This window comes from Desulfomicrobium salsuginis (genome assembly GCF_054657795.1).
In genome coordinates, this window is record NZ_BAAHYA010000002.1 from 1,645,789 (window position 1) to 1,761,131 (window position 115,343).

The 115,343-nt window shown below is 57.4% G+C and carries 82 protein-coding genes, 1 tRNA gene and 4 pseudogenes (1 of these 87 running past the window's edge); 28 read left to right on the forward strand and 59 right to left on the reverse strand.

The genetic code is table 11. The features are described 5' to 3' along the window. Positions 1-32: 32 nt before the first annotated feature. The 3 genes from ACYQ3G_RS14530 to ACYQ3G_RS14540 form a co-directional block, all read right to left on the reverse strand. The gene (locus ACYQ3G_RS14530; RefSeq protein WP_459826795.1) at positions 33-293 is read right to left on the reverse strand and encodes a hypothetical protein; all 261 of its coding nucleotides are present in this window, start codon (positions 291-293) and stop codon (positions 33-35) included. Then, on the reverse strand, positions 283-1,002 hold the full coding sequence (locus tag ACYQ3G_RS14535) for a FadR/GntR family transcriptional regulator (protein WP_459826797.1): 720 nt from the start codon (positions 1,000-1,002) through the stop codon (positions 283-285). The genes ACYQ3G_RS14530 and ACYQ3G_RS14535 overlap by 11 nt, the downstream gene beginning before the upstream one ends. Before the next feature lie 165 nt (positions 1,003-1,167). Continuing rightward, positions 1,168-2,469: a PAS domain-containing protein gene (locus ACYQ3G_RS14540; protein ID WP_459826799.1), complete on the reverse strand. Its 1,302-nt coding sequence runs from the start codon at positions 2,467-2,469 to the stop codon at positions 1,168-1,170. Between the two features lie 555 nt (positions 2,470-3,024). Here ACYQ3G_RS14540 and rnk point away from each other — a divergent pair. Further along, positions 3,025-3,438 carry a nucleoside diphosphate kinase regulator gene (gene rnk / locus ACYQ3G_RS14545; protein WP_459826801.1) on the forward strand — a complete coding sequence of 138 codons (414 nt, stop codon included), beginning with the start codon at positions 3,025-3,027 and terminating at the stop codon, positions 3,436-3,438. A gap of 96 nt (positions 3,439-3,534) precedes the next feature. Next, positions 3,535-4,602 carry a lipid II:glycine glycyltransferase FemX gene (locus tag ACYQ3G_RS14550; RefSeq protein WP_459826803.1) on the forward strand — a complete coding sequence of 356 codons (1,068 nt, stop codon included), beginning with the start codon at positions 3,535-3,537 and terminating at the stop codon, positions 4,600-4,602. A 521-nt stretch (positions 4,603-5,123) separates the two neighbouring features. Here the strand turns inward: ACYQ3G_RS14550 and ACYQ3G_RS14555 are convergent. Further along, entirely contained in the window at positions 5,124-5,444 is a 321-nt protein-coding gene (locus tag ACYQ3G_RS14555; protein ID WP_459826805.1) for a hypothetical protein, read from the reverse strand. Here ACYQ3G_RS14555 and ACYQ3G_RS14560 point away from each other — a divergent pair. Beyond that, entirely contained in the window at positions 5,427-5,927 is a 501-nt protein-coding gene (locus ACYQ3G_RS14560; RefSeq protein ID WP_459826807.1) for a 4'-phosphopantetheinyl transferase family protein, read from the forward strand. The genes ACYQ3G_RS14555 and ACYQ3G_RS14560 overlap by 18 nt on opposite strands. A 313-nt stretch (positions 5,928-6,240) precedes the next feature. Then, positions 6,241-7,017, forward strand: coding sequence for a formyltransferase family protein (locus ACYQ3G_RS14565; protein WP_459826809.1), 777 nt, complete (start codon positions 6,241-6,243; stop codon positions 7,015-7,017). Here the strand turns inward: ACYQ3G_RS14565 and ACYQ3G_RS14570 are convergent. The 13 genes from ACYQ3G_RS14570 to ACYQ3G_RS14630 form a co-directional block, all read right to left on the reverse strand. Beyond that, positions 6,998-9,391 (reverse strand): MFS transporter, encoded by a 2,394-nt coding sequence (locus ACYQ3G_RS14570; protein WP_459826811.1) that lies wholly within the window; start codon positions 9,389-9,391, stop codon positions 6,998-7,000. The genes ACYQ3G_RS14565 and ACYQ3G_RS14570 overlap by 20 nt on opposite strands. Positions 9,392-9,394: 3 nt before the next feature. Continuing rightward, positions 9,395-10,489: an ABC transporter substrate binding protein gene (locus tag ACYQ3G_RS14575; RefSeq protein WP_459826814.1), complete on the reverse strand. Its 1,095-nt coding sequence runs from the start codon at positions 10,487-10,489 to the stop codon at positions 9,395-9,397. A gap of 159 nt (positions 10,490-10,648) precedes the next feature. Then, complete coding sequence (locus ACYQ3G_RS14580; RefSeq protein WP_459826816.1) at positions 10,649-10,855, reverse strand: hypothetical protein; 207 nt, start codon at positions 10,853-10,855, stop codon at positions 10,649-10,651. Positions 10,856-10,921: 66 nt separating this feature from the next. Continuing rightward, complete coding sequence (locus ACYQ3G_RS14585) at positions 10,922-12,031, reverse strand: prohibitin family protein (RefSeq protein WP_459826818.1); 1,110 nt, start codon at positions 12,029-12,031, stop codon at positions 10,922-10,924. After that, a complete protein-coding gene (locus ACYQ3G_RS14590; protein WP_459826820.1) occupies positions 12,031-12,507 on the reverse strand; it encodes a hypothetical protein in 477 nt (158 codons plus the stop codon). Before ACYQ3G_RS14590 ends, ACYQ3G_RS14585 begins: the two co-directional genes overlap by 1 nt. Then, a complete protein-coding gene (locus ACYQ3G_RS14595; protein ID WP_459826822.1) occupies positions 12,504-14,087 on the reverse strand; it encodes an ATP-binding cassette domain-containing protein in 1,584 nt (527 codons plus the stop codon). Before ACYQ3G_RS14595 ends, ACYQ3G_RS14590 begins: the two co-directional genes overlap by 4 nt. 347 nt (positions 14,088-14,434) lie before the next feature. Continuing rightward, on the reverse strand, positions 14,435-15,025 hold the full coding sequence (locus tag ACYQ3G_RS14600; RefSeq protein ID WP_459826824.1) for a YcjF family protein: 591 nt from the start codon (positions 15,023-15,025) through the stop codon (positions 14,435-14,437). A gap of 52 nt (positions 15,026-15,077) precedes the next feature. Beyond that, positions 15,078-16,211, reverse strand: a complete 1,134-nt coding sequence (locus tag ACYQ3G_RS14605; protein WP_459826826.1) for an ABC transporter substrate binding protein — start codon at positions 16,209-16,211, stop codon at positions 15,078-15,080. 443 nt (positions 16,212-16,654) lie between these two features. Beyond that, the gene (locus ACYQ3G_RS14610) at positions 16,655-17,797 is read right to left on the reverse strand and encodes a serine hydrolase domain-containing protein (protein ID WP_459826828.1); all 1,143 of its coding nucleotides are present in this window, start codon (positions 17,795-17,797) and stop codon (positions 16,655-16,657) included. Positions 17,798-17,885: 88 nt separating this feature from the next. After that, positions 17,886-18,668 (reverse strand): thioesterase II family protein, encoded by a 783-nt coding sequence (locus tag ACYQ3G_RS14615; protein WP_459826830.1) that lies wholly within the window; start codon positions 18,666-18,668, stop codon positions 17,886-17,888. A gap of 133 nt (positions 18,669-18,801) precedes the next feature. Continuing rightward, complete coding sequence (locus ACYQ3G_RS14620) at positions 18,802-19,746, reverse strand: ACP S-malonyltransferase (protein ID WP_459826832.1); 945 nt, start codon at positions 19,744-19,746, stop codon at positions 18,802-18,804. 16 nt (positions 19,747-19,762) lie between these two features. Beyond that, the gene (locus tag ACYQ3G_RS14625) at positions 19,763-23,278 is read right to left on the reverse strand and encodes an alpha/beta fold hydrolase (protein WP_459826834.1); all 3,516 of its coding nucleotides are present in this window, start codon (positions 23,276-23,278) and stop codon (positions 19,763-19,765) included. After that, positions 23,265-42,524, reverse strand: a complete 19,260-nt coding sequence (locus ACYQ3G_RS14630; RefSeq protein WP_459826836.1) for an amino acid adenylation domain-containing protein — start codon at positions 42,522-42,524, stop codon at positions 23,265-23,267. The genes ACYQ3G_RS14625 and ACYQ3G_RS14630 overlap by 14 nt, the downstream gene beginning before the upstream one ends. 538 nt (positions 42,525-43,062) lie before the next feature. Between ACYQ3G_RS14630 and ACYQ3G_RS14635 the strand changes: the two genes are divergently transcribed. Beyond that, the gene (locus tag ACYQ3G_RS14635; RefSeq protein ID WP_459826838.1) at positions 43,063-44,223 is read left to right on the forward strand and encodes a tyrosine-type recombinase/integrase; all 1,161 of its coding nucleotides are present in this window, start codon (positions 43,063-43,065) and stop codon (positions 44,221-44,223) included. A 771-nt stretch (positions 44,224-44,994) separates the two neighbouring features. On the opposite strand, the gene ACYQ3G_RS14640 is transcribed toward ACYQ3G_RS14635, so the two are convergent. Together ACYQ3G_RS14640 and ACYQ3G_RS14645 are read right to left on the reverse strand one after the other, a co-directional pair. Beyond that, positions 44,995-46,455 (reverse strand): catalase, encoded by a 1,461-nt coding sequence (locus ACYQ3G_RS14640; protein WP_459826840.1) that lies wholly within the window; start codon positions 46,453-46,455, stop codon positions 44,995-44,997. A gap of 154 nt (positions 46,456-46,609) precedes the next feature. Next, positions 46,610-47,059: a Fur family transcriptional regulator gene (locus tag ACYQ3G_RS14645; protein WP_459826842.1), complete on the reverse strand. Its 450-nt coding sequence runs from the start codon at positions 47,057-47,059 to the stop codon at positions 46,610-46,612. 116 nt (positions 47,060-47,175) lie between these two features. On the opposite strand from ACYQ3G_RS14645, the pseudogene ACYQ3G_RS14650 reads away from it, so the two are divergent. Both ACYQ3G_RS14650 and ACYQ3G_RS14655 read left to right on the forward strand, forming a co-directional pair. After that, positions 47,176-47,442 (forward strand): annotated as a pseudogene (locus ACYQ3G_RS14650) (SOS response-associated peptidase family protein); the annotation flags it as partial. Then, on the forward strand, positions 47,345-47,701 hold the full coding sequence (locus ACYQ3G_RS14655; protein WP_459826844.1) for an SOS response-associated peptidase family protein: 357 nt from the start codon (positions 47,345-47,347) through the stop codon (positions 47,699-47,701). The pseudogene ACYQ3G_RS14650 and the gene ACYQ3G_RS14655, both read left to right, overlap by 98 nt. Here the strand turns inward: ACYQ3G_RS14655 and ACYQ3G_RS14660 are convergent. The 13 genes and pseudogenes from ACYQ3G_RS14660 to ACYQ3G_RS14720 form a co-directional block, all read right to left on the reverse strand. Beyond that, entirely contained in the window at positions 47,636-49,930 is a 2,295-nt protein-coding gene (locus tag ACYQ3G_RS14660; protein WP_459826846.1) for an ATP-binding protein, read from the reverse strand. The two genes, ACYQ3G_RS14655 and ACYQ3G_RS14660, sit on opposite strands and share 66 nt — an antisense overlap. 245 nt (positions 49,931-50,175) lie before the next feature. Continuing rightward, positions 50,176-51,372 carry a TsoY family (seleno)protein gene (locus ACYQ3G_RS14665; RefSeq protein WP_459826848.1) on the reverse strand — a complete coding sequence of 399 codons (1,197 nt, stop codon included), beginning with the start codon at positions 51,370-51,372 and terminating at the stop codon, positions 50,176-50,178. Between the two features lie 129 nt (positions 51,373-51,501). After that, positions 51,502-51,888: pseudogene (locus tag ACYQ3G_RS14670) on the reverse strand (redoxin domain-containing protein); the annotation flags it as partial. A gap of 19 nt (positions 51,889-51,907) precedes the next feature. Further along, positions 51,908-54,145 (reverse strand): nitric-oxide reductase large subunit, encoded by a 2,238-nt coding sequence (locus ACYQ3G_RS14675; protein ID WP_459826850.1) that lies wholly within the window; start codon positions 54,143-54,145, stop codon positions 51,908-51,910. A 113-nt stretch (positions 54,146-54,258) separates the two neighbouring features. After that, positions 54,259-55,920, reverse strand: a complete 1,662-nt coding sequence (gene hcp, locus ACYQ3G_RS14680; RefSeq protein WP_459826852.1) for a hydroxylamine reductase — start codon at positions 55,918-55,920, stop codon at positions 54,259-54,261. Between the two features lie 61 nt (positions 55,921-55,981). Beyond that, complete coding sequence (locus ACYQ3G_RS14685; RefSeq protein WP_459826853.1) at positions 55,982-57,157, reverse strand: FprA family A-type flavoprotein; 1,176 nt, start codon at positions 57,155-57,157, stop codon at positions 55,982-55,984. A gap of 11 nt (positions 57,158-57,168) precedes the next feature. Beyond that, a complete protein-coding gene (locus ACYQ3G_RS14690) occupies positions 57,169-58,224 on the reverse strand; it encodes a GGDEF domain-containing protein (protein WP_459826855.1) in 1,056 nt (351 codons plus the stop codon). Positions 58,225-58,242: 18 nt separating this feature from the next. Continuing rightward, a complete protein-coding gene (locus tag ACYQ3G_RS14695; protein WP_459826857.1) occupies positions 58,243-58,779 on the reverse strand; it encodes an HPP family protein in 537 nt (178 codons plus the stop codon). A gap of 3 nt (positions 58,780-58,782) precedes the next feature. Beyond that, positions 58,783-59,376 (reverse strand): CBS domain-containing protein, encoded by a 594-nt coding sequence (locus ACYQ3G_RS14700; RefSeq protein WP_459826859.1) that lies wholly within the window; start codon positions 59,374-59,376, stop codon positions 58,783-58,785. An 18-nt stretch (positions 59,377-59,394) separates the two neighbouring features. Next, positions 59,395-60,099, reverse strand: a complete 705-nt coding sequence (locus tag ACYQ3G_RS14705; protein ID WP_459826861.1) for an ABC transporter ATP-binding protein — start codon at positions 60,097-60,099, stop codon at positions 59,395-59,397. A gap of 1 nt (position 60,100) precedes the next feature. Then, complete coding sequence (locus ACYQ3G_RS14710; RefSeq protein WP_459826863.1) at positions 60,101-61,300, reverse strand: ABC transporter permease; 1,200 nt, start codon at positions 61,298-61,300, stop codon at positions 60,101-60,103. After that, the gene (locus ACYQ3G_RS14715) at positions 61,297-62,487 is read right to left on the reverse strand and encodes an efflux RND transporter periplasmic adaptor subunit (protein WP_459826865.1); all 1,191 of its coding nucleotides are present in this window, start codon (positions 62,485-62,487) and stop codon (positions 61,297-61,299) included. Before ACYQ3G_RS14715 ends, ACYQ3G_RS14710 begins: the two co-directional genes overlap by 4 nt. Next, entirely contained in the window at positions 62,484-63,047 is a 564-nt protein-coding gene (locus ACYQ3G_RS14720) for a TetR/AcrR family transcriptional regulator (protein WP_459826867.1), read from the reverse strand. The genes ACYQ3G_RS14715 and ACYQ3G_RS14720 overlap by 4 nt, the downstream gene beginning before the upstream one ends. A gap of 300 nt (positions 63,048-63,347) precedes the next feature. Here ACYQ3G_RS14720 and ACYQ3G_RS14725 point away from each other — a divergent pair, with 300 nt between their 5' ends. The 3 genes from ACYQ3G_RS14725 to ACYQ3G_RS14735 all read left to right on the forward strand — a co-directional run bounded on the left by ACYQ3G_RS14725 (position 63,348) and on the right by ACYQ3G_RS14735 (position 65,957). Next, positions 63,348-63,824 carry a cytochrome c3 family protein gene (locus ACYQ3G_RS14725; RefSeq protein WP_459826869.1) on the forward strand — a complete coding sequence of 159 codons (477 nt, stop codon included), beginning with the start codon at positions 63,348-63,350 and terminating at the stop codon, positions 63,822-63,824. Further along, complete coding sequence (locus ACYQ3G_RS14730; RefSeq protein WP_459826871.1) at positions 63,817-65,379, forward strand: ammonia-forming cytochrome c nitrite reductase subunit c552; 1,563 nt, start codon at positions 63,817-63,819, stop codon at positions 65,377-65,379. The genes ACYQ3G_RS14725 and ACYQ3G_RS14730 overlap by 8 nt, the downstream gene beginning before the upstream one ends. Before the next feature lie 263 nt (positions 65,380-65,642). Next, positions 65,643-65,957, forward strand: a complete 315-nt coding sequence (locus ACYQ3G_RS14735) for a cupin domain-containing protein (protein WP_459826873.1) — start codon at positions 65,643-65,645, stop codon at positions 65,955-65,957. A 230-nt stretch (positions 65,958-66,187) separates the two neighbouring features. Here the strand turns inward: ACYQ3G_RS14735 and ACYQ3G_RS14740 are convergent, their stop codons facing one another. Together ACYQ3G_RS14740 and ACYQ3G_RS14745 are read right to left on the reverse strand one after the other, a co-directional pair. Beyond that, complete coding sequence (locus tag ACYQ3G_RS14740; protein ID WP_459826875.1) at positions 66,188-66,868, reverse strand: transmembrane anchor protein; 681 nt, start codon at positions 66,866-66,868, stop codon at positions 66,188-66,190. A gap of 15 nt (positions 66,869-66,883) precedes the next feature. Continuing rightward, a complete protein-coding gene (locus ACYQ3G_RS14745) occupies positions 66,884-67,618 on the reverse strand; it encodes a HupE/UreJ family protein (RefSeq protein ID WP_459826877.1) in 735 nt (244 codons plus the stop codon). A 361-nt stretch (positions 67,619-67,979) separates the two neighbouring features. Between ACYQ3G_RS14745 and ACYQ3G_RS14750 the strand changes: the two are divergent. Continuing rightward, positions 67,980-68,234: pseudogene (locus ACYQ3G_RS14750) on the forward strand (tyrosine-type recombinase/integrase); the annotation flags it as partial. Between the two features lie 26 nt (positions 68,235-68,260). Here ACYQ3G_RS14750 and ACYQ3G_RS14755 read toward each other — a convergent pair. Both ACYQ3G_RS14755 and ACYQ3G_RS14760 read right to left on the reverse strand, forming a co-directional pair. Beyond that, entirely contained in the window at positions 68,261-68,821 is a 561-nt protein-coding gene (locus ACYQ3G_RS14755) for a FlgO family outer membrane protein (RefSeq protein ID WP_459826879.1), read from the reverse strand. After that, on the reverse strand, positions 68,818-69,450 hold the full coding sequence (locus ACYQ3G_RS14760; RefSeq protein ID WP_459826881.1) for a hypothetical protein: 633 nt from the start codon (positions 69,448-69,450) through the stop codon (positions 68,818-68,820). The genes ACYQ3G_RS14755 and ACYQ3G_RS14760 overlap by 4 nt, the downstream gene beginning before the upstream one ends. Positions 69,451-69,947: 497 nt before the next feature. On the opposite strand from ACYQ3G_RS14760, the gene ACYQ3G_RS14765 reads away from it, so the two are divergent. The 3 genes from ACYQ3G_RS14765 (at position 69,948) to ACYQ3G_RS14775 (ending at position 71,869) form a co-directional block, all read left to right on the forward strand. Next, on the forward strand, positions 69,948-70,553 hold the full coding sequence (locus ACYQ3G_RS14765) for a recombinase family protein (RefSeq protein ID WP_459826883.1): 606 nt from the start codon (positions 69,948-69,950) through the stop codon (positions 70,551-70,553). Positions 70,554-70,672: 119 nt separating this feature from the next. Then, positions 70,673-71,074: a Ros/MucR family transcriptional regulator gene (locus ACYQ3G_RS14770; RefSeq protein WP_459826885.1), complete on the forward strand. Its 402-nt coding sequence runs from the start codon at positions 70,673-70,675 to the stop codon at positions 71,072-71,074. A 102-nt stretch (positions 71,075-71,176) separates the two neighbouring features. Further along, the gene (locus tag ACYQ3G_RS14775) at positions 71,177-71,869 is read left to right on the forward strand and encodes an SOS response-associated peptidase (RefSeq protein ID WP_459826887.1); all 693 of its coding nucleotides are present in this window, start codon (positions 71,177-71,179) and stop codon (positions 71,867-71,869) included. Positions 71,870-71,947: 78 nt separating this feature from the next. On the opposite strand, the gene ACYQ3G_RS14780 is transcribed toward ACYQ3G_RS14775, so the two are convergent. After that, on the reverse strand, positions 71,948-72,490 hold the full coding sequence (locus tag ACYQ3G_RS14780) for a thermonuclease family protein (RefSeq protein WP_459826889.1): 543 nt from the start codon (positions 72,488-72,490) through the stop codon (positions 71,948-71,950). Positions 72,491-72,673: 183 nt separating this feature from the next. On the opposite strand from ACYQ3G_RS14780, the gene ACYQ3G_RS14785 reads away from it, so the two are divergent. From ACYQ3G_RS14785 to ACYQ3G_RS14795, 3 genes are all read left to right on the forward strand, one after another. Then, positions 72,674-73,108: a helix-turn-helix domain-containing protein gene (locus tag ACYQ3G_RS14785; protein WP_459826891.1), complete on the forward strand. Its 435-nt coding sequence runs from the start codon at positions 72,674-72,676 to the stop codon at positions 73,106-73,108. Between the two features lie 5 nt (positions 73,109-73,113). After that, complete coding sequence (locus tag ACYQ3G_RS14790) at positions 73,114-75,357, forward strand: VIT domain-containing protein (RefSeq protein ID WP_459826893.1); 2,244 nt, start codon at positions 73,114-73,116, stop codon at positions 75,355-75,357. 83 nt (positions 75,358-75,440) lie between these two features. After that, complete coding sequence (locus tag ACYQ3G_RS14795; protein ID WP_459826895.1) at positions 75,441-75,902, forward strand: hypothetical protein; 462 nt, start codon at positions 75,441-75,443, stop codon at positions 75,900-75,902. Positions 75,903-76,042: 140 nt separating this feature from the next. Here the strand turns inward: ACYQ3G_RS14795 and ACYQ3G_RS14800 are convergent, their stop codons facing one another. From ACYQ3G_RS14800 to ACYQ3G_RS14860, 13 genes are all read right to left on the reverse strand, one after another. Then, positions 76,043-77,776, reverse strand: coding sequence for an NERD domain-containing protein (locus tag ACYQ3G_RS14800; RefSeq protein WP_459826897.1), 1,734 nt, complete (start codon positions 77,774-77,776; stop codon positions 76,043-76,045). 2 nt (positions 77,777-77,778) lie between these two features. Then, positions 77,779-82,515 (reverse strand): protein NO VEIN domain-containing protein, encoded by a 4,737-nt coding sequence (locus tag ACYQ3G_RS14805; RefSeq protein ID WP_459826899.1) that lies wholly within the window; start codon positions 82,513-82,515, stop codon positions 77,779-77,781. A 204-nt stretch (positions 82,516-82,719) separates the two neighbouring features. Beyond that, complete coding sequence (locus ACYQ3G_RS14810) at positions 82,720-83,733, reverse strand: hypothetical protein (protein WP_459826901.1); 1,014 nt, start codon at positions 83,731-83,733, stop codon at positions 82,720-82,722. 237 nt (positions 83,734-83,970) lie between these two features. Next, positions 83,971-84,165 carry a hypothetical protein gene (locus ACYQ3G_RS14815; protein ID WP_459826903.1) on the reverse strand — a complete coding sequence of 65 codons (195 nt, stop codon included), beginning with the start codon at positions 84,163-84,165 and terminating at the stop codon, positions 83,971-83,973. A gap of 254 nt (positions 84,166-84,419) precedes the next feature. Beyond that, the gene (locus ACYQ3G_RS14820) at positions 84,420-86,162 is read right to left on the reverse strand and encodes a cobaltochelatase CobT-related protein (RefSeq protein ID WP_459826905.1); all 1,743 of its coding nucleotides are present in this window, start codon (positions 86,160-86,162) and stop codon (positions 84,420-84,422) included. A 71-nt stretch (positions 86,163-86,233) separates the two neighbouring features. Next, the gene (locus ACYQ3G_RS14825) at positions 86,234-86,980 is read right to left on the reverse strand and encodes a Fic family protein (RefSeq protein WP_459826907.1); all 747 of its coding nucleotides are present in this window, start codon (positions 86,978-86,980) and stop codon (positions 86,234-86,236) included. A gap of 66 nt (positions 86,981-87,046) precedes the next feature. After that, on the reverse strand, positions 87,047-88,045 hold the full coding sequence (locus ACYQ3G_RS14830) for a DUF3150 domain-containing protein (RefSeq protein ID WP_459826909.1): 999 nt from the start codon (positions 88,043-88,045) through the stop codon (positions 87,047-87,049). Between the two features lie 40 nt (positions 88,046-88,085). Next, positions 88,086-88,367 (reverse strand): hypothetical protein, encoded by a 282-nt coding sequence (locus ACYQ3G_RS14835; RefSeq protein ID WP_028576715.1) that lies wholly within the window; start codon positions 88,365-88,367, stop codon positions 88,086-88,088. Between the two features lie 391 nt (positions 88,368-88,758). Then, positions 88,759-89,745 (reverse strand): AAA family ATPase, encoded by a 987-nt coding sequence (locus tag ACYQ3G_RS14840; protein WP_459826912.1) that lies wholly within the window; start codon positions 89,743-89,745, stop codon positions 88,759-88,761. 76 nt (positions 89,746-89,821) lie between these two features. After that, positions 89,822-91,024, reverse strand: coding sequence for a hypothetical protein (locus ACYQ3G_RS14845; protein ID WP_459826914.1), 1,203 nt, complete (start codon positions 91,022-91,024; stop codon positions 89,822-89,824). Between the two features lie 69 nt (positions 91,025-91,093). Beyond that, positions 91,094-91,765 carry an ERF family protein gene (locus tag ACYQ3G_RS14850; RefSeq protein WP_459826916.1) on the reverse strand — a complete coding sequence of 224 codons (672 nt, stop codon included), beginning with the start codon at positions 91,763-91,765 and terminating at the stop codon, positions 91,094-91,096. Positions 91,766-91,899: 134 nt separating this feature from the next. Then, positions 91,900-93,504: an SNIPE associated domain-containing protein gene (locus ACYQ3G_RS14855; RefSeq protein ID WP_459826918.1), complete on the reverse strand. Its 1,605-nt coding sequence runs from the start codon at positions 93,502-93,504 to the stop codon at positions 91,900-91,902. A gap of 4 nt (positions 93,505-93,508) precedes the next feature. Next, on the reverse strand, positions 93,509-93,898 hold the full coding sequence (locus ACYQ3G_RS14860) for a hypothetical protein (RefSeq protein ID WP_459826920.1): 390 nt from the start codon (positions 93,896-93,898) through the stop codon (positions 93,509-93,511). A 276-nt stretch (positions 93,899-94,174) separates the two neighbouring features. Between ACYQ3G_RS14860 and ACYQ3G_RS14865 the strand changes: the two genes are divergently transcribed. Further along, positions 94,175-95,002 (forward strand): ParB/RepB/Spo0J family partition protein, encoded by an 828-nt coding sequence (locus ACYQ3G_RS14865; RefSeq protein ID WP_459826922.1) that lies wholly within the window; start codon positions 94,175-94,177, stop codon positions 95,000-95,002. Between the two features lie 250 nt (positions 95,003-95,252). Here ACYQ3G_RS14865 and ACYQ3G_RS14870 read toward each other — a convergent pair whose 3' ends face one another. From ACYQ3G_RS14870 to ACYQ3G_RS14905, 7 genes and pseudogenes are all read right to left on the reverse strand, one after another. Continuing rightward, complete coding sequence (locus tag ACYQ3G_RS14870; protein ID WP_459826924.1) at positions 95,253-95,873, reverse strand: hypothetical protein; 621 nt, start codon at positions 95,871-95,873, stop codon at positions 95,253-95,255. 184 nt (positions 95,874-96,057) lie between these two features. Next, the gene (locus ACYQ3G_RS14875) at positions 96,058-96,693 is read right to left on the reverse strand and encodes a YagK/YfjJ domain-containing protein (protein WP_459826926.1); all 636 of its coding nucleotides are present in this window, start codon (positions 96,691-96,693) and stop codon (positions 96,058-96,060) included. 616 nt (positions 96,694-97,309) lie between these two features. After that, the gene (locus ACYQ3G_RS14880; RefSeq protein ID WP_459826928.1) at positions 97,310-97,726 is read right to left on the reverse strand and encodes an ATP-binding protein; all 417 of its coding nucleotides are present in this window, start codon (positions 97,724-97,726) and stop codon (positions 97,310-97,312) included. Between the two features lie 82 nt (positions 97,727-97,808). After that, positions 97,809-98,162, reverse strand: a pseudogene (locus ACYQ3G_RS14885) (hypothetical protein); the annotation flags it as partial. 21 nt (positions 98,163-98,183) lie between these two features. Beyond that, positions 98,184-100,418, reverse strand: coding sequence for an AAA family ATPase (locus ACYQ3G_RS14890; protein WP_459826930.1), 2,235 nt, complete (start codon positions 100,416-100,418; stop codon positions 98,184-98,186). A 1,069-nt stretch (positions 100,419-101,487) separates the two neighbouring features. Further along, positions 101,488-102,498, reverse strand: coding sequence for a hypothetical protein (locus ACYQ3G_RS14900; RefSeq protein ID WP_459826932.1), 1,011 nt, complete (start codon positions 102,496-102,498; stop codon positions 101,488-101,490). Positions 102,499-102,763: 265 nt separating this feature from the next. Then, a tRNA-Pro gene (locus tag ACYQ3G_RS14905) sits at positions 102,764-102,840 on the reverse strand. A gap of 94 nt (positions 102,841-102,934) precedes the next feature. On the opposite strand from ACYQ3G_RS14905, the gene ACYQ3G_RS14910 reads away from it, so the two are divergent. The 8 genes from ACYQ3G_RS14910 to ACYQ3G_RS14945 all read left to right on the forward strand — a co-directional run bounded on the left by ACYQ3G_RS14910 (position 102,935) and on the right by ACYQ3G_RS14945 (position 109,393). Further along, a complete protein-coding gene (locus ACYQ3G_RS14910; RefSeq protein ID WP_459826934.1) occupies positions 102,935-103,714 on the forward strand; it encodes an SAM hydrolase/SAM-dependent halogenase family protein in 780 nt (259 codons plus the stop codon). Continuing rightward, the gene (locus ACYQ3G_RS14915) at positions 103,711-104,436 is read left to right on the forward strand and encodes an adenosylcobinamide-GDP ribazoletransferase (protein ID WP_459826936.1); all 726 of its coding nucleotides are present in this window, start codon (positions 103,711-103,713) and stop codon (positions 104,434-104,436) included. The genes ACYQ3G_RS14910 and ACYQ3G_RS14915 overlap by 4 nt, the downstream gene beginning before the upstream one ends. Positions 104,437-104,651: 215 nt before the next feature. Continuing rightward, complete coding sequence (locus tag ACYQ3G_RS14920; RefSeq protein WP_459826938.1) at positions 104,652-105,743, forward strand: NAD(P)H-dependent flavin oxidoreductase; 1,092 nt, start codon at positions 104,652-104,654, stop codon at positions 105,741-105,743. Between the two features lie 80 nt (positions 105,744-105,823). After that, positions 105,824-106,267, forward strand: a complete 444-nt coding sequence (fliJ, locus tag ACYQ3G_RS14925) for a flagellar export protein FliJ (RefSeq protein WP_028576704.1) — start codon at positions 105,824-105,826, stop codon at positions 106,265-106,267. Beyond that, positions 106,188-106,868: a MotE family protein gene (locus ACYQ3G_RS14930; protein WP_459826940.1), complete on the forward strand. Its 681-nt coding sequence runs from the start codon at positions 106,188-106,190 to the stop codon at positions 106,866-106,868. The genes fliJ and ACYQ3G_RS14930 overlap by 80 nt, the downstream gene beginning before the upstream one ends. Positions 106,869-106,870: 2 nt before the next feature. After that, positions 106,871-107,611 (forward strand): tRNA pseudouridine(38-40) synthase TruA, encoded by a 741-nt coding sequence (gene truA, locus ACYQ3G_RS14935; protein ID WP_459826942.1) that lies wholly within the window; start codon positions 106,871-106,873, stop codon positions 107,609-107,611. Between the two features lie 64 nt (positions 107,612-107,675). Beyond that, positions 107,676-108,506, forward strand: coding sequence for a flagellin (locus ACYQ3G_RS14940; RefSeq protein ID WP_459826944.1), 831 nt, complete (start codon positions 107,676-107,678; stop codon positions 108,504-108,506). Positions 108,507-108,649: 143 nt separating this feature from the next. Then, positions 108,650-109,393 carry a DUF4197 domain-containing protein gene (locus ACYQ3G_RS14945; protein WP_459826946.1) on the forward strand — a complete coding sequence of 248 codons (744 nt, stop codon included), beginning with the start codon at positions 108,650-108,652 and terminating at the stop codon, positions 109,391-109,393. Between the two features lie 85 nt (positions 109,394-109,478). On the opposite strand, the gene ACYQ3G_RS14950 is transcribed toward ACYQ3G_RS14945, so the two are convergent. Both ACYQ3G_RS14950 and ACYQ3G_RS14955 read right to left on the reverse strand, forming a co-directional pair. Beyond that, the gene (locus tag ACYQ3G_RS14950) at positions 109,479-110,831 is read right to left on the reverse strand and encodes a phosphohexomutase domain-containing protein (RefSeq protein ID WP_459826948.1); all 1,353 of its coding nucleotides are present in this window, start codon (positions 110,829-110,831) and stop codon (positions 109,479-109,481) included. 421 nt (positions 110,832-111,252) lie between these two features. Further along, positions 111,253-112,293, reverse strand: a complete 1,041-nt coding sequence (locus ACYQ3G_RS14955; protein ID WP_459822339.1) for an IS110 family RNA-guided transposase — start codon at positions 112,291-112,293, stop codon at positions 111,253-111,255. A 248-nt stretch (positions 112,294-112,541) separates the two neighbouring features. Between ACYQ3G_RS14955 and ACYQ3G_RS14960 the strand changes: the two genes are divergently transcribed. Both ACYQ3G_RS14960 and ACYQ3G_RS14965 read left to right on the forward strand, forming a co-directional pair. Next, positions 112,542-113,750 carry an MFS transporter gene (locus ACYQ3G_RS14960; RefSeq protein WP_051306952.1) on the forward strand — a complete coding sequence of 403 codons (1,209 nt, stop codon included), beginning with the start codon at positions 112,542-112,544 and terminating at the stop codon, positions 113,748-113,750. A gap of 198 nt (positions 113,751-113,948) precedes the next feature. Then, a protein-coding gene (locus ACYQ3G_RS14965) for an FAD-binding and (Fe-S)-binding domain-containing protein (RefSeq protein WP_459826950.1) crosses the window boundary here: on the forward strand, positions 113,949-115,343 show its beginning. The gene runs 1,419 nt beyond the window's last position; 1,395 of the gene's 2,814 nt are visible here — the first part of the coding sequence; its start codon is at positions 113,949-113,951; its stop codon lies off the right edge, out of view.

Genomic DNA, 115,343 nt, shown 5'->3' on the forward strand with positions numbered 1-115,343 from the left:
TGCACCTCCCTCTTTTTCATCAACTTGTTGCGTTATTTTCTCAAGCTCAACATTTCCTGCATAAGTTTTTCTGCGATCTCTTCCTTGTTAGATGGATCGATACCAAGCCGTCTTGCTTCGCCTTTAAGACATTCTGATGACAAATCTCCAAACAAGGCAGACATTTGATCTTTCGTATAATTTGCTTTGGAGGGCATTGACTCTTCGGCGCTTCCGAAGCAGAGCGTATCCAATACATGCGCAACGCTTCTTCTGAAGAAGAATCTACGGTTCACTGCTGTTTCACTCTTCATACGTCCCCGCTGCCGGCTTGTCGTCCGAGACCGGGTCCCAGACAGAAAATCCCCCGCTTTCCAGCGCCCTGCATAGGCTCAGGAGATACTGGCCTGTCAGGACGGAAATCCGGCCGTGGTTCCGCTCTCGCAGCGTCTGCAATATGCTTACATGCCCGGCAAAAATGTCGTCGAGCGCCTCACGGTCGGCTTGAAAGAATCGGGCCACGAAAGCCGGGTCTATGCTGAAAATGCGTTCCACCGTCTCTGCCAGAAAGGAATTCCCCGTCCCCCTGACGATGACGCGGAAAAAAAGGACGATTTCCGCCCAAATTTCGTGCGGGTTGCCTGAGCACATGGCTTGGCTCAAGGCGATATTGCAGGCGTGAAGGTCATCGATCTGCGTGGCGGAACTCGTCTGCAGCGCCTTGCAAAGGATTGGAGGAAGGAAAAGAAAGGCGGCCTTGAGCTGATCGGCCACGGCCCGAGGGGATTTCCGGTCGGGAAGTTCCACGGCGGCAAGGCTGGTGCGCAGGTAGGTGCCGCTTCCCGGCTTGATGATCACCACCCCACGCGCGTCGAGAGACTTGAGAAGCCCGCGCAACGTGTTGCGGCTGACGCCCAGCCGCCCGGACAATTCCCTTTCCGGGGGCATCTTGTCTCCAGGCCGCAGCCCTCTTTCACTGACAACCGCGGCAAGCTCACCGAGCAGTCGATCCTGGTCTTCCATCGTATACCGGGTCCTTCTTGAACTGTTTTGGTAGACCCATACACGAAAAAAACGACTCGTGGCAATAATTTTCACAATTTATTTGAGGAGTTGCGCCATAGTGCCGCGCATAGGACAAAATATCCAGATTTGGTAGAACCAAAATGAAACAGAATTCGTGACGGGTCAGACTTTCCGGCACTGACGCCACATCCTGACAGCGTCATTGATGGGCTCGAAAATGTCGTCAAAGTCGCGGGTGGCGGCTCCGGTGAAGGCGTGGGGCTTGTGCGAACACATGATGAGCACGGTGCGCAGAACACCGCGGCTGAAGAAGGGTTTGGCGAAGTAGGACCGGATGCCCAGCGGGAGGAACAGGGCCCAGTCGATAGGCTTGATGCTCTCCTCGGTGTCGTCGACGGTCAGATGAGACAGGCGGAACCGACTGATGTCCTCGGCGATGGTTCCGACGTAGGCGAACTTCTGGCCCTGCTGCAATTCTGCGGGCCGGTTTCCGGCGTAATAGACGAAGACTTGGTTCCTGCGCACATGCACATCGGAAAATATGATTGCGTCAATTTTTTCGGACACAAGCCCGGAACCGAACGCAACCTTGAGGATGCCGTCGATGTCGGAATGCACTTCGGCCAAGTCGCGCACAAGCCTCAGTCTGCGGGAATCATCGGAAATAACGTGCCTGGGTCGAATGCGCTCACGGCCCAACTTGGGGTTGGCAAATTTGACCCGCAGCAGGCGACGCCCCCCACAGGACATGTGCCGGACGATGGTCTCGGCAGTGAAGTAACTGCGTTTCCCGCTCTGATAGAAGTCCAGCCGTCCGTTCCATTTCCGCTGTAGCATCACCTGCTCCAGCATCTGTTCCACGGCCGCCTTCACAGATTCTCGGCACAGGTCGCTCAAGTTCTGGTCGAGCAGTTCCGACATATTCATTTCGAACAGGTCACACGCCGCGACATTGCAGCACAGGACCTTGCGCGAGTCGTAGTCCAGAACCACGGCCGCCGTCTCAGTCTCGTCCACCAGCGACTGGATGCTGACATCCTTGTCCATGATGGCCTTGATCTGCTCGACGGTGTCCGTCACGTTGAGCAAAAATCCATAATAATATCTGGGATCCCATGTGTTTGTCGCACCGGTGATCTTAATCCAGGTCATTTTGCCCTCAGGACAGCGCACACGAAAAATCATCGCCGCCGTCTTCCCCTTTTTCACGGAATCCATGAACGCGTCGAGGAGGTACACGTCCTCCGGGAGGACCACATCGTTGCGGTAGCGAATGTTCTTGAGCAGCAGTTTGCCGTCCACTCCTTGCGATATGACGTAGTTGTTGTTCAGAAATTCGATGCGCGACTTCGCGATTTCGATGCGCCAGAGCAGTGCTGGAAAATCGTTCATGAAGCTCAGGATGTCCTCGACGGACATGTGCACCGCGGCCAATCCGGCCGGACTTTCGTAGTCGTCTGCCATGGTTACCGATCCACGGGCTTTCGTGGGAAAACGCAATAGTATCCGCCCACCAATGTTTCCCGGGCAAGGAGCCCTAGGGTTGCGCCTGCTTATATACGGAAGAGATCGAAAAGTCTGCACGCCTCGCGAGGCACGTCAAACGGCCGGAAACTTCGAACCGCTCGACACACGCGACTGCCCGTCAGATTGCCCCATTAGGCCCACTTTCCGACTTGGGGCTTGCATGAAAGCAAAGAGCGGGCTAGAGGGGTTTTTGTTTCGAAGTTGGAGATTCATGGGAAGCATTCCGAAACGGCGGAGTGCTTCCTGTTTTTTTGTACCGTGCAAACCCGAAAGGCGTTTTCGCTCAGGAGCAGCCATGTCCAAGTGCGTCAAACTCAACCGTGCAGCCGTTGCCGTCGTGCTGCGTCGCCCCGTGGGCACCTGACCACGCCCTGAAGATTCCAGTCTAGTACCTGGGGGGCGTGTCATCGGCATGCCCCCTTTTTTTTCGCCCCCTGCATCCCGCACAGCCGGGCCCGAACCTTTTGCAGCACATGCGCCCAGGAGGTGACCATGAGCACGAAACCCGAAATCATCATTACGACCCAGGACGCCGAGCGCCTGGAGATTCTGCTGGACTCCCTGTCCTCCGTGGCCTTCCCGGCCAAGGCCGGACTCGCCGAGGAGCTCGACCGCGCCGTCAGAGTGGACCCGAGGCAGGTCCCACCGACGGTGGTGACCATGAATTCCACCGTTCGGTTCGAGTTGCAGCCGTCAGGCGGGGAGCGTTGCCTGAAGCTCGTCTACCCCGGCTCGCGCGACAACGACGAGGAGACGGTCTCGATCCTCGCCCCGGTGGGCAGCGCGCTGCTCGGCCTGTCCGAGGGCGACGAGATGCCCTGGCCCCGGCCCGGAGGCGGCACGCTCCGCCTCGTCATCAAGGAGGTCGTGGACCAGCCCGAACGCTCCGGGAACTTCGACCTCTAGGATCACACGCCGCCGAAGCGGCCATCGTCGCGTTTTCAGGGGGCACGGCCCCCTGTTCCTCGCCAACTCTCAACGCCGCCACGAACGGAGGAGTACATGGTGGATCTCTCGTCAAAGACAACGGCCGCACTGCTGCCGACGGACATTCTGTTCCAGACGCCCTACTGGGCGCAGGTCAAGTCCCGCCTCGGTCTGAGGCCCCGCGCCTTCGACATCGCCACGGGCGGGCCGGGAGGCGACGTCCTCGTGCTGCTCAAGACCCTCGGGGACAAAACGGTGGCCATCGTGCCGCAGGGCCCCGAACATGCGCCGGAGCAGGAGGAATACGGGACCTTCATCGAAAACTTCTCCCTGGCCCTGGCCAGGCACCTGGAACCGGGCGTGGCCTTCATCCGCTACGACCTGCCCTGGACCTCCCCCTATTCCGACGAACTGCGAGAGGGCGGACGGACGGCATTCCCGGAGGGCAGGGTGCGCGAGATGCGCATGAACATGGGCACGCGGCACTGGAACATCCGCAAGTCCTTCGAGGACCTGACCGTGGCCAGTTCCCTCGTGGTGGACATCGGCGGAAGCGAGGACGCCATCCTCGACGGCATGAAGCCCAAGACCCGCTACAACATCGGCCTGGCGCAGCGCAAAGGGGTCACGGTACAGACCGTAGGCCGGGAAAAGCTGCCGGAATTCTACGCTCTGTATTGCCAGACGGCCCGCCGCAACGGTTTCAAACAGTGCGGCTACGACCATTTTGCCGTCCTGTTCCAAAGTCTGGCCTCGTCGCCGGATCATTCGGAGCTGCTTTTTCTGCTCGCCCGGCACGGACGGGACATCCTGGCCGGCGCCATCGTCGGCATTTCCGGCAAGGCCGCGAACTTTCTGTACGGCGCGTCGGCCAATACGAAGCGCAACCTCATGGCCCCGAGCCTCATGCACTGGACAGCCATGCGCCATGCCCGCGAACGCGGCTGCACGACCTACGAAATGGGCGCGGTCTCGCCCGGCGTGGACCCGTCCCACCCCTTCTACGGCCTGTACCGCTTCAAGACCGGCTTCGGCGGCCGCATCGAATACCGCTGCGGCTCCTGGGACTTCCCCCTGGATCAGGATGCCTACAGGGAGTTCAGCAACGCCGAGAGATTGTACAGAAGCGGAAGCAATGCATGACGGGGCGGGGCCCAGGCCCCGACTTCGTCCGCGCGAACCCGCGGGCTGCGCAGCGGCCGTTCGGAGCAGGCGTGATGGCGCCGCGCAATGCAGGACAACCCTTCATCGACCGGGAGAAAATGACCGCCTTGCGTCAGACACATGCTTGATGACCGGTTATGAGCTTGAATTCTCTGGCAATAGCAGGCAACGTCACGTCCGTTCGGACAGCGCCGGGTGCACGCCCTCGAACGGAATCCGACCCCTTGGCCTTGGAGCAAGCGTCTTACGCGATGTACGCAGCTGCGCCTCGACTTGACTGCGCATTTTCCGCGATTCAGCGGCCAGCCGGTACACACGTCGGCGTAGATGGCAGGCTGACCAGGCCCTGGATGCGCAACCCGAAAAAATGCAGCCCCTCCACAAAGCGCCTGATGGGTCAGGCCGAAAACGGCGGCGCCATTAAGGGACCGTCCACACTGCCGAAACAGGGCGCATGCTCACAGCTCGTAACCTCCATGAAAGACGTCCCGCCCAACAATTCAGAACAGACCCCGAAACGGCGATCGCGACCAATCCTTTTCCACATGAACGCAGCGAATTTTGACGATTGTCGGCACGCGGACGTGCCGGAAATGTACGAACCGCAAGCGCTTGTCCTGGCGGCCGATATCGGCCTCCTCGCACATCTGCCGGAAGAATCCCTCCTTGGCCTTGTTCCGGGCAGGCACGCCGAGGCCATCCGAAAGAACCGCAGGCCCGAGGATCGTCTCCGGCGCGTTCTGGCTCGCCTTCTGCTCGGCTTCGGCCTGTCGATTCTGGAAAATTGCGACGCGCGAGCGGGAATGGAAGCCCTCCGCCACAACGCCCAGGGGCAGCCCTGGCTTGACGGCTGCATCCGGCCGATCAGCCTCAGCCATTCGGGAAACTGGGCGGTCTGCGCCATCGGCCCTGCACGGACCCGCTGCGGCATCGGCGTGGACGTCGAGGAAATTCAGCCGGTGGCTGTGGAGGATTTCGACCTGGTCTTCACGGGCATGGAACGGGCCGCCATCCGCAGAGCCCAATCCCCGGCGTCGGAGCTGATTCGCCGCTGGACCATCAAGGAAGCGCTGCTGAAAGCCCAGGGGACAGGACTGCTGGCCGATCCGCTGCAAATCGAAACCACGGGGGACAACGGGGGCGTGCGCGGGACCCTGCACCTGCCGCTGGCCGAGGGCTACTGGCTGACCGTGTTTGCTCCCCACTGCGCCACGGTCGCCCTGCTCAAACCCTCGCCGGAAGAACTGCTCGGCGCGGGCCAACGGCAAAACGATCATAAGCCCGGCCCCTCCAAGGCGATATAAGGCCGGGATGAACACCAGCATCCCTTCCCCGCTTTTCGTGGGCCAACCGGAATGCCCGGGCCGATCCTGTTCGTCCCCCCCGGCGATGATGCGCCCAACCCCAGATTTATGCAGAAAAACCGGGCCATTGGCCCTGGAAAGCCGATCCAGGCTATGCTAGGGCTCCGTCCTGTGACGACGACAGCGACCTTGATCCACCACCTTAACACGCGGGTTTTTTTTGAAAATTGTCATCTGTACCAAACATGACCTCGCGGGAAACCTGGCCTTGAACAGGCTGGTCTCAGCACTTGCCTCGAGCCATGAAATCCACGTGGTCCTTTCCGATTACGTACTCAACGCCGAGCGGCAAAACCCGCTTGCCGGCCTCCTGCTCGATCATGAACGCGACATGCCCCTGGAACACATTTTCCCCTGGCTGGACAGGCAGTTCCCGTCAGGATGCCCCGATGCGTTCCAGACCGTAGCCGGATTGTCCGCCACCTACGGAATACCCGTCCAGCTCTGGGGGCGGGCGCGAACCCCCGAATCCATCGAGAACATGCGGCGCCTCGACCCGGATCTGATCCTCTCCTGCCGCTACGACTACATCCTGCCCCCCGAAATCATCCGCATGCCGCGACTGGGCGCCTACGGGCTGCATCCCGGCATGCTGCCCCGGATTCAGGGACTGTGCGGGCCATTCCGGGCCATGCAGATGCGGCAGAGACGCTCGGGGTGCACGCTCTTTCAGATCGACGAAGGCATTGACAGCGGCCCCGTGATCGACATCGGATGGAGCGAAATCGACTACTCGCGATCGTTGCTGTGGAATTTCGTGCAGACGTATTTTGCAGGAGTCGACGTCTTTAAACTCCACCTGCCGGCGCTGGAACACGGCGAACGCCTGAGGGGGGCCGTCCAGGACGACTCCGACCGGTGCTATTTCACCTACCCGACCGAGGACGAGTTCCGAGAGTTTCTCGCCAACGACGACACCCTGGTGGACACCCACGACTATCTGGAACTGCTCTCCCTGTATCTGCCGGCCGGCATGAGGGACTGCCGCATGGAGGAGCTGACGACCCTGGTCACGAACGCCGGCCGCTGAGACGCCAGAATACGAGGAACAGCAGCGCCAGGACGCACACCGCCACCCCGGAAGCGGCCAGAGTCTGGGGGGCCGTGAACCGCACCAGGGCCATGCCGAAGAGGATCGGGCCGGCCACCTGGCCCAACCGTTCCAGCGTGCGGTACATGCTCGCCGTCTTGCCGCGCCCGAGCCTTTCGGCCGAGGCCAGGCTGACCACGCACAGCATCGTCGACGGCGCGGCCAAACACTGGGCGATCCCGATGACCGCCACCGCAGCCGAGGCGACGAACAGCGTCGGGGAGTACGCCGCGATCAGCAGGGCCGCTCCGGACAGCAGACCCGTCAGCATGGCGAACACGCCCTTGTTGTCCGACCGGTCAAGCAGGCGCCCGAGCATCGGCCCCACCGTGATGAAGCACAGCCCGTAAAGCATGAACACGCGCCCGATGTCGGACTGGGACGCCTTGGCCTCGGTCAGCAGAAGGGGCAGCATGTAGTGGAGAAAGCCCGTCAGGCAGAGTGCCGCGGGAATGCCGATCATGCCGAGCAGAACGTGCATCCGCGGGTCGAGGATGAAGCGCCGCGCGCTCCCGGGGGCAGCGTCGCTCCCGTCGGGCGGAGCCGACCCCTCGACGCCTTTCGCGCGCACGCCGCCGAGGAGCAAGGCGGGCAACGTGCAAAGCACAAGGACCGCGGCCACATGGAACACGGGACCGAAGCCGATGCGATCGGCCAGCAGCGCCCCGATGGCGGCCCCGCAGATACTCCCAGAAAAGATGCCCGCAAAGACTCCGGCCAGACCGGACCCGGCGTTCTTGTCCTCCAGGGTGCCGATCTGGGCCGCCATGAGCACCAAACCGAACCCGAAACCGCATGCCCCGCGCGCGGCGATGAGCCCCGCCAGGGAAGTCGAAACCCCGCCCATGAACAGCCCGACCGCTGCGGCAGCCACTCCGAAAGCCACGGTCAGACGCCAGCCGAAGCGCTCCGAGAATACCCCGGAGACCAGCAGAGCCACTCCCGCACAGACCATTTCCGCGGAAATGGGCAGTCCCACCAGCACCTGCTCGGGCAGGCCCCACAGCGGGGCATACAGGGAGCGCGCCAGCACGGGGATGAACGAGATGCCCATGTCGTACGCCAGAAAAAAGAAGAAACCGGCCGCGCGCAAGGCGTTGGCCGACGAGATCGGAGGCGGCCGGCGGACATCGCTGCCGGGGTCCATCAGGGAACTCAGCATGCGGCTGGACAGCATGCCCAGCATTCTGGCCAGTTCCATCAGAAAAAGCAGGCTTATGACTAGGGATGTCGCCAGGTCGATGCCCAGCCGGACGACATTTTGCGACACGTGTTCCGGGTCCACATACAGCCGGACGCGCAGGACCTCTTCGCGCTGCCGAAAACGGCTGGGCCAATAGGCATCGACGGACGCCTCGACCACCGGTCCGCCCAGATCGAGACGCCCCGCCGCCGACAGCACATCCCCTTCCGACGTGTTCAGCGAAGCCCCGCCCAGTTCGGGATGTGCTTCGAGGATGCGTGCAAGCAGGGCCTCCCCGCCCTGCAGGGAGCGCACATCCACGCCCTTGTGCACGATGTACTCGAAGTCGCGCTTGATGAAATGCGCTGCGAGCCGGGCCTTGTCGACCACAGTTCTCTGCAGGAAGGATTCGAAGAGCGAAAGGGTGGCGGCCGAATATGCGAGCTGCGTTCCACCGATGAGGACCAGCAGCAGAACTCCCAGGGAGCGGTCAAGCCGGGACCGTGACTCCGGGGTCCCGGTCAGCAGTCCGATCCAGGCCGCCAGGACCAGACCAGCGGCTACGCTGGCCAGGGCGAGCAGGGCCGACGCCCAGCGCACGAAGTTCGTGGTCGCGGCCTCGACCGTGGACGCGGCCACTTCCAGAGCCACCCCGCCGACAATGCCGTTATGTCTCAGGGCGACAACGATCCGGTAACTGTCCGCACCGGCCCGGAACAACGGCGCCCCGTCATCGCCGGTGCGGGCCAGCGCCCGGATGTCGAAGGCCTTCCGCTCGAAACGTTCACGTTCCGCGCCCCGTGCGGCCCCATCCGCCGCAGCGTAGAGCACCTCTCCCGCGGCATCCACCACCTCGACGGCGCGAACGCCGGCCACCCCGTCCCGCAGGTCCTGGAGCATCTCCGTCATGCCCGCGTACTTCCCGAGGGGCTTGCCGAAACGCAATCCCCGCTCGATGCTCAGGGCCAGGTGTTCTCCAGCGCCTCGATACCCCGAAAGCAGAGATTCGACGACCAGGCGGTTCAAGGTGGACACGGACAGGAGCACATTGAAGCCCAGGGCCAGCGCAAGCAATGCGAGCGAAAGAATCCCGATGCTTGATCTGAGCTTGAAGAGAGCGCCGCTTCGCATGGTCTACCGGTCCTTCCCCGGGCTGGGCAGAACTGTGTGTTCGAAGATTTCGTCGGACACGACGAGGACATCGAGCGGAAAATGGAAACCTATCCTGGCGGCGGTTTCCAGATTGATGGCGATAGTCGGCTCGATCCTGTCCAGCATGGACAGGGAGCGCGGCAGGCTACCGTTCAGCACGGCCGCGGCCTGTCCGGCCAGGAACTCCCCTGTGGGGCCGAAATTCCATGTGGAAAAGCCCATGAGCGCCCCGGCCTTGACGAAATCGGAACCGTCGCGGGCAAAGGTCGGAATTTTCCAGTCGTTGAGCATCTGCAGCAGGGCCGTTACGTCGTTGCTGTCCCAGTCGAAGCAATTCAGGGGGCCGATGAAGAACGCATCCATGCCCTCCTTGCGCAGCTGCTCCAGACCCTGGCGGCACTCGTCGTCGGTCTCCGCGGTGGAGAGCCCGCCATAGCCCGCAACGGAAAAGCCCAGCTCCGACGCGACGGCGTGGACATCGTTCAAGGCCGAGTAAACGCGCCCCTCAGGCGTGTCCTGATAGAGGACCCCCAATTTTTTGAACCCGACGACGTCGTGAAAGACGCGAAACATGGTCGCCCATCTGTCCGGCACGACCTGGCAGGTGAAATTGTCCACACCTGAGTCCGTCATGTCGCGCACGACTCCTGCGGCAACGGGATCGGCCATCCCCATGCCAAGAATGGGCGTACGCCCGGTGTTCGCCGCCAGGAGCGCCTTGACCGCGGCCGTGCCCATGCCCACGATCAGGTCGAGATCCTCGCGCGCCATGAGTTCCCTGGCCAGCACGGGCAGACGCCGCATGTTCTCGGCGTCCCAGCCCGGACTGTGGTGGGCATCCTGGGGATAGGACACGTGCATCCCGCTCCTGGATCCCAGCGCCTGCCGAAAGGCCTCGTAGGTGCGGTCGAAAAGCCAGAAGTGTCCGGCCTCGAGATAGCCGATGCGCTTGATCGGGAACTCCTGCGCAGGAGCATGGACGGGGAGGAAAATCAGCACAAAGCAGACGAGGAGCATCCACGCGCACGACCGACCCGGGCTGAACGCTGATCGGCCCACGATGGCGGAACGATTCATCAGACATCCACTCCCGAAACTTGGATTAAAAAACACAGGAACACATGCCGTGAGAAGAACGGATGCGGGAAGAAACACGCCTGCCGCGAAACGGCCGTGGCGACGCGACTGCGCCAAGGCTCCGACCGCCCCCATGTGTGAAAGCGGCTGATTTTCGCTTCAGGGGGCCTTCGTTTCCGTATCGCTTTGCGGCATGTCGCCGCCCTTCGGGGCCGCCTTGGGACTGCCTGAAAGGACGAGCAGCAACCCCACCACCGGGGACAGCAGCATGCTGGCGAAAAAATTGCCCCAGAAGCCGAACCTGCAGTTGCGCCCCAGAAACGCGACAATGAGACTTCCAAGAAGAAACATCAAAAAAATGTGCATCGGTTGTTCTCCGTTCCAGGGTTTTGCGTTCGACGCTCACGCCTTCATGAGTGGACTGCTCCGCGCCTACTTTTCGGAACCGGTCCGGGAGCCTTGCGGGACCGTCTTGCCCGGATTGAGCAACGTTCTGTCCAGCCTGTCCATGAATTCCAGAAATCCGGATTCACGCAAACTCCAGTCGATGCCGCCGCCCGCGGGCGGCGCGGACAGGGAAGGCCGCGCCGGAGAGGTCTCCGTGGCGTTGCCCGACGCGTTGAAAGCGTCCAGGCCGGCCTCATGCCGTTGCGCGTCTGCGCCGGCATTGACGGGATCCGGCAATCTGGGCGTATCCTGCGTATTCAGGATGATGGGCAAGCCGTCCTTGCCGCTGCCCACCACGACAACCTTGGCGTTTGGCGAAGCCGCGAGGTTTGCGGTCGCTCGTATCCCCTCGTAGCGGAGGAAATTTTCGGTCATGTTTTCGTTCACCAGCGACTGGTAATACCTGACGGCCTCACCCTCGATGGCCTTGCGCTTGGCCTCTTCCTTGGCTTCGAGCAACAGATAGCGATAGCGAAGGTATTTCTGCTCGGCCACAAGCTTGTCCACGATGGAGTTGCGCAGCGGTTCGGGCAGGATGATCTCCTTGACCACAAAACCGTGAATGACGATGGGAATCCGCCCCAACTCCTCGGTGGCGTCCACGAGCATGTTGTCCTGCATTTCTTCCCGCGCGGTGGAATACAGCGCGTCGGGACGGTAGCTGCCGATGGTCTGGCGAACCGCTGACGTCATGATCGGCAGGATGATTTTTCTTTTATAGTCCGGACCGATCTGCTGATGCAGGATGGGCAGCCGGTCGCGGACGATCTGGTAGCGCAGGGACGCATGAACGCTGACCGTCAGACCGTCCAGCGTAAGGACCTCCACGACCTGGGTTTCCTCCTGAATGCGCACGTCATAGACAAAAAGTGTGTCCCAGGGGGCAATGACATGCATTCCTTCCTGATATGTTCTGTCCAGAACCGTGCCGCCGAAGAATCTCGAATACAGAACGCCCAGCTCACCAGGATGGACTGAAACAAAAATCCGCGGCCACAGGAACACGAGAAGCGCCACAAAAACTAGCCCGGCAGTCACAAGATGCGTCCGATATCGCCGCAGATAATCACGGACTTGAGTCAATGCTTTTTTCATCATTCTGTTCTGTATTGTTGTTGTGTATACCGGGATGCCCCTCGCCAATACGTATCCAAAGTATAGTCTATGCATTGTCTCTCAAAAACAATGCATTTTTCTATTTCATTCTCAGTCTGTCCGATGCACATATTGTGCATGACAGGACACATATTGATATTCTTGACAAACAAACCCATGTCCGGCCTGGAAGTCAGAACTGCCCTGGCCTGCTTGACTATGGATTTTGCATACAGGTTATTGCACTCTCTGATGCGTCGCGCGTAGTCATTGTTCCGCGCATAGCACTCAAGCCGCTCCCGGATGATCTCTTCGTGCTCCTTGGCGCTGACTACGGATGGACGGGTGTTGTTCACCCTCTCGTAAAGCTCCCGCGCGATATCGATATTCGATTGATGCTCAACGCTCTGAAAGTCGAGGGACCAGAAGACGACAAGCCCCAGAACGGCCATGATGCAGAGCAAGACAAACCTCATGCCGCGTCTCCATCATGCCCGTTCTCGACAAACAATCCGTCACGCATGCAGAGCACCCGATCGGCCACGTGAAAATAGCGGTCATCGTGGGAGATGGCCAGAATGGTGCATCCCTCGCGTTTGAGGTCAGGCAGAAGCACTTCATAAAAAAACTTCCTGAATCCCGGATCGAAATCCGCCGCCACTTCATCCAGCAGATACACTTCCCGGTCCTCCAGCAGGGCGCAGGCCAGTGCCAACCGCTTGCGCTGCCCCGCCGAGAGGTCGAGGGTGGAAAAGGAACCGTCCGGCTCGATGCGGACCTTGGAATCGATGCGCATCAATTCCAGGACCTTTTTCATCCGCCGCGCCGAGGCGTCCACCCCGATGGGCCGGCTGAAAAGATGAAAATCCGTGGGCAGCAGCGTGAAGATGTTGCGATACGCCTCCATGCCCAGATCCGTCAGCGGCGCGCCATTCAAAAACATGGCTCCCGACTGCTGCGGATACACCCCGGCGAGCACGTTCATGAACGTCGACTTGCCCGAGCCGTTCCCGCCGCGGATGAACACGAGTTCCCCCCGGTTCAGGGTGAACGATGCAACGTGGATGCCGAACAGGCGCAATCCCTGCCGATCGAAATAATCGAAGCGGACATCCTGCATGGAGAGCGATTCGAATGCAGGGACCTTGGGGTCCGGGTGCTGCCAGACGGCTTCGACCCCCTCGCGCTCGAACGGCTCGGCGATATCGTCCAGGCGCGCTTCGAGGCTGCTCAGTTCGTGCAGGCTCATTTCCACCTTGGTCAGCATGGGCACGAAGCTCACCAGGCTGATCATGGGAGTCAGACAGAACATGCTCAAAATCAGCAGGGTGGAGGTGGTGCTGGCGTCGATACCCATGACTGCGGGCAGGAGAAAAAGGACCAGACCCAGGGTCAGCAGATTGAATACGGCAAAAAACGAAATGCCCTTGCCGTGCCCGCGTTCGGTGGATTCCCGTGCGTCGCCGACCCTCTCCAGGCCGGGGATGATCTGTCCCGCGAAGAGGTCCGTCGTCTTGGGCTTGTGTTGCTTGAGCTGCCTGAGCCCGCCCTGAAGGTCGCGCAGGCAGGCCGAGAATCCCACCTCGGCGCGGCGCGCGGCATCCATGAACACGTAAACCCCGCGCACAAGCCGCAGAAAGATGAGCAGGCCAAAGCCCAGAAAAGCGATGACTGCGGCCGTGCCGGCAAGCGACACGGTCAGCATTTTCACGAAAGCCACAACAATCATCACCGTGTTGACCGCGGCGGCCATGAGCATGCGCGAAGCCTCGACCACCAGTTCGCGGTCGTCGAGGAGCGCTGACTGGACGGCGTCCTTGTCGAGCCCGGAGTACTCGAGCTGGTTGACGGCGCGCAGCTTCGTCGCGATGCGCATCCGCCACGCCATGACGCCGTGCAGGGCGATGAGCGCGGCGCGCTCCGTCACATAGCGGAAAAGGCGATAGAAGAGCCCCAGACAGAGCAGGAAAGCGAGAAAAGTATGGAAGCGGATGCCGTCGTCCTCGAACATCTGCTCCAGCCCCTGCAGCACGCTGAATACCGCAAGGCCCTGCATTACCCCCGCCGCAAGGCAGGCGCCAATCAGTCTGGGCCCTTCAGCCCCGGCTTCCTTTCGAAGCACTGCATAAAAATGAGATTGTATGAATTGGTGCATGTTCGTGGCAAACCGTAATATCCCGATACTCGCAACATATCCGGCCCGCGGACGAAACCGGTGAAAAGCCGACTGCATTGACGCATCAGCACGTCATGCGACGGCAGGGTCCGGCGGCCGACTACCAGCCCTGGACGATGCGTCCGGCGGAGCCGCCTTGCGCACGGCGCGACGACTCCGCGGGACGGACAGCGCATCCGTGCGCAAGGGGCCCGGACCGATCCGGGCCGAAGGCCGCAAGGACGGGCCTAGGCCGTGGCTTCGGACTCGGCCGCAGCCGGGGCCGCATCCTCTTTTTTGCCGGACCTCATCTTGGCGGCCACGTTCTTGCCTTCTTCCATTTTCGCCTTGAAGTAGGCCTTTGCCTCCTGCATGTCGAAATTCAGCAGGTTTCCGCCTTTCCTGAAATGACGGTCGAAAACCTTGCCGATCGCGTAGGTGGCCGCTCCGCCGACAATGCTGATCGTCGCGGCGCCGGTCGTCATCCCGATCACGGGGATGCTTTTGAACAGCGACGCGACAAAAGGCACGGATAGAACCGAGACAACGCCGGTGCCAAGGGACGACAGGATCGCCTTGACCCTTTCCTTCTTGAACTCGACGCCATAGGCCTTGGTCAGAGCGTAAACCAGCTCCGTCTGGATTGCGGTCAATCCGGCGAGGTCAACCAGCGGCACAGGCACGAAACCCACACCGATGGCGGCATAGACGCGTTTGCGGATGAGCGCGTCGATTTCGCATTCAATCGGCATGGCCTGGGTTTCGCCCGCCGACTCGTCCAGGGTCTGTTCCTGCAGATCAAGCCCTTCACTCGTTGTCTCGGAATTTTTTTTCGCCATCTCGTCCCCCGATACAGTTTGGTTGTGAGTCCGCCGGATGTCTTCCGGCAACCTATTGGGCCCCCGATTCATCCCGGATAGGCGCAAGACTGGAGTCAAAAATCTCATCTGCGGTAATCAGCAGAACCAGAGGAACATCAAGATTCAACTCTCTTGCGGTATCCATGTTCAGCGTAATTTTGGGGCTGTACTGATGTTCGACCATCGGTACGCTTTCCGGCATGAAGCCGAGCAGCCGGGCTATCCGCCCCGCATAGAACTCTCCGAGCGGGACATAGTCCAGGGTGGAAAGCCCCATCAGCGCCCCCTTGCGCACGTGCACGCTCCCGTCACGCGCAAAAGTCTTGATTCCCCGCTCATGAAGAAGATTGAAAATCTTCCGCGGATTTTCCTGGGTCCAGTCAAAACAGTTCAGAGCGGAAATATAGAATGCGTCGATCCCCTGGTCGACCAGGCTCCGCACCCCCTCGGCACACGACTCGGCGCTTTCCGCCTGGTCGAGCTTCGCATACTCCACAAGGGCAAACCCTCTGTCGCGCGCCACCTCGCGCGCTTCATTCACATTGGAGTACGAACGGCCTTCCGGCGAGTCGTGGTACAATATCCCCAACTTGTGAAACGGCAACGCCTGGTGAAACAGGACAAAGACCTTCTGCCATTTGTCCCGCGTGTACTGCAGGGTCAAATTCACGGCGCCCTTTCCTGTTTCCGCATCGATGATTCCCGAACCCGCAGGGTCGGCCACATCGATGGATACAATGGGGGTCCGCCCGTTGTTTTCGGTCAACAGGGCCTTGGTCGCCACCGTTCCCATGCTCATGATCAGATCCACCGACGGATCGGCCATGAGTTTCCTGGCTTCGGCCAGATACACCGAAGAGTCCGCCCCCCAACCGGGGCTGACGTGCAGGGATTCAGGGAACTGCACCTTGTCCAGCACGCGCAGGCGATCAAGGGACTCGGTCACCTTTTTGCGCATAAGCTCGAACTCCCAATACGGACCCGCCTCAAAATAGGCGATTTTCTTCAAAGCCCCGGAAGACGCCTGCCGGGCGTCATCCCGGACATCACTCCCGAGGACGAGATCACGCTCGGCGACGGGATCGTCCGCGGCCAGGCACGTCGATGCGACGCTCCAGCTCAAAACGAAAAAAAGGATCACTGTGCCATGAATCAAACAACGCATGCCGACATGAAGCTCCAGACGTTTACACAGGTGCCCGAAATTGCGGACAATGACTCCATCTCAAGCTGCCAACTCTATCAAAACATCCATAGAGGAGTCTAGAAAGAAATCGAGACGGCCGGGGATACCCAACTGCACGCAAGAATGATCCGAACAAACTTAAAGTATGGCGCAAGCTCCGGACAACAATCGTGACCAAAAGCATAGACGCGCAATACAATCCTGAAACAGCAGCACACATATCTGTATAATATTGGCAAAATTCACACCAATATATAACAATTTATATCCATAACAGCAGATATATAAAACTGCAAAATATAAGAAAAAAATATAATTATCGTAGTTAAAAACAAACCATCAACAAATTATTTCAAATCGATGCATTGATTTGGCTTGCATAATTGTATTATCTCGAAATATATATGGAAAATGAATTTCTTTCAATTACGCAATTCATACAAAATTTGCGCAGCAACATTCATTGCTCTATTGGCGCATTTCTCATTATTCACGCTCACGACAACCGCGAACATAGTTTCACGATCATAAAAAAATACTGTTCCAAAACCAGGGAAAGACCCTACCTGCCCTTCAAGGGTGATTTCAGGATCAGTGAAGATCAGCAATGTACCGCCGGCAAGGTAGCTCTGGGTGCATTCGCCGTGTCCGATCTTGCTTGTCGCTTGGGCAATCGTCCCATTGGCGAGCTTCAAAGGCGCAAGCGGCCTCGTGTCCAGAAAATTGTTTTCGAGCATCCGGTCGAGATTGACCAAACGCACCACATCGCCGGCAGAAGCCACAAGGCTCCCGGCGCCCTTGGCCATGCCGATCCCCATCATGATCGGCAGGATCAGACCGGAATCGTCGGAAATGCTGTACCCGCAAGCCAGCCGCGGCACGACGGTCTGATCCTTTCCGACGACAAGCGATTCCATCCCGAGTTTCGAGATGAAATTCTCCCGGATCTGCTCCTCATACCCCTGGCCCGAAACCATCTCGCTGATCTGGGCGAGCATGAGATACCCGGTATTGGAGTATTTTTGCTCCGTTCCCGGCGCAAACGACAGCGGCTGCGCCCCGGCCATGCGGATGAGCTCTTCCGGCGTCCATGCCTTGGTCGGGCTCAAGAAGACCGGTTCAAGCCAAAGCATGTCTATCACGCCGGAAGTGTGGGTCAGGAGGTGTTCGATGGTGATCTCGCGGCCGCGCGGAAAATCGGGGAAGAATCGGTCGACGGTGGTGTCGAACCCGAGCTTCCTTTCCTGGATGAGTTTGTGGATGAGCGCGGCCGTGAAAAATTTCGTCACGGACCCGATCTTGGTCTTGTGCCCGACCGTCATGGGCACGTCGTTTTCGACGCAGGCCGAACCGAACGCCAAGCTGACGGGACGATCTCCGCCTTTCTTCAGCACGGCGATGGACACTCCGGGCAGGTTCGGCTCCAACGCCATCATCTTCTGCGCGTTCCGGGTGATGACCTCCCTGATTTCGGCCTCGCGCTCCTGTGCGCCCGCATGTCCGGAAATCAGAACCGCGAAAGAAAGACAAAGCAAGAAAACAAAATTTTTCCAAACGTCACGCATGATCAATGTTCCCCGGAATATGATTTTCGACACCTCGCGCAAGACCCGCTAAAGCGAGACCTCATGCGTCCATTCGGTCCATCCCGTCTCATCGCTCTTCTGACTGCACAGTCATTCCGCTTTGCCGCTGAGCAGCCCATGTGGAGGGAGCGAGCGTCCGCTCGATGATCGATGCCAGCGCGCCCCAGTTGTCCTGCAGATAAAAATGATTGCCGTGAAAAGTATGCATCGAGAACTCCCGGGTCGTCAGATTTTTCCACTCGCGCGCCGTGGACTCCCGGAGCGTGTCACCGCTTCCCAGGAACGCGGTTATGGGAACGGGCAGCGGGTCGATGTCGAGCGGCCGCCAGGTGTCGAGGGCCGTGAAGTCCGCGTACAGGATCGGCTCGAGGTATCGGCACAACTCCCTGGACGTTGCCACGGCCGGGGGAAGCCCTCCCAGGTTTTCGATGTATCGCCAAAGCTGGTCCGGTGGGAGCGACGAGACGGGTACGCGAGAATCCCGCAGGAAATCGTCCGGGGTCGCGCAGGCGGAGACGAAGAGCGCCTCGGGCAAAGGAACGTGCTCCGCCCTGGCCCGAAGCGCGCACAACAAAGCCAGCATTGCCCCCATGCTGTGCCCGAACAGGGCGTAGGGGCAGGCGCTGGCAAAGGGCTCGATGTTCGCAAAAAGGTCGCGGCTGATGTCATCCATGCTCGTCGCCAGGGGCTCACGGCAGCGACGCCCTCTGCCCGCAATCTCCAGAGGATGGACATCGATCGCCCCGGAAAAACAGCCCTTGAATCCGGAGTAATACATGGCGCTTCCCCCTGCGTGGGGAATGCAGAACAATTTTGTGTGTGTCGGAGCCGCCATGAATATCGACTTCATACTGTGTACCCTAAGTTACCGCTCAAAAAATGATCACCGGACGACGCCTCGCAATGTGGCGCAGGGGATCCATCCAGTGCCTGACAGACAGCGTTACCACCTGATTCCTGCAGCATGGAAGCGCATTTTCCCACTACGTGAAATTTTCCAGCGCCTGGGTCCCCACCTTCCACTCTCCGATACTGCGGGCCAGCGAAACCAGTACTCCCTTGCCGGGACCGGCTTCGACCACGCGGGTCGTTTGCGCACGCCGCATGAACTGCATGGTTTCAAGCCACAGAACCGGCTTGACCACGTGCAGGACAAGGTGGGTGGCCAGCGACTCATGACGCAGCAGCAGGCGCCCGGTCATGGACGAAACAACCGGCGTCTGAAACGGCGCAAAGGCGATCGTCCGCAGGAGCGAAGCCAACTCGGCCGCCGCCGCACGCATGAACGGCGTATGGAACGCCCCTGCGGTAGCCAGCGGCACGGCCCTCAGTCCGAGCTGGTTCATGGCGGTTTCCAGGACCTGCAGGCGGGCAGCGTCCCCCGCCACCACAAGTTGCCGCGGGCCGTTCAGGTTGACGATCCACAGGTCGTCGCAGCCCGTCGCTTCAATCCAGTGGCGGATGCCTGCCTGCATCCGGTCCAGCGGCACACCGACGAACGCCGTCATCCCCCCTGCCCGCTGCGCGCAGGCTTCGGACAGGCACCGGCCGCGCGCGGCAGCCAGACGCATGGCGTCATCGGCGCCAAGAGCTCCGGCGCAGGCCAGGGCGGTGATCTCCCCCAGACTGTGCCCGGCCAGCAGGACCGGACGAAGCCCGTGGACACGGGTCAGCCATTCCCAGGCCAGGATTCCGAAGCTCACCATCGCCAGATGCACGCTGACCGGGTCGCGTTCCAGCGCATCCCCGCACAGCAGGGCCTCGAGATCGACATCCACGACGGAGGACAGCGCGGCCAGCCGCCGCCGCGCCTGCGGATACGCGGCAACCAGGGCCCGCCCCATGCCCGGAGTCTGGCCGCCCTGCCCCGGAAAAACCATGGCCAGCCGATGGACCCCGACGCTCTCGTTGATTTCCCGACCGTTCACCACCACGCTCCTGCTTTCATCGTCCCGACACGGTTTCATCTTCACGCCGGACCGAATTTTCCGCCAGATATCTGCGGATATGTTCAGCGGTTTCCGCGACCAGCCCGTCCGTCAGCATGGTTTCGTGGTTGCCGCGCACCCACCGCAGGTCGATGCCGTCCGCCAGACGCGCCTCCCATCCCTGCAAGGGGTCCTCGGGAAGCGTGAACGCGGAACGCGAGGTCTGCAGCGGCCGGATCAACAGGGCCCGCCCTGGCGCTGCGGGCGCATCGTAGCGCGCCGAGGCGAGGGCGTTGTTGTGGAAGGTCTGCAGCAGACGCCGCATCTGCCCCGGCTCGAACCCCGCAGGCAACATCCCGTTCTCGACGCCGACACGGATCAGGTAATCGACGCGGTCGTCGCCGGTGCGTGACCGGAAATCGTCCTCGCTGACCGGCAGATGCTCGCTGAAAAGCCTGGCCAGCATGGCCGCCTCGTCCTGCAGCATCAATTCCCTGGCGACCCGGTTGTCGGCCACGGTGTCGATCAGGATGAGCCCGCCGACACCCCCGCCTGCGGCGCGAAACTGGCGGGCGGCCTCGAACGCCACCAGTCCGCCGAAGCTCCAGCCGCCGAAGATGATTTCCTTGTGCCGGCCCTGCCCCAGAATGGCCTGCAGATAATTCCCCGCCATGTCTTCGACCGTGGGCATTTGCGGCCAGTCCGCGCTGAAGCCCGGAGCCTCCACGGCATAGATCGGACGCGGACCGGCCAGCAGTTTCGCCAGCGTCTGGTAGCAGAACACGCTCCCGCCGACCGGGTGAAACAGGAATATCGGCGTCCCGCTCCCGTGCGCTTCCAGGGGAACGATCGGCGTATAGGCGGTGGCGGCCGACGATGCTTCCGCCAGGGCGGCGGCCAGGGCGGATATGGTCGGCGACTTGAACAGACGGGAGAGGGACAGTCGCCGGCCGAACTGCTTTTCGATCAGCGAGATCAGCCGGATGCCCAGCACGCTGTGACCGCCCTGCTCGAAGAAATCGGCGTCGGCGTCGGCGATGGGCCGCCCCAGCACGTGCGCCCAGATCGCCGCCAACTTCTCCTCCACTTCCCCGGCCGGGGCACGGCGAGGGCGCGCATCGCGGCCCGCCGACTGCTCGACCCGGACCGGCGAAGGCAGGCTCAGGCGATCGACCTTGCCGCTGGAGGTAACCGGCAGCGCATCGAGTTCTACGAAATGGCTCGGGATGGCGTATGCGGGCAGATGGTTGGTGAGATAGGCCCGAATCCCGGTCGGGTCGGTTTCGCCCCGCCCCACGTAATACGCCGCCAGCGTCTGCACGCCGTTGCCCCCGAAATCATCGGCGCGCACCACGGCCTGCCGCACCGATGGACAACGGTTGAGCACGGCCTCGACCTCGCCGATCTCCACACGATAACCGCCCACCTTGACCTGCTGGTCCTCACGGCCGACATAGAACAGGACGCCGTCGTCCCGGCAGCGGCCGATGTCGCCGGTGCGGTACCAGCGGCTGCCATCCGCCTCGACAAACCGCAGCGCCGACAGGGCGCTGTCGCCGAAATAGCCGCGCGCCACGCCGGCGCCGCCGACCCACAGCTCGCCGGGGATGCCGGGGGGCAAGGCCTCGCCGTTGCGGCCGCGCACCGAAATGGCGGTATGCGGCAAGGGCCGGCCGATGGGCGGCGCAACGCAGTCGCGGTGATTGCCGAAATCGAAGCGGTGCAGGCTCGCGTCGACACAGCACTCCGTCGGGCCATAGGCATTGAAGACACAGGCGCCGCGGTGCCCGGGGCAGGAAAAGAAGCGGGTCAGATGGTCGATGTGCAGCGCCTCGCCCCCCAGAACGAACGTCGAAACCGACGTGCTCAGCCCATGATCGATCCAGTGGTCGCAGAGCAGGGAAAACAGGCTGGGCGTCCCGTCGCACACGTCGATGCGGTTCTCCTCGAGAAAATCGTGCAGCGCCGCGGGGTCCTTGCGCAGCTCGTCCGAAACCACAAACAACGCATACCCGCCCAGCACCGAGGCCAGCATCTGCTGCAGGGATGCATCGAACGAAAAAGAGGCCAGCAGGGCCGCGTGCCCCGGCATGTCGCCCCGAGCCCTGGCATGGACCGTTTCGAGCAGTGCATCGGCCAGATTCAGCAGGCTGCCGTGTTCGACCACGACGCCCTTGGGCGCGCCCGTCGTGCCGCTCGTGTAGATGATGTAGGCCGCGTGGTTCGGCCCGCAATGCGCCATCTGCGCAGGCGACGCCTGGCGCAGAGCCGGGGCGCCATGACGCGAAGCCTGTGCCCGGCCGAGCTCCGGCGGCGACGCGGACAGCTTGCTGATGCGCACATCGTAGCGGTAATCGGCCAGCTCGCGGGAGTCGATCACGGGACGCGAAAACTCTATCCGCACCTCCCCGGCGCAGAGCTGCGCCCATTCGTCGAAGTAAGCGCGCGGCACGAACAATTCCTGCGCGGCTTCCAGCCGCAGCAGGCCGGCGGCGCTTCCGCTTTCTTCGGCATGGGCCCGCAGGTCGTCCAGGAAGCGCGGCTTTCGGGCCAGATCCCAGACCCCGCCGAGGAAAAGCGTGCCGCCTTCGTTCAGGGCTGCCAACGCGTGATCGAGTACGCGGCGCAGGTAGTTGTAGCCGGGGAAATTCTCGATCACGCTGTTGAGCGTGATCAGGTCGTACCCGCCGGCCAGCAGATGAATGTCGATGGCCTCCATCTGGTGCGTTTCCACCCCCGCCCCGTTCCGTTGCGCCAGCGACTCCAGCCGGTCGAGCTCGCGCCGCGACAGGTCCACCGCCGAATACTGCCCGCAGCGCGACATCAGCGCCCGCGCCACCACGCCCGCGCCGCTGCCGATGTCGAGCACCCGCCCCTTCCCGCCCTGCAGCGCATCGGCGGTCTTGCGCAGCAGGTTGTCGGCCAGCTGGGCCAGCAGTTCAGCGCCCATGGGCCGGCCGTCGAAATAGCTCTTCCAGCTGCCGTCGGCGGCGTCGGCCGTCACATGGTTCCATAGTTCCTGCGACATCAGCTCGCCGGGAGTCTCGACGGCATCGTCGAAAACGTCGATGTCCGGGCACAGCAGTTCGGCCAGGGCCGGGCAGGCGTACTGCAGGTGGCGGGCGTCCCCGGCGCGCGCCCCATCGACGATCAGCAGGGGCGCCGCGCAATTTGTAAGCATCTGTCGACGGCGTCCGAGGGGCAGGCCCGGATCGATCGGCACATACACCGCGCCCGCACGCCAGATGCCAAGCGCAGCGGCGACGAACAGACGACTGCGCCCGCACATCACGCCGACCGGCGTTTCCGGCGCAAAACCCCGCGACAGGATGAACCGGGCGATGGCGGCGGATAGGGCATCCAGTTCGGCAAAACGCATTGCCCCGGAAGCGTCGCCCACCGCCATCCGGTCCGGCCACTCGCGCGCCAGCGCGGAAAACCGCTCCTCCAGGCACGGGGAGTCGGCGGCCTGCAGGGTAACCGCGGGTTGCAGCTCCGCAGGCGTCCCGAACGACAGATCAGATATCCTCATGGTCTTTCCCGTTTTCCGACCGGATCAGGGCCGTCATGAAATGTTCCAGGTACGCCAGCCAGTCCGCGACCGTTTTCCCGGTCAGCAGACGCCGGTCGTACTCGGCCCGCAGGCAGCAACCCGCCGGCTCATCCTGCACGAACAAGGTCAGATCGTACTTGGCGCCGGGGCCATCGCCGAGGTCCGCGGCGGGATTGCCGCGGTCCCGCGCACCTTCGAAATCATCCGGATCGACGATCGTGAACTCGGGCAGTTCGCCGCCCGAAACCGGGCGGTTGATCCGCTGCAAGTCGCCGTAGCGCTGGTATTCGAACATCACGTTGACCAGCGATTCACGCTCGCCGCGTGCGGTCGAGACTTCGCGCACCAGCAGGTCGAACGGGTAATCCTGGCGCTGCAGGGCTTCCAGCGACGCGCGATGGACCTGGTCGAGCAGGGCGTCGATCTCGGTATCGTCGTTCATCCGGATGCGAATCGGCAGGATGTTGACGAAAAACCCAACCAGGCCTTCGAGCTCGGCCCGCTCGCGTCCGGCCACGCCCATGCCGATGACCATGTCCTGCTGGCGGGTCAGCCGGTACAGCAGCGCGCAGAACAGCGTCAGGATCAGCGTCGCCAGCGAAACGCCCTTGCGCCGCGCCTGCCTGCGCAGCCCGTCCAGAACCGAAGCCGGCAGCATCCTCCGGACCACGCCCGCAGCCGTCGACGTGGAGGCGGCGCCGGCGTCGACCGGCAGGGCAACCCGCGCGGGAGCGCCCCGCAGGGCCTGCTTCCAGTAGTCGGCTTCGGCCTGCCAATCGCGGCGTCCCTGCCATAGCGCATAGTCGCGGTATTGGATGTGCAGAGGCGGAAGTTTCGCCTCGCCATCGACGTACAGCGTCATCAGTTCGCCGAAAAACACCTGCATCGACCACCCGTCCCCGACGATATGGTGCATGACCAGCGAGAGCAGGGCCTGATCCTCGGCCAACTGGCAAACGCGCATGCGCAGCAGCGGGGCGCGGCCCAGCTCGAACGCCTGTATGGCGTCCTGGCGGAAGAAGGCCAGCGCCTGGCCAAAGGCTCCCGGACCGAGGCGATGCACGTGAAACTCCGGGCGCACGTCGTCCCGGACCACCTGCCAGACCTGCCCGTCCTCCTCGACGAAGGCCGTGCGCAAGGTTTCGTGGCGCTCGCACAACCGCGCCAGCGCCCGTTCCAGACGCCCGGGATCGAGCGCACCCGCCGCGCGGAACACGAACGACATGTTGTAGGCCACCGCCCCGCCATCGGTGTGGTGCAGCACGTAGAGCCGCTGCTGGGCGTGGCTCAGCGGGTAGCGTCCGTCGGCCGAGGCCGGGGCGGCCACAATCCTGTCGCTGTCCGCCTTCTGGCTGGCCAGCAGCCGGGCCATGCCCAGCGGGGTGGGATGATCGAAGAAATCGCGGATGGTCAGCTCGCGGCCGCTTTCATGCGCCAGCTGGTTGGCCATCTGCAGCCCGAGCAGGCTGTGCCCGCCAAGGTCGAAGAAGCTGTCGTGCGGGCCGACCGCTTCGCCGAAAAACCGCCGGAACACCCCGAGTACGCTGTCCAGCATGGCCTGAGGGACAGCGACGTCGCGGTCAGGGTCCGCCGCACACGCCGGTTCGGCTGCGGCGGCCCTGGCGGGGGGCGGGGCGTTCAGCCCCAGCTCCGACACCGGCATCTGCACGCCCTGCTCGACAATCTGGCGCAGCAGATCGAGGAAGTCCCTCCCCATGCGTTCGATGCGCGCCGCATCGAACAGATCGGCATAATATTCCAGGGCGAAACTCATCCGTGGCCCGACATCGCTGACGAAGATCGCCAGGTCCGCCTTGCAGCCGGGATTGCCCACAGGCAGCGCGACAAACCCCTCCGTCCCTCCCGCGGCCGGGGCGAAGTTCATGTACGAGAACGTCACTTCCGCAAGCAGGGTGCGATCGAGGGCCATCGGGGCGCGCAAGGTGGAAAGCAGGCGGCCCAGCGGGAACGATCGGTGGCGCATGGCCTGGGCGTGCAGATGATGATTGCGCCGCAGCACGTCCGCGAAAAGCTCACCGCCCGCCAGGCTCAGGCGCAGCGGCAGCAGGGACACGAACATCCCGGAGGTGGCTTCGAATTCCTCCCGGTCGCGCCCGTCGGCAGCCACGGCGATGACGAGATCGTCAACCGCGGCCAGCCGCCCGAGCAGCACGTTCCACAGCGAGAGGACGAGCGTGTAGCTTGTGGTCGACTGCGCCCGAGCCAGGGCGCGGATGGGCTCCACCCACTCGTCGGGCACCCGGAAGCCCGTCGATGAGCCGCGGTTCGTGTGCCGCCTCGGACGGGGGTGGTCGGCGGGCAGTTCGAGCATCGGCAGGGGGCCGGAGAACAACTCCAACCAATATCGCTGCGCCTCGTCCTGGGCGTCGGCCTGTTGATGCTGGTACCAGGCCGCATCCTTTTGCTGCAGACCGGGCGCGGCAAGTTGTTCGCCACGGTAGAGCCGGTGCAGGTCGCCCAGCAGAAGGCCCACGCAGCGGGCATCGGCCAGGGAGTGGTGGATGTCGAAGAACAGCAGCTGTCCCTCGCCCGGCACGTCCAGCACGCTCGCCCGGAACAGCGGCGACTCGGTCAGCGCAAACGGGCGCACGAAGCGCTTCACGGTCCCTTCGTCAAGGGCCTCGACCCGCCTTTGAGCCAGACGGAAAGGCTCTGCCCGCAGCACCTCCATGCGCGGCGACCCGCCGGCCGGGTCGACAAAGCGCGTCCGCAGGATTTCGTGCCGTTCGACCAGTCGGCTGAGCGCCTGCTCCAACCGCTGCAGATCGACATCGGTCGGCAAACGCAAAAACTGCGGGAGATTGTAGCCGGTATGCGGCGCCGCCACGGCCTCGGCCTGCAATACGGCAAGCTGTTCGCGGCTGACCGGATAATCCGCCAGGAGCGGGGCGGCGAGGGGCCGGTCCGGCTCGGGCGCGTCGTTGTGCGCCAGGTGCTCGATGGCCGCGACGAAATCGCCCAACCGGCTGTTGGCGAAGAGGTCGGCCAGGCTCACCGTCAGCCCCAGTTCGCGCTGCAACCGGTTGACGATGCGCATGCCGCTGATCGAATCGCCCCCCAGCGCATAGAAATCGTCATCCGGCGTCAGCGGGGTTTCATAGCCGAGCCCCGACGCCACCGCTGCAAGCACGCGCTCGCCAAGGGGCAAATCCGGGCGAATGGCATCCTCACCAGCCGCCGCAGGATCGCCAGGGGCGGCAGGCGCGACCAGACTTTCTCCCGGCATCGTCACGACAATCTGGCTTAAGCCGCAGGACAGGGCCCGCAGGAAAACCACGCCGGCCTGGGCCGGGTCCAGATTGGCGCGGCCGGCATCGACGGCCCCCATACGCGCGGCCATCCCGACACCACTCCACGTGTTCCAGTCGATGGCCGTGGCCGGCAACCCTTGAGCCTGACGCCATGCGGCGAACGCATCCAACCAGGCGTTGGCCGCCGCGTAGTCCGTCTGCCCCGACGCGCCGGACAGAGCCGTGCGTGACGACGCGAGCACGAAGAAACGCAGCGCGTCAGACTGCGTCAGTTCATGCAGGAGACGTGTCGCCTTCACTTTCGGGGCCAGCACCGCCTCGAAGGCGGCTTGCGGCTTGCCGAGCAGGAAACCGTCGCCGGCCACGCCGGCCGTATGCACGACGCCGCCGATGGGACCACGCTCCCGGCGCACCCGTTCCAGCGTTTCCGCCAGCGCCGCACGGTCGGTGACGTCGCAGGCATACAGGCCGAACGCGACCCCGCGGGCACGCAGCGCCAGCAGGCGCTCGGCACGCTCGGCCAGCCGGGGATTCCCGCCGCGGGCGAGGGCTTCCCATTCGGTTTCGGCCGGGAAATCCCCCCGGTGCAGCAATGCCGCCGATTCGCACAGCGCCGGCACCGCCGCCTCGAGGAGCGTCAGCGCCATGGCCCCGAGACCGCCGGTAAAGACCACGCACCCGCCCCCCGCAGGCATCGCGGCGAGGGTTTCCGGCAGCGGCGCGGAAAGTTCGCGCCCGAAACGCCTGCCGCCCGAAAGTTTGAGCGGCGGCGCGGCGCCTTCGGGGATCGCGTCGAGTTCCGCCAGCAGCATTTCGGGCGAAACGTCGCCGTCCATTTCGACATAACGGGCAGCGAGCAGAGGCTCCTCCTGCGACAGCGACAACAGGAGTCCCATGACCAGCGCCGCGTCGGGCGATTGCCCCACCTGCGTGGGCCAGGCGCCGCGCCCGGCCGCCAGCCAGCGCACGGTCCGGCGCAGCCCGCGTCGACAAACCGCCTGCATGAGCGCCGCCAGCGGCCAGCCGTCGAGCCCTTGCTCCGGAAGCACGTACAACACCCGCTTCACGCCCGGACCGGCGATCTCGGCCGCCAAAGCGCCGCACGCCGCCTCATCGGCCGGGAAGGCGTAGTGCCGGAAGGCTCGGCCCTGCCCGTTCAGCGCCCGTGACAGACGGTCGACCAGCTCCCCCGAGCCCAGCAGCAGTGTTTCCCCCGCTGCCGCCTTCAGGGGCTCCGGCAACGCAATCTCCTTCCATTCCAGCCGGTGCAGGTTCGCGCGGCCGGCTTGGAACGGGACGAACAACAGCCCGCGCAGCTCGACGAGCGGCTCGCCCTGTTCATCGTACAGGATGCAATCGGCCTGCAGGCCCGATCCGGCCGTCCGGCGAACCGCGTGCGCGAGCACGCGCGACGGCAACGGGCGATGCAGCCGGACTTCGCGGCAGCAGACGGGCACCAGCCCCGGCCGGTCCATGGCCAGGCTGGCGGCCACGTCGAGCAGCGCCGGATGCCAGGGTGCGACGCGCAGGTCGCCGTGGTACGCAGCGGGCAGTTCAAGCACCGCCAGCGCCTGCAGGCCGTCGGACGACTGCCATGCCTGGCGCCGGCAATCCCAGCGGGTGCTGACCTGAACGACGTCGCCGCCCTCGGCCGCGCGAGCGGTTTGGGGCTCGGCGATGCGGGCGCGCAGGGCGGCCGGATCGACCGGCACGGGAGAACCGGATGCCGCGCCAGGCCAGCTCACTCCGGCAGTGGCGAACTCGCACCACTCCCCGGACACCTCAAGCGCGCTCAGTGAGGCGGAAAAGCCATGCGTCTCCGGCACCTGGCTCAAGCCGAGGGTCGCGTTGCCGCCGGCCACCCGTTCGGACGCCAGAGGGCGCAGCCAGCACAGATTTTCGATGCGGATCCCCGTTTCGCCGGGCGCCAGGGACTTCATGGCCTCGGCCAGCAAGGCGACCATGGCCATGCCGACCAGGACGGGACGCCCGCCCAGGCGGTGTTCCGCGACGGGCCAGAAGGCTTCGGACGCGACCGGCACGCTGAACAGCCGGCCGTGCGGGCTGTCGACGCCTTCGCCCAGCCAGCCCTCCTGGCGCGGGGCGCGCTGCGGAACAATATTCGGCCAGCAGCGGACGCGCTCCAGCGGCACCGTGGGCAGATGCACGCGCCAAGCGGGCACGCCCTCGGGCCAGACCGGTTCCGCGCCCGCCAAAAACGCGTCGGCAAGGTCGCGGGCCTGCAATTCGCCCTCATTTCCCGGCAACGCCCCGTACGTGACGGTCCGCGCCACAGGCCGCACGCGGCTCGTGCGCACGACCGACGCCCCTAGGCACAGCCCAGTCAGCTGGTCCACGAACGCATCGCGCGTCCGCGCCAAAATCGCGGCCCGACAGGACAGATGCTCGCGCCCGCAGACCAGCGAGGCGGTGATGGCGTGCAGGGGCCACTCGGGATGGGCGGCCACGGCCTGCAGGACATTCTCCGCATAGGTCCGCAACCCGGCTTCGCTGGCAGCCGAGAGCACGAGGCAATGCCAGCGTTCATCGTCGCCGGGCATGGCCGACGGCGGCGCCTGCTGCAGGATCAGGTGCACGTTGATTCCCGAAAGGCCAAAGGCGCTGACGCCGCAACGCCAGGGTCGCCGTTCCTGCGCCAGCGCATGGCTTTCGCGGGCCACGAAGACCGGCGCGCGGTCGAAATCGATGCGCGGGTTGGGCCGCTGGAAATGCGGTTGACGCGGCATCACGCCATGTTTGAGCGCAAGGATCGCCTTGGCCATGCCGATGGCCCCCGCCGCGGAATCAAGGTGCCCGAAATTGCCCTTGACCGACCCGATCGGCACCTTGGCCTGCGGCATTGCCCCGAAAGCGCGGGTGAGCCCGTCGATTTCGATCGGATCGCCCAGCGCCGTGCCGGTGCCGTGCGCCTCGAAGAAGTCGAGGCTGTCGAGGGGCACCCCGGCGTCGGCGGCCGCGGCCTGGATGACCTGCGCCTGGGCCACGGGACTCGGGGCGGCGATGCTCGCGGAGCGCCCGTCCTGATTGACGGCCCCGCCGAGGATCACGGCGTGGATGGCGTCGCCGTCGGCCTGGGCCTGAGCCAGCGGCTTGAGCAGGAAGGCCACGGCGCCCTCGCCGCCGCCTACGCCATCGGCGGCGGCATCGAAGGTCAGCGTCCGTCCCGTGGTCGTTTCGATGGCGAACCCCTTGTCGCCCCTGAGCGGCGTCAGCATGACGCGCGCGCCGCCGGCCAGGGCCAACTCGCATTCGCCCTTCGCAAGCGCCTGACAGGCGTCGCGCACCGCCTTCAGCGCAGAGGAGCACGCCGTGTCGACGAGTTCGGCCGGACCGTTCCAGTCCTTGAAGTATCCCAGGCGCGTCGCCATGCTGGACGGCACGTTGAGGATAAAGGCTTGCTCGGCCAGCTCCGGGGACGAGCGAGTGACCGCATCCTTGAAGACGTGCACAGGGGTGCCCCCGACAAAGATGCCTACGTTGCCGCCATACAGTGCGTTCCCGCCGTAGCCCGCGTCCTCCAGCGCCCGACTGGCCGTTTCCAGAAAGAGGCGCTGCTCGGGGTCGAGCAAGCACGCATCGCCCGGAGCCATGCCGAAACGCCTGCAATCGAAGCCTGAGACGTCCTGCAGGTAGGATGCTTCGCGCAGACGCGCGCCGTCGGCCTCGACGCCGACAGCGGCGAGGGCCTCGATGGCATCGGCCTGTCGGTCCGCCGGCATCGGTCCGGTACGGTCCGCGCCCGCAAGCAAATCGGCCCAGAAGGATTCCGCGTCTTCGTAATCGGCCAGGCGCAACGCCATGCCGATGACCGCGACCTCCTGTTCCCGGACCGGACGGGAAGCGGGGGCCACGGGCAGGGACTGGGTGGCGCCCGCCTGCGCGCCGTCGACATGGGAAGCCTGCCGGCGGACGCTGACGTCCACGAAAAGGTCCGCCAGAGTGAAACAACCCGGCCACCGCGCTTCCAGATGTTCATGCAGGCGGACCAGCAGCAGGGAATTGCCGCCCAGATCGAAGAAATTCTGTTCGACGTCGATCTCACCCGCTTCCGGGAACAGCGAGGCCCAGATGTCGAGCACCGCATGCTCCGTCGGGCTCAAGGCCTGCCGTTCGGCATACGAACCGACCTCGTTCAGGCTGAGCCGTCGCCCGCAAAGCGCCTTGCGGTCGGCCTTGCCGCTGGGGCCGAGGGGAATGCGCTCGGCCTGGTAGAAGGCCGCCGGGCGCATGTAGTCGGGCAGGCTTTCCGCCAGATCGCGCCGCAACGCGGCCATGGACAACCCCGTATGCCCTTCGGGCACGAGGAACGCCTCCAGCGCCGGCATGCCGCCGATCTCTCCGACCCGGACCACGGCCTGTGCAACGCCGGCGCAACGCTCCAGCGCGGCCTCGACTTCCCCGAGCTCAATGCGGAAACCGCGGATCTTGACTTGGTCGTCGCACCGTCCCAGGTACTCGATTTCACCGCTCGGGCACCAGCGCGCCAGGTCGCCGCTTCGATACATCCGCGCCGGCGGGTTGAACGGGTCGGGCAGGAACCGCTCCGCCGTCAGGTCGGGACGGCCGACATAGCCGCGGGCGACCTGGACGCCGCTGATGAACAGCTCGCCCGTCACGCCGATGGGCACCGGCTGCCCCTGCCCGTCGAGAATGTAGATGCGCGTGTTGTCAATGGGTCGGCCGATCGGCACGATCGCGCCGTCTACCGCAGGGGAGCACGGTTGCCATGTCACGTCGACCGTGGCCTCGGTCGGGCCGTACAGGTTATGCAGTTCGACGCCGTGAGCGGCATGCAGCAGGCGGTTGAAACGGGCCGCCAGTTCGGCGGTCAGCGCCTCGCCGCTGGCGAACACGCGGCGCAGGCTGGAGAGGCGCGCCACATCCTGCGGGTGGTGCTGGAGGTGGTCCAGGAAGGTCCGCAGCATGGACGGCACAAAATGCATGACGGTGACGCCGTGACGCTCGATGGCGGCGACAATGGCGGCCGGGTCCTTCTCCTCTCCCGGGGCCAGGAGGGCAAGCGACGCTCCGGTCCATGACCACCAGAACAGTTCCCATACCGATACGTCGAAGGACACCGGCGTCTTCTGCAGGATCACGTCCCGCTCATCGAGGGGAAACCGCGACTGCATCCAGAACAGGCGGTTGAGCACGCCGCGCTGCTCGACCAGGACGCCCTTGGGCCGCCCCGTCGACCCCGAGGTGAAGATCACATAAGCTGCAGCATTGGCCGGCAATACAGGCGGCTCGAACGCCGTGTCCGTGACGGCCGGGGACAGCACGCGCAGGCCCATGGCCCGGAATTTCTCCTCCTGGCCGTCTGCCGCCAGCACCGCGCAATCCCGCAGATCCTCCGCCATCGCGGCGATCCGCGCCGCCGGCAGGCCCGGCGCGAAAGGCACATAGACGGCGCCAGCGCGCAGCACGGCGAAAACAGCCAGCATCAGATCGACGGAGCGCTCGTAGCAGACGCCGACAAAGGCGCCGGGCGCGACGCCTTCGGCCCGCAAACCGGCCGCCAGGGCGCTCACGCGCAGGTCCAGTTCGGCATAGTTCAGCGTTCCGCCGTCGCAGGAGCGCAGGGCGACGGCCTCAGGTCGGGACGCCACCGCCTGTCTGAAACAGGCGTCGATGCCGAGCTCGAGAGTCCGGTCCACGTCGGTGGCGTTGAAGCCGCGCAGAACCAGCCCCCGTTCGGCCGAAGTCATCGGCGGCACGTCTCGCAGCGCCCGCCCCGGCGCATCCAGGACGGCGTCGACCAGCACAATCAGGCGTTCGGCCATGCGCTCGATGCTGGCTCGTTCGAACAGATCCGTGGAGAACTCGATCTCCACGCCGAGTTCTTCCCCCTCCTCGCGGAAGAAGAAACTCAGGTCCATTTTGCTCTGCCGCTGCCGCAGGGGGTACGGACTCATGCGCAAGGCATCCGACGAAATGCTGCCCCGCCAGTCTGGGTCCTCGAGGGCGACCAGCACATCGAACAGAGGGTTGCGCGTGGCCTCGCGCGGCACGTTCAGGTCGCTGACCAGCGCTTCGAGGGGGTAGCGCTGGTCTTCCAGCGCCGCACGCAGGGACGCGCCGATATCCGTGACCAGCCGGTCGAACCCCGCATCGACCTGCAGACGGTCGCGCAGCGGCAGCGTGTTGACGAGGAAGCCGACGAGCCCCTGCAGGCTTTCGTGATCGCGCTCGGCGACAGGCACGCCGACGACCAGATCGGACTGCCCGGTGTGGCGGTAGAGAAAGGTCTTGACCAGCGCCAGCAGCGCCGGGAAGAGCGTCACGCCGCAGGCGCGGGCGCGCGCCCTGAGCCCGCGCAGCCGGTCGACGTCGAAGGTGAAGCGCAGCACTTCCCCCCGCTGGCTGCGTCGCGCCGGCCGCGGCTTGTCGACGGGCAACTTCAGCGGCTCGGGCAGAGGCGTCATGCGCTCCACCCAGCGGGCTCTGGCCGCCGCGCTCTGCGGCCCGCTCAGAAAGTCGCGCTGCCAGCACGCGTAGTCGACATAACGCAACGGCAGCGCCGGCCACTCTGGGGAGCTTTGCCGCAGGGCGCAGCCGTAGGCGTGCTGCAGCTCCTTGAAGAGAATCTCGATGGACCAGCCGTCACAAATCAGGTGATGCATGTCGAGCAGCAGGACGCAGGCGTCCGCCGATTCCCGCCACAGACTCGCGCGCAGCAGAGGCTCGTCGGGTCCGAAACAAAACGGCCGAGCCAGCTCGGCCTCTATCGCCTCCGCGACGGCGGCGCCGGGGTCGGCCTGGGCCGAAAAATCATGGAATTGCAGACGCAACGCACCGGGCGCGGCAAGTCTCTGGCGCAACCCGTCCGGCCCCACATGCGTCGGCATGCGCAGACGCCAGGCGTCGTGACGCGCTTCGAGTTCGCGCAGCGCCTGCCGCATGGCGTCGGCGTCCACCCCGCCCTGCAGGCGGGCCGCGAAGGAGACATGGTACACGGTGCTGTCCGGCTGCATGCGCTGCAGAAACCACAGGCGCTCCTGAGCGCTGGACAGCGGGTAGTCCTCCAGTTCGCCGACCGGGACAGGGCCCGTGGCAGCGGCCCGCCCGTCCCGGCATTTCCCGCGCACCAGATCCGCCAGCGCATCGACGCGGGAATGCTGCATGACCTCGGACAGCGAAAGCTCGACGCCGAGGCAACGGTTGAGGCGCGAACGCAAGCGCATGGCCTTGAGGCTGTGCCCGCCCAGAGTGAAGAAGTCCGCCGCGGGCGACGTCACGGCGACGCCCAGCACCTCGCTGAACATGGCCGCGATGCGCTCTTCGAGCCCACGATCGCCCGCAACGCCGCCGTCCGGAACCGCGGGGCAGCGCCCCTCCGCCGCGCGGCGCTCCAGCGCGACCCGGTCCATCTTGCCGCTTCGCGTCATCGGCAGGACGTCGAGACATTCGATCCGATCCGGCAGCATGTAGGCCGGCAGCATCGGCCTGAGCGCCCGCCTCAGCGCCTCGCCGTCGGCCTGCCCGGCCTGGACGAAGGCGACCAGGCTGCGTCCGTCGCCGCTCTCCGGAGCGACGACGGCCACCTGGCGCACCCCCGGCAGGCGGCTCAAAGCCGTCTCGATCTCGCTCAGCTCGATCCTGAACCCGCGGATCTTGACCTGCCCGTCGCGCCGGCCCAGGAACTCGATCACGCCATCCTCGCGCCAGCGGCCGATGTCGCCGGTGCGGTATACCCGTTCGCCGACCGGCGCTGGCAGTTCGACAAAGGCCCTGGCCGTCAGATCGTCACGCCCTATGTACCCCAGCGCCAACCCGTCCCCGGCGGCGCAGATCTCTCCCCATTCCCCCACGGCGGCCAATGCGCCATGCTCGTTGACGATATGGACCCAGGTGTTGGAAACCGGCCGACCGATGGGGATCGGGCCGCCCTCCAGGTCGGCCGCGCCGATCCGGTGCACCGTGGTGAACGTCGTGTTCTCGGTCGGCCCGTAGCCGTTGAAAATCTCCAGTTCCGGACAGGCTTCCGCGATCCTGCGGATGTGCGCCGGGCTCAGGGCCTCGCCGCCCGTCAGCAGGCAGCGCAAGGGCGCGAAGACGGCCGGGTCCTCGTCCGCGAACAGGTTGCACAGGCCGGAGGTCAGCCACATCCGGGTGATGCGGTCGGCGACGATCTTGCGCCGCAGCCCCTTGGGCGAGAGCAGGTCGTCGTCGTGGATGAAACAGACGGTCGCGCCATTGAGCAACGCGCCCCAGATCTCAAGCGTGGATGCGTCGAACCCCAGCGGGCCGGCCTGCAGCACGCGCTCCTGCGCCGCGATGTCCCAGAACCAGCTGTTGCAGACCAGGCGCAGGACGGCGCGGTGCGGCACGACCACGCCCTTGGGCTCGCCGGTCGACCCGGACGTGAACATGACGTAGGCGGCCCGGCCGGCCTCCGGCTCCGTCAGCGCCACGGGCCAGGATGGGGTCGGACGCTCGATCAGCGCGTCATATTCCAGGCAGTCGAGCCGGGCCAGATCCCGGTCGTCGAGCCGCGACAGGCCGTCGCGCCAGTGGATCAGCCGCCGGCAGGAGGCGATACGCAGCATGTTGCCGAGCCGCGCCGCGGGGTTTTTCTCGTCGAGGGGCATATAGCAGCCACCGGCCCTGAGGATGCCCAGCATCACCGCCACGGCCTCCGGCCCGCGCGGCATGGCCATGGCCACCGGTTCCCCCGCCGGCAACGCGCCAAGCCCGGCCGCGACCCTGCCCGCGACGTCGTCGAGTTCGCGGTAGCTCCAGCTGCGGCCATCCGGCCCGAGGAAGGCCGTGGCGTCAGGACGCGCGGCGGCGATCTCGCCAAAGACGCCGCACACCGACCGCTCACGCGGATACGGACGCGCGGTCCGGTTGAAGCTTTCGGAAATCACGGCGCCCGTCGAGAGCAGCGCCCGCTCCAGTTCCAGGCAGCTTGTCGCCGCCCCGCGCGCGACCGCGTCGAGCAGCGCCAGCCACGCCGCTTGCACATGCCGCATCCGCGCATCGCTGAAGGCCGAGGGCCTGAAGCTGAAGCGGAACAGCAGGCGCTCGCCCGGCACGACCGAAAGGGCCAAGGCGTACGGATGGCGCTCGAAACCCGACACGGCGTCGATTTTCGGCGCCCCGTGCTGCGCAATGCCCTCCAGCGGGTAGTTTTCGAAGACCAGGAAATGGTCGATCAGTGGCCCGCTGTCGGCGGCAAGCCGCTGGATTTCCGCCAGCGGCAGAAATTCGTACGGGGCGCGCGCCACGGCCTGCTCCCTGACGCGGCCCACCAGCTCGGCCAGCGTGTCGCCTTCGTCCCAGCGCACCCGCACAGGAAGGGTCTGAATGAACAACCCGACCATGGCCTCGATCCCCGCCACTTCGGCCGGCCGCCCGGAAGAGATCAGGCCGAATACCACGTCCCGCCCGTGCAGGGATGCGCCGAGCAGAAGCCCCCAGACGGCCTGCAGCAGATTCGGCAGGGTCGCGGACATCTGCGCGGCGGCGCGCTTCAGGTCGCGAGTCGCCGCTTCGTCGAGACGCAGTTCGACCTCGCGCAGCGTTTCGGTCGGATCCTCCGACTGCCCGGCCGCAGCCAGCGGCGTCGGGCGGACATCCTGCAGGAACGCCGCCCAATAGGCGCGCGCAGCGTTCTCGTCACGGCCCCGGCGCCACTCCCGATAGCCGGACAGAGACGGCGCAGGCGCCAGACCCGGCAGTCCGCCCGCCCGCAGGGCGACGTAGCAGGAGAAGAGTTCGCGCAGCAGAATGCCGACGCACCAGCCGTCCATCAGCAGGTGATGGAAGCACCAGCTCATTTCATGGCGGTCCGGCGCGAAACGCAGCAGCTGGGTTTGCAGCAGGGGGCCGCACGCGAGGTCGAACGGTGCGTGGCGCCGCGCCGTAAGCAGATCCTCCCGCCGGGACGTCTGCAAGGCCGCGGGCAAAGCAGACAGATCGTGGCGTTCGCAGGTGGTGCGGGCCCGTTTGAGCGTCAGGCGGCGAAACTCGCCGTCCGGACCTTGCGGAAAGAGGCTGCGCAGGCTTTCGTGCCGGTTGACGACGCGCCCCCAGGCCTCGGCCAGGATCGTCTCGTCGAGTTCCCCGGCCAGGCTGAAATTGATCTGCTGGACATAGGTCAGCCCGCCCTCCCGGTCCGCATCGAGCTGATGCTGGAAGAGCATGCTTTCCTGGGCCGGGTCGGGCGCGCCGGCGGCGGCGATGTCCTCGGGCGCGCACTGGCTGGCCACTGCCAGGGCCAACCGGTCCTCTCCGGCCGAGGCGAGGCGCTTCAGCGCGGCGAGCCAGCCGTCGAGCAAGGCGCCGACCCACGCCTCGGCGAGACATTCCGGCGAGAAGGACGCCGACAGGCACAGCTCGTCCCGCGCATCGTACCAGACCAGCAAATCCAGCGGGGCGTCAGGGCGAAAATCGGGGTCGATCAGGCCGGGCAGCGCATCGGGGGTGGACCACTGCGGCAGCGGTTCGAAGCCGTCGTCCTCGCCGGCGACGTGCATGCGGCCCAGATAATTGAGGGCGATCTGCGGGCTGTACGCCAGGGATTCGGGGTGCCGCCGGGCGGCCAGGCCGTAGCCGATGCCGTTGCGAGGCAGCCGGTCGAACCAGCCTTCCAGTCGCCGGACCGCGCTGGCCGCATCGGCCGCCGGACTCAATGCCAGCGGGAAGGTGCTGGTGAACCAGCCCACCGTCTGACTGACGTCGAGGCCCGGCACGATGGCTTCGCGGCCATGGCCTTCGAGCAGGACGAAGACGGCGTCGGTCTGTCCCTGCTCGTGCAGGGCTTGCGCCAGCGCCGCCAGCAGTTCGCTGCGCGGAAGGATTTGCGGCGACAGGCCACCGCCGTCCAGCCAGCGGCGCACAACCGCGCGCGAGCCCAGGCGATCCAAGCCGGCCGGGTTCAGCGCGTGCAGGGACGACGTCGGCGTGGCGCAACATTCCCGCCAGAAACGGATTTCTTCCTCGTCGGGGAAACCGGCGGACAGGCGCCCCACCTGCGCCGCCCAGGTGGCCATCCCGGCGCCGGGCCGGAGCGAAGGCCATTGGCCGTTCCGGCAATACCAGGCCAGTTCGCGACGCAGGATATCGAGGGACAGCGCATCCAGGACCAGATGGTGCCCGGCCAGCAGCAGCAGGCGCCCGCCCCCGTGTTCCGCCAGCCCCGCCCCGAACGTCGCGCCGCGCTCGGGGTCGATTCCGGCCAGTACGGCCCGCGCCACCGTGCGCACCGCCTCTTCCCGCGGCAGGCCAGCGTCGACGGCGCAGCGCGTCAGGCAGGGGCGTTGGGGCTGCGGCAGCATCGTGGCCGTGCCGTCAAAGAAGGCGAGCCGCAGCGCCTCGTGCCTGTCCGGCAGAGTGCGCAGCCATTCCTCCAGGACGCCCTCGTCCACCCGCGCGTCCAGTTCCAGGGGCAGCGCCATGCAGAAGCGTGTCCAGTGCCGCGGGTGGTTCCGCAGGAGGTCGGCCTGCAGGGGCAGCAGCGGCACACGCTGCCCGGCCTCCACGGGCACGTAGCGCACGGCCTGCGCAGGGGCGTTCCCCGCCGCGAGCAGGGCGCAGAGGTCCTCGAAGCGCGGCGTGCGCAGGAAATCGGCGGCCCCGAGGGTCGTGACGCCCCGCCGATGGAGCATCCCGGTCATCTGGATGGCCTTGATGGAATCGCCGCCGTCCATGAAGAAATCGCTGTCCCCTCCCGGCGCCCGGCCCAGCATCTCCGTCCAGGCCCGAACCAGCATCCGCATGCCGTCCGGGACCTCGTCCCCGCCGCAGGCCGTTTCGATGAAGCCCCGGAAATCCTCCAGCAACGCGGCGCCGTCCTCGATGAACAGCGCATCGTACTCGAGCACGAGCCGGCTGCGCGCCCCCGTTTCCAGGGTGAAACTGGCCGTCAGCTTGCTGGCCCGGAGTTCCGGGGCCAGCATGTCGACAGAGAACCCGTCGTCCTCGACGCGGGGAACAGGGGCATGGGTCGCCAGGACGTCGGCCGCCCTGCCACCGCAGTACCGGCTGTGCGCCACGGCCTCCTTGAGCCGGGCGGCGCTTTCCTCCACGGCCCCGACCATGTCCCGGTCCCTCCCGCGCAGGCGCAGGGCCACGGTGTTGACGAAAAACCCGACGGTGCCGAACTCCTCGCCGCTCTCCCGCAGCCCCACCGGGACGCCGACCAGGAGCTCCGGCCGGGCGTATCTGTCCCGCAGAAAGGCCGCGACCAGGGCCGCGAAACACGACAGGAGCGAGGCGCCGGCCAGGCCGGCCAGCGCTTCGAGGCCCTCGGTCGGGGCGGGCGTGAGTTCCAGGGCGGCCATGGCACCCTTGCGCCTGGGCGAGGCATGCAGCACCGCCGCCGGAGGCGCGAAGACAGCGTCCCAGAAGGCCTTGTCCGCCGCGAAATCGGCCGAGCGCCGATACGCCTCCTCGCGCGCGCAGAACGCCGCCTGGGTCGCCAGCCGCCCTGCGGCGCCCCGTTCCCCGCGCATGCCGCGCAGGGCGTCCGCCAAGAGCAGTTCGATGCTGTCCGCGTCGCCGGCGATGTGGTGCAGGAGCAGCAGCGCCACAAAGTCATCGCCCGCCTCGGCGATTTCCAGCCGCACGGGGCACTGGGCGCGCAGGTCGAAAGGCGTGTGGATCAGCTCCTGCATGTGCCGCAGGGCCGTTTCGAAATCCGGGAAGGCGGAGCGCCTGACAGGGATGGCGACACCGGGGTCGCGACGGAAAAACGGGGCGTCGATTGGGCCCTGCACGGTGCAGCCCAGAAGCTCCTGCCGCCCGATGGCCTCGGTCAGGGCGTCGACGAACGCCGCCGCCCTCTCCCCGCTAACCCTCATCAGCAGCGGCATGTTGTAGTCGATGGAACCTTCGTTGGCCTGCTGATAGGCCCACAGTTGGAACTGGTTGCGGCTCAGGGGGGCCTGGTCGCAACACGCCGCCTCAGCCGCCGGACGCTTTTGCCGCAACAGCTCCGCCACGTCGGAAAGCGAGGCGCAACGCACGAATTCCCGGAACGCGACGTCCACCGAGTACGCGGCCCGGATCTCGTGCAGGAGGGCCATGGCCTTCAGGCTGTCTCCGCCCTGGGCGAAGAAATCCCGCTGCGGATCGTAGGCGTAGCCGAGGGTGCGTTCGAAAATCCGCAGCAGCCGGGGATCCAGGTCCACCCCGCCCGAGGGCGCGGCGCCGGCCCTGTCGGCGATGGCCCGCAGGGCCTCGCGGTCGACCTTGCCGACCACGGTCATCGGCATGACGCCGAGCTCATGCCAGAAGGAGGGAATCATGTACCCGGGCAGGTTGCCCTTGCTCCAGCGCACGACGGAGTCGACGGAGCCTCCGGGACGCAGCACCAGAAAGGCGGCAAGCGTGGTCTGATCCGTGCCGTCCCGGCTGGCGAGGACAAAGGCCTGGCTGACGGCGTCGCACGTTTCGAGCAGCGCGGTCACCTCCCCGAGTTCGACGCGGTTGCCCCTGACCTTGACCTGATCGTCGGTCCGCCCGACCAGCATGAGATCGCCGTCTTCGGACCACGAGGCGAGGTCGCCGGTGGCATAGACCATCTCGCCGCCGGCGGTGGGCAGCGGAAAAAAGCGCCGGGCCGTCATCTCGGCGTTGCCGTGGTAGCCGAGGGCCAGGCCGGCGCCGCCGACATGCAGTTCACCCACCATGCCGGCCGGCAGGGGCCTGCGCCCGGAATCGAGGACATGGGCCCGCACGTTGGGGATCGGACGGCCGCAGCCGATGGGCTGGGACGAATCGGGCAGCACCCGCTTGATGGTTGCGCAGACGCTCGTCTCGGTCGGCCCGTAGGCGTTGAAATATGTGCAGCGTCCGGCGAGATGCAGGGCGTCCCGAGCGATGGGAGCCTCCCCCGCCGTGACGAGCACCCGCGGGCAGTAACCGTCCCGGTCCAGAAGGTGCAGGTAGGACGGGGGCAGCGTGGCGACCGAAACGACGTTGCCGGCCATGTACGCCTGCAGATTCCAGGGTTCGCTGCGCAGGTTTTCGCCGACGGGGTACAGGCTCGCCCCGGCCAGCAGGGCCATGAATGTTTCGGACAGCGACGCGTCGAAGGCCGGAGAGGCGAACTGCAGCACGCGGTCCTCGGGGCGCACGCCAAAGATCTCGATCTGGCCCTGGATCATGTTCGTGAAACCACGGTGGGGCACGAGAACGCCCTTGGGCCTGCCCGTGGAACCGGACGTGTAGATCAGGTAGGCGCCTTCCGCGGGATCGATTGTCTCCCTCACGTCCGCGGGGGCCGCGTTTTCGTGTTCCGGCCGGGCGGCATCCATGACCAGGGAGGGTTCGGCGTCGTCCAGGATGAGGCGAAGGCGCTCCGGGGGGGAGGCTGGGTCCAGCGGGAGATAGACCGCCCCGATGCGCATGATCCCCAGGATGATCTCCGGCAGGCAACGCACCCGCCGGGCGTGCACGGCGACGCGGTCCCCGCGGCGGACGCCCTTGTCCAGAAGCCACTTCGCGCAGCGCAGGGAGCGCTCCCCGAGCGTCGCGTAGGACAATTCGTCCCCCGCCTCGTCCCTGACCGCTGGCCGATCCCGATGCCTCCCGGCAACGGCGTCGAACAGGTCCGGGATCGACGACAGCGGGTATTCCCTGCGCGGCCCGTTCTGCCAGACGATCAGCTCGCGCTCCTCCTCGTCGAGCAGCATGGACAGGTCCGCCAGATCCGCACCTGCGTCCAACTGCCGGGAAAGGTGCTCCACCCTGCGTACGTAGCGCTCTACATCCTGCTCGCTCAGATGGTTGCAACTGCTGCGCACGGTCAGGGAGAACGTATCCGTCTCCGCTTCACGCAGCACCATCATGCCCAGGACGAGATCCTCATGCCTGCCGTGGACCTGTTCGGCGGTCTTGATGGGAAACTCGGGCGACCCGCTCGGCATTCCGGGGATGAAATTCACGAACATGTCGCCCAGGCACGAGAAATTCTTGTGCGGGAGTTCGCGCATGGCGACCTGATGCGGGGTACGGATATGGCGGTAGAACGTCCGGCCCTGGGTGGAAATGTCCTCGAAGAGCCCGGCGATGCTTTCATGCGCGCCCAGATCGATGAATACGGGCGGCATCGCCACCTGATACCCCTGCCGCCTGTGCAGTACCTTGCGCTCGCCGAAGGCGACGGGGTTGAGGATGACGACCCGCTTTTCGTCGCACATGAAGGAGACGATCAGGGCGTGGAGAGCCATGAAATAGATGTTGGGACTGATGCCGTGGCGGAGGATGACGCGGTCGATGACCCGGCTGGCGTCCTCGCCGAGATGGAATTTCCTGTGCCGGGAATTCCCGAGCACATCCGCATGCCCCGGCCGGGCCCGGAAAATCCGCTTCTCCGGAATCCGCTCGAGATGGCGTTTCCAGAAGTCCATGTCGCGCTCGAACTTGGCCGAAGCGAAATGCGCCCTGTCATCCCGGTACACGTCCAGCCAGACGGGAAGCTCGTCGATGGGAACGTTCTCGCCGCGCATCAGGCTGGTGTAGATGTCGGCGATGAAACCGACAAAACAGAAGGTCCCGAACCCGTCGAGGGCGATGTGCGTGCATTTCAGGGCGAAGAAACTTTCTGCGTCCGAACGGATGAGAAGAAAGCGTACAGGGCGCTCCCCCAGCGACTGCTCGAAAAACCTGTCGTGTTCACGCTCGATCTCATCCTGGGTGTCGCTCCCGCCTGGAAGATCGACAAACGAGATATCGATATCATCGTAGCTGTGCAAAGCAAAGAACGGTTCCTTTTCATCCAGATGCATCTTCCCCGTCATCAAAACGTGATGCATCAGCGCAATACGTATGGCCTCCCGCAATACATCCCTGTCGATACGCCGCAGTATTCGAAATGTTGCCAAAATGCATGCATTGTCTTCATGCCCGGAATAGTGCTGAGAAATCCACACTTCTTTCTGAAAACTGGTGAAAAAAGCCTTCTCAGACACACTCTGCGGCATATGATTCCCCATACGGTCTCAAGTTCCGATGCAATCATTCCGAAGGGTTCAAGCGTACTCAATCTTTGGCAAAGAATCGGAACGCCTCGTAATGATTTTCCTGTAAGAATGGCTCAAGAACCCCACAATACCACCTAAGATATACCGTCCCTGAGCCAGGACTGCACAAGCTCACAGGCTGATATTATTGGAAAAATGGGTACATAGTTCGCTTGGTTCCGTATGTCAAACGGCATAGGAAAAACTGTATCGCCTGAGCGCAAAAAAAAAGGCCTACAGGTGATTTTCCTGTAAGCCTTTATTTTTCCTGGTCGGGGCGACTGGACTCGAACCAGCGGCCCTCGGTTCCCAAAACCTAATCCTACCATTTTTACCTGTTTGCACCACTTTGCATTGTTTATTATTTTTCAGATAGTTACCTCAAATCGACTTTCATTGACTTTTCTCATTTTTCACCTATTTTCACCTCGAATGTTGGGCATAGTGTTGGGCAGACGATCCTCGGTTTAAGCCCACCAGCCCTTGATTTGGAGGCAAAATGCCATCAAGAAATCGCGAAAAAACGCGCTATCCGGGCGTCTATTACGTCATCGGCACTGGCGCGGACGGAAAGCCGGAACGAGTCTACTACATCGTATACCGAAGGGATGGAAAACTGATCGAAGAGAAAGCTGGCTACCAAGGCCGTGACGACATGACCGAAGCCAGGGCTGCTCGCTTACGGGCCGAGCGCATAGATGGAAAATCCGACTCAAACAAAATCCGTCGCAAGAAGATCAAGGCAGAGAGAGAAGCGGACGACAATCGCTGGACGCTCTCAAAACTGTGGGCTGAGTACAAGAATAGCAAAGTTGACTTTAAAGGAATCAAGACCGACGAGAGCAGATTCAAACGCTATCTAGAAGTACCTTTCGGCCACAAGGAGCCCGATGAAATTGCTCCACTGGATGTGGATAGAGTTCGAGTGATGATGCTCAAATCAAAAAGTCCGCAAACTGTCAAAAATACACTTGAATTGTTTCGACGCATTATCAATTTTGGCGTTAAAATGCATTTATGTTCTCCCTTACCATTTTCCATTGAGTTTCCAAAACCAGACAATCACAAAACTGAAGATCTAACCCCAGTTGAAATGGAACGACTGTTCAAGGCGATCGCTGAAGATACGAACATACAAGCCGCTGGGATAATGAAAGCAGCCCTTTTCACAGGGATGCGCCGTGGAGAAATATTCAAGCTTAAATGGTCGGATTTGGATTTCGATAAAGGCTTCATTTTTATCCAAGATCCCAAAGGCGGAAAGGACCAGCGGATACCAATGAACGAAGCAGCCAGACAGCTATTTCTAGACCATCCCAGAACAGGCAGTGAATTTGTTTTCCCAGGCCGAAATGGTGGCTTGAGAAAAGATGTCAAACATCAAACAGCCCGAATAAAGCGCCGCGCTGGGCTTCCTGAAGATTTTCGAGCTCTGCATGGACTCAGGCATGTATATGCGTCAATGCTAGCGAGCTCTGGTCAAGTTGATATATATACTCTACAAAAGTTATTGACACACAAATCTCCGCAAATGACACAGCGCTACGCACATCTTCGCGATGACGCTCTAAAACGAGCAGCTGAAGTGGCAGGAAATTTATTTGCGAATATTGAAAAGCAAAATACTTCGATCGATGTTGAAAATCCAAAAACTGCATAATTCGAAAAAGCCGCTACAGATGTTTCTGTAGCGGCTTTATAATTGGTGTCGAAGGGGGGACTCTTCGTTTTCGTTGCAATTAACTCTGTGAAATCATGGGCTAAAACACAATTTTTCTGCCCCCTGTATGATGATTTTGTCACCCATTTGACCCACCTCTGTCAAGCAAAATAGATTAAAAAAAATCGCCCGCCTTCACCGCAGATTTAGCGAGTTGCATGCCGAAAAAACCAGTTCAAAAAATTCAGTGCAATTTGAAGCCACCTGAGGGCCAACCAGACCCTCCAGACGATGGCGTTCATTTCAGCGCTTATCCACGTCTATAAACCATGCCTGCCGATGACTCCCTCCGGAACGCATATCGCAATTTCACGTCTTCCCACCAAGAATCAAACGCCTGCCCCACTCCGTCAAGCCTCAACGGCTCACCAGTTTTTGGAGTAACCAGACGGAATTTTTTATTTTTACTGGCTTCAACGACACGCATAAACAGCTCGTCCCAAGAATGACTGGCGATGGAAAAGCGGCCAACGCTGCCTGTGCACGGACTGAGCAAGAAGGTCTCTTAGGGGACACGAGATTTTCGTATCACCCTTACCGTTTGGCTAACAGTTCCCCTTTTCGGGCCTGTAGAGGTCCCTTCACCTCCCAGTCTCCTATCAAGCACAGCACTTGATGGACGGTACTTAAGCACCACGCGCTCTGCCGGGGCACAACGGAAGCGGGCCGCCCCGGATGGAGCGGCCTCGCGTTTGCTGTCACCGGCTCGGATTATTTCGGCACTCTGTTCAGATCGATTCCCAGGGCCCTCGCCACGCCAGCGCCGTAGGCCGGGTCAGCCTTGAGGCAGTTACCAATGTGGCGGATCTTGATCTCGTCGGGCGCGTCACCCATGGCGCGGGCCGTGTTGCCGAACAGGGCCTCCTGCTGCGCGGGGCTCATAAGTCGGAAGAGCTTGCCGGGCTGGGTGAAGTAGTCGTTGTCGTCCTCGCGGAAGTTCCAGTGGGCCGCGGCGCCATCCAGAGCCAATGGCGGCTCGGAGTAGTCGGGCTGCTGCTGCCACTCGCCGTAGCTGTTGGGCTCGTAGGCCAGGGTGCTGCCGTGGTTGCCGTCCACGCGCATGGCCCCGTCGCGGTGATAGCTATGGAAGGGGCAGCGGGCCTGGTTGACAGGAATAAGGTGGTGGTTGACGCCCAGACGGTAGCGTTGCGCGTCGCCATAGGAGAAGAGGCGGCCCTGGAGCATTTTGTCCGGGGAGAAACCGATACCGGGCACGACGTTAGCCGGGTTGAAGGCGGCTTGCTCGACCTCGGCGAAGTAGTTCTCGGGGTTGCGGTTCAGTTCCAGCACGCCCACCTCGATCAGTGGCGCATCCTTGTGATACCAAACCTTGGTCAGATCGAAGGGATGGTAGGACAACTTTGCGGCCTGGGCCTCGGTCATGACTTGGACGTACATGGTCCAGCGCGGGAAATCGCCTTTCTCGATGCTCTCATAGAGGTCGCGCTGGTGACTTTCGCGGCACTTGCCGACCAGGGCTTCGGCCTCGGCGTCGGTCAGATTCTTGATGCCCTGCTGGGTGCGGAAGTGGAACTTGCACCAGAAGCGTTCATTCTTGGGGCTGATGAAGCTAAAGGTGTGGCTGCCAAACCCGTGCATGTGCCGGTAGCTGGCCGGGATGCCACGGTCGCTCATGACCACGGTGACCTGATGCAGGGCTTCGGGCAGGTTGGTCCAGAAGTCCCAGTTGTTCTTGGCACTGCGCAGGTTGGTGCGCGGGTCGCGCTTCACGGCGTGGTTGAGGTCCGGGAACTTCAGAGGGTCACGCAGGAAGAAGACCGGCGTGTTGTTGCCGACCATGTCCCAGTTGCCTTCCTCGGTGTAGAACTTGACGGCGAATCCACGGATGTCCCGTTCGGCGTCGGCCGCGCCGCGCTCGCCGGCCACGGTGGAGAAGCGCGCGAAAAGCTCCGTCTTCTTACCGATCTCGGAAAAGATCTTGGCCTTGGTGTAGTTGGTGATGTCGTGGGTCACGGTGAAGGTGCCGTAGGCGCCGGAGCCCTTGGCGTGCATGCGCCGCTCGGGAATGACCTCGCGGTCGAAGTGGGCCAGCTTCTCCAGGAACCAGACGTCCTGTAGCAGTTGCGGTCCGCGCGGGCCGGCGGTCATGACGTTCTGGTTGTCGGGCACCGGGGCGCCGGCGTTGGTGGTCAGCTTTTTCTTGTCGCTCATGGGTTCCTCCTGTTGGCGGTTGGCGTTCGGGTTGGCCTGAGACGTTGGGCAGCGCCTGGCGAAAGCGGCCCTGCCGCATGGGAAAACGGCTTTAGAAAATAATTAATATCAGAGGATAATCATTCTTTAAAAGAGGTTAAAAAAAAGCCCGTCCTCACTTTTTCTGACAGTCGGGGCACAGACCGAAGAAGTCCAGGCGGTGCGTGGTGATACGAAATCCCGTCTCTCGCACCACCTCTTCGGTCATGTCGCGCAGCATGGACAGGTCCGGGTCCATGATCTTGCGGCACACGGTGCAGATGACATGCGGGTGGGGGTAGGGCTTGTTGCCGTCGTAGCGGTTGCTTCCGTCGGCGAAGCCCAGTTCCAGCACCTCGTCGAGATCCTTGAGCAGGGCCACCGTCTTGTAGGTCGTGGCCAGGCTCGTGGTGGGGAACTTGGCCCGCACCTTGGCATGGATGTCCTCCACGGACGGGTGCCCCACGCTCTCGGACAAAATCCTCAGGATCTCCAGCCGTTGCGGCGTGATCCGCAGGCCTTGCTCCTTGAGCCTGTCGAGCATGCGTTCGAGGCGCTGCGCGTTGGTGAGAGGATCGTGGGACATTTCTCCGCCGTTGTTTAAAGAATGATTATTTTTTAGTATAAATTATCATTTGCGTCAATTCTTCTTCATATTAGACGTGAGGATGAATGGCGTCACCCTGAGTTTTCAATGCCCGGTCCGAAGAGACGGCCGAGAAGCCGACCTGGCGTCACAGCCTGCGCAGGTTGCGCTACCTGATGCCAGCACGCGGATGGTACGAGTGGAACGAATACGAACTGGTGAGGAGCGACTCAGGACCACAGCTAAAACAGCCCTACTACATCTGCGCACAGAATGCGGATGCGGATGCTATCGCCTTCGCAGGGCTTTGGGCAGTTTGGACAGGACGGCACTCACGCCTTGCTCTCCAAGGCGGCATCGCCAGGCATCGTGCATATCCATGACCGCTTGCCCGTGGTCCTCAAGCCCGAACACTTCGAGGCCTGGCTGGACCCTAACACACCCGGACCGGACGTCCAGGAGATCATCGCCGACTCACGGAACGAATTCGACAGCTACCCAGTGAGCACCAGGGTCCAACACTCGCAACGACTTCCCGGAACTCTTGGATGCTTATGTGGTGCCAAGTTCGTCCAACTAAGAGACAGCAGATGGCTCCACCCTGTGCCGACGTCGCAGCACCTCGTCGATGATCCGATTTAGGTCAGCCATACAGACAGGCTTGGCGATGTAGTCATCCATGCCCGCAGCCAAAAATCGGTCCTTATCACCGTCCATAGCGTAGCCCGTCAAGGCGATGATAGGAATGATGCGCCGGTCTTCAAGGCCAAACTCACGTATGCGCCGGGTGGCCTCTAAGCCGTCCATGACTGGCGTCTGCACATCCATGAGTACGAGATCGAAATTCCGTTTCTCCAAGAGGTCAACAGCCTCTTTGCCATTACTCACTGTTTCGACGACGCACCCTCTTTTTTCCAGCATTTTGCGTACCGCGAAGAGACTGACCTCATCGTCTTCGACTACCAATACCCGTCCGTGCAAGGCTGAGGAGATCTGTCGCTCGACAGGGGAATCGACATTTAACTCGGTGGCTCGTTCGACTGTGATGCTGAAATGAATGCTCGTGCCAGTCCCAACTTCGCTTTCCACCGCCATATTCCCGCCCATAAGGGTCACAAGACGCTTACAGATTGAAAGCCCAAGGCCAGCCCCCTGCTGGCTACGCGCGTATCCCTGACTTGCCTGGGTAAAGGGGGAAAAAAGACTAGGCAATGCCTCATCAGGAATGCCACAGCCAGTGTCTGAAACAGTGAAAAGGATACGCGCCTGCCCTTCGACCTTTGCGGAGAAGGCGGAAGCTTCTACAGACACATGACCGCTGGGGGTAAACTTAAAGGCGTTGCCAACGAGGTTGACCAAGACCTGCTGCAGGCGCACGGGATCTCCCTCTACCCAGAGAGGGAGGGACGGATCGGTGAGATACTGGAGTTCCACGCCGGACTGTAGTGAGATGGGCTCGAAGAGGTCAACGGCCTGCCGGATAATCTCGGGCAAATTGAAAATCTCAGAGCGCATCTGCATTTTACCAGCCTCTACCCTAGACAGATCGAGGATATCTGTCAGTAACTGGGTAAGTCGGTCGGTGGATCGCAGAGCCATGGAACAATACCGTAGAGGCTCCGGATCTGTGATCGAACTTTCAAGAAGTTGGAGCATGCTGACGATCCCGTTCAGAGGAGTTCTGATCTCGTGGCTCATGTTGGCAAGAAATTCCGACTTGGCGATGCTGGCCGCTTCGGCCTGGGTTTTAGCTTGGAGCAAGTCGTCCTTGACCCGCTTGCGGGAGGCGCTATGTTCAGCCAAGTCGGCGGCCATAGAGTTGAAAGCGCCTGTCAGGGCATCCACTTCGACAATTTCAGGGACGCCGCTGACCCGCACGGTGTAGTCCCCAGCTCCAATGCGCCTGGCTGCGATGGCAATTTCCTCCAGACTCCGGCTAAGCTTCTTCCCGCCTAAAAACCAGCCAGTAACGAACGTTAGACAAACAGCGAAAAGGAATACGCCTAGGTCCACCAACAGGTTCTGCCGGGCTGTAGAGTGTACTGCAGCTACAGGCATTCCCGCGAAAAAAAACATGTAGGGCGCGCTGTCCTCATCCAGGCGGATCTGGCGAAAGGCGATGATGCGTTCAATGCCATCCGACCCCACATCGGATTTCAGACCTTCGGACCAGTCTTGTCTGGCGATCTCAAACACGGACGAGCGGACGGGCCCCCCTATGGGTGTTTTGTCGGTGGCGGGAAAGCGGTACAGACGCAGGCCGGCATGGTCACACACGCCGACAAATGATTTGTCAGGAAAACGCATGTTCTGAAATAGTTGTTTGTAACGGTCGAGATCAATGGAAGCGAGCAGCATGCCATGGACTTGGCCCTGCGTGGTCAGCACCGGGGCGGCGAAGGGGAAGATCGGTACGGGCTGAAGCCGGCCAATCATGAATTCGCCCACGGCAAAGCTCTTGGTGCGAAGGGCGTCCCGAAAATGCTTGCTCATGGACATATTGGCAGTCATCTGGGGCCGCGTGCTCGCCACGACGTTACCCGCTGGATCGGTCAAGGTGATTCCCGCGAGGTGTGGGCTTAACTGCAAGGCGTTCGCGAAAATTTCCTTGCAGGCTTTAGCATCGGCCTGACGCACGGCCGGCATGCGGGCTACGTTATCCAGTAGCAGTCTGGTCGATAGCGTAGCCTGTTGCTGGATTTCCGCTATCTGGTTAACGAATCTCAAGAGGTCAGTTTCGGCCTTGGAAACCGAATCTTCATATTTTTGTATGCCATACAGCAGTAAGACGACAAAAGCGGGTAGAGCTGCCGCCAAAAAGAGAAAGGCAAGTGTTTTACGGATGGAACCGTGCAGAAATCGTGGCGTCATGCAGCCTCCGAATGCAAGCGTTCGCGGCGGCCGGCCTTCATGGCGCCTTGCAGGATCGTTTTCTTGGCGCGGGAGGCCCAAGCGGAGAGCGAGTACCCAACTCCTGCGCTTGTTATTAACTTTCGCACACACCCCCCTAGATGTCTACCGCGACTACGATCATGCCGTGTCTGAGGGCTACACACTGTCGACGTCAATAACGTCCTCACCCCGGATGCACTCATCTGATCCGCCGAATTTAAACTCTATTTTTTACCTCGCTGACTCTGGAAATGCTTGCGGTTCAGGTTGAAGACCAGCCAAATGGTCATGAACTGGATCGCCACAGCCAGCGCTGAAATCGTCCAGTACGCAACCGAAAACTTGTCGATAAGCCCGGCATCCACGAGCCCTCTGTTCAGCCAAAAATGGATCATCACCGCCAGTGCCACGCCTGGGCAGACGAGGGCGTAGGAGCCCGCCGACGCATCGCGTCCGTTGATGAACCTGTCCACATAGCCCAGGCGGCACAGCACGAGCCCGGTCAGGAGAGCGAAAAGCAACTGGGCCGAGAGATATTGCGACAGCATCATCAACCGCTCTGCGCCGCCGCTGGCCAGTCCGAAATGCTCGTCGAGGCCGTGGTTCTGGCGCAGGGACAGGATACCGATGATCGTCAGCAGCGGGATGAAGACCGAGAGGGTCGGGGCCGTCTCGATGTTGGCCCCGTTCTCTGCCAGGGATCGCAGGCCTAGGACCAAAGCGATGCCCGCGATGAGGACGGAGGCGATCAGAAAGAACGTCGACAGCACAAGCCCGATGCCGGCCACCAAAGGGGTTGAGGACAGCCCGGCGGGCGCGGCCAGCCCGACGCCGATCATGGCCAGGGCGAAGGCGGGCAGGGCCTGGGCAAAGGAGTTGTTAGAGGCGCAGCTGAACCCCCCGGACGTCAGTACCCGGCCCAGGAATCTCCCGAACATGCGGATGGCCAGCACGCCTATGGCCAGGAAGGCAAGTATCGCCACAGGGAAGAGATACTCCACAACTGTCCACAGACCCGGCACGAAGACCATCCCGAGGATGAAGCAGACGTTTACGCTCATGGCCAGGGCCAACGGCATGGCCAGCATCTGCGTCTCGGCGTTCGTGGAGGACAGCTGGGCATATGCGGGCGTCCGCTTCCAGAGCCCGAAGCGGGCCAGGTTCCAGAAGAGGTACTTGAGGTTCAGGAACGCGTAATAGGCTATTCCGGCGACGGCCAGGACGATCATGGTGCGGCTGGCGACACCGCCTGCAGAAAATGCGGCGACGATGTCTTCGAAGACGGGCACGGAGCGGCCGGGATGCCTGGTCCAGTGCATGAGCCACATGAAGAACGTCACCACCAGGCCTCCGGAACCCAGGGAGGTCAGAAAATACAGCGGCGAGTAGGTCTCGGACGGTCTGCCCGAAATTGCATCCATGGTGTTTCTCCTTTTCGTTCTTTGGCTGAAGCCTACTTTCTCAGACGTCGCATGCACGCTGTCCGGTCCGCAAAAAGACGAGCGGCACCCGTATGAACAGGCGCCGCTCCGCTGGTTTCCACATCGTATCTAGTCGAAGGCCTTGTCGACGCTCCAGACTTCCCAGACCTTGCCGACGAGACCGGGACCGGGCTTCAGTGTTTGCTTCCCCGGCCGCCAGCCCGAAGGCGTGGCCTGGGTGCCCTTGCTCTCGCGCACCAGCTGGAAGGCCTGGATTTCTCGCACGGTTTCAAGGACGTTGCGTCCCACCGGAGGGGCCAGCACCTCGAAGGCCTGGATGACTCCGTCCGGATCGATGAGGAAGCGGCCACGCACATCCACGCCGCCAGCCTCGTCATAGATGCCATACATCTTGCCAACGTTACCGCCGCCATCGGACAGCATGGGGAAGGGCACCGTCTTGGCGGTGATCATTTTGGAGAGCTCGTCGTCCACCCACATCTTGTGCACGAACATGCCGCCCCTCCATGTTTTCCTATGATTTTTTCAGGAAGCTCAGCCAGATCGAGCGCAGCAGGAAGAGCAACAACGAAAACGCGCCCACCGCGAATATGACATCCGGCAGCATGCGCATCCACGTTACCGTTCGGATGAACTCGCTGGACGTGATTTCAGGGCTACGGGCAAACCACAGGCCTTCCTTGACGGCGTGGTAGAACTGGAAAAAGCCCGATGGAATAAGGCTGAAGACCATCATGCCCGCCAAGCCGCCGTTAAGCCCGAAAAAGCTCCATTTCAGAAGGCTGTCCGACCAGGATGCCTTCGTGACAATATGCCTTACGGAAAAGAGCATCAGAGAGATGGCGAGCATGCCGTACACGCCGAACAGCGCCCCGTGCGAATGGATCGGCGTGGTGTTGATGCCCTGGGCATAGTACAGGACGATGGGCGGGTTGATCAGGAAGCCGAACACACCTGCCCCGACGAGGTTCCAGAACGCCACGGCCACGAAGAAGTAGATGGGCCATTTGTAGGCGTATCCTTTGCCGCCCTCGTCCACGACCCTGAGGTTGTGCGCTGCCTCGAACCCCAAGAGCGACAGGGGCACGACCTCCAGGGCGGAAAAGACCGCGCCGAGAGCGATGACGATGGTCGGGGAACCGCTCCAGTACAGGTGGTGGAAAGTGCCGATGACTCCGCTGCCGAGATACAGGAAGACGATGAAGTACACGCTGGTCAGGGCGAATTTCTTACTGACCGCGCCGATGTGGGAAAGCAGGAAAGCCATGACCACCGTGGCGAAGACCTCGAAAAAGCCCTCAACCCACAGATGCACGACCCACCACCGCCAGTATTCGGCGTCTGAAAGGTGGCTCCCCTTCCCGTACAGCAGTCCCGCCATGTAAAAAAGCGGAATGGACACCGAGCTGTAAAGGAGCATGTGCGTGAGGCCGCCGCCGTCCGTCTCGCTCTGCACGGCCGGGCGTATGGCCCGCCAGACGAGGACGAGCCAGATGATCATGCCGACGATGAGCAGGAGCTGCCAGACACGGCCGAGTTCGATGAACTCATAGCCCTGATGGCCGAACATAAACCCGTCGCCGTCGAAAAAGCCGGAGACGGAAAGCCAAGTGCCGCCCAAAGTGCCCAGTACGACGACCACCAGCGCCCCGAAGAGGACGACGACCCAAAAGGCCTGCCCTTTGGGCTCCTTTCCGACGAACGGCCCGATGAAGAGGCCGGCGGCCAGGAAGCATGTGGCGATGAAGAAGATGGACAACTGGATGTGCCACGTCCGCACCGCTGCATAGGGCAGAAACGAGGCGATGGGTATGCCGAAGAACGAATTGCCTTCCACGGTGAAGTGGGCCGTCACCGCGCCAAGGCCCAGTTGCAGGGTGAAGAGCGCGATTGCGGTCAGAAAATATATGAGCGTCGCTTTCTGGCTCGGAGTCGGCTTCGGTTCAGGGAAATCAAGTTTGAGCGTGTTCCCGTATTCGTCCTGGCCGACATAACGCTGGTAGACGAACAAGGCCCCAGCGATACCGAAAATGAGCAGGACAACACTGACGATGGACCAGATGAGAAAGTCCGGCAGGGGCTCGTTGCCGACCAGCGGGTCGTAGGGCCAGTTGGTCGTGTAGGTGTGTTCTGCGTCAAGCCTCTGCGTCCCGGCGGCCCAGGACAGCCATGCGAAGAAGACCGTCACCAGGCGCCCCTCCTCGGCCGTTCTGACGATTCCAGGTTGCAGGCCCATAGGATCGTTTCCGTTCTGAAATAGCTCCGTGTAATAGCCGGTCAAGGCCTTGAACGCTTCGGTCTGAAACTCTGTCAGGGTCAGCACCCCGGTGAGCGGATCGTACCGGTTCTTCTTCATTTCCTGCGTGACCAGGACCTGGAGCCGGGCCTGTTCGGCGGGGTCCAGTTTCTTGAAGTCGTCATGGGTGAACGCGCCGGCCCAGGCAGCGTCCAGCCCATTGTGCCGAGCGACCAAGAAGAGGCCCATGCGATGCAGGAAGTCGGCCGACCAATCGGGCGCCAGATACGCTCCGTGACCCCAGATGGTTCCGATATGCTGCCCGCCCCTGCTGTAAAAATAATTCTGGCCGCCGATGACGTCCTCGCTTGTGAAGAGGACGCTGCCTGAATGATCCAGGACCTTGGCGGGAATAGGTGGCTTTTCCTTGTTGATGGCGTAACCGCCGAAAATCAGGATGCCGAATGTCAGCGCGAGACAAAAAAAGAAGACTGCCTTCACCTTTGGACTTATCATTTTCTGCCCTCCATTGAACCAAGACAACACTCAAATGGGTGGGAAGCTCAACAAGCCTGGAAGCAACTCTCTGCCGTTCAACGACAAAGGGGAGCCGAAGCTCCCCCTGTTCTCTACTTGCCGGCCATCATGGCCGCGATATCGTCTTGCACCGTGCCGATGGGCTTCAGGTCGAACTTCTCGATGACGACCTTAGCCACGGCCGGGGACAGGAAGCCCGGCAGCGTGGGGCCGAGACGGATGCCCTTGACGCCCAAGAACAACAGCGCCAGGAGCACGGCCACGGCTTTCTGCTCGTACCAGGCGATGTCGTAGGACACGGGCAGTTTGTTGATGTCGTCGAGACCGAAGACCTCCTTGAGCTTCAGGGCGATGACGGCCAAGGAGTAGGAGTCGTTGCACTGGCCGGCGTCCAGCACTCGCGGGATGCCGCCGATGTCGCCCAAGTTCAACTTGTTGTAGCGGAACTTGGCGCACCCGGCAGTGAGGATAATGGTGTCCTTGGGCAGATTCTCGGCCACCAGGGTGTAGTACTCGCGGGACTTCTGGCGGCCATCGCAACCGGCCATGACCACGAAGCGCTTGACCGCTCCTGACTTGACGGCATCCACCACCTTGTCGGCCAGGGCCATGACCTGATGGTGGGCGAAGCCGCCGACGATGGTGCCCTTTTCCAGTTCCGTGGGCGGCGCACATTTCTTGGCCTGAGCGATCATGGCCGAGAAATCCTTGGCCCCGCCGGCCGGACGATCAGGAATATACGTAGCGCCTTCGTAGCCGACCACGCCCGTTGTGTAGAGGCGGCCGAGGTACGTGTTTTCCTTCTTAAGCGGTACCAGACAGTTGGTGGTCAGCAGGATGGGGCCGTTAAAGGCCTCGAACTCGGGATTCTGGTGCCACCAGGAACCGCCGTAGTTCCCGATGAAGTGTTTGTACTTCTTGAAGGCCGGATAATAGTTGGCCGGGAGCATTTCGCCATGAGTGTAGACGTCCACGCCCGTGCCTTCAGTCTGCTTGAGGAGTTCTTCCATATCCTTCAGGTCATGGCCGCTGATGAGGATACCGGGGTTCGTGCCCACGCCGATGTTGACCTCGGTGATCTCCGGGTGGCCGTAGGTGCTCGTGTTGGCCTCGTCCAGCAAGGCCATGGTCGTAACAGCCATTTCACCGGCCTTCATGACCAGACCGACCATCTCGTCCACGGACAGATTCTTGGTGGTCGAAGCCAAGGCTTCAAGCATGAAGTCGTCGATCTCGGGCTTGCGGAAGCCCAACACTGCGGCGTGTTCCGCATAAGCGGCGATGCCCTTCAAGCCGATGATGAGGAACTCGCGCAGGGAACGCACATCCTCGTTCTCAGTGGCCATGATGCCTACGGTCTTGGCCTTCTCGGCAAAAACCGACGCCGGTGCACTCCACGTGGCGACCTCGGGCAGAGATTCGCTGAATTCCTTGCCGTTCTTGGCCTTGTAGGCAGCCAAGAAAGAACTTTTGAGTTTATCGCGGCGGGCCAGTCCCTCCTGGATCATGGCAGTGAAGCGGGCGTCGTCCCAGTTGGCGTTGGTGATTGTAGCAAACAATCCCTGGAGTACGAAGTCGTCGTTGGAACGATCCGGCTGCCCTAACTCTTTCAAACGCTCACCATACACGGCGATGCCGCGCAGGACGAAAATCAGCAAATCCTGAAGGTTGGCCGTCTCCTCCGGTTTACCGCATACACCCTTGATGGTGCAGCCGGTGTTCTTGGCCGTTTCCTGACACTGAAAACAAAACATTGGAAACCTCCCTGTTACAGGTTGAAGATGTGATGATCAGTGGATTCGTAACGACTTCCGGCTAGTCCCGGAAGCCGCCTTCACGATGTTTCGTGGCAATGGCGTCCGCCAGCCTGTTAAGGGCTTCAAGGGTATCTTCTTTCGGCAGCCCTTTGCACAGCACCGGCTCCAGCACCTCGACCTTGAGGTTCGGGATCATGCCGGCCAATGTCTCGACGGTCTTGCCGCCCCAGCCATAGGAACCGATGACGGACAGGTACTGCGCCTTGGGCCGCAGGGCGTTGGCCAGGAAGGCTGCGTAGGCGGCCAAAGGATGCGGCCCGGCAAGCACCGTGGGAGTGCCGAGCACGATGGTGCCCGCATCGACCAGGGACATGGCCAGCTTGCCGATGTCGGTCACAGCCAGATTAAAGAGTTCCACTCGCACATCGCGCTCGGACAGGGCCGCCGTCAGATGGTCGACCATGAGTCGCGTGCTGCCGTGCATGGAGACAAAGGGAAAAGCCACCAGATTGTGCGCCGTTCCCGAAACCCAGTCCCTGTAGGAGTCAACGATCCAGCCTGGGCTATCGTAGATTTGGCCGTGGCTGGGGGCAATCATGCGGATGTCGTAGGGGCTGAGTTTTTCGAGGTTCTTGGCTATTATGGAACGAAACGGCATCATTATCTCGCCGAAATAGCGTTTTGCCGCTTCATGAACCCGCCCCTGGTCGCGCACGAAGAGATCGCTTGTGGCAATGTGCGAGCCGAAAAAGTCGCAGCTGAACAGGATCTTGTCTTCGGCCAGATAGGTGGACATGGTTTCCGGCCAGTGCACCCAAGGCGTGAGAATGAATGTGAGCGTCTTGTCGCCAAGGGAAAGGGTTTCGCCATCCCCGACCACGATGAATTTGTCTTCAGGGATGAGCAAAAGATCCATGAGCATGGACTTGGCCTTGGCGTTGGTGACGACCTTGGCCTCCGGGTACAGGTCCAGCACCAGGGCGATGGTCCCGGAATGATCCTGCTCCGCATGCTGGGAAATGACATAGTCGACCTTTTCCACCCCATCCAGATGTCCAAGCAGCGTATCGACCATATCGGGATCCACCGCGTCGATGAGAGCAGTTTTCTCGCTGCCTTCCACGAGATAGGCGTTGTAGGTTGTCCCATCGGGGAGCGGAACCAAGGAGTCGAACAGACGCCTGTCCCAATCCACTGCACCAACCCAATACACTGATTCTACAATTTTTCTCATTTTTTTCTTCCTTACTGAATTTTAGTATCAAAAATTACAGACTTGTTTCTTCCAGTTCTTTTAGCTTCATACAAAGCTTTGTCAGCTTGATTATAATAATCACAATGACTCATTCCATCTGTATACACAGAAGCACCTATGCTAATCGTTATCTTGGACTTGTCTTTTGAAAATTCTTTTTCCACTACACTCCGAATTTTTTCAGCCAAAAGTAACGCGCTTTCGTGATCTGTCTCGGGTGACAAAACAGCAAATTCTTCCCCCCCGATCCGGTAGAAAAAGTCTGTCTTTCTGATACATTGCCTGACCGTCCCTGCCATTTTTTTAAGAACCCTATCTCCTTCTGCATGCCCTAAAGAATCGTTAACTTTTTTAAAATGATCTATGTCCATTATAAGCAATGAAAACTCCCTCTTGTTTCTCTCATATCTGTCTATTTCTTCTTTGATATCCAGGTCAAATTGACTCCTGTTATAAACAGACGTCAAACTGTCATGGCAGGAGCTATGCTCGACTTTTTGTACAAAAATCTTCGATATCAAATAGAAAATGAATGACGAGCCAAAAAGGAAGAAAACATAATAGTATAATTTTTTAATATTTGAAGTTTTACGATCTGATCCAATAACTTTCCTCAACATGAGAGAATTAGAACCGCTCCAAATAGATTCACTCAGTAATGACAGTTCTTGTAAAAATTGCTGCTGTCCAGCCCTGTTTTTATACAAAACATCCTTAAATGCATTCCATTCACCATAAAGACTCTTAAAAGGCTGATATATCTCTGGGTCAAACCTAAATTCAGCCGCCTTGCCATCAGCAACGTAAATAGCAAATATTTTATCCACCTCGCTAATAGAATAATCTGCACTATCAATATTTTTAAGCAATTCAAATTTCAGAATTCTTTGTGTCGACCCACGAATAAAACCTATGTTGCTAATAAGCTTGGCATCGCGCTCCAACGAAGAATGAATCGAATATATACTCCACACAATAAAAATATTAATAATAAAAAGAATTAATGAAAAAAAAGATATCAGCTTTGATGCGAAAAGTTTTTTCATCCATCCCTCATGTTTTTATTAATACCAAAATTCAGGATAACGCCTGTTCTTTGCAAAATTATTTAAAACTAAAGCAACTATAATAAGAATAACGGCTCCGATCCCAACAGGTATAAATGCATAAAAATACCCCAGATTGTGCACAGAGTCCCCACCGATAACAGCAATCAGAGCCGTCGCTCCGCCTGGAGGGTGCAACGTTCTCGTCATATGCATTGCGGCAATGGCTGTAGATACTGCCAACCCCAACGCCAGCCAGACAATGTCTCCGACAAGCTGATATGACAACACCCCGATCAACGCAGAGATGACGTGCCCTCCAAGAACATTTCTGGGCTGGGCCAACGGGCTTCGAATCGCTCCGTAAACGAGGACCGCAGTTGCGCCAAAGGAGCCAATGAGCAAACCCTGTCCAAATTCATCCACAAACACGCCTTGAAGCAAACCGACGAGGGCTATGCCTACAAAGGCGCCGATCCAAGACCAGGCAACCTCAGAAATACCGACCCTAGGGGGGCTTTGTGTCGTCCCTTTGACCTTTTCGAAAAAATTCATGTCTTACCTCACCTCACACAGAGAACCGACGAGATTGGTTCTGGTGACAATCCCTATTGGGCGTCCGTCGGTATCACAGATTGGCACTCGGTTGATGGAATGTTTCGAAAAAAGCTCTGAAATATCCGCCAATGTCGTTTCCTTGGCCGCGACAATCGGCGGACAATTCATCAGCTCACGAACACTCAAACCTCCTAGGTCAGAAATCAAACACCCGTAAATGGTCATGCATCGCGACACGACAGCCATGAATGAGGCGGTTCCTGGCAGTCCCATCTTCTTGAGAAAATCCTTTTCCGAGACAACCCCGCAGATCGTCCCCTTCTCGTCAACAACCGGAGCACCGCTGATGCCGTGCGAAGCCATAAATGACGCAGCCTCAGAGGCGCTCATTTCACGATGAAGACAATGCACAGGAGACGTCATGGCGTCTTCCGCCTTCCTAAGTGAACGGACTCTCTTCAATGCCAAATCGTAAGCGATTGAATAAATTTCCCGAAAATCTCCAGGTGTTATATCGACGTATCCTTGCATGGAACGCATGGCATTGATGACATCATCTTCAGACAAATCCAAAGCGTCACAGTGATCCTTCATGTCACCCTCCCTATCGATTCAATCTATTGCCCTTCCTTCACCAGCCTGCTCCTCAGTCCGCCCATCTCGTATTTGGTACAACCGCTTGAATGTCGGAATGATTTTCTCGTCATGGGTCACGACAATGATCGCAGTCTCAAACTGTTTGGCCATCTGGTTCAGAATGCGAATCACGGCCATGGCCCTCTCGCTGTCCAATGGAGCGGTAGGCTCATCAGCCAGAATGACCGGAGGTCGATTGACAAGCGCTCGTGCAATGGCCACTCGCTGTTGCTCGCCTCCCGATAGCTGTGAAGGCATCGCCTGCCCTCTATGTCCGACATCAAGAGCTTCGAGCAATTCGAGGGCTTTTGTCCGGGCCTGTGCATTAGAGTCACCTGACAGCATGGGCAACAAAGCTACGTTATCGGTAACATCCAGAAAAGGAATTAGATAGGGGGCCTGAAAGATGAACCCGATTTTATCCCGTCTGAGCGCTCTCAAGTCGGGAATCAGCCATCCCTGATCATAGATTACGTCATCTCCGAGCGTCATCCTCCCGGCGCTCGGTTCGATTATCGCGCCAAGACACTTGAGCAGAGTGGTCTTGCCTGAACCGGATGGGCCAATAAGTCCAACCACCTCTCCGGGCGCGACGACCATGTCCACCCCCTTCAAGGCGTCAACGGCCGTATCACCTGTTCCGTAGCGTTTTCGCACGTCTTCGATGCGTATTCCGGACATATTACCCTCCAATTGCTTCAGCCGGGTCGACCTTGAGGGCCGCTCGAATCGCCATGACACTGGCCAACGAGCAAATGAGCATGACCGCAAAAAGGCCTCGCGCGGCGTCTTCCGGGAGGAGCAACACATATTTCGGAAAAATGGGAGCCCACAGCGTGGCGGCGATCTTGCCGACCACGAAGCCGATAAGACCAAGCCCGAGCGCCTGTTTCAGGATCATAGAGGCAATGGTCCTGTTGCGTGTCCCGATGAGCTTCAGCACGGCGATCTCCCGAATCTTGCCCATGGTCAGAGTGTAGATGATGAACGCAACAATGGCGGCGCTGACCACGGACAATATGACCAGAAACATGCCGATTTGACGGGCTGAGGTAGCCACGAGTTTGTCGACAAGAATTTCCTCCATCTGCGCCCGCGTGTAGGCTTGGTATCTGTTCCATCGCTGAATGGACTTCGCCACCTCTTCCGGCACATGGCCCGACGCAAGTCGAACCAGGACGGCATTGACGTTGGCGTTCGAGGACTGAGACTCGATGACCGCATCAAGAAGGCCGGGAATCGGCCGGTTGAACGCCTGATTCTGCGATGTCCGCCGACGGGAGCGTACTATTGCATCATTGTCCTTGAGAAACTGAGCCTCTTGGGCGTCCTTAAGCGGAATGAAGACCATTGGATCGCCGCCCGAGGAAACTGTTCGTCTGGTCAAGCCGACCACCGTATAGACATTTCTGCGAATCACGATGCGCTGTCCCAGCCGGAAGCCGGTCTTGAGATCGGCGACCGCTTCGTAGTGACTTCGGGTTATGTGTCGTCCGGCCACCAGGGAAATGGGCTGCCCCGGTTCTCCGGGACCTCCCGGCACCACCCCGACAACCATGGCCCGTACGTCACCACCGTCATGACGGACCTGCATTGTCAGGTAGGTCACGTTCGCGGCTCTCTCCACGCCCTCCATGCCAAGAATCGAACGATAGACGTCATCCGGAATCGTTGAAGACTCAGCATATGGCCCCAGGGTATCCTGCTGAACAACCCAAATATCCGCCCCGCTGTTATCCAGAAGGATCTTCGCGTCCTCGACCATGCCGCGATAAATGCCCGCCATGGAGAGTGTCACCCCGATCAGCAAGCCAAGCCCCACCCCGGTAAAGACGAACTTTCCCCATGAATGAAGAATGTCACGTCCTGCCAGACTGATCATTGTGGTGCTCCCGGGATGCGATCCACAACCTCGATGCTGCTTCCAGCCGAAAGCGTGGACCTGCTGTGTGACACGACCCTCTGGCCTGGTCGCAGCCCCTTGCGTATCTGCACAAATCCATCAAGATCACTCGCCCCAAGTTCGACAGTGACAAAATCCACTTTAGAGCCCTCGACCACCCACACCCCTGTATTGCCGGCATTGCGAAGCACACAACTCGTGGGGATGGAAGGAACAGGAGGCAATCCAGGCAACTCGACCGTAGCTTCGGCCAATTCACCGATGGCCGGCAGAGGGTCGGGCACGGACTCAAAGACGATTTTTGCGAGCAGTTCCTCGGTCACGGCATCCGCAACCGGCTCAACGCGCCCCACCTTTCCCTGTAGCGACTCGGAAGGACGGGAGCGCAGTACCAGACTGGTCGGCAAATCCACCTCCAACCCCGAAGCACGAAGTTGATCGAATCGGGCATTGATCCAGATGCTTTGCGGGTCCACAACCTCCACCACCGGTTCCCCGGCAACAACCGTCGTCCCAGGTTCAGCCAGACGTTTCGTGACCAATCCGGCAACTGGCGAAACCAACCTGACAGTCTCACGTTGCCGGGATATTCCTTGGGCTTCAGACTTGAGACGATCGTACTCGCGTTGGGCCGATTCGACGTTGGCCATGGCCGCTTCAAGCCCGCTCCGGGAAACGTGCAACTCTTCCTGGCGTGCTTCGAAGGTATCCCTGCTCACCGCTCCACTCTGCACAAGTGATTCAAAACGACGGGCCTGAGACTCGGCATACGCTGTTTTCGCCCGTAATTCTCCAACATGGGCCTTGGCGGCCTGTACTGTCGCGGCGGCACGCAGCACAGCAGCCTCTTGCGCTTCCAAACGATCATCCAGGTCCACAGGGTCCATCTCGCCAACAATCTGCCCAGGCTCAACCCTGTCCCCGACATCCACGGAAATTCCAGAAACACGCCCCGGCACGGTTGGCCCGATATGGTGAACATATCGAGCTTCGACGGTGCCGATACCAAATAGCGAAGGGCGAATGGACATTTCCTTTACCTCGAACACGACAACCGGCACGGGTGCCAGCGGACCAGAACGAAGTGCAACATAAAGAAAGGCGCCAGCAAGCAGGCTCAAGATCGTCAACAGGAGGAACTTTTTTCGGGACATGAGACCTGTCATCCATTCCTCCCAACAGCTCGACGAAACAAAGCAAATGCCTCCGAAGCACCACGGCGCATGTATTCGAGATCTTCAAAAAGCAGCGCTTTGATGATCAGACCCTGGATGGTCCCGACAAAAAGCGAGACGGCGGCGGAAGTTGAGATCTCGGCATCCACCTCGCCAGCGGCTTTCCCCTTTTCCAGCGTTGCTGACAGAAGATTTCCGTACCGCTCAAGGAGAGACCCTACTGCGATCTTCGCCGGGGTCGTTCCCGGTTTTTGTAGCTCTCCAAACAGCATGCGTGGAACACCCGGGTGTTCCACGGCAAAGGCCACGTGCGCCATGAACATAGCCTCCAGTGACAAGATCGGACTGACGGCGGTTTCCGCCGCCGCCGAGACGCGGGAATACAACTCCGTCGCGACCCACTCCATAACTGTTTGCCATATCTCGTCTTTTGTGGAAAAATGGCGAAATATTCCGCCTTGGGACAATCCCATTTGTGTGGCAATTTTGGTTGTCGTGATCTCGCTTGGATTCTGGATGGCGGCCAGTTCAAGGACAGCCTTGACAGCCATGGACCGCCGCTCCTCCGTCGATAGATACTTGGGTGTCGAAGTCATTAGATCTCCCCAAAAAAGCGATTGATTACTCACATTCGTAACGCTATCAGTATTTGTCAAGGAGCCAGCGCGCAATCTTTAGTCACGAAATACGAAAACGCCCCCACACACGAAGAACAACACATTGAAATGAAACAAACTGTTACGTTAAGAAGACTACGCGGACTCGATCGATGCCGGCTTTGCCTGAAGTCGACTTCGACCACATTTCCATACAGGAAGGTAAGCTTGTCACATTTCTAGCAGGAGGAACTGATGCGTCTTGAACAAAAACCACCCACAAAAATGAAATGGAGCCGTGTACTCCCCCCAGCCCTCGTTGGCGTTCTGCTGACGATTGGCGCGGCGGTAGCCATGAACACGACCGATCAGGCCATGTTTTGCGGGAGCTGCCATTCCATGTCCGAGGCGGCGTTAACGCACAAGCGTTCGGTCCATGCCGAGCTGGCGTGTAATGAATGCCATGCGCCCCACAATCTCATTGCCAAGATTCCCTTCAAAACCAAAGAAGGCACCCGGGACATCCTCGCAACCGTGACCAAATCGATCCCCGACCTGATTCACCCAGGCGAGGAAACGAAGGAAGTAACCCAGGAAAATTGCCAGCGCTGCCACGGTGCGACCACGTCCACCGTTGTCATGCAAAGCAAGAAGTTCTGTACGGACTGCCACCGTCACGTGCCCCACTCACCGAAAATTCCCGTAGCCAAAAGGAGTGCCGCCGATGCGTAACACCACGACCTCGATCCTCGTTCTGGCGGTAGGCTTGGCCTTGGCCCTGACCGCCTGTTCCGATTTTTCCGACCCGAAGACGCCGGAGTTCAAAACCAAACTCAAATCTGACGAAATAAAAAACTCCGCCTTTAAGGCTGAATTCCCCCTGCACTACGAGACCTACCTCAGAAACAACGAAACGGAGATCATGACCGAGTACGGCGGGTCCGTGGCCTACAACAAGCACGACAACGTCAATCCCCTGCCCGAGGGGTACAAGCACGCCCAGCCCTACCTCAAAAACCTCTGGCTCGGGTATCCCTTTAGCTATGAATACAAGGCGGCACGCGGTCACACCTACGCCATGAAGGACATCCTGAACATCGACCGCCTGAACCGCTACGACGAAAAAGCCGGCCTGCCCGCCACCTGCTGGAACTGCAAGGGCGCCAAGATGAACGAATGGATCGGCAAATACGGTGACGAGTTCTGGGCCAAGGACTTCAACGAGTTCCGCGAGGAAGTCGACATGGACGAGAACACCATCGGCTGCGCCAACTGTCATGATCCGGCCAACATGGAACTCCGTCTCTATTCGGTGCCTCTCCAGGATCATCTCAAGGCCGAGGGCAAGGACTTCAAGACCCTGTCCCGCAACGAACAGCGTGCGCTCATGTGCGGCCAGTGTCACGTTGAGTACTACTTCCAGGACAAGAGCTTCGGCGCTCCCAAGAAGGTCGTCTTCCCGTGGGCGCAGGGCAAGGATCCTGAGCAGATTTACGAGTACTACACCACCCACGGCGACACGAAGATCCCGGGCTTTGAAGGGAACTTTGTCGACTGGATCCATCCCGTGTCCCAGACCCCGATGCTCAAGGCCCAGCACCCCGAGTACGAGACCTGGCACAACGGCGTGCACGGCGCGGCCGGCGTGAGTTGTGCCGACTGCCACATGAGCTACACTCGCCTTGATGGCAAAAAGAAGATGTCCAATCACCACTGGAATTCGCCCCTCAAGGATCCGGACATGAAAGCCTGCCGTCAGTGCCACACCGACAAGACTCCGGACTATCTCAAGCAGCGCGTCATCTACACTCAGGACAAGGTCTGGCAGCAGCTCATGGTCGCCCAGGACACCTCGGTCAAGGCCCACGAGGCCATCCGCATGGCCAGCGAATTCACGGGTGAAAAGCCGGCCGATTACGACAAGCTCATGATCGAAGCCCGCCAGATGTGCCGCAAAGGCCAGTTCTTCTGGGACCTCGTGTCCGCCGAGAACAGCGTCGGCTTCCACAACCCGACCAAGGCCCTCGATACCCTGGCCAAGTCCCAGCAGTACAGCCAGAAAGCCGTGGACATCGCCATCAAGGCGGCAGCCTTCACGACCGCCGAAGCACTGTCCCAGGACATCAAGGAACTCGTGCCGCCCATCATGGAACACAGCCGCGAACTCCAGATGGACCCGGAACACATGGCGAGCCACAAGTGGTTCAAGTATCTGAAGATCACGCCCAAGGCCGAGCGGGTCTGGGATGAAAACAAAAGGATCAAGCCGGTCGCAACTGCCGGTTAATGCTGGCTGAAATAGGCACCTTTGATCAGGGCTCTGGCTGCCAGCCAGGGCCCTGATTGTTTTTAAGCAGGTGAAACATCTCCAAATATCCAGAAGAACCGGGTCTAGAGCATCTTGACAGACTGATCAGATCCAACTCCACAAATTATTGACCCTGATTGACACTGCTCTGAAAGCAAGCAAATAAAATGTACAATCGTATTTTTCGCATTACCTATGTGGCATGACGATTTTGTTCAGCAATAACCGCAAGGAGAAACATCATGAAGAATATCAATCTATTCGAAGCCAATGGGTTCAACGACCTGGGCCTCAAGAAGTTATTGGTCCACGAGTCTCCCTATTTCAAAATCCTGAACTTCAACTTCCGGGCAGGCCAGCAATTGCCCATCCACTCGCACGACATCGAGGGCCAGCTGTCCATTCTCGTCCTGGAAGGCGAAGGCGAATTTCTGGCGAAAGACGGAACCCTGCCGGCCAAAGCCGGCGATGTTCTCGTCTGTGACATTGCCGTACCCCACGGAATCAGAGCGATCACCGACATGCGCACCGTGGTCACCATTGCCCCGCCTATTTGAACGAATCCGAAGGGCGTGATGTAGAAGGATCATGCCGGTCGCTTCTGTTGGCTGTTGACTTAAGAATCGAAAGTATTTGGTGAGAGTTTTGGTTAGAGACAGTCCACAGTCTCATGAACTGAACGCCCACAAATTCTCCAATGACATGAAAATCGACAGGTCAGTGCCAATAAAAATGCCGCCGAAGTTTAAGGCTCCGGCGGCACACAACCCTTCTTAATTTACAAATATTACATAACTCTCTTAAGCTCGGAATAGGCCCCTTCAGTATTCAACATGACCTTGACCTGCTTATCGGATCTATTGCGCCAAAACCATCCATGTTTTCCATCAAAAGCAGCAGTGATTGTACCTTCCGACTTTGCGATGTTCTTTCCTTTACCGTATCCATGGTAAAAATCCTTCGGGGCGTTTACTGGATCTCCATGTACATCGACATTAACGAGACCATCTGACTGCCACTTGTATGCAACAGAAGCACCTTTATTCATCGTCAATTTTATCTCAGCGCCTTGCCCAGGATCAAGAATGATACTGACCTCATCCTTCGTGATGCTGGCGTCCGCTGAAACAGGAGACAATTCTGACTGTTCCTGGGCGCTACCATCCTTCTCACTCGCAGAGGGATCTTGGGCCGCTTCAACTTCAAAATCAGAAATGGCAGGCACATTTTCCATGGCCGCCACGATCTCTTTTTCCGCCCTCATTTCCTCAGCCAAAGCCATCTTGACCCGACCCATGTCGGTCAACCCCAACACCTCACCCGCCCCGGTCGGATCGATGCCGTATTCACTAGGCAGAACCGTGGTTATAAGCAGCACTGCGGCAACAATCATTGCAATCACCGTAGAACGAATCAACTGCCTTGATGTCGGCAAATCATTGCTGACGGGCATATTCTTATTATACATGTATCAACTCCTTATTTATGCGACGAAGAAGAAACCTGTCATCTGGAATCCGGCAAGCATGAAGCCGGCAGTCATCAATGTGACATTGGCTAAATAGGCATGCTTTGTGAAACTGGATGTTCCACGCCAATATCCCATGATAATGAGTATCCCGCTCAAGGCCAACAGTTGCCCTATCTCGACCCCGACATTGAATGCGACGAGATTGGCCAGCAGGCCGTCCGGGGACACTTCGAATTCCTGAATCTTCGTCGCCAGGCCAAACCCGTGGAACAAACCGAACACGACTGTTGCGACCTTGGTATCCGGCTGAAATCCGAACCAGCGACGAAAAGCGCCGAGATTGTCCAGCGCCTTGTACACAACCGACAAGCCGATGATGGCGTCGATGAGATATGCGCTCACGTTCACGCCCATGAATACGCCGGCCAGCAACGTTGAAGAATGCCCTATGGCGAACAGGCTGACATATATTCCGATGTCCTTGAGACGGTAGAGAAAGAAAATAACTCCGACCAGAAACAGAAGATGGTCGTACCCCGTCACCATGTGCTTGGCGCCGAGATATATGAACGGCAAGAGCTGCACCCCGCTGATAGCCTGGATGTATCCCTTGTCCCCCGTCGTAACGCCATGGGCAAAAACGTCAGTGCTTACAAGCAACAAACACAATATGGACAGAAATGGTAACCGCACATTCTTAAAATGGCGCAGCAACACATCTCTGCCGTGAGCAAAGATATGATACATAAAAATCCTATATTAAGGTTTAAATTCTGATATTTTGAAGAAATTCGAACTAAAGACAAAGTTCCGGAGGGCGATCTATTGAAGAAATCGGTGTTGATTTATAAAGAGAAAAATAACTGTCGAATATAGAAAGATGAAACATTTCACAAATGGAATCAACTGTCAGAAAGTCAGAAGACCTGCCAATATGATCAAAATGAACATGACTGGAGTCGCCAAAGTGTGAATGGGTTGACACAAAATGCACGTCATTATGATGCTGGTGATCGACAGCGGCGAGCTGCATCACAAACACGACAATCACAATCAGACATGAGACTTTAAGTGAGAAACGAAAAAACATTGGAACCAATTATCGCACAAGGCATTGTCGGGCAGAATGATACTCAAATGGGCAGGGCTACCAAAAGATTTCCGCCCGTTTCATGGATTGCGCCATGTTTATGCCTCTATTTTGGCTAGTTCTGGCGAAGTTGACATGTATACATTGCAAAAACTTCTTACGCACAAATCTAGCGAAATGACGCAAAGATATGCTCATTTACGTGACGAAACACTGCAAAAAGCAAGCTCTATTATCACAAAAAATTTTCAAATTAAAAAGGCTGACATCTAGCGACACCAGCCTTTTTAATCATAGCTTCACTTATTTTGCTTACTTCGCAACAATGAAGATACATTCCTATCAATTGGCAAAATATAATCGTGAGCTGCAACAATAACATTATCGAAATTACTCACGGCTTTAAGGTTAATATAAACAAAATTATTTGCAACTGAATATGTCCCAACTACAACCGCTTGCGCTCTATGATTTCTCATTACTTCAGAAATTTCACGAGACAGCAGCAACTCCCCTTCACTTCGCTTTACAAATATATTACTTCTCAATTTCAATTCAACTACCTGATAACCGAGATTTGTCAGTCTCGAACCGATTTGTTCAGAAATCGTTCTTCCAAGCCGTGACGATTCTGTCAATTCATCAATATTTACAATTGTCGAAACAACTAATGGGACACGATTATCAAGCTGCTGAGTCAAAGATGACATTAAAGCATCTGTAGCCTTATAATTCGCCTCAACAAACTTACTATTAGCAGCATCTGCATATGTCGGATCAACCATAATAGACTGCTGCGCTCCAGCAACACATCCAGAAACAAACAGTAAAGATATTATTGTTAAAATAATTTTTCTCATTGTCCCACCACCTTCAAATCTCGAACAGGAATTTGCTGCGCCTTTGGCAGAAACAGTCGAATATCTTCACCATCAACATAGTAAACATCACTCTTTCTCATTCGATAATTGCCATTTTCAACAATTGACGTATTAACAATTAATTCAGAATCTGTAGGCCCATCAGTCAAATAGGTCCAAGTTGAACCGTAATCTTCGCTTCGACCGTTTTCTTGCAAATTCCTCGAAACAAGAACCATAGATTGAAGCGGTGAATATTTTCTGTCAACCCCATGCCTTACAACTTGAGTATCGTATTTAATCAAAACAGCATCATTTGGATTTTCTGTAACTAAAATTCCGCTATTTACCAAACCTGTTATTACAAAATTTCGAAATGCTGCATTGAATGCTGAATACCCATTTTGACTTGATTCAATAAAAACAGGTCTACCTTTCAAATCATCATTGTAATCTAAAGATCTTTTCGTTTCAGCGACAACATCATTTGCAATAACGTCCCAGTGGTGTGGAGCACGCAATTTCTTTTGAGTGCTCAGAGAAAAATTTTCTGCAACTGGAACCTGATTCGCGCACCCTACTGCGCTACAAACAATCAACACCACAGCACATAGCCACCTTCCAGCCATAAAGAACCTCCTCGTTCGCCTACATTTGATCATGGAAAATTTAACGCCATCTTCACCAAAATCCACATTAAGGTCACTTATGCTTTAGAATTTTCCGAGCCAGAGCTATCATAATTTCGAACTAAATCAACTTCATTTTCATGTATGACAATATTTTTAAATTATGCCTCATAAATCAGACTAACTATGTAAGAATTGCTTTTAAATTTTGTTTAAGAAAAAAAATTCTTACAACTTAAACTGTTACATTTTTAAAAGTCACATATTTTTGTATGACAGCTACAATATCTCGTTGAGCAACTTTCGAGATTCCAATCAGCGGTATCAATTCTAAAAGTAAAAATTGTTATACCCTTTCTGGGCACAGTTATGGGCACGAGAAATCGTGTCCATAACTATTTGTTTTCGATGTTTTGGGCACACTAGTTGTTTACATCTAGATCTTTTTTGGGCACGATCAGCCCTTCAAAACGCGAATTTCAATTTCGAGGATGCCGATGAAGGGACGTCACGTGGGGTATGTCAGGGTCAGCACACACGACCAGAACACAGTCCGCCAACTGGCCGACTGTAAGGTCGATTTCTGGAAGATTTATGAAGAGAAGGCATCCGGAAAGAATACTGACAGGCCTGAGCTCTTGGACTGCCTATCGCGCCTTGACGAGGGCGACACCTTGTGGATCCACTCCATCGACAGACTCGCCCGCAGCCTTCAGGATCTGCAAAACATTATCAGTCAGCTGATTGCAAAAGGCGTCACCGTAAAATTCGTGAAGGAAAACCTGACGTTCACCAAGGATAACCACGACCCGTTCACCAAGCTGCTTTTCGATGTCCTGGGCAGCTTCGCGGAATTCGAGCGCAATATCCTTCGGGAGCGTCAACGTGAGGGCATTGAAAAAGCCAAGGCAGCGGGAAAATATGCCCATGGAAAAGGCGGCAGGAAAAAAAGCGTGGACCGGGTCAAGGTACGCACCCTTAGAGAACAAGGCATATCGTTTCGCAAGATCGCTGAACAACTTGGGTGTAGTCTATCCAGTGTTCAGCGTGTCATTTACGGCGAAAAGCAGTTACCTACTCTAGCGGTGAATGTGGAGGTATGACGAATATTCCTCCCATGCATTCCTTGTGAAAAATTAATTTTTCTGCGCGACAATTGACATAGGTACGATTTATGCTTGAGTATCACCTACATAATTATCCCAACTAATCAGGAGACTCCATGGAAAATTATCTCAAGCAAGCAATCGAAATCGTCAAAGCCCAGGCATCTGTCCGTAAAATGAACGAGGAAGAGATCACGTCCATGATCAAAGCCTTGGCTGGGAGCATCCGTGGAGCAGCAGAAGGTGTTGCACCTGCCGTCGCGACTGAAGCTGCTGTCGACCCCAAAAACGCCATCCGAGAAAAAAGCGTCATCTGCTGTGAGTGCGGCAAGTCATTCAAAGTTTTGACGAAGCGTCATCTGGCGACACACGACCTCACCCCTGAACAGTACAGAGAAAAATACGGCTATAAGAAAGGAACGTCCCTGGTGGCAAAATCACTGGCCCGTGACCGCCGCAAGACGATGCAAGGCATGAAGCTCTGGGAAAAACGCAAGAAGGCACCCAAGGCCGAATAAGTAGATCATCAGGCCGGGCTCCCCCTCACCAAGGGAGCCAGCCTCTTGCTCCCTATCATCGGCGGACACCGCCTCTGCTGAACCTAAGCGCACGAGATACCCATGTGCGGACGATTCTCCCTTCCAGACGAACCAGCGGTTGCCCATATCCTGAAAATTGACCGCTGGAATTGGCATTGGCCGGAACCGCGCTTCAACGTGGCTCCGACAACCCTTGTGCCAATGGTCCTCAGGGCCGACGATGCTCTGTTGGAACTGAACGGCGCGCGTTGGGGGCTCATTCCCCATTGGTGGAAGAAGGATGCGCCGCCATCCCTGACCTTCAATGCCCGGTCCGAAGAGGCGGCGGAGAAGCCGACCTGGCGGCACAGCCTGCGCAGGTTGCGCTGCCTGATGCCAGCACGCGGGTGGTACGAGTGGAATGAAAAGGAACTGGTCAGGAGCGACTCGGGCCGGCAGGTGAAGCAGCCCTACTACATCTGCGCACCGAATGCGGAAGCCATCGCCTTCGCCGGGCTTTGGGCCGTGTGGACAGGGCAGGACGGTACTCAGGTGCTTTCCTGCGCATTACTCTCCATGGAGGCAGCGCCAGCCATCGTTCATATCCATGACCGCATGCCTGTGGTCCTCAAGCCCGAACACTTCGATGTCTGGCTGGACCCGAACACACCAGAGCAGGCCGTCCAGGAAATCATCGCCGACTCACGGAATGAATTCGACAGCTACCCCGTGAGCATCAGGGTCAACAACACGCGCAACGACTTCCCGGAACTGCTCGTGCCCCTCAAAGCCTGATTTTACTGCGCCACGCAAACGTTCCAGGCGGATTCCCTCACAGACAATCACCGATGGCGATGCCTGGCTCGATGGTCTTCAGAACAGCAGACGAACCGCTTTGCGCAGAAATTTCTCGACCCACGACATCGACGTCCCCCTTTCATCACGGCGCCACTGCCACGGGGGTGTTGGATCCTTGTCGGCCCACAGCCCTGCCCCGCTCGACTTCGCTTCAACTTCGAGCCCGCCCCATTCGCCACACACCCAATCCTTGCAGTATTGCCTGTACAGCCAGGCGTGGCCGGATCGCAGCTGCGCGGCATTGACGTCCTCTGCGTCCACAAAGACCCGCGCCACGGTGCGTCCATACCTGTCCGTATCCATGACTTCGATTTGCACCGATTGCCTGTACACCATCGACGACAGATACTGCTTCGAGGCCTTACCGAACGGCTGGCCGGACTCGGGAGCGTCAATGCCGTAAAGCCGGATTTTCACCTGCTCTTGCCCGTCACGCAGGACGGTGATCGTGTCGCCGTCGGCGATTCCGACAACCTTGCCGGTCCATGCCCACCCTGCTCCGGCTTGGAGCAGGACGAGTTGAAGAAAAAGAGCTGCCCCGACCGCGATGGTACCCATCCACCTTTTACACCTCATTTCCGGATCAGCCATCCCTGATTGCGGTTATTTCACCAGCGGCAATTCCGCCCGCTCACCTTAAAGACACTCGCCTTTCATATCAACGATAACAACTATCAACCTGTTTTTACGTATTAATAATCATACACAGATTTTTTATGACACTTTACAAAAACATAAAAAATGTCGCATAAAGAATCCGTGAACACATACGAAAACAAACTTAGCATAGACGAAGTCAGCAGCCTAACTTCGGTGTCACCAAGGACTGTAAGATTTTACATACAGAAGGGACTGGTAGACCGCCCCGTGGGACAGCGCAAGGCAGCCTACTACACGCGGGAGCATGTGCGGCAACTACTGGAAATCGAAAAGTGGAAAACTGCCGGAGTGTCCCTGGAAGCCATTCGAGGGATCATGTCAGGGCAGCAGACAGTAGCTGGAGTGCCAGAGCAAATGCGGCGCCCTGGTGAGGTCCGCCTATGTTCGAGGATATGGCTAGCACCAGGCTTGGAACTTCATCTCGATCCCTCAGAAATCAGACTCGACGTTGACCAGTTGCGAAGTCTGACTGCAAAAATCGCCGACCTAGTATCGTCTATGACCATCAAGGAGTGAAGCGCATGTATTTCGACAACACTGCTCCAAACATGAAAACAACACAGTCCCACAGCGTCTGTCTGCAAGGCGCAAATGTTCACGTAAATATCCACGACTATCTAGCCCATACTTGCATGACCTACAACTTTCTTAACGAAGAAGTCGAAAATATTGAGGCTGTTTACACCTTCCCCCTGCCCATCGACGGCGTGCTCACCGCTCTGCACGTTCAGATCGGCGAGCGCGAGATGCACGGCGTGGCCGTGGAGAAGAGCCAGGCACAGGAGGACTACGAACAGGCCATCAGTGAAGGCGACTCCCCCATCATGCTGGAGCGCATCGATTTGGGCCTTTACTGTCTAAACGTCGGCAACATCCTTGCTGGTGAGCAGGTCGTGGTGACTATTGAATTTATGGAGGTATTAACCCTGAAGGCCGACGAGGTGCGATACGAACTGCCTACCACTCTCGCCCCACTTTATGGCAGTCCAACTGAACGCGGCCTGGAACCACACCAGTATCCGGTCAACGATCTTCTCATAGATAATCGCATGACCATTAAGATTGATATAAAAGGCAGCTTGGCTGATGCGAACATCCTGACCCCAAGTCATACCACCCTTCTGACTAGAGCAGAAGGCCGAACCTGCTTAACCTTTTCTGGACCAGTTCCCTCAATGGACCGAGACTTTCTAATAGTCTTCCACTCAGAAACTCTTCCCCGGGCTTTTGCCCTCAGCGCCAAGGACAAGGACTGTTACGTGGTACTAGCTGGATTCACACCTCAATTCGTCACTGCCGCGCCCGCGCGAAGCATCAAGATAGTTGTGGATTGTTCAGGCTCAATGGGCGGGGAGTCAATCCTTCAGGCTAAGGACGGCCTGCTCAGAATCCTGGACCGGCTAAGACCCGAAGACCATTTCAACATTATCCTCTTTGGCTCTTCCAGTACTGCTCTCTTCAACAGGCAGCAGCCAGCTGAAGAGAAACAACTCAAAGCAGCTAGGATTATGGCACAATCTATGACTGCGGACATGGGAGGCACAGAGATGGCGGACGCATTGGTAAAAGCATTGGCTTCAACTTCGCCGGAAGGCTTAGCTGAAGACATCCTGCTCATCACGGACGGCCAGGTCTGGAACGTTTCATATATCTCAAACAAAATTGTCAGACAAAAGCATCGGATTTTCAGCATCGGAGTAGGTTCTTCAATGGAACGCGGAGTACTCTCCACCTTATCCTCGAAGACTGGTGGTAAAGCCATCTTTGTCAGCCCACATGAGGATATGGGCAAAAAGGTTTTTCAACACTTTAAACGAATGACTCTGACTTCGACAGAAAAACCAATATTAGATTTCAATGGACTCACTCCTTTAGATCTTGCCCCAAGGAATCTAGGACCAATATTTAACGGAGACATGGTCTTGACCTGTGTTTGGCTAAGTACGCTACCAGAAGGGATAAGTTTCAATCTCAAAACACCGACTGGTCCTATTTCTCTATATACATCAATCAGAAAAGATAAAGAAATAAGCGAACTGCGCCGATTTGCAGCGGCCATGAAAATCCAAGATGTTCCAGATACGCAAGCAACATCCCTAGCTCTAGACTTCAATTTACTTAGCCCATATACTGCATACGTTGCTATTCTTAAAAGAGATAACACTGAAAAATCAATTATTATACCAAAGCTGAAAAAAATCCCCCATAACGTCCCAAACAGTTGGGGCGGTATAAAAAGTGGTAACGGGCAAGCAACTAGCTTCATAGCGCCTATGTACTGCCGTGCACGAAAAATCGATCAGACATTAAATAATTTAAATAAAGAGAAAACATATATATGGCAGGAAGAGCTAATAAGTACTGCGATCAATTTCGCATTTATTTATTTTAATGATGAGAAAGGAATTGATTTTAAAATTTTAGAATTATGGAAAACACCAAAAGATATTTTAGAAAAACTCCGCAATGTGCAGGAAAGTATACCACAAGCAGATCGAACAACAGAAAAAAATCTAGGCTTTGCCTTCATCATAGCCATTGCCAAGAAATGTAAAAAATTTTCGCGCAACGATATACGATTAATCCGCAAAACATATGGCCCCGAGAAAGCAATACTTACTAAAGGAGTAATAACAAAAATTGAAGAAATTGCGACGGAATGTGTCTCAGATCAGTATCAATCATATGACAAAAAGAATAGCATTTTGGAATTACTTGGCAAGATGTTTAAATCGCTTTCAAAACAAAACTTTATTCCTAAATAGCTTAAAATTATTATTCGACATACAACCGTGATTAACTTTCATAATCTAATATCGACTAAATTTATTTATAAAGGAGTATAAACATGGAAAACGAAATTAAGTGCCTATCATTCTTAAATGGTGAAACGATTATTTGCACAATAAAAGACGGTGTCATATTTAATGCTTTTAAAATCGATACATATACTGATAAAGAATCAAAAGAGAGGAGTTTTATATTCATACCAATACTTAAATGTAAATATGACCAAAATTTAAACACAGAAGAAAGTAAAAATATTCTTAATAACAATAATCTTATTTCTTGTTATGAACCAGCAAACACTGTTAAAAGTGCATACAAGTATTTTATTGAAACGGAACAATTTGTTGGACAAGTAATGATGAAATACTTACGCGAGTGCGGACCATCTAAAGAATGGGTCGATAATCTAAACAAAGAACTCGAAGAAGCAAATGCACATTTACCAAAAAAAAAGCCATTCTCTGATGGCAACATAATTAAAGGCGCTTTTGGCCCACACTTCGAAGTAATAGAAGAATAGGATGCTAAAAATTATGATATTTCGAAAAAAAGAAGCAAATCACGCTCTCGTATATGGCGAACTCAATCAATCTAACTAGAACTCATGCTGATTTGGAGTCCCGAACGTCTGTTTTCACCCAGATTCGGGTATGACGATTCCTAGGGCCGCTTTGATGGACGATGTACCTGAAGAGCCTTCAGGATAGTGGGTGTGCCGACAATACATAGCAACGACTTCGCTCGAGTTGCACCAACGTAAACTGTTTCCCATTGTTCTTCATCGATCACCTCGTCTCCCAGCCATAAAACTACCGCCTGCGACTCTAAGCCTTTGAATCGAGCTACTGTGTCAACCAATACCGAGCGACGAGTACCGTGACCTTCCATCGCCCACGCGATACTGCCATGAATGAGCTTTGATCTGAGTAACTCGTAGACATATGCTTTGGGCTTCTTGGCAACGAGAACTACGACATCTTGCGGACGCAAAGCCTCGTCCACCAACCATCCTTTTACGCGACGTGCGACGGCGTTGGCCTGCTGCTCATCACCGTCAATCGCTTCACGTTCTACAGCGGGACCTGGCAACTCTGGCCCGTCGATCATCTCTCCGGAATAAAATGCGTAACCTACGTCATGAATTGGAGATGTATTTCGGCAGTTAGATGTAAGGTAGTATGGATCATCCGGCACCGGCAGGTTGCCATGCCGGGGATACAGCGCCTGGTTCTCATCGATGAAAATATAAAGGAAGCCGCTGACTTCGTCGCGCAATAGCTCCTCAATTGCGAACCAGTATTCGTCACTGAAATCCTGCGCCTCATCAACAACAATTGCGTCGAACTTCTCTTCGAGCAATTCATTTGATAGTGCTAGTGCGTATGGCATTTGAACGTCAAACTGATGCTTGACGCTGTCTCCTGGATAGGCGTCCTGTGCCTCCGCCAGCAGATTTCGCCCGGTCGATGCCATGGCCTGTCTGACCCGTCTATCGCAGAGTTGATGAAAACTTAGGACTAAAATCCCTTTTTCATCTTGAAGCCCAAATGCTAGAGCGTCAGCCAGTGGCCGGTTATAGCAAAGCAGAAGTATCTGAAAGCCAGCCTGAGCAAGTTGCCGTGCTTTCTCAACCGCAATCAGCGTCTTGCCGGTTCCTGCCCCACCCGAAATGACGGCTCGCTTTCGGTTGCCAATTGTTCTCAGAACTTTGGCTTGGTTTGTCGTCAACCGAATGCGTTGCTGCTCAACATCATCAATAGTCGATCGAAGTGCTGGGCGAACCTCTATAGACCGACGTAGAATTTCTTCCGCAAGCCTGACGCCTTGCGAACCGAGCGGATCATCGCCTGCCTGCCTCCAGAATTGACACACACTATCGAACCACGCTCCAATCGCAGCGATATCTTGAGCCACGCCGATGATAGCGCGTGGCCGATCAGGTCCTTGAAGTGTCGTCGAGTCGTTGATGTCTGGAAAGAAGACGGCGTGGCCCAGTGTCAGGCGATTGCCTTTCCACTGTCTCCAAGCAGAGTGGCCGACCAGTTGGTCAAGCAAGGCGTGTCGCTCGTTCGATGCTTGGCGGAACGGATCCTTGATTTCGTGCCGCTCGCCGCGTCGGTCGACGGAATACCACCTGCCTGATCCGGCGTCGTGAGCGATACCGCCACCCTTGACCTCCACGGCAAAAATGCCCACTTGCGGGGCAAGTATCGTGAAATCGGCTTCACCTTCCCGTACTCTTCCGCGCGCGTCACGGTAGATCCAGCCCGCGCTGTGAACGACAACGATCTCGTTCGGCAACTGATCCCGACAGGCTTCATAGAAACGGGCCTCAGCTCGTGAACGGAACGCCTTGAGCTGCTCGTCGTTGAGTAACGGGATCATTCGAGCCATAGCTATTCCTTCGACAGGGTCATGGTGGCTGGATTGAAAACTTTATTGACCTGGCCGCTTTCGAAAACGATATGGAGTTTGTAGAATTGACCTTTTTTCCGCACACTTAATATTCGTCCTTTGCCGAGCCCAGGCAGATCGATATTTAGGCCTGCTTCGGGCTTCATGGGGACTGCGGCTTCGCTATGTGCGGCGGATTTCCATCCGGAATCGAAGCGGAACTGCTGTGTCAGGCCGTAGGGATTGTTCAAGAGATACAGCGTGCGCCGCTTCTCATCGGTCGCGTACTCGACAACGCATAGCCAGTAACGCTCACCGCGACGTTGAGCTTCCGCCAATTCGGTGGGTGTCAGAGCGACGCCGTCTTCAGTCCATGCCCCGCTTTGCCCCTTGACCTCGATGAACTCATCTTGGTCTTCGTGGGATACGGCCTTGATGTCGAAACCAGGATTGTAGTGAGGCATAGGCATCAAGGACTTCCAGCGAGCGCTCTGTGTCGCCATGAAATAGTCGACAGCGGCTTGAGCGGTGGCATCACGCGCCGCGACTCTTGCTGGATCTTCTTCTTTGCTTGCCCTCTCAGCATCAGCGGGAGAATCAGCATAGCTCATCAGTCGACCTCTTTTGGTGCGAAGGCCCCCTCCCTGCTTTCGGGCACGTCTACCACTCCCGCCTACAGATCGCTCGGATCTAGTCCCAAGTTGTGACACCGGCCGACTGGCACCATACGGGCCGGCAGCGACCAACCCGGAAGAGAGCGCAGTTTCTCCCTGTACCCCTGAGGAAGGGGCGCTCTGATCCGTCTCCCTGGTATCCTTCGTGTGCAGCACCGACGCAGGGCCTTCTGCTGAAGGCCTTTCGATCTCCTTATCCAAGGGTATACTCCCACAAGCAGGGGGTGAAGGCGATACCTCTTTGGAAGATTCTTGGTTCCCCGCCAGAGGTGAAACACTCGCTAAACCAGTAACCGCCGATTGTTGATCCTCTGGGGATGCAGCACCAGCTGGCTGACTGACCGCAGATGGTGTCCCAGCATAAGCAGGAATATTGTCATCGCTACTGTCTGCGCCAATTTTCTCAAAATTCTCAGGATCCTGGGCATTCATATCACGAACATCATCGGGAGTTGAGCCTGCTTGAGGCTCTGACTCTTCTCCCCATAGTGCCTTTTCGACGTCCAAAGGGAGTGGGCTGATTAGGCGAACTTTTAGGAAGTCTTCAGCTGCCTCCGCATCTTCAGCGAGCAGCAACCGGCTGATAATGTCGGCGAGCTCGTCAGGCGCCCCCAGGAACTTGCAGATTTCTATGGCAAGTTGGTCCTTTATCGATTTCGCGCCACGCTTGATCAGTATTCTGTTTCCTGTCGTTGTAATATCCCAGATCGCCATTCGTGAAACACTTGCAACGGTCACTTCGAGCCGAAGGCCGGAAACTTCGACGATTTCGAAGTTGCGAAGGCGTTCAAATAACCCCTGATCAAGTGAAGATTCAAATCTCTCGAGATTCTTACAGTAAAGAGCACGTCCGATATAGACCACCACTGATCTAAGCTTTGCGGTAAGATCTTCCCTTACCTGACCGCCATCCGCCTCTATGACTTTAACCTCGACAGAATTTGCAAGTGACTGAACCTTCACCGAGTTGAGCAGAGAGCGCACCCTCGGCAAATCCTCGAAGGGCACAACAAAGAGGGAGATGTCTTGGTCACTGGCGAATAGCGCCCCCAATTCTGGTGAATCATTAACGAACAGATTCTCATCATTCGCAACGAGTGCTCCATGCTGATTTAGGAATACGGCCTCAGATAAAAACGTGTCGAGCCAGTCGGGTGTCGGGATCTCTTTTCCTGTCTTGGGCGTCAAGTCACGACTTGCTCGCTTATATATGTCAATCGCTTCGCGAACTCTCTCTTTCTTAGACTCGACCTCACCTAGCCTTGAAAGGACAGCCACCATCTGGGATGTTGGCACCACCTCGGGGACCCCCAACTTGTTGATGAAGAACCCGGAAAAGTCAGGATACTGCCTCTGCAGCGGTGGATAGAACGAGTCTAGGAAGCTTCCGCTGGAACGCCACACGACTTCGGCGGGACGTGCCCAAATCGCGTGAGGCTCCTTTACTCTAATCAGCCCCTCCTGATTAAAGAACTGCTTGATCAAGGCGCCATCCTTCTCCCAGAGCCACTCCAGTTGTCGGTAGATTGCATGAAGCTGCTTCGTAGTATCCCCGCCGGCCGTTTTGAGTTGTTTAAGGCGCTTTATGCAAGCATTTGTATCAGCTCTATACGTAATACGACAAGCGTCTAAAAGTTCTACATGTTTTAGATCTGCATCAACGTAAACTATTGTATCACCGAACAGCTGTGTTATTTCCTCATTTTTGTAGTAGGCATCACATAACAAGATGTTTGCATGACTCTTTGTTGGCGCCTCCATCGAATATAGCGCTGCCTTAAAACTAGTGTCTCTTGTAGCGCCTCCTCTTAACGTATAACTTAGACTTCCGGAATAATCAGACCAATTCTGATCGATACACTCTAAAATAGTCTTTCGTACGGAAGACTGAGAAGATTTTAAAAGTTTTTGCAATTCTGCGGAACACTGATAGTCACCATTGTGTAGCTTAAGAATACGTGGTCCTTTAGAAACTCCAATTTGATAAAAGAATTGCCTCCACGATTTCGCTTCTTCATCAGAGTTATTAGTTGTAATAGACAAATATTCTGGAGATATGAGCAATTCATCTGAAGAATTATTGCTAAATAAACTTTCGATACAGAATTTTGGCCGATACTCTTTGCTAAGATATACTGATGCTGCCCGACCAAACGTCCACACTCCATCTATTTTTTTCTTAGTTCCGATCTTGATACAGTCACGAACGGCATTAAGTGCATCCTCTCGTGACTTTCCCGCGCTGACGGCGCCGGAAAGATACTGGTCGAGTTTGTGCTTGATGTATCGGAGATGACCAAGCAACGCTTTCCATTCAGATTCTATCCATTCTTTGCCACGGTGTCTGGGAAGGATATGCGAATTCACCAAATCGAAGGCATCATCATTCTTCACGTTGAACGCAGAAAAGAATTCGTCGATTTTGGTCGAGTGCGACTTCGCTTCGCTAAGCAGTTCGCTGTCGATGAGCGTGAGTTCGTGCTCGAAGCCGTACTCCGTACTTCGACTAAGTGGATAGAAAGCGCTGGTTATCGCGGGCACAACAAATGATCCCGTACTTGTCGGAATGCATGCGGTCGACATTAATCCGGCCTTGAGCAGAGCGGTTCTGTCCAAGTCAGCAAGATAGGCATACCACTTAGCCTTCCACTCTTTTGGCTGGGCGCTCAGCCACTCACCGTTTTGCCTAAACACGTTAACAATATCATGGTAATTAATCTGTTTCGCCCCTAAGCGTCTCAAAAGTGCTTCATTAGCTTCCACGCGGATATCTACATAGTCGAATCCAAAAAGCTCCTGAGCGGTGGAAGGTGGAAAGAGCTCTTGAAACTCCCGGCTAGCGATTCGAAGTTCATTCGGAATTCGCCAATTACCGCTGGCAGAAGGTAAACATTTCGCCCCTGAAAGGAGCGCTTCGATCTGGCTGATTACTGGCTTGAAGAAGGGGTCGACGATCTCCGAGCTGTTCGGAATAAATTGAAGGTAACTGAATGAAAGAGCCTCTGTTTTCTTGAACTCATCAATAGCATCAACGAAAGCTTTCGCGATAGAATCGCGGAGGCGTTGGTTCCACTTGCGGTCAATATGAATGTTTTCGCGGCTCGAACTGAGTATGAAGTCCGCCTGAATGGAAAATTTGAAACCAAATCGACGAATAGGAAGGAACGCGAAAACCTGCGAATTCGATTGAGGGTTAGCCTTCCCATTCGGATCAACGGGAAACGCAAGCACGACATAGGAGATATCCATATCCGACCGCTTCTCGTCACTCGCGTCGTGCATCGAAACAGGCATTGAGTGCCTAAGGAAGCGCGACTCTTCACTGTGAACCCTGCCATCCTCCTCGACAATAATACTTGCAAGGTCGGAGAAGCTCGCTTCGTCGACACGTTTGAATATTGTAGCTCTGTCGTTGTGCAGTATCTCCAGCTCTCGTAACTTAGTCAAAAATAGTAAAAGCTCAGCGTTTAGCCCCTCTAATATCTCTGCACCAAAATTTTGATCTGGTTTCGCTGGCAGAATAATCGTAGTTCCATCGTAAGACACATAGTCTGATTGATCTAACCATTCTGGAACAACATAACCAAGTAGGTTATCTTTGTCAGTTTTGTTAAATCGAAAGTGGTAGCCACTTGAATGAATCTCCGGCGCATTTGAGACGGTAAATACTGATTTAAACCCAATTCCTTTTTCACCGATGTAGCCATTCTTACACCTCTTTGAACTCTTACCCACATCACAAATCGCGCGGATGTGGTCTTTACTAAATCCGACTTCGTTGTTAGTCAGCAAGAGCCGCTGAGGTGAAATACTGAAACTAAGGCGTGGCAGAACTCCCTCAGGGTAAGTGTTATCGTCAGCGTTCTGTATTAGTTCGAGAACAAAATGCGTTTGCTTCGAGTAAAGGTCTTCCGCAAGAATCTTCAGCGTCCTGTCGAGTTTATCGCGCAGACTCTTCAAACGTCGTCGCTCTTGCTCCGATGCTTCAGGATCGACACCGTAATCTTCGCGTCTTATGTATTCAATATGTTCACGAGGATCTTGTTTATTTTCGTCGCTATTCATGCTCGTATTATTCATGTTTTATAGTCATTTTAGTCACATGGATGCGGTCATTTTCGCGCAAAATGCCAATCATAAAATCTTCAGAAAATCGTTTTTTTTCTCTTACTCTTTGTGGTAAAGAAAAAACAAATTGAAATCACGACTGATGTAAAAATGAAATGGGATTTACGTCTAACAGCAAATATAGTTTTAAATTTTTAAATATTAATATCCTAAATATTCCTCCGCGCTATCTAATAATTGACTGTAAATGTAATTATCAGATTTTTGAACACATATTTCTAAAAATTGTACGGCAAGTATTAAGTATTTTTTTGACTTGTCAAATTGATATAATTCACGGTACGAAACACCTAAATAATAATACAAAGCTCCCAAACCATCATTTTTAAATTTTTCGGAAAAATTATGTCTAATGCAATTCTCACAAAAATCTATGCATTCATCGAATAAATCATTTAAAAAAAGCGCTTTTATTATTCTTAAATTTAAATCGTCGATTTGACTTTTATCTACATTATTTTGCCGATAATTTAAAATTAATTTATTATAGCCATCAATTGCTCTTTCAAAATCCTCTTGAAACATATATACATTCGATAGATATTCAAGAACATTATTAGCTATTAAAGAATTATCCCCAAAATCAAACTTATATATATCGTAACATTTTTTTGCATAAAAAACAGCGTCTTTAAATTTATCACGACGCAACGGGTCATTTAAATAAAAATCATTCAAAAAATATGACAAGCTAATATAATAGCATAATTCTGCAACTTGTGGAGTATTCTTACCCCAAAAACCCTCAACAAGATCAAGTGACAAATTTATTAATTTTTTAACTTTCTGAATATTAGGTTGTGATCGTATAGACATCAGCGTAATGTTACAAACTCTCAAGTACCTTTCTACTTCACAGCTCACCTCACCATACATAGCTTCTAATTCAAGCAAATTAAATTCATCTGAACTCATATAAGCAGAAATAATTTTATCAACTTTATTATTCCATCCAATTAGTAATTTAATATGCTTAGAATATTCATCATTCATACCTAAATGCAGCGCATTATAAAATGCCATTCCCATGTAACTTAACTGATGCGCAGCTTCAAAACTTTGTTCACCATTTTTCTTTACAGCATCTAAATATAAAATATATTCTTTTTGCAAAGATTCTACCTGTTGTTTTTGATCAAATACATCTAAATACATACGCGAACCATTTCCACTTAAAATTTTATAACAACTACTTTGTATATGATTTTTTTCTACAATTTGTGCAAAATTGTCATACGCATAACGTAGATCGATTATTTTCGCAATCTTTACAACCCGTAAGACAAAAAAATTGACTACCAACTTAGACGTAGCGTCTTATGAGTGCACTAATATGCCGGCCCCACTCAAGCAAGAGGAAGCCGGCGTATTAATTAACAAATGACTCAAAGTTTACTTGTCTGACATAGTCAATGTTTCGTCTTGCTCTTCACAACAATGTTCTGGATCATCAGACGAGTCTGCGTTTGGCGACATCTGCGACATCACCGCCACTGCGAACACGCCGGCAACTCCTGCGATGCACCCGCCAATAAAACTCAGAATTTTTCCCATCCTGCCCTCCCTAGGCATGATTTCTTCAGTCATCGATGGTCTCCCTCACGATTTCTAATACAGCGATGGCGATCGCTATGGCTGGTCCCCAACTCATATGGTCTTCCCTCCTTTGTTGTGTCCGAGGATGCGGACGTTCCAAACATGTCCCAGACGGATGATGATCCTGTCAGGCGGACCGAGAATCGGCCCTTGGAATCTCCTTTCTTTCATAACGCTCCCTTTTTGGTTGAAACAAAACGGGGGACCATTGGCCCCCCGCGCGGTTGTTGACTGGCTGGAATGGATCAGCGCCCAAGAATCGCGCCCTCCAGCAGAGTGAACATGGCGGGCGCCAATTCCGCCATGGAATTCACCACGGCGCTGCGCCCTGGCAGGAGCACGTTGATGCCGGGGCTGGTGATCCCGATTCCATATATCTCGAAGCCCATCCTGCCCCCCTGCTCAATGGCCTGAGTCGCGCAGTCCAAAGAATCCGGCTCCCCATCCGTCACAACAAGGATGAGCTTTCGCCGCTCGTTCAAAGGCAGCATGTCCTGCATGACCCACCACAAGGCTTCCCCCATGGGCGTACCGCCTGCCGGGGCGAGGCCCAAATTGGAATGCAACTTCTGGCCGTGCGAGATGACGGGGGCGACGGTCGAGTAGGAACCGTTTGGCAACTGCGAACCGGGAAACGCGGTCACGGCGACATTGATCTTCGAAGCCTCCAGGGCGGAGGAGACGGCGTAGCAGGAGCAGCAGGCCAAGCGGATCCGGCGCACCATGGAGCCGGAGCAGTCGAGGAGAATATGCACGGCGGTATCGATCCCGATTCTCTCGGTCTTGGTTCGAAACAGTCTGGGATCCGAAACCGCTAGGCGATGAAGTTGTCCGGTGTCCAGACGCCCCCTTCTGCCGCTTGAAGCTCGTGCCAGGATCTTTGTCTGCAGGAGGCCCTGCAGTCTGGTCCGCAGCGCCATGGACGCCTGCCTCGCATCCAAGACATCGGCCTCGGTCAGGGGGCCAACATTTTTCGGCGTGGGTATGGCCACGGTGACGGCGCTTTCCTGGGAGTTCCGAGACGTGGCTTGCAGAGCGCCCGCCAGAATATCCCCAAGGCTTTGCGGGAGGTCGTCCTCCCCTGCCCCGAGCAGATCACGGACATGCCCTTTGGCCTGGCCCTGATTCTCGTTGCCCGAAGAAGACGCCGAGACGTCGGCATCATCTGAGCCGTCCCGACCATCATGGCCATCTCCATCATCAGGGGCTTCGCCCTGCTGTGACTCCCCTCCGCATTCAGACTGGTCGCTGTTGTCATCTTGGGTGCTGAGGGCATTTTGTTCGGAACGCCCGTTAGCACTTTGGTCATCCGGTTCGGACCCGACCTCCAGCGGTTCGTCCTGGTCAGGCGACACCGGTTGCTCGGTTGATTTCGCATACAGATCCAGAACGCGCACAATTTCTCGGGCGAAGTCTATGGCGTCCTGAGTCGAACGGCACCTAGTTCGAACCAACTTCAGCACATGTTCAACCTTCGGCCGCACTCCAGGAAAGGCCATGTCCAGCTGTCCCGCCAGAATGTCCCGTTTGCCAGACAGGGCTTGGACATCCCAGGACCGAACTTCGAGTAGGAGCCAGTTGAGAATGATGGCCGCAGGCTGAGCAGGCTCGTCATACGTCTCCGATCCGAAGACATGCGCAATCAGCCAATCGAAGTTCTGGCGGCACCCTGGGAATATGGACGCGAGTTTGTGCTCGACACGCCAGTCCTCGATTGTGTTCCACACATGCTTTTCGAGCGGCGAGAGCGAGGCGGCCTTCAAGGCCAGGAAGTCAGTATCCCGAACATGCCCGGCCTCGTGGTCCAGATATCCGCGAACCATGGCCAGAAGGGTATCCGGGACATCGCCCGGCAAGGATGGCAACCGGATGACCGTGCCGTCCGTATAAGCGTCAGTACCTCCTATCTCGACTTTCACCCCGTATTTTCGGCCTAGGACGCCTGCCACCAAGGGCAGCGAGCGCATCACGGCTCGTGTGTCGATCATCAAAGCCTCCAAATGCGAAAAGCCCCGGAGCTTGTGACTCCAGGGCTTTCGTTAGTTCGTTCGTATATGGGTTAGGCCATGCCGAGCAGGTACCAATAAGGATCAAAGCTTCGTTCGACCAACCGGGCAAGCTGCTGGACGAAAGGCGCGTAGTCCGCGTCCTTCCCCGCCTTGTCCAGATTCTCGTAATACGCCGCCCGATCCTCCACCGGGATGATGACGGTCGGAAACCCTGCCCGCATGAGCTCCAGATTCATGACGAGCCTGGAGGTTCTGCCGTTTCCGTCCCGGAAGGGATGGATGATGACCAGATCGGCATGCACCCTGGCCGCCCTCTCCACCGGATGAAGACTCCGGCCCTCACCACGGTACCAATCGAAGAAGCGCAGCATGCGCTCGCCGACGTGGAGGTGGTCAGGCGGGGTATGTCCAGCGCCGGAAATGATGACGTTGCAGCCCCGATAGCGTCCAGCTTCGCTGTCGATCCCCCGCAGGACAAGCTGATGCAATTCCTTCAATATGCGCTCGTCAAGCGGGACGTTCTCCTGCACCAGGCCTTCCAGGTAGGTGATCGCGTCGGCGTGGTTGATGGCTTCGAGGTGATGCCGCAGCGGTTTGCCGCCGATGGTCAGCCCCTCCTCCAGCACCACCTTGGTCTCCATGAGGGTCAGCGTGTTCCCCTCGATGGCGTTGGAGTGGTAGGTGTACTTGAGCACCATGTCCTCACGCAGGTTCCGGACAAGTTCCGGCGCAAGGGGGCGATGGGCGTCCAACTTGGACTTCAAAGCGTCCAGAATGGCGAAGGCGTCATGGTGCATGGGGGGGGGGTGTCCTTTTTGGCTTTCGGATTTGGTAAACGCGTTGCCCGTCCATGTCCAGCGAACCTACCACAAGCCGCAGTTGGGCAGTACCGGCTGCATGGGGATGTCCGGGAATATCGGCGGCAAATCGTCCACTGCTGCCACGATATCCACCTCATCCTGGGCGTCCAATTCCGGCATCTTCCCCTGCCCCTCGACAAAGAGGGACAGAAGGTCCTTAGAGGTCGTGCCGTCCATGATTTTCTGTCCATGCTCGATCAGAGCGTCAGTGTCCCGCAGCAGGGATACGAGGCCCTGGAGCATGAGCAGGTTCGCACCTTCGATCCTGCCGCGTTTGGGCAGGTGTTCGAACGCGGTGTGAATGAGGTCCGCAACCGGAGATACCCTCGGCTCGACAAAGCTCAGGCCCGAGAGCTTTTGATGGATGGTCCGCAAGGGCGATAGTGCCTTGCGGGTGATCTCGGTCTTTCCGGCAAAGCATTTGTGCCAGGCTTCCGTGGCCGCTTTGGATACTTCGCCGAACAGGGTCTCTCCGAGGCTCACCACCTCGTCTTTGAACCCTTCCATGACCGGATCGGCCGGATCGGGAGGAACGATGCGGTAAAGCCGCCAGATGAAGCCCATGCGGCTTCGGACATAGTCGGCGCTGACGGTCGAATCTGCGATGATCTGCTCCCAGCCCGAGTGTTTGGCGATCCAGTCCCGCACGGATTCGTCGTAGCGCGACAGGAAATCCTCCTTGGCAGCGTTGAAGTCCTGCAGGATCTGCTCAAGCTCGGTCACGATGGCGTCCGCCTGGCTTTCGGGAATGGCCCATCCGCCAAGGAAGCGAACACCGTGCCTGTCCAGCAGGCTCACGGCCCTGGCCTTCAAGGTCCCGAAGACCCGCAGGGCTTCCGGATCGCAGACCCTCTTACTGCCCAGGGACGCCAGATCCTCGGGGGGAAGTGTGGCCCCAGCAAAGTCCTCGGGGCTCAGTTTCTTTCGCGCCGTCCAGATGTTCACCTCAAGGTGCAGGGCCAGTAGGCTATCCAGGACCTTGATGTCGGTGTGCGTGTTCATGCTCTTCTCCTCAAATGAAAAGAGCGCCTGGTGTGGCGCCCTAGTTTCCGTTCACGATGATGAAATCCTGCCGGTCGATCTTGACCAGCACCCTGCGCCACATCTCCTGGATGGGACATTCGTTCTTGCACTCCCGGCTCTTGATGGTGCGAGTGACGCAGGTCTCAAATGGCTTGCTGTCAAAGCCTCCCACCCACATGCGGATGGTCAGCCCCAAGGTGTTGACCTCGGCCTTCCAGTGATAGCGAAACCCAGTCTCGGGAACTTGCTTGGCCAGTTCGATGGACCGGTGGAAAGGGAAATCCGATTGAGCTCTATTCATATAAATGCCCTCTTTGGTTGTTATGTTGATTTTCAAAATGTGACCCAGCAAAGCCGGTATCCTTCGTGGATCTTGGCCAGAGCCCTATCCATTATTTCCTGCACCGGGTTGCCCCGAGCACAACGGGCCAAGTCCAGGATCCGGCCTTGACCGGCGATGTTGAGTCGGCCCCACTGCAGGGCCAGACCGTTTGGATGAGCGACGGCTTTCCAAAATTTGCCGCCGTGGGGTGTGGATTTTTCTAGAAGAACGGAAGGTGGGTGTGCGCAGTTGGTCAGATAGGAGGGATTGGCAACCATGGCCTGCAGGACCGAGGTCATGGCCTGGCGCACTTTGGTCAGGTCGTCGGGAGTGTTTGCATCCTTTTGCGTTTCAGCAGCTGCACTCCTCTCTACTCCCCCATGGACTGCGGGAAGACGCGCTGAGCGAGCTCATGAAGCATGGCCCTGGTTTCCCTGGTGGCGCGAAAGCCCAGTGCCCGGTCTAGGGCGTAGGTCACAGGTTGCACCCCTTGCCGGGACAGGGGCTGAAAACGCACGGTCAGGTCGGCCCAGCGAAGAAGGGTCCGGGTCGAGAACGTGACCTCAATGCTGTTTGCGATCCCGACGCCGGCCTCACCCATGAAAAGCCTGCGGACCTCATTGGCGTATTCGACCATTTTCTTGCGGATCGTCTCGGGAAGTTTGGGACAGCATCCGCCCAGGAGTTTCTCCTCGGCGTCGCGAGCAGGATACCCCATCTCGCACAGCCAGAAGCGATCAAGAAAGGCGAGGTTCTGCCGAAGCGTTCCTTGATACAGGCCCGTCTCATCGGATCCGCCGTTGGTATTGGCCGTGGCTGCGAAACGAAACATGGGGTGCGGAATGATGAGTTCGCCGCCATTCTCGGCGATGCAAAGCGCCTCACCATCAAGGACGCCGTTCAAGCCTGTGGCAGTAGCCGGTTCGAGCAGGTCGATTTCATTGAGGAGAAACAATCCCCCGAACTTCATGGCCAAAGCCAGGGGGCCGTATTCGAATTCCATGCTTCCGTTGCGGACCGACAGGTGCCCCACCAGGTCGGGGAATTCCAGGCGACTGTGCCCAGTAACCTCGAAGACGGGATAGTTGAGCCTGGAAGCGAGCTGCTTGATGGCGGAGGTTTTACCCGAACCAGTGGGACCGAAGACATACAGAGGGTCGGAGATGTTCATGAGCCAGACCGCGATGTCGCGACTTGTCTCATGGAAAATGTAGCCTGGATCCGGGGTCGGCGTGTAACTGCAGGGGCCGCTATAGCCACGGATGACCCTACCAGAGGGACTGCCGCTGAAAACTGTTCCTGCGTCCAGCTCCATGGACTGGAGTTTTTCGAGTTCGTCGTGAATGGTGTTGGTCATGTTCTGCTCCATAAAATAGAAATTCCGGCCGCCCTGTTACGGGTAGCCGGGATCTGCTGGTTGATAATTTACCGAACTACGAACGCTTGTTGATCCTGCTGACGGTCAGCCGGTCAAAGGGTTTTCCCTCCGACTCGCACTTGGCGATAATCTCATCCGCCTTCCCCTCACCAAGGACCGCCATGAGCTCCAAGCGCAATTGCTCCTTGTTCAGGGTACGCCTGCCATTTTGAGCCGAGACCCGGAACCGATGCTGCCCTGCGTTGATCCACGATCCGCCGACATCGCTCAAGGCATAGGCGGTCCTGAGCCCATCCTCGATTTCCGAAATTTCAACTTCGAGCTCACCTTGCCTAACCTTCAAATCCTTGAACCGGTCCAGCGTGTCGCTCCACTGCTGCTGGTCGAGCCCATCGAACTTCGGGCAATCAGCGTTGAATTCGCACCACGAACAGAGAGGATGGAAGCCGTGGGCAGTTGCCAGACCGTCGAGGCCTGCGCCACTAACCTTCGACGCGTCGAATTCGAGCCATAACTCTTCGGCTTTATTCAGACAGAGGGACAGCATGGTGTCGTCTGGCAAGTATGGACCGAAGGCCTTAGCATCCGACATGGAGAGGCAAAGCACCCAGGCTTCGATATCGACCAGGGATGGGTCGGCAGGCATCTCGATCCCAAACCTCGCGTGGCAGATCTGTGGGAACGTGAGCCCGGAGCACCCTTGCCTCTCAGTCTCACCATGGATGCCAAATGCCGGCTGATCCCAAAGCGCATGCAACAGCCCGACCTGGCCGTAGACCTGAGTTTCGTATGAAGAGTACAGCGTGGACGGGATTTGTTCGCAGCTCTTGAGCTCCAAAATCCTTACCGTGGGTTGTCCTACTGGGCTTGCGAAAACGAAATCCAAGTGCGCCCGGATCAGCACCCCATGGTGACTCATCGCGATTTCGAGTTGCTCGATCACGGGCAGGCGTTGTTGCCGGAAGACCTGGGCAATACCCGCTTCGAACCAGTGGCCGCGCTGCAGGCGCAGTTGTCTGGCTAGCAGCGACGGGAGGTCGTGTTGATGGGCAAGGTCGTCGCCAATCCCGAAGAGCTTGCGCCCCACCGCTGCACGTGGGCACTCCAAGGCACGGCCAATATCAGACATGCCGATGTACTGGCTTCGGTCTCCCAGCGAAGACGTGGTTCTTTGCATCGAGGATTCAACAAGCCCCTTGGCCAGAAGCGTCATGAGTCCATGGGCTCTGTCCGCTTGATCTTGAACAGAATCATTCATGCCTACCCTCCAAAATGACGAAGGCTGCCCGAGTGGAGCAGCCTTCGCTTGTGTTTTGTGTCTGAATTTTTAGGATGCCTGCGCATATTTCCACCACATTTTCCGTTGCGGATTCCATTTGAACCCGGCCCCGGCCAGGAGATCCTTCTTGGTCTGGGTATTGCCAGTGGCCACGATGCACACTTGCCCATCCGTGGCGGTGATCTCCTGGTAGGTGATGCCGTCGAGCTTGGGGAGTTGGGTTGGTTGTGTTCGGCTTGATGGTTGAACCGGTGGCGCCACAGATACTTGCATGGCTGGAGCCCTTTTCTGACGCGGTGCACCCTTGCCGGAATCCTTGGGCATATTCCCGTCCGTGTCTTCCTCGGTCACGATGCCGAGCATGGCAGAAATCGAATATCGCCTGATGTAGGTCATAGCGATGCCGAGGCCCTGAGGATCGTTTTTCGGTAGTGGGACAACCGCGTGCGAGGACTGCCATTGACCGGACTCAGCATGGACCAGTTTGGTCACAAGGCCGAGATGGCCAGGTTCCGAAGGCACTGGATACTGAGTAAGCCAGACGCCGTTAGTCAGCAGTGCTTCACGGCAAGAATCCATGACACTGTTGAGAGTTGCGTAGTTGGAATGGGTGAAAGGGTTAAGACGGTCCTTTGTTGCAGGCTGCAATGTACGCTGGACTTGGATCAGGGCCTTAGCAAGCTTGCTCGTTTCTAAGGAGCAGTAATCCTGATGGTTCATAATCACTCCTTTAGTCAAAAAAATGCCCCCTACATCGCTTATCGAGGGGGCTTCAAAGAAATCATATATATATCAAATGAGTTGAATGACAGACTTTAAATTTGAGTCAACAATTCATGGCATTGCCTTTGCGACTAATTCAGGCTGTGCGCTTCACCCTGAAGCCGCCGAGTCTCATAGTACTCATCGGCTATAGCAGTTGTTCGAAAGTCGATATCGTCTCCTACTAAATCTGATGCTGCCGCCCTGATTTCGTCAAGTGACACTCGAAAGAATTCCTTGCGGCGATTGACTGCGTTCACACGAGCATGATTGAAGCGTTGGTGCAAGGATGCTTCCAAAGCCGGGGCATCCTCGCTGAAAATGACCGCGTGGACATCAAATAGAAAAGGCACACTTGCATCTCCCAATTCTCGGATTCGATCGAGGGGTTCAAGCCGTCTTGTCAATCCTATTTTGTAAACCTCGTCGCCAAACGATCCGATATTGCTGATGATGTAGACATGACCACGCCGTGTCTGTTCTGCCAAACTTTTTGCGCGTTCCCCCTTCGCCTCTGCCTCCTTGAGTTGCGCTTCAAGGACAAGAATCCTCGATTCAAGTTCGCCCTTTTCGCCCTCATGTGCCGTCTGAAGCTTATGCCGGGCCTTCTCAAGTAGGTCGCGATAGATTCGCTCCTCCTTCTCCGCTTCTGCGATAGCTTTTTCGTACTCGCGGATTGCCTTTTGCTCCTCGCGCATCTGCTCTCGGATTAAGCGCTGTTCTTCGTCTTTCTCAGCTTTCTTTAGCTTGTACTCGTAGACAAGGCGACACTCCTCAAACTTTAAATCAATGTACGGCAGTGTTATGCCGGTTGCTAAGCTAACGCAATTTTTCTCTAACCCTTCCGCAATTTTTTCAATTCGTTCCAATGTACGATCAAAGTTACCTGGATTCAACTTTCCAATCAGAATGTCGCACTCGATGTTAAATGCTCGCAATATGAGCTTTGCTTGACCTGAAAGCACGGCAGTCCCTGCTTTAGAACTGCCGTTAATTTCGACGCCTTCGGCAAGATCCACCGCCTCACCATTTGCGATCAACTCTCTTTGCTGGTCACGCACCCGGCGGATTTCTGCTTCGTAACGTTCAGGCATCTCATATAAATACTCCGGAATTTCGAAGATTCCAAATCCAACAAAATTCTCAATTCTAGTATACAGATCAAGCTCAGACTTCAGGTCTTGGAGGTTGTCTTCCAAGGTTTCGAGTTCTTCACGCAAGGCGTCTCGCTTGATTGTATCTGACTGAAGGGAGGAAGCAATATCGGAAGCCCGCGATTCAAGTGCAACAAGATTGCTGGTTCGTTGTTTAACTTCTTCAAGTTCGCACTTTTTTTGCTTAAGAACATCCTCTGCTTGTTGTATTGCAGCATTTATGGCATTCCTCTTTTCAGCAGCAGCCGCCTCGACTTTATCCAAATCGCTTAATTGTCTGTCAGCAATTTCTTTTCTCCTCTCGATATGCGACTGTAGTTCTAGGAGTTTTTCTTCAGCTTGCTTCGTTTTCGTGTCAACTTGCTGCTGCAATAATATTCGTTCTTTCTCTAAAATATCGAGGCGCTGTTCAGTTTTCTGAATCACTTCCTGCAATCTACTGTACCATTCTGCTTTTCTTTTGTGCAGCAGATATACGATTCCGTAAGTTAAAACAGAAGACCCGATTCCAACCGCAATTACAATAATGAAGTTTATATACATAATTTTATTTCAATACTCGTTTAACCATTCGCTGACGTGCTTCAGCTCGCTGACGCCTACGATCAGCAACTGACTTCTCCTCGTATTCCTTAATCCGTGCAATGAATTCTTTTTGCTCACTCCTGAGCTTAGAAGCCAAAGCCTTTTCTTCTTCTTTCCGCTGGCGCACTTTCTCTCTTTCATTTGCGACGATGCGCCTCTCATGTTCTTTTGTTTCCTGTTTTAGTTCACGTTGCCGCTGCGCTTCTTGTCGTTCTAGAGCTCGTTGGTGGGCTACTGCAGCGCGCTCACGCTGACTACGCTGCCTCTCGGCTTCTTTGGCGGCTCGCTTATTGGCACGATCGATTTCTTTCACAATGCGAGAGACTGTTCCGATAAAGTTTCTCCTAGCCAATTTTCCCTCCTGTTTTCTTCAATCAGTTGGATGAAGAGAACGCAGAACCTCACCCTACGCACTCAGAACTCTATAGTTTTGTGAAGCCCATAGCGCACAGAGCGCGTATGACACAAGACATAATTTCGGATAGTTGCAGACTTTTTATCGTACTGAGTCAACTAGTTCGAACATGGTGTTCGGCGATCCTCACAAATATTGTCGAATTTTCAAGAATAGCGTAATCGCGAAATCAACACCAAACGATATCCGATGCTTAATCCTTAAGGAGACGCCATGGGAAACTATGAACTCGGACAAGTTTACGATCTGGAGCTCAGCACACTGAAGCCCAATCCTCATCAGCCCAGGACCGTATTTCAAGATACAGAAATTAGGGAGCTTGCAAATTCTATCGATGAAAAAGGCCTCCTCCAGCCCATTCTGGTCAAAGAGCTTGAAGACGGACAAATCATCATCGTATCTGGTGAACGCCGATTCAGAGCCCATCAACTTTTGGAACGGGAAACCATTCCAGCATGGTTCACAACCGGAGACCCTGAAGAACTCGCCCTTGTCGAAAATCTGGTCCGAGAGGATCTCTCAGCTATGGAAACTGCGGAGGCTCTAAAAAAACTTGCTGATAGATTTGGCCTCAAGACCAATGACGATATAGGGAAAGTAATTGGAAAGGCTCCAAGCACAGTCTCCGAAATCTTGTCGCTCAACGATCTCTCAGAAAATATACGAAACAAAATTCGTGGGGACAAAAAATTTGCCTTACGCGAATTAAAAAAAATCGCATCACAAAATACGCCTAAAGCGCAGGAAAAGCTATTCAAGGCCTACGAGGCCAAGATTGAAACTGAATCCCTAAAAAAGGCAACCCGTGCCAGATTAACAGGTGAAGCGCTCCACAAGAAAAAGGTTCAGTCCATACGAGACTACTTCACGAAGATGTCCGCTGATGACAAAATCCTCGAGTTGAGTTCACTGCGAGAAGAGTTGAGCAACCTCAAAGACGGCATAGAAATAATCTTAAATAATCTTATTGAATTAAACTCAAAATTCGACGCGTCGAAGGTCGAAGAGGCGTCCTCAAAGCCCAAAAAGAAGAAAAAATAGTCTTTTTAATGCCCATCCTGATTAAGGATCACAGAAAGACATTATTAATCATTCGGTTCAGCCCATTGGGGGCACGAGAGGCTGGCAGGGCGCGATCACCTGCCAGCCTCCCAATTTTATTAATGTGCGCGCAAATATCAGATTCAGTAGCTTCCATCTGAATCTACAAAATTGCATTTCGAAAGAGACAATATTTTAAGTTATTACAGTAAGAATCTCTCATGTCTGAGAACATCTCTAAAATATCCTATCAGCGATTCCTAAACGATTTAATGCAACGATCAGCCTCCCAACCCACCAACTGATCTATCGACTTTCCGTACATATCCAGAGCTACTTGTTCAGGGTCGAGCCCACGCTTTGCGGCACACTTATGGATCGCGGACACCTGACCGTCGGAAATGGGCTTGTTCCCACCACCCTGCAAGGCGCTCTTATCCTGAGACTGGCCTTCCGGCAGACCATAGACGTTGTCCATGTCCTGAACAGCTGTGAGCAGAATAGGCCCTGAATCTTGTTCCTGACCGCCTTCCAAGGCATTACGAATATTGAAGGCATCAGAGAGGACACGTGACTTGGCACGAGTTGAGGCAATGCGCACAAAACTGTCCACGCACCCTTTGGGCACATTGTCTGGACTCGCGTCTCCGATGTCCGCGAACACCTGGCCGGCTGAAGTGACCAGACGCGCTCCGCAAATGGCGCGCATGTCGTTAGACGCCTGCGGAAACTGGAGGACGGCGACCTCCAGACTCTGCATCCCGCACTGGTGGGCGTAGTCGATCATGGCCGGATAGGTGGCGACTTCCTTGCCACGGATGTTCATGATGCCACTCTGCTTGACCCTAGCCTTCTTTTTGTCGTCAGCCATAACTACCTCCGCGAAAAATGGTGAACAAAAATATTCGACCCAGACAGCTACTACTGGAACGCCAATAATAGCCCTGAGCAAACCTCTAAAAATATCTATTTCTGGGGAATAAATGATGTGAAATTACGGAAAAAAGAATTCAGCAGGATATTTGAAACAAGCGGAATGAAAGCAATAAAACTATCTATTTTTTGGGAATACGAGATCCTCCTCGAATCCAAGAACCTTTGGGCAAGCCTTCCTTGTCCCTGGCCTTAGCAATATAGCTAGCCTGACGATGCATCTTCTCCAAGGTCTCCTCACCATCTGCAGATCCACGACGATACATCAAGCCATTCTCCTGCTTCTGGCCATTCCTGTCCTTGTTGCAATAGTGAACCAGTCCTTCCTGATCATTCTTCAACACTATTCCCCAATAATGCTCTGCCTTTTGAAAAACTGTGTACTCGGACTGAATAGCATTTCCATTGAGCAATGCTACGCAATGATAGTGAGGATGAGAGGATTTGTCTTTCTTATCAGGCACCCATTCTAACTTCATATCCACCAAGTGACCACCAGTCTTCATTCGAGCAAACGATCGCTTCATATACTCACTGAATCTGGAGATGTGTGTCTTGTCATATGGAACTGAGTTATCAGAAGGGTATCTGAGATCGAATCTGACTTGTTGAACCTTTGAGTGATTCTCAGTCATATAGTCCAACTTCTCTCTATAGCTCTGTAGAGTGGAACTAAGACACCCCAATCCTTTCTCTTTGTTTGTATTGATAGGAAGATCCCTATACTCGTTTTCATAAATGACTTTCTGTCTTCGCATATCTGCCTCCATGTCTGTTTATGTTTTTTAAAATGAAAAAGGGACTGACACACTCTGCGTACATCAATCCCAACATATTTGTTTGCACACTGTCGTGTGTGTGCTAATATCAATATCATTGTCTGAAGACTATCGTGTCTCTCTGAGAGTTATTCTGATAACTTGTTTTCTCCTGAATGGATATGATTAACTTTCTTTTGACGACACACTGGTGGTGTGTCTCAGTGATACTGACTGTCTTGTTTTACACTGATGTGTGTTTGTTTAAGATTGACTGTCTTTCTTCTCATTGTCATGAGAGTGAATACGCTTAATTTAGTTTGATTCTTTTTATCCGCATATTATACTAATCAAATAATTTTTTACAAAATTAATTTATCAATTAATTATTGTATTATTAATAAATATAAAACTAATATATAAGAAGGTAATACCATACTACCTAAATTTAGTAGTCAAGATTTTATAAAATTTACTCGACTTTTCAGTTCTGCATGCTCGTGAAATTCATAATATCATAGATGGTGGAAAAGTTTACATTGGCAAGCCCGATAAAGATGAGCACTTTCGGGATATCGACGCCAGGATCGCCCTTCAAACCCGAAAATTTCGATTTTCATTTTTCCCGTCCAAACTGTCCACTGTCCTGTCCACTGGACATTACTAGTGCTCCCCTTAAGGGGAGCACTAGAACGGCTCTGGACGGACAAAAAATCGCCAAATTGGATGTGCTGATCCGGTCGAGGGTGACCGCGCCGAGCAGTTTATTGTGAAAGGCGTCGTTCCACTCCGAGAAGTCCAGATCGCTGGTGATGCTCTTCGACCGCCGCTCGTAACGGTCCGCGATGATGTCGTGAAAGTCCTCGTCCTGCCCGGAACGCATGGGCTTGAGGCCGAAGTCGTCGATGATGAGCAGATCCGCCTTGGTCAGAGCCCCCAGTTTGCGCTCGTACGTGCCCACTGCCCGCGCCGAAGCGAGCTGGCCCAAGAGCTTGGCGTGGATGGAGAACACCGTGTCGTAGCCGCGACGCACGGCGATGTGGCCCAGGGCCTGGACAAAGGTGGCTCTTGCCGGTGCCGCAGGGGCCGACGATGAGCACCGGGACCTTCTCTTCCAGGTAACGACAGGTGGCCAGATCCATGTTCTGCGCCTGGTTCACGCCGAGGTTGAAGGTGAAGTCGTAGCTTTCGAGCGTCTTCTGCGTGTTGATACCAGCACCGACGCTGCCCGCATGAGGAATTTGCGCTGTTACCAACCGACAATCTCGTCCTTGATGAACTGAGCCAGAAATTCGATATAGGCGAGCTTCTGCTCCACGGTTTGCCGGTTGCGGCCCCCCCCCCAGGGAGTCCAGGATGCCGGAGAGACGGAGTAGTTTCAGATGCGGCGTGAGCTGCGAGAGGGGAACCTTGTCGTGACCAGCGCAATAAATGATGGCACGCACCCACATAAGGACACGTGCCACCATTTCGTCTAGCCAGCAGTCTACCTATGCTGCATCTTCATCTCGATCGACTCCGAAGTCATCCTCCTGCTCGACCGAGAACCCTTTTGGCCTCAAAAGACCAGCCTGCTCCAGTTTCTTCCTGCGGTTATCTGCTGTCCCCTTGGATGTTCCGACCTTCGCGGCCAGTTTCCTGACACTGAGTTCTGGCTTCTCCTTCAACGCAGCAATGATTTTCGCGTCCAGCTCGTCGGGACTGAAGGGAGCATCATGGTCATCGTCCTGAGCAGAAGGCGCTTGTCCGTTATCGCACCCTGCGCCGACCCACATATCCTTGTGCGTCATGCAGTGCATAACACCTCCTTCTGAATCAGCGTCATCATCCTCCTCGAAGGAAGGAATCAAATCCGCAACACCTGCTTCCTCGTCCACATCCAACATGTACTCTATCGACTGAATATCCTTGCTCCCAAGATTCCGGTACTTTTCGACAGACAGCCGAAACAATTCGAGATTCTTGACCTTTTCAACTTTCAAAACAAGCTCAAGGCCGAGCTCTTTTCCTATCGTTCCGTAAGAATTGCGCTTATTCTTCCCGGTGTGATCAACGACGATTGTCGTTTTCCCTCGCAGACTATTGGCGCGCATGAAGTCATTAAAGCCGCGCGCCCCCTCAAGCTGAGACCCCATCGCACTAGGAAAGAGACAAAACATACTGTCAGCAATGATCACATCGGCCCACGCTATCTCCTCCTTGTAGTGCTCTCTGTCCTCAGGAGTCTCAAGCCGGATGTCTCTTTTCTGAATCGTTGCCGCAACGATCCTAAGATTTTCCTGCAAGTGCTCAGGGGTCCCCAGGGCTTTGAATATCTGGGCGTAGCGCTTCTGTAACTCGTGCGCCTTCATCTCTCCATCAATGACAAGAACACGGAGCGGACGAGGAGCAACCAATTGACCATCCAACAACGATGTTCCTGATGCGCATGCAACTGCGATAAAACAAATCAGCCACGTTTTACCTGATCCTCTGTGAGCATAAACCAACACCTTGTCGCCTTTCATAATCATCGGCCCGAGAACAACTTCCGTCTCGGACACAGGTAAGGCTAGCAACTCTTTGCCACTGATCGCAGTTGCGATGTAATCTGGATCAAAGTCTAAATCAAACCGCTCCCGGGCATCCTCGACAAACTGAGTTCGATCCGCAACTTCACCTTTCACGGCCATAGACTCAGTGACATCTTTATCAAAAGCGGACAGCAAGGCACTCGGCGACTCGTGATCAGCCTGCAACCTTGCCCATGGCATCAAGAAGCCGATTGGGCCTACACCCAATCGCTTCATCGCAAGGTATAGTTTGTTAGCTATTTTATAGCCATCTCGTGTTGGATTCACAATTATACCGACTCGTCGATCTTCTAAAGCTCCCAAATCTGTTCCGTCGATTGATGCTGACTTACCACCAGACCATGTCGTCAGACACACATGTTTCAACAACCAAGGGTGCTTCTCTCGAAGATACTCAACCTGCTCCTCATCTTCGCAAATCAAGACAGGGCGACGATCGCCATACAACAAATCCCACCGATACAGCGGAAACGAACCTGCTGGATGAAGCCAGTCAAAAATCTTTCGTCCTGAAGGGGTTTTCCATAGAGAGAGAGGAAGCTTGACCAGTTCACCCTCAGTAGACTGAAAATCGCACACAACAAAATTGATGCTGCCATCCAAATTTCTATACAAATACATGGACTTAAGCGAAAACCCATATTCATACAACATATTCGGTTCGTATTTGCACTTTTTTAAAAGTGAATCATCGAACGCCCGCTCGAATGAGCAACCTGGCTTATAGGGATACATGTAACGTTTGTCGTAAGAAAGCTTGATGCGAGCAATTCTAGCGAATTCTTTAAACGCAACGCTCTCGGGAAAGCCAAGACAATCCACACCATGGCTCTCTATATGATTCGTATACGATCTTTGAATACGACCATAATCAATAGGATGGATTTTTTCATCCATCCTTTTTTCAATATAGATGCCACATAGATAATCGTCCAATAAAAATCTATAGTTGTCAGTAACAAACTCATTTCCTTCGCAATATCCATTTGGATACAAAGCCTGCAGAACTAACAAAGAATATTTTTTCTCCTGCACCATCCTACACAATAAATCACGGAGCATTTCGCATCCATGATTATTCACAACACCATACTTCCATTGAATAGTAGAAAATATACGAAAAAACGAATTTCGAATTCCATAATGCATCATAACTACTCCAAATTTGAGCGATGATCGACCCTCAAAGAGTCAAAATATGCGCAAATATCAGCAATAGAATATCTGACAGACTTCCCATACTTAACATATGGAACACCTATTCCCTTAAATCGATGTTGTCTAAGTGTAGAAACACTTACCCCCAACATCATTGCAGCTTCTTTTTCATTCAACCAACGCTGCGGTGTACTTGTAACTAATAATAGCCCCATAAAAGTCACACTAATCCCGTAACAATGAGTTATAATTCACCATCCTAACAACAGATAGAAGTCACAACAAATCTTTAACCCTAAAACCGAATTGAACTCGTAACTTAACCGCTGAATGATTGCTAAATTCTGTTGACTCATCTTTCCAAATTGGAAGAGTCATCAATAACAATCTTTGACAACCTGCTACGACTCAGTTATCAAGGGTGCCACATCTGCTGAACCTGTCATCCTACCAAACAAAATTTTCTCATCATTGCACCTCCTCCAAAGTTATTTTTTTATTAACTGGGTAGTTAATAAAAAAGCCTCAAGCATGCGGGAAGAGGTCCATACCAAGTGTGCGTCATTGGTATGGAAAATGCGAATATTAAACTGATTTTATTAGGATTTAGTCAATTTGCTATGACTAACTACAAGCCAACACCCTGATGGACGGTGCCTTTGGAGCCAGGGTGCACGAGAGGAGTGCGATCGGAGACGGGGAGACTAACAGAAGTTTCGATTGTTTCTTGTCAAATGAATAGACTATTCATAACAATACAGCATATTAGCTCTTGATTTTCTGTAAGGCCTGACGCTCGACTTCACAGCCGAACGCAGTCAGGATCCTGGCTTGATCCGGCGTTGAATCCTCGATCATCCACCGTGCCCTTTCCTTCTCTCCGTTCCAGCACAGGCACGAATGCAAATTGCTCATGAGGTCTATGGTTCGCTGTGTGGCCATATGGATACCGGAGTCTTTCAGCTTCAGCTCGAGCAAGCGCAGATAGGCCAGGGCTTTGATACACATCAAAAAAATATTGCAACTCACACCTATTATTCTACATCGATAATAATATTTGCAATCATCTTTTATTAGACGATATAATTTTCCCTTTTTTAATACTTTCATCTGCAACACCATATAACAACTCTATATATTTAAAACATTTATTAAATCGTTCACATTTATTACATTTATATCGATCGTTTCTATACTCACATTGCTTAAACTTAGGATAATCAATTATTTCATTATTAATTTTGAAAAAAGCATTCTTAAGATCATACTGTTTTAAATTTTTTAAATCCCACAACATTAAGCCAATTAACCTACTCTGAAATCCTTCAATTTTGAACGAAGATCCAATATCAAGTTCTTCGATGTTTTCAAATAAAAACCTTTCATCTTCAGACATTACAGAATCATTAACCAAATGATAAATATCTCTTGCAACAATAATTTGACTTTTGATGTATTCTAATGCTTTTTTTACATCAAAATTTTTTGAATTAATATTCAACATTACTGCATGCATCCCTCTCCACTTTGATTGATTTGAAATATCAAATTCTAACTCACAATCACTTGGGGATAATAAGCAATAATGTTTTGATTTTTGAACACACCACCTAAATTCGTCTTCCGTATACTCCTCAATATTCTTTAACATTTTATCGACATCGTATTCTCTATATTTCAGAAATTCAATACGTGTAACATACACTCTATACTTTATACATAATCCAAGTAAATAATTAAGCGCAAATTTTGTTTTTTTATTATCTATTATTTTATTATACAAACACTCACATTGTTGACAATATTTTAGATCTTTACAACATCTATGAAATGTCAATTCGTAATAATAATCTGTAAGTGAATAATTATTACTCGTATTACATCTACTTTTTGCATGTAATTCAATAAATAAATCTATATAATATATTTTTTGCTTAACATTTTCAAATTTTATATATTCACTAATATAATTGCATACATTTTCGATACTGCTAATAATTACATTATTATACTTACTTATATACAAGTTTCTTAAGCGATATTCTCTTAAAAAGAAATATTGAAATTTTTTCATAAACATCTTCCAAAATATTATTATAAAATCAAACGCATAAAGAGATTGCCTTCACTCAAGCCAATCTCGAACTAACACTCCGGTTGAAACATATCAAAAAAAATAATCTGCTAACTCATCGAACTCTACCCAAACCATTCTTGAAATTTTGCACTTCAATCATCGGAGTGAGTTTGCTAATGGGCTTGTGTTGGGCATAGTGTTGGGCAGATAATAATCGACGCAAAAAAAGGGCTCGGATTTACACCCAAGCCCTTATTTTTACTGGTCGGGGCGACATGATTCGAACATGCGACCCTCGGTTCCCAAAACCGATGCGCTACCAAACTGCGCTACGCCCCGAAGAGCGCAGTTTCTACACAGCCGCGCTTTGCACTGTCAACAGCTTTCTGGCTTGGCTGGACAGGGTCGGGGCTTGGCCGTATGAGCTTGCTGCATGATTCCCCCCATTGTCGTGCTGACGGATTTCGGCCTTGCGGACCCCTATGTCGGACAGATGAAAGGGGCGCTGCTGCGCCTGGCGCCTGCGGCTCCCGTCGTCGATCTCTGCCATGAAGTCCAGCCGCACTGCATCCTGCAGGCCGGCTTTCTCCTTGAGGCCAGTCGGCCCCACTTTCCTGACGACAGCATCTTTCTGGCCGTGGTCGACCCCGGAGTCGGGTCGGAGCGGTCCATCCTCATGGCACGGCTGGGCGGGCAGCTCTTTCTGGCGCCGGACAACGGGCTGTTGTCCTTCCTGCATGGCCAGGGCGCATCCTGGTGGCGTGCGGAGCTGGACACGGCCACTGCCAGCCGCACCTTCCACGGCCGGGACCTCTTCGCCCCCCTGACCGCACGGCTGGCGCTGGGGGCCGACCCGTCCGCACTGGGGCGGGCTGTCGACCCCGGGTCAACCGTGCGCCTTGAACAGACCTGGGCCGAGGCCAGTAACGGACGCCTGGACTGCGCCGTGCTGCATGTGGACCGTTTCGGCAACTGTCTGCTCAACCTGCGCATCGAGGCCCTGCCCGCCCGAGGCCGGGCCTGGATGCTGGACGACGGCCGCCGTATCGCCCGTGTCTCGACCTACGCCGACCTCGCTCCGGGCCAGGTCGGGCTGCTGGCGGGCAGCCAGGGCGTCATGGAGCTGGCCGTGAACGGCGGTTCCTGCGCCGACCTCCTCGGCCTCGCACCGGGCCGGACGTTGCGCCTGACCTGCACGGAGCAACGCCCATGAACCCGCTGCACGACTTCCTCGTCGCCCTGACCTTCCTGACCCGCCTGGGCCGGGCCCGCATCTCCTCCAACGAAGAGATCAGCCGCTCCATGGGCATGTATCCCCTGGTCGGGGGGCTCATCGGCCTTGTCCTCGCCCTGGCCTCCCTGCTGCCCCTGACGCCCTGGGTCCTGGCCTGGATCCTGACGGGCCTGAACATCTGGGTCACCCGCGGCCTGCACTGGGACGGCTGGGCCGACCTCTGGGACGGCTGGGGCAGCGGCGCCACGGGGGAGCGCTTCTGGGCCATCGTCAAGGACAGCCGGAGCGGGGCCTTCGGGGTCATGGGACTCGTGCTGGGCCTCGGGGCGCAGACTGCGCTGTTCGAGCGTGCCGTCGCCCTCGGGGCCTGGAACGCCCTGCTCTTCGCCCCGGTCTTCGGCCGGTTGTGCTGCTTGGTCCTGGCCCGAGCGGGGCGCACCTTCGCGCGGCCGGGTCTGGGACAAAACGCCTTGCTGGGGGCTACGCCCTTGGCCCTGGCCGTGGGCGGCCTCACCGCCGCGGCCGCGGCCCTGACCCTGCCCGCAGGACACGTCCTGCCCGCAGCGATCATCGCCATCCCGCCACTGGCCGGTCTGCTGTCCCTGGCCCGTCGCGAGGGCGCCATGAACGGAGACTTCCTGGGCGCGGCGATCATCGCCGGGGAAATCTGCGCCCTCCTGCCTCTCGCATTCCATTTCTGACCAAAAGCCTGCCTGGACATATGCTCTGAACGCCGCCGATGGCCCGTGTTTTCACGGAGAATTCAGCCATTATAGCTACGTATATCAATGTATTGCCGGGTTCATTGACCCCTGATTTTTTTTCGCGTAGCAGCCCATGGACGCCGCGATTAAGCGCCCGCTCAAGGCATTCCCGTTTGCCGGGCCGCGCGGCGAAAATCATACAGGAGATCACCATGGACTTTCCACATCTCAAGATCGGCGATCTTGTTGCAAAAATTCCCATCATCCAGGGCGGCATGGGTGTCGGCATCTCCCTTTCGGGGCTGGCCTCGGCCGTGGCCAAGGAAGGGGGCATCGGCGTCATCGCCGGCGCCATGATCGGCATGGGCGAGCCGGACATCGGATCCAACTACCGCGAGGCCAACATGCGCGCCCTGGCCACCGAACTGCGCAAGGCCCGCGAGAAGACGAGCGGCATCCTGGGCGTGAACATCATGGTCGCCCTGACCAACTTCAGCGACCTGGTCAAGACGTCCATCAAGGAAGGCGCGGACATCATCTTCGCCGGAGCGGGCCTGCCCCTGGACCTGCCCTCCTACCTCAAGGACGGCGCCAAGACCAAGCTCGTGCCCATCATCTCCTCGGCCCGCGCCGCGACCATCATCTGCAAGAAGTGGCTGTCGAAGTTCGACTACCTGCCCGACGCCTTCGTGGTCGAAGGCCCCAAGGCCGGCGGACACCTGGGCTTCAAGCCCGAACAGATCGACGACCCCGAGTTCTCCCTCGAAAAGACCGTGCCCGAAGTCGTCGAGGCGGTGAAGGAGTTCGAAAGCAAGGCCGGACGGCCCATTCCGGTCATCGCCGCAGGCGGCGTCTGGGACGGCGCGGACATCTACAAGTTCATGCAGCTCGGCGCCGCCGGCGTGCAGATGGGCACCCGCTTCGTGGCCACCCACGAGTGCGACGCCGACATCAAGTTCAAGGAGTCCTACGTCAGCGCCAAGGAAGAGGACATCCAGATCATCAAGAGCCCCGTGGGCCTGCCCGGCCGTGCGGTGGACGGGCCGTTCCTGCAGGACGTGAAGGCGGGCCTCAAGAAGCCCTTCAAGTGCCCCTTCCACTGCATCAGTTCCTGCGACTTCACCAAGAGCCCGTACTGCATCGCCCTGGCCCTGGTGAACGCCAAGAAGGGCCTGCTGAAGCACGGCTTCGCCTTTGCCGGAGCCAACGCCTACCGGGTAAGCGCCATCGTCTCCGTGAAGGAGCTGATCGAGTCCCTGCGCCAGGGCTACATCGAAGCCGCCACGGCGGCCGGCGCGGCGTAAACGCATCCACGACCGACCATGACAAGCCCGGCCCGCGCCGGGCTTTCTTTTTTGCGCACGCTTCTTGCTTGGCTCGGGCCATGGCGCGCCCTTTCGTTTTCAAGCTCGAAAAAGTCCTGGAGTACCGGACGCAGTTGGAGGACCAGGCGAAACTGGCCCTGAGCAAGGCCCTGCAGGACATGCAGGAGCAGGCCGCGCGCGTCGAAAAGTTGGAAAGGGACCTGGCGGCGTGCCTGGATGAGATGAGCCGGATCAAACAGATGACGCAGCCCGAGCTGTGGCTGTGGTCCGGCTGGCGCAACCGTCTGGAACTTGACAAAAAACAGGCGCAGGCCAAACTGGCCGGACTTGAACGGCTGGTCGAGGAACGCCGCCTCGATCTCGTGGCCAAGGCCAAGGACCGCAAACTCCTGGAGAAACTCCGGGCCAAACAGGCAGTCAGACATGGGCAGGAAGAACAGCGAAAAGAACAGAGCGCTTTCGACGAAACAGCCACCCTCCGCTACGGGCGCGCGCCTTATTAGGCTGGTCCAGGCCACGGCCGTCCTGGCCGCGATCAAGCTGGCGGCCATCGGCATGCTGTGGATGCCGGCGTCCGAGCCGGACAGTCTGCTGCTGCAGCCCGTGGCCATCCGTCCGGCCATGGCCCAGACCCCGCCCGCCGCGGCCCAAGCGCCTGCACCGGCGGCAGAGAGCCCGGCAAGCAGCGACAGTCAGACGGAAAACGCCACCGCCGCCGCGCCGACGACCGACGCGGAGCGGACCCAGGCCCTGAACGCCCGCGAACAGGCCCTGGACAGGAAGGAGGCCGAACTGAAGGCCCTGGAGGCGGCACTCGACGGGAAACTCGAGAACCTGCGCGCCCTGGAAATCCGGATGCAGAAGCTCATCGATTCCGCCGGCACCATCCAGGACGAGAAGATGGCCCATCTGGTCGACGTCTACTCCAACATGAAGCCCAAGCAAGCGGCGCAGGTTCTCGAAACCCTGGAGGAGGGCATCGCCGTCAGAATCCTGGCGGGCATGAGCGGCCGCAAGGCCGGCGAAATCCTGTCCTCGGTGCGGCCGGACCGGGCCGCCTTCCTGTCCGAGGCCCTGACCCGCCTGCAGACCGGGACCAACTGACCATGCCGCGCATCCGCCTGACCGTGGCCTACGTCGGCACGCGCTACCTGGGCTGGCAGATCCAGGGCCGGGGGCAGACGGTCCAGGGGACCCTGGAGGAAAAACTGGCGCGCATCTGCCAAGAGCCAGTGCGGGTACACGGCTCCGGCCGGACAGACTCGGGCGTACATGCCCTGGGGCAGGTGGCCCACTTTGACGCGCCCGACTCCAAGGCCCGCATCCCCTGGCAAAAGGCGCTCAACTCCATGCTCCCGGACGACATCGCCATCCTCGACGCGCGCGAAGCCGAGCCCGGCTTCCACGCCCGCTTCTCGGTCCGCTCCAAACGCTACGCCTACACCCTGTGGAGCGAACCGGATTTCACCCTGCCCCAGCGCGCGCCCTTCGTCTGGCCCGTGCGGAACCTCGACCTGGAGTCCATGGACCGGGCCGCGGCGTTCCTGGCCGGAACCCACGACTTCGCCGCCTTCCAGAACGCGGGCACCGAGGTCAAGGGCACTGTGCGCACGCTGGAGCCCATCCGCCGCGAACCGGGCCAGCACCCGTGCGAATGGGTCTTCCGCTTCCAGGCCGACGGATTCCTGAAGCAGATGGTCCGCAACCTCATGGGCCTCCTGGTCGAGGTCGGCCGCGGCGGCATGAGCCCGGACGAGGCCCGGGCCGTCCTCGAAAACCGCGACCGTCGTCTGGCCCCGGCCACGGCTCCCCCGCAGGGACTGACCCTGGAAGAGGTCATCTACTAAACAAAAGCCGGGAACGGCCGAATACATTCGAAACGCCCCTGTCTGCAGCCCGAGGGAGAACGCCGTGGCCCTGACCGACCTGGAAAAACTTTTCGTCTACACCACCGCCAACCAAATCTGGCAGCAGGACCTGCTCATGAACGCCTACTTCCAGGGCTCGAGCGTGGGCGCCAACCTGCGCGAGATGGTCCTGGGCCGGCCGGCGGTCAAGCCCCTGACCAACCCCTACGACCAGGCCATCACCGGCCGCCTGCGCGCCGACAGCGCCACCATCCGGCAGGGTGCGCGCAACGTGACGGAGGCCGCATCCATGGTCGGCATCGCGGCCGAGGCCGTGGGCACCATCAAAAGCACTCTGGAGGACATGCAGGACATCGCCACCAAGATCAAAACCGGCGAACTGGTATGGAACACGACCATCCGGGACGAATACAACTCGCTGCGGGACAAGATCACGGGAATCGTGCAAAGCACCCTATACAACGGAATCGCACTGCTGGACAGCACGCAATGGGGCACAGACCAGATCGATTCCGGGGGGGCTGTTCATGTTCAAGCATTCCTAAGCGGCGGCTTTGACGTCACTTTCAAGGCCCTGGACAGCCCCACGCCGCCCTGGAGCAACCTCTCGGGGGCGTCCCTCAATAACGCAACGGGGCTGCAGACGGAACTTCTGGAACTGTCGGAACTGCTTGGCTACGTTGGAACCGTCGAAGACATCTATACCAAACGGGCCAGCGGGCTCAACTTCCAGGCCTCTTCCCTTGAGTCCCAGGCCGATCTGCTCGATCAGGCCGTGGAGGCCCGCCGCCAGTCGCCGACCCTGTCCCTGGAGGAAATCCTGGTGCGCCTGCTGCTGCGGGACACGGGGACGCTCATGGACGAACTGACCTGAACGCCCATTGGTCCCATGGCGCCCGGATCATGGTCGGTCAGACCCCAGCGCGGCCATGCCGGAACATTTCGCTTTTTCCTTGATACGGCTTTTCATCGGTCATATCCTCTGACGCATCCGTTCCATTCACCCCGGAGGTTCTCATGACCAAGACCAGATCTGTTTTCGCGACCATCCTCCTGTCCATGGCCTTGCTGGCGGGAGCAGGACCGGCCATGGGCCAGTCCGATCTCCTCAAGCAGGGGCTCGGCCTGATGTCCTCCGGCGGCTCCGGGTCTTCATCCCTGACCCAGGGCGAGATGGGCGACGGCCTCAAGGAGGCCCTGCGCGTCGGCACAGAAGCCGTTGTGTCGCAACTCGGGAAGGCCGACGGATTCAACGGCGACAAGGCCATCCACATCCCCCTGCCGGGTCAGCTGGCCACGGTGCAGAAGGCCCTCAAGGCGGCCGGCTATTCGAGCCTGGTGGACGACCTGGAACTGAAGCTCAACCGCGCCGCCGAGCAGGCCACGCCCAAGGCCAAGGCCCTCTTCGTGGACGCCATCGCGGCCATGACCATCCAGGACGCCCAGAAGATCCTGAACGGCCCCGACGACGCGGCCACCCAGTACTTCCGCAAGTCAATGGGGCCGGGCCTGGGCACCGAAATGAAGCCCATCGTCGACGCCACCCTGGCCGAGGCCGGGGCGGTGCAGGCCTACGACGCCATGATGGGCCAGTACAAGGCCCTGCCCTTCATGCCCGACGCCAAGGCCAACCTCACTGACTACGTGGTGGAGAAGGGCATGGACGGCATCTTCCACTACGTGGCCAAGGAGGAGGCCGCCATCCGCACCAACCCGGCCGCGAGAACCACGGACCTGTTGAAAAAGGTCTTCGGCAAATAACCCAAACAACGTGAGGGCGAAGCCCCCCGGCCTCGCCCTCACCCGCCCCGGGCACCCCCAGGTCCATCCCGTCCACTCGGTCCACTCAGCCCATCCCGTCCACAACCCCCAGAATTTCCTTCGTCTTCTCCTCCATGAGCGCCCTGTCCCCGCGCGATTCCACATTCAGGCGCAGCACGGGCTCGGTGTTGGAGGAGCGCAGGTTGAAACGCCAGTCGGCAAACTCCAGGCTCAGGCCGTCGGTCGTGTCGCGGACCAGGGCTCCCGCGCCGAAGCGCGCCTCCACGGCGGCGATGGCCGCGCGTGCGTCCGTGACCCTGCGGTTGATCTCGCCGCTGGCCGGAAATGCGCGCATGGCGTCGTCGACCAGTTCGGCCAGGGACTTGCCCGTCAGACAGACCAGTTCGGCCACCAGCAGCCAGGGGATCATGCCCGAGTCGCAGTAGGCGAAGTCGCGGAAATAGTGGTGGGCGCTCATCTCGCCGCCGTAGACCGCGTCCTCCAGACGCATGCGCTCCTTGATGAAGGCGTGGCCGGTCTTGGACATGATGGGCCGCCCTCCGGCCTCGCTGACGGCGGCTATCGTGTTCCAGGTCAGGCGCGGGTCGTGGATGATGCCGGCGCCTGGATGCTTGCGGGCGAAGGCCTCGCCCAGCAGGCCGACGAGGTAGTAGCCCTCGATGAAGCGGCCGGTTCCGTCGAAGAAGAAGCAGCGGTCGAAGTCCCCGTCCCAGGCCAGGCCCAGGTCCGCGCCCGTCTCGACCACGGCGCGGGCGGTCATGTCGCGGCATTCCGGCAGGAGCGGGTTGGGCACGCCGTTCGGGAAATTGCCGTCGGCCTCGTGCAGGATCTTGTGGAAGGCGAAGGGCAGCAAGGGCTCCAACAGATCGACGACGGCCCCGGCCCCGCCGTTGCCCGCGTTGACCACGACGGACAGGGGCCGCAGGGCCGAGCGGTCGATGTAGGACAGCAGGTGGTCGCGGTAGCGCTCCCGCACGTCCAGGGACTGTTCACGGCCGATGCGCTCGGCCGCCTGGAACTCGCCGGACGCCGCCAGATCGCGGATGGTGAAGAGGCCCGTGTCGCCGCTTATGGGCCTCGAATCCTCGCGCACGAACTTCATGCCGTTGTAGTCCTTGGGGTTGTGGCTGGCCGTGACCATGATGCCGCCGTCCATGCGCTGATCGAAGACGGCGAAATAGACTTCCTCGGTGCCGCACTCGCCCAGGGCGTAGACGTCCACGCCGGATTCGACGAGCCCGCGGGTCAGGGCCGCGGCCATGGCCGGGCTGGACAGGCGGATGTCGTGGCCGACCACCACGCGGGACGGCTTGAGCCAGGCGGCGTAGGCCCGGCCGATGCGCCAGGCCAGGTTCTCGTCGAGTTCGTCGGGCACGCGGCCGCGGATGTCGTAGGCTTTGAAGCAGGAAAGGTTCATGCGTCGGCTCCTCGGATAGGGTATGATCGGCCCGTCAGCGGCCGGGATCATGGCTACCGGGACGGAGGCGGCTTGATCAAGAAAAAAGAGCGACTCACCCAAACGTCATGTATAGACCCGCCCTCAGTGTCAAAACATTTTGCAACAAACGAGAGGAATGCAGTCATGTATCCGGCATCTGGTCACTGAGACCGTGCCCTGATGAAATCCGCGCTTTGGAATCCAAACATTGCGACGGCATGTTTCTGCCGATGACGCTTCCGGAGTTTCCCAAAGCCGGTTCGACCGTTTGTGCATCATGTTTTGCGGCACTCCACAGGATGAGTTTTTTCGCGTTTATCCACAGTTGGCTGGCGCGGCCCTTGCGTGGGACATCCAAAAAAATGTCGCATAGCAAGGGCCGTGACAGCCCCGGCATATCTCAGTTCGTTGCCTTTGCTGCCTGATATTCCTCGCCTCGTGCCAATACCGCCCAGGCAATTCGAGCGGTTTTGTTCGCCTGAGCCACTGAGGCCACAAATTGCCCTCGTCGAGCAACCACTCCTTGAAGCCACGCCTTGCGTTTATCATTGGCTGTTTCCACAATGCCGGACCAAGCCCGGCAAACATTCCGAGCCCCCTGTATCAACAGTTTGCGGATGTATGTGTTGCCTCGTTTGGTGATGCCAAGAAGTTTCTGTTTTCCGCCGGAAGAATGCTCTCTGGGCGTCAACCCCAAGTATGCAGCAAGCTCTCTGCCGTTTTTGAACTGTTTGGCATCGCCCACATGGGCAACAAGCGCGGAGGCTGTCACTGGGCCAATACCAGGTACCTTCATCAGTCGAGTGCAATGCTCGTTGGCTTTTGTGATTGCCTCCATCTTGTGATCCAATTCGGCAAGACGTTCGTCAGCCTCATGGAGTTCTGTGTAGAGGTCGGAGAATAAATCACGAGCCTTGATGCTTAATCCGTTCTGAGGATCTTCCACAATTTCCGGTAAGCGCTTGCGTACATGGGTGATGCCTTGAGGCAAAATGATTCCTTTTTCGGACAGAAGACCGCGTATCTGGTTCGCAAGGGCGGTTCGGCTTTTGAGCAACCGCTCACGGACACAATGCCAGGCAGACATGTCTTGCTGCTCTTCAGTTTTGACCGACACAAAACGTGTTGACGGTCGTCCTGCGACTTCACAGATGGCCCGGGCATCCGCAGCGTCAGTTTTATTGTTGATAACGAACGGCTTCACGTGGCGAGGCGAAATCAAACCTACAGTGTGTCCCAGTTTCTGTATCTCCCGCCCCCAGTAATGCGCACCTCCGCAGGCTTCCAAGCCCACCGTGCAAACGGGAAGGTTGGCAAAAAACGCCAGAACATCCTTTCTGTTCAGCTGCTTGTTGAAAACGTCTTTTCCGTGCTTGTCCACGCCGTGCACCTGGAATTTATGCTTTGCGATATCAAGCCCAATACGGCATACTTGTTTCATGACCCGCCTCCCAGATTAAGTGTTTGGAGATACTCACTTATGGCACATTCGATGCCGTTATGCCATGGGCATATGGGGGGCGGGTCTATCCCATCATCGCGAGCGCAGCGCGGCCTGGTCGGGCAACGCGCGAGATCCATCCTCCACATCCCCGTTCGGCGCGAGGGCTCAAGTCTGTCGGTTGACTTTTCCCCGGATCGCGCCTTTTCTCTCCTGCGTCGAACCGCACCGCAAACCCCGGAACCACCATGTCCTCTTCAGCCTGGACCACGCTGACCCGCCCCCTGCGGCACCGCAACTTCCGCCTCTTCGCCTCGGGGCAGATCATCTCCCTCGTCGGCACCTGGGTCCAGAACGTGTCCGAGGCCTGGCTCGTGTACCGCCTGACGGGATCGAGCGCCGCCCTGGGCCTGGTGCGTTTCGCGGGGCTGGCGCCCGTCTTCGTCCTGGCCCTGGTGGGCGGGGACTGGGCCGACCGCGCCAACCGCCGCGCCATTCTCATCGGGACCCAGACCGCGGCCATGGTCCTGGCCTTCATCCTGGCCGCGCTGTGCTTCACGGAGCAGGCCCGGGTCTGGATCATCGTCCTGCTGGCGGCCATGCTCGGCGTGGTCAACGCCATCGACAACCCCACCCGGCAGTCCTTTGTCGTCGAGATGGTCGGCAAGGAGGATCTCCCCAGCGCCATCGGCTTCAACTCCTCCATGTTCCATGCGGCCCGCATCATCGGGCCCGGCGTGGCCGGGGCGCTGCTGGCCACCGTCGGGGAGGCCTGGTGCTTCACCCTGAACGGGTTGTCCTTTCTGGCCGTCATCGCCTGCCTGGCCCTCATGCGCCTGCCCGACACGCCCAGACCCGCAACCCAGGGACAATTCCTGTCCCGCATCAAGGCCGGCGTCGCCTTCGCCTGGACGAACCCTGCCATCCGCAGCCTCCTGGCCCTGGTGGCCGTGACCAGCCTCTTCGGCTCCTCCTTCCTGGTGCTCATGCCCGTGGTGGCCAGGGAAGTTCTGGGACGCGGGGCCGACGGCTACAGCCTGCTCATGACGGCCGCCGGAGTGGGCAGCCTCATGGGCGCCCTCATCCTGACCCTGCGCAAAAACACGGGTCTGTGGGTCCTGCGCTCCGTGGCGTCCCTGGCCTTCGGCCTGACGCTGATCCTCTTCTCGCTGTCCCGGACCTTTTGGCTCTCGGCCCTGCTGGCCGTGCCCTGCGGGCTGTTCATGATCCTGCTCATGGCCACGTCCAACACGCTGGTCCAGACCCTCACCCCCGACGAGATGCGCGGCCGGGTCATGGCCCTCTTCGCCATGATGTTCATGGGCATGTCGCCCTTCGGCTCCCTCGGGGCGGGTCTGACGGCCGAGTTCATCGGCGTCGGCCCCACCCTGGGCCTGTGCGGCGCGGTCTGTCTCGTCGCAGGGCTCGTTCTGGGTCGCAGACGCCGGGACAGTTGATTCCGCAATACTTCCCTTCCCCTGCGACGGACGCGACCGTCCCCACCACGGCGCACGTCTCTCCCCTGCAGCCACGCCGAATCCCGACGATTTCGTCCGGTGTCCGGTTATCTTCATCACAAAACATGTTTTCGGCTTGTGGACAGCCATAAAATCGGATATATTTAATAAGAATTATTCTTATAATACGGAGGTCCCATGCTCGATTCCAAGTACCGGAAATTCCGGGACGCAGTGGCCGCTTTCGTGCCGGCCGGGCGTATCATCACTGACCCTTTGCGTCTGCTTGCCTACGGCACGGACGCGAGCTTCTACCGGCTCATCCCCAAGATCGTCATCAACGTGGAGTCCGAAGGCGAAGTGGCCAGCATCCTGCGGCTGGCCCACCGGGATGGCATCGAGGTGACCTTCCGCGCGGCCGGCACCAGCCTTTCGGGCCAGGCGGTCACGGATTCGGTGCTGTTGCGCCTGGGCGAAGGGTGGCTGGGTTGCCGCATCTACGACAACGCCCGCCGCATCGACCTGGAGCCGGGCATCATCGGCAGCCACGCCAACCGCGCCCTGCTGCCCTTCGGCAAGAAGATCGGGCCGGACCCGGCCTCCATCGACACCTGCAAAATCGGCGGCATCCTGGCCAACAACGCCAGCGGCATGTGCTGCGGCGTGGCCGAGAACAGCTACAAGACCCTGGAGGAGTTGCGCCTGGTCTTCGCCGACGGGACCATTCTGGACACTGGCGACGACGCATCCAGGCGCGCCTTCCGGGACAAGCATCCCGAGATCATCGGGGGGCTTGAGGACCTGCGCCGCCAGGTCACGGCCGCGCCTGAACTTGAAGCGCGCATCCGGCACAAGTTCAAGATCAAGAACACCACGGGCTACAGCCTGAACGCCCTGGTGGACTTCGAGGACCCCTTCGACATCCTCAAGCACCTCATCGTCGGCTCCGAAGGGACCCTGGCCTTCGTCTCCAAGGTCACCTACCGAACCGTCGTCGAGCACGCCCACAAAGCCTCGGCCCTGATGATCTTCCCCGACATCCGCACGGCCTGCGAAGCGACCATCATCCTCAAGAAACAGCCCGTGGCCGCCGTGGAACTCATGGACCGCCCGGCCCTGCGCTCGGTCCAGGACAAGGACGGCATGCCGCCCTACCTGAAGGAACTGAGCGAAACGGCCGCCGCTCTGCTGGTCGAGACGCGGGCCGAGGACAAGGCGACCCTCGACGCCCAGATCGCGACCATCAGAGCCGCCCTGGCCGGCGTGGCCATGGTACGGGACATTGAGTTCACGCCCGTGCCCCAAGAGTTCGCCAAGCTGTGGAACATCCGCAAGGGCCTTTTCCCGGCCGTGGGCTCCGTGCGCGCCACGGGCACCACGGTCATCATCGAGGACGTGGCCTTCCCCATCGAACGCCTGGCCGACGCGACCCTGGAACTGCAGGGCCTGCTGGAGAAATACGGGTACTCCGAGGCCATCATCTTCGGCCACGCCCTGGAGGGGAACCTGCACTTCGTCTTCACCCAGGACTTCGGCGACCCCAAGGAGGTCGAGCGCTACAGCAACCTCATGGACGACGTGACGGCCATGGTC

Coding starts and splice junctions, on each gene's coding strand:
- ACYQ3G_RS14530 (WP_459826795.1), bottom strand. CDS start 293: ATGAAGAGTGAAACAGCAGTGAACCGTAGATTCTTCTTCAGAAGAAGC.
- ACYQ3G_RS14535 (WP_459826797.1), bottom strand. CDS start 1,002: ATGGAAGACCAGGATCGACTGCTCGGTGAGCTTGCCGCGGTTGTCAGT.
- ACYQ3G_RS14540 (WP_459826799.1), bottom strand. CDS start 2,469: ATGGCAGACGACTACGAAAGTCCGGCCGGATTGGCCGCGGTGCACATG.
- rnk (WP_459826801.1), top strand. CDS start 3,025: ATGAGCACGAAACCCGAAATCATCATTACGACCCAGGACGCCGAGCGC.
- ACYQ3G_RS14550 (WP_459826803.1), top strand. CDS start 3,535: ATGGTGGATCTCTCGTCAAAGACAACGGCCGCACTGCTGCCGACGGAC.
- ACYQ3G_RS14560 (WP_459826807.1), top strand. CDS start 5,427: ATGGAAGCCCTCCGCCACAACGCCCAGGGGCAGCCCTGGCTTGACGGC.
- ACYQ3G_RS14570 (WP_459826811.1), bottom strand. CDS start 9,391: ATGCGAAGCGGCGCTCTCTTCAAGCTCAGATCAAGCATCGGGATTCTT.
- ACYQ3G_RS14575 (WP_459826814.1), bottom strand. CDS start 10,489: ATGAATCGTTCCGCCATCGTGGGCCGATCAGCGTTCAGCCCGGGTCGG.
- ACYQ3G_RS14580 (WP_459826816.1), bottom strand. CDS start 10,855: ATGCACATTTTTTTGATGTTTCTTCTTGGAAGTCTCATTGTCGCGTTT.
- ACYQ3G_RS14585 (WP_459826818.1), bottom strand. CDS start 12,031: ATGAAAAAAGCATTGACTCAAGTCCGTGATTATCTGCGGCGATATCGG.
- ACYQ3G_RS14590 (WP_459826820.1), bottom strand. CDS start 12,507: ATGAGGTTTGTCTTGCTCTGCATCATGGCCGTTCTGGGGCTTGTCGTC.
- ACYQ3G_RS14595 (WP_459826822.1), bottom strand. CDS start 14,087: ATGCAGGGCCTTGCGGTATTCAGCGTGCTGCAGGGGCTGGAGCAGATG.
- ACYQ3G_RS14600 (WP_459826824.1), bottom strand. CDS start 15,025: ATGGCGAAAAAAAATTCCGAGACAACGAGTGAAGGGCTTGATCTGCAG.
- ACYQ3G_RS14605 (WP_459826826.1), bottom strand. CDS start 16,211: ATGCGTTGTTTGATTCATGGCACAGTGATCCTTTTTTTCGTTTTGAGC.
- ACYQ3G_RS14610 (WP_459826828.1), bottom strand. CDS start 17,797: ATGCGTGACGTTTGGAAAAATTTTGTTTTCTTGCTTTGTCTTTCTTTC.
- ACYQ3G_RS14615 (WP_459826830.1), bottom strand. CDS start 18,668: ATGAAGTCGATATTCATGGCGGCTCCGACACACACAAAATTGTTCTGC.
- ACYQ3G_RS14625 (WP_459826834.1), bottom strand. CDS start 23,278: ATGAGGATATCTGATCTGTCGTTCGGGACGCCTGCGGAGCTGCAACCC.
- ACYQ3G_RS14630 (WP_459826836.1), bottom strand. CDS start 42,524: ATGCCGCAGAGTGTGTCTGAGAAGGCTTTTTTCACCAGTTTTCAGAAA.
- ACYQ3G_RS14635 (WP_459826838.1), top strand. CDS start 43,063: ATGCCATCAAGAAATCGCGAAAAAACGCGCTATCCGGGCGTCTATTAC.
- ACYQ3G_RS14640 (WP_459826840.1), bottom strand. CDS start 46,455: ATGAGCGACAAGAAAAAGCTGACCACCAACGCCGGCGCCCCGGTGCCC.
- ACYQ3G_RS14645 (WP_459826842.1), bottom strand. CDS start 47,059: ATGTCCCACGATCCTCTCACCAACGCGCAGCGCCTCGAACGCATGCTC.
- ACYQ3G_RS14655 (WP_459826844.1), top strand. CDS start 47,345: ATGCTATCGCCTTCGCAGGGCTTTGGGCAGTTTGGACAGGACGGCACT.
- ACYQ3G_RS14660 (WP_459826846.1), bottom strand. CDS start 49,930: ATGACGCCACGATTTCTGCACGGTTCCATCCGTAAAACACTTGCCTTT.
- ACYQ3G_RS14665 (WP_459826848.1), bottom strand. CDS start 51,372: ATGGATGCAATTTCGGGCAGACCGTCCGAGACCTACTCGCCGCTGTAT.
- ACYQ3G_RS14675 (WP_459826850.1), bottom strand. CDS start 54,145: ATGATAAGTCCAAAGGTGAAGGCAGTCTTCTTTTTTTGTCTCGCGCTG.
- hcp (WP_459826852.1), bottom strand. CDS start 55,920: ATGTTTTGTTTTCAGTGTCAGGAAACGGCCAAGAACACCGGCTGCACC.
- ACYQ3G_RS14685 (WP_459826853.1), bottom strand. CDS start 57,157: ATGAGAAAAATTGTAGAATCAGTGTATTGGGTTGGTGCAGTGGATTGG.
- ACYQ3G_RS14690 (WP_459826855.1), bottom strand. CDS start 58,224: ATGAAAAAACTTTTCGCATCAAAGCTGATATCTTTTTTTTCATTAATT.
- ACYQ3G_RS14695 (WP_459826857.1), bottom strand. CDS start 58,779: ATGAATTTTTTCGAAAAGGTCAAAGGGACGACACAAAGCCCCCCTAGG.
- ACYQ3G_RS14700 (WP_459826859.1), bottom strand. CDS start 59,376: ATGAAGGATCACTGTGACGCTTTGGATTTGTCTGAAGATGATGTCATC.
- ACYQ3G_RS14705 (WP_459826861.1), bottom strand. CDS start 60,099: ATGTCCGGAATACGCATCGAAGACGTGCGAAAACGCTACGGAACAGGT.
- ACYQ3G_RS14710 (WP_459826863.1), bottom strand. CDS start 61,300: ATGATCAGTCTGGCAGGACGTGACATTCTTCATTCATGGGGAAAGTTC.
- ACYQ3G_RS14715 (WP_459826865.1), bottom strand. CDS start 62,487: ATGACAGGTCTCATGTCCCGAAAAAAGTTCCTCCTGTTGACGATCTTG.
- ACYQ3G_RS14720 (WP_459826867.1), bottom strand. CDS start 63,047: ATGGCTGTCAAGGCTGTCCTTGAACTGGCCGCCATCCAGAATCCAAGC.
- ACYQ3G_RS14725 (WP_459826869.1), top strand. CDS start 63,348: ATGCGTCTTGAACAAAAACCACCCACAAAAATGAAATGGAGCCGTGTA.
- ACYQ3G_RS14730 (WP_459826871.1), top strand. CDS start 63,817: ATGCGTAACACCACGACCTCGATCCTCGTTCTGGCGGTAGGCTTGGCC.
- ACYQ3G_RS14735 (WP_459826873.1), top strand. CDS start 65,643: ATGAAGAATATCAATCTATTCGAAGCCAATGGGTTCAACGACCTGGGC.
- ACYQ3G_RS14740 (WP_459826875.1), bottom strand. CDS start 66,868: ATGTATAATAAGAATATGCCCGTCAGCAATGATTTGCCGACATCAAGG.
- ACYQ3G_RS14745 (WP_459826877.1), bottom strand. CDS start 67,618: ATGTATCATATCTTTGCTCACGGCAGAGATGTGTTGCTGCGCCATTTT.
- ACYQ3G_RS14755 (WP_459826879.1), bottom strand. CDS start 68,821: ATGAGAAAAATTATTTTAACAATAATATCTTTACTGTTTGTTTCTGGA.
- ACYQ3G_RS14760 (WP_459826881.1), bottom strand. CDS start 69,450: ATGGCTGGAAGGTGGCTATGTGCTGTGGTGTTGATTGTTTGTAGCGCA.
- ACYQ3G_RS14765 (WP_459826883.1), top strand. CDS start 69,948: ATGAAGGGACGTCACGTGGGGTATGTCAGGGTCAGCACACACGACCAG.
- ACYQ3G_RS14770 (WP_459826885.1), top strand. CDS start 70,673: ATGGAAAATTATCTCAAGCAAGCAATCGAAATCGTCAAAGCCCAGGCA.
- ACYQ3G_RS14775 (WP_459826887.1), top strand. CDS start 71,177: ATGTGCGGACGATTCTCCCTTCCAGACGAACCAGCGGTTGCCCATATC.
- ACYQ3G_RS14780 (WP_459826889.1), bottom strand. CDS start 72,490: ATGGGTACCATCGCGGTCGGGGCAGCTCTTTTTCTTCAACTCGTCCTG.
- ACYQ3G_RS14785 (WP_459826891.1), top strand. CDS start 72,674: ATGTCGCATAAAGAATCCGTGAACACATACGAAAACAAACTTAGCATA.
- ACYQ3G_RS14790 (WP_459826893.1), top strand. CDS start 73,114: ATGTATTTCGACAACACTGCTCCAAACATGAAAACAACACAGTCCCAC.
- ACYQ3G_RS14795 (WP_459826895.1), top strand. CDS start 75,441: ATGGAAAACGAAATTAAGTGCCTATCATTCTTAAATGGTGAAACGATT.
- ACYQ3G_RS14800 (WP_459826897.1), bottom strand. CDS start 77,776: ATGGCTCGAATGATCCCGTTACTCAACGACGAGCAGCTCAAGGCGTTC.
- ACYQ3G_RS14805 (WP_459826899.1), bottom strand. CDS start 82,515: ATGAATAGCGACGAAAATAAACAAGATCCTCGTGAACATATTGAATAC.
- ACYQ3G_RS14810 (WP_459826901.1), bottom strand. CDS start 83,733: ATGTATTTAGATGTATTTGATCAAAAACAACAGGTAGAATCTTTGCAA.
- ACYQ3G_RS14815 (WP_459826903.1), bottom strand. CDS start 84,165: ATGACTGAAGAAATCATGCCTAGGGAGGGCAGGATGGGAAAAATTCTG.
- ACYQ3G_RS14820 (WP_459826905.1), bottom strand. CDS start 86,162: ATGATCGACACACGAGCCGTGATGCGCTCGCTGCCCTTGGTGGCAGGC.
- ACYQ3G_RS14825 (WP_459826907.1), bottom strand. CDS start 86,980: ATGCACCATGACGCCTTCGCCATTCTGGACGCTTTGAAGTCCAAGTTG.
- ACYQ3G_RS14830 (WP_459826909.1), bottom strand. CDS start 88,045: ATGAACACGCACACCGACATCAAGGTCCTGGATAGCCTACTGGCCCTG.
- ACYQ3G_RS14835 (WP_028576715.1), bottom strand. CDS start 88,367: ATGAATAGAGCTCAATCGGATTTCCCTTTCCACCGGTCCATCGAACTG.
- ACYQ3G_RS14840 (WP_459826912.1), bottom strand. CDS start 89,745: ATGACCAACACCATTCACGACGAACTCGAAAAACTCCAGTCCATGGAG.
- ACYQ3G_RS14845 (WP_459826914.1), bottom strand. CDS start 91,024: ATGAATGATTCTGTTCAAGATCAAGCGGACAGAGCCCATGGACTCATG.
- ACYQ3G_RS14850 (WP_459826916.1), bottom strand. CDS start 91,765: ATGAACCATCAGGATTACTGCTCCTTAGAAACGAGCAAGCTTGCTAAG.
- ACYQ3G_RS14855 (WP_459826918.1), bottom strand. CDS start 93,504: ATGTATATAAACTTCATTATTGTAATTGCGGTTGGAATCGGGTCTTCT.
- ACYQ3G_RS14865 (WP_459826922.1), top strand. CDS start 94,175: ATGGGAAACTATGAACTCGGACAAGTTTACGATCTGGAGCTCAGCACA.
- ACYQ3G_RS14870 (WP_459826924.1), bottom strand. CDS start 95,873: ATGGCTGACGACAAAAAGAAGGCTAGGGTCAAGCAGAGTGGCATCATG.
- ACYQ3G_RS14875 (WP_459826926.1), bottom strand. CDS start 96,693: ATGCGAAGACAGAAAGTCATTTATGAAAACGAGTATAGGGATCTTCCT.
- ACYQ3G_RS14890 (WP_459826930.1), bottom strand. CDS start 100,418: ATGATGCATTATGGAATTCGAAATTCGTTTTTTCGTATATTTTCTACT.
- ACYQ3G_RS14900 (WP_459826932.1), bottom strand. CDS start 102,498: ATGAAAAAATTTCAATATTTCTTTTTAAGAGAATATCGCTTAAGAAAC.
- ACYQ3G_RS14910 (WP_459826934.1), top strand. CDS start 102,935: ATGATTCCCCCCATTGTCGTGCTGACGGATTTCGGCCTTGCGGACCCC.
- ACYQ3G_RS14915 (WP_459826936.1), top strand. CDS start 103,711: ATGAACCCGCTGCACGACTTCCTCGTCGCCCTGACCTTCCTGACCCGC.
- ACYQ3G_RS14920 (WP_459826938.1), top strand. CDS start 104,652: ATGGACTTTCCACATCTCAAGATCGGCGATCTTGTTGCAAAAATTCCC.
- fliJ (WP_028576704.1), top strand. CDS start 105,824: ATGGCGCGCCCTTTCGTTTTCAAGCTCGAAAAAGTCCTGGAGTACCGG.
- ACYQ3G_RS14930 (WP_459826940.1), top strand. CDS start 106,188: ATGGGCAGGAAGAACAGCGAAAAGAACAGAGCGCTTTCGACGAAACAG.
- truA (WP_459826942.1), top strand. CDS start 106,871: ATGCCGCGCATCCGCCTGACCGTGGCCTACGTCGGCACGCGCTACCTG.
- ACYQ3G_RS14945 (WP_459826946.1), top strand. CDS start 108,650: ATGACCAAGACCAGATCTGTTTTCGCGACCATCCTCCTGTCCATGGCC.
- ACYQ3G_RS14950 (WP_459826948.1), bottom strand. CDS start 110,831: ATGAACCTTTCCTGCTTCAAAGCCTACGACATCCGCGGCCGCGTGCCC.
- ACYQ3G_RS14955 (WP_459822339.1), bottom strand. CDS start 112,293: ATGAAACAAGTATGCCGTATTGGGCTTGATATCGCAAAGCATAAATTC.
- ACYQ3G_RS14960 (WP_051306952.1), top strand. CDS start 112,542: ATGTCCTCTTCAGCCTGGACCACGCTGACCCGCCCCCTGCGGCACCGC.